At 36.7% G+C, this 115,343-nt stretch carries 86 protein-coding genes (1 of these 86 running past the window's edge); 44 read left to right on the top strand and 42 right to left on the bottom strand.

The genetic code is table 11. The annotated features are described in order from the left end of the window. The 10 genes from GVN22_RS01995 to GVN22_RS01950 all read left to right on the top strand — a co-directional run. On the top strand, window positions 1-349 hold the 3' end of the coding sequence (locus tag GVN22_RS01995; protein WP_166549404.1) for an ABC transporter permease. The gene continues 536 nt to the left of window position 1, outside the view; 349 of the gene's 885 nt are visible here — the last part of the coding sequence; its start codon lies off the left edge, out of view; its stop codon occupies window positions 347-349. A 73-nt stretch (window positions 350-422) separates the two neighbouring features. Beyond that, window positions 423-626, top strand: coding sequence for a DUF3098 domain-containing protein (locus GVN22_RS01990; RefSeq protein WP_166549403.1), 204 nt, complete (start codon window positions 423-425; stop codon window positions 624-626). A 151-nt stretch (window positions 627-777) separates the two neighbouring features. Continuing rightward, a complete protein-coding gene (locus tag GVN22_RS01985; protein WP_166549402.1) occupies window positions 778-1,581 on the top strand; it encodes an undecaprenyl-diphosphate phosphatase in 804 nt (267 codons plus the stop codon). Between the two features lie 373 nt (window positions 1,582-1,954). Further along, the gene (truB, locus tag GVN22_RS01980) at window positions 1,955-2,662 is read left to right on the top strand and encodes a tRNA pseudouridine(55) synthase TruB (RefSeq protein ID WP_166549401.1); all 708 of its coding nucleotides are present in this window, start codon (window positions 1,955-1,957) and stop codon (window positions 2,660-2,662) included. 63 nt (window positions 2,663-2,725) lie between these two features. After that, complete coding sequence (locus GVN22_RS01975) at window positions 2,726-3,652, top strand: bifunctional riboflavin kinase/FAD synthetase (protein ID WP_166549400.1); 927 nt, start codon at window positions 2,726-2,728, stop codon at window positions 3,650-3,652. Window positions 3,653-3,845: 193 nt separating this feature from the next. Next, a complete protein-coding gene (locus GVN22_RS01970) occupies window positions 3,846-4,328 on the top strand; it encodes a YdeI/OmpD-associated family protein (RefSeq protein WP_166549399.1) in 483 nt (160 codons plus the stop codon). 265 nt (window positions 4,329-4,593) lie between these two features. Continuing rightward, window positions 4,594-5,946: a Gfo/Idh/MocA family protein gene (locus GVN22_RS01965; protein WP_166549398.1), complete on the top strand. Its 1,353-nt coding sequence runs from the start codon at window positions 4,594-4,596 to the stop codon at window positions 5,944-5,946. Window positions 5,947-6,453: 507 nt separating this feature from the next. Next, window positions 6,454-9,624, top strand: coding sequence for a TonB-dependent receptor (locus GVN22_RS01960; protein WP_166549397.1), 3,171 nt, complete (start codon window positions 6,454-6,456; stop codon window positions 9,622-9,624). A gap of 94 nt (window positions 9,625-9,718) precedes the next feature. Beyond that, a complete protein-coding gene (locus GVN22_RS01955; RefSeq protein ID WP_166549396.1) occupies window positions 9,719-11,212 on the top strand; it encodes a RagB/SusD family nutrient uptake outer membrane protein in 1,494 nt (497 codons plus the stop codon). Window positions 11,213-11,582: 370 nt separating this feature from the next. Continuing rightward, the gene (locus tag GVN22_RS01950; protein WP_166549395.1) at window positions 11,583-14,672 is read left to right on the top strand and encodes a lantibiotic dehydratase; all 3,090 of its coding nucleotides are present in this window, start codon (window positions 11,583-11,585) and stop codon (window positions 14,670-14,672) included. A gap of 213 nt (window positions 14,673-14,885) precedes the next feature. Here the strand turns inward: GVN22_RS01950 and GVN22_RS01945 are convergent, their stop codons facing one another. Beyond that, entirely contained in the window at window positions 14,886-16,634 is a 1,749-nt protein-coding gene (locus GVN22_RS01945; protein WP_166549394.1) for a cytochrome-c peroxidase, read from the bottom strand. A gap of 95 nt (window positions 16,635-16,729) precedes the next feature. After that, window positions 16,730-18,217, bottom strand: coding sequence for a hypothetical protein (locus GVN22_RS01940; RefSeq protein WP_166549393.1), 1,488 nt, complete (start codon window positions 18,215-18,217; stop codon window positions 16,730-16,732). A gap of 339 nt (window positions 18,218-18,556) precedes the next feature. Between GVN22_RS01940 and GVN22_RS01935 the strand changes: the two genes are divergently transcribed. The 6 genes from GVN22_RS01935 (at window position 18,557) to GVN22_RS01910 (ending at window position 24,855) form a co-directional block, all read left to right on the top strand. After that, on the top strand, window positions 18,557-19,717 hold the full coding sequence (locus tag GVN22_RS01935) for a homogentisate 1,2-dioxygenase (protein ID WP_166549392.1): 1,161 nt from the start codon (window positions 18,557-18,559) through the stop codon (window positions 19,715-19,717). Between the two features lie 182 nt (window positions 19,718-19,899). Continuing rightward, a complete protein-coding gene (phhA, locus tag GVN22_RS01930) occupies window positions 19,900-20,712 on the top strand; it encodes a phenylalanine 4-monooxygenase (protein WP_205690754.1) in 813 nt (270 codons plus the stop codon). After that, window positions 20,699-21,829, top strand: coding sequence for a 4-hydroxyphenylpyruvate dioxygenase (gene hppD, locus GVN22_RS01925; RefSeq protein ID WP_166549391.1), 1,131 nt, complete (start codon window positions 20,699-20,701; stop codon window positions 21,827-21,829). Before phhA ends, hppD begins: the two co-directional genes overlap by 14 nt. 142 nt (window positions 21,830-21,971) lie before the next feature. Then, window positions 21,972-22,418, top strand: coding sequence for a MarR family winged helix-turn-helix transcriptional regulator (locus GVN22_RS01920; RefSeq protein ID WP_166549390.1), 447 nt, complete (start codon window positions 21,972-21,974; stop codon window positions 22,416-22,418). 223 nt (window positions 22,419-22,641) lie between these two features. Beyond that, window positions 22,642-23,910, top strand: a complete 1,269-nt coding sequence (gene fahA / locus GVN22_RS01915) for a fumarylacetoacetase (protein WP_166549389.1) — start codon at window positions 22,642-22,644, stop codon at window positions 23,908-23,910. 108 nt (window positions 23,911-24,018) lie between these two features. Further along, window positions 24,019-24,855, top strand: coding sequence for a flavin reductase family protein (locus tag GVN22_RS01910; protein WP_166549388.1), 837 nt, complete (start codon window positions 24,019-24,021; stop codon window positions 24,853-24,855). A 283-nt stretch (window positions 24,856-25,138) separates the two neighbouring features. Here GVN22_RS01910 and GVN22_RS01905 read toward each other — a convergent pair whose 3' ends face one another. Beyond that, window positions 25,139-25,855 (bottom strand): SDR family oxidoreductase, encoded by a 717-nt coding sequence (locus tag GVN22_RS01905; protein WP_166549387.1) that lies wholly within the window; start codon window positions 25,853-25,855, stop codon window positions 25,139-25,141. A gap of 238 nt (window positions 25,856-26,093) precedes the next feature. Here GVN22_RS01905 and GVN22_RS01900 point away from each other — a divergent pair, with 238 nt between their 5' ends. The 3 genes from GVN22_RS01900 to GVN22_RS01890 all read left to right on the top strand — a co-directional run bounded on the left by GVN22_RS01900 (window position 26,094) and on the right by GVN22_RS01890 (window position 32,764). Further along, window positions 26,094-27,212 carry an alpha-amylase family glycosyl hydrolase gene (locus GVN22_RS01900; RefSeq protein WP_166549386.1) on the top strand — a complete coding sequence of 373 codons (1,119 nt, stop codon included), beginning with the start codon at window positions 26,094-26,096 and terminating at the stop codon, window positions 27,210-27,212. Between the two features lie 96 nt (window positions 27,213-27,308). Beyond that, window positions 27,309-28,598 (top strand): MFS transporter, encoded by a 1,290-nt coding sequence (locus tag GVN22_RS01895; protein WP_166549385.1) that lies wholly within the window; start codon window positions 27,309-27,311, stop codon window positions 28,596-28,598. Between the two features lie 1,370 nt (window positions 28,599-29,968). Next, window positions 29,969-32,764: a TonB-dependent receptor gene (locus GVN22_RS01890; RefSeq protein ID WP_166549384.1), complete on the top strand. Its 2,796-nt coding sequence runs from the start codon at window positions 29,969-29,971 to the stop codon at window positions 32,762-32,764. Window positions 32,765-33,143: 379 nt separating this feature from the next. On the opposite strand, the gene GVN22_RS01885 is transcribed toward GVN22_RS01890, so the two are convergent. After that, window positions 33,144-33,785, bottom strand: coding sequence for a response regulator transcription factor (locus GVN22_RS01885; protein WP_166549383.1), 642 nt, complete (start codon window positions 33,783-33,785; stop codon window positions 33,144-33,146). Between the two features lie 28 nt (window positions 33,786-33,813). Here GVN22_RS01885 and GVN22_RS01880 point away from each other — a divergent pair, with 28 nt between their 5' ends. From GVN22_RS01880 to GVN22_RS01860, 5 genes are all read left to right on the top strand, one after another. After that, entirely contained in the window at window positions 33,814-35,535 is a 1,722-nt protein-coding gene (locus tag GVN22_RS01880) for an ATP-binding protein (protein ID WP_166549382.1), read from the top strand. A 260-nt stretch (window positions 35,536-35,795) separates the two neighbouring features. Further along, window positions 35,796-38,201 carry a TIM-barrel domain-containing protein gene (locus GVN22_RS01875; RefSeq protein ID WP_370520388.1) on the top strand — a complete coding sequence of 802 codons (2,406 nt, stop codon included), beginning with the start codon at window positions 35,796-35,798 and terminating at the stop codon, window positions 38,199-38,201. Between the two features lie 53 nt (window positions 38,202-38,254). Beyond that, window positions 38,255-39,988: a glycoside hydrolase family 9 protein gene (locus tag GVN22_RS01870; protein ID WP_166549381.1), complete on the top strand. Its 1,734-nt coding sequence runs from the start codon at window positions 38,255-38,257 to the stop codon at window positions 39,986-39,988. A gap of 206 nt (window positions 39,989-40,194) precedes the next feature. Continuing rightward, on the top strand, window positions 40,195-40,596 hold the full coding sequence (locus GVN22_RS01865; protein WP_166549380.1) for a hypothetical protein: 402 nt from the start codon (window positions 40,195-40,197) through the stop codon (window positions 40,594-40,596). A 341-nt stretch (window positions 40,597-40,937) separates the two neighbouring features. After that, window positions 40,938-41,375, top strand: coding sequence for a hypothetical protein (locus GVN22_RS01860; protein WP_166549379.1), 438 nt, complete (start codon window positions 40,938-40,940; stop codon window positions 41,373-41,375). Between the two features lie 201 nt (window positions 41,376-41,576). On the opposite strand, the gene GVN22_RS01855 is transcribed toward GVN22_RS01860, so the two are convergent. After that, window positions 41,577-42,626, bottom strand: coding sequence for a DUF2157 domain-containing protein (locus tag GVN22_RS01855; protein ID WP_166549378.1), 1,050 nt, complete (start codon window positions 42,624-42,626; stop codon window positions 41,577-41,579). Between the two features lie 161 nt (window positions 42,627-42,787). After that, window positions 42,788-43,723 carry an AraC family transcriptional regulator gene (locus tag GVN22_RS01850; RefSeq protein ID WP_166549377.1) on the bottom strand — a complete coding sequence of 312 codons (936 nt, stop codon included), beginning with the start codon at window positions 43,721-43,723 and terminating at the stop codon, window positions 42,788-42,790. Between the two features lie 342 nt (window positions 43,724-44,065). On the opposite strand from GVN22_RS01850, the gene GVN22_RS01845 reads away from it, so the two are divergent. The 3 genes from GVN22_RS01845 (at window position 44,066) to GVN22_RS01835 (ending at window position 46,785) form a co-directional block, all read left to right on the top strand. Then, window positions 44,066-45,586: an aldehyde dehydrogenase family protein gene (locus GVN22_RS01845; RefSeq protein WP_166549376.1), complete on the top strand. Its 1,521-nt coding sequence runs from the start codon at window positions 44,066-44,068 to the stop codon at window positions 45,584-45,586. Window positions 45,587-45,714: 128 nt separating this feature from the next. Beyond that, window positions 45,715-46,050, top strand: coding sequence for a DUF779 domain-containing protein (locus tag GVN22_RS01840; RefSeq protein ID WP_166549375.1), 336 nt, complete (start codon window positions 45,715-45,717; stop codon window positions 46,048-46,050). Between the two features lie 321 nt (window positions 46,051-46,371). Beyond that, window positions 46,372-46,785 carry a type II toxin-antitoxin system VapC family toxin gene (locus tag GVN22_RS01835; RefSeq protein WP_166549374.1) on the top strand — a complete coding sequence of 138 codons (414 nt, stop codon included), beginning with the start codon at window positions 46,372-46,374 and terminating at the stop codon, window positions 46,783-46,785. 111 nt (window positions 46,786-46,896) lie between these two features. On the opposite strand, the gene GVN22_RS01830 is transcribed toward GVN22_RS01835, so the two are convergent. From GVN22_RS01830 to GVN22_RS01795, 8 genes are all read right to left on the bottom strand, one after another. Further along, a complete protein-coding gene (locus GVN22_RS01830) occupies window positions 46,897-47,913 on the bottom strand; it encodes a zinc-binding alcohol dehydrogenase family protein (protein WP_166549373.1) in 1,017 nt (338 codons plus the stop codon). Window positions 47,914-48,090: 177 nt separating this feature from the next. Continuing rightward, window positions 48,091-51,057 carry a TonB-dependent receptor domain-containing protein gene (locus GVN22_RS01825; RefSeq protein WP_166549372.1) on the bottom strand — a complete coding sequence of 989 codons (2,967 nt, stop codon included), beginning with the start codon at window positions 51,055-51,057 and terminating at the stop codon, window positions 48,091-48,093. A 330-nt stretch (window positions 51,058-51,387) separates the two neighbouring features. Further along, on the bottom strand, window positions 51,388-53,031 hold the full coding sequence (locus GVN22_RS01820) for a M1 family metallopeptidase (protein WP_166549371.1): 1,644 nt from the start codon (window positions 53,029-53,031) through the stop codon (window positions 51,388-51,390). Window positions 53,032-53,314: 283 nt separating this feature from the next. Further along, window positions 53,315-54,682: a M56 family metallopeptidase gene (locus tag GVN22_RS01815; RefSeq protein ID WP_166549370.1), complete on the bottom strand. Its 1,368-nt coding sequence runs from the start codon at window positions 54,680-54,682 to the stop codon at window positions 53,315-53,317. 173 nt (window positions 54,683-54,855) lie between these two features. After that, the gene (locus GVN22_RS01810) at window positions 54,856-55,218 is read right to left on the bottom strand and encodes a BlaI/MecI/CopY family transcriptional regulator (RefSeq protein ID WP_166549369.1); all 363 of its coding nucleotides are present in this window, start codon (window positions 55,216-55,218) and stop codon (window positions 54,856-54,858) included. Between the two features lie 125 nt (window positions 55,219-55,343). After that, entirely contained in the window at window positions 55,344-55,838 is a 495-nt protein-coding gene (locus GVN22_RS01805; RefSeq protein ID WP_166549368.1) for a hypothetical protein, read from the bottom strand. A gap of 156 nt (window positions 55,839-55,994) precedes the next feature. Continuing rightward, a complete protein-coding gene (locus GVN22_RS01800; protein WP_166549367.1) occupies window positions 55,995-57,320 on the bottom strand; it encodes a glycoside hydrolase family 28 protein in 1,326 nt (441 codons plus the stop codon). Between the two features lie 393 nt (window positions 57,321-57,713). Beyond that, window positions 57,714-58,655 (bottom strand): hydrogen peroxide-inducible genes activator, encoded by a 942-nt coding sequence (locus GVN22_RS01795; RefSeq protein ID WP_166549366.1) that lies wholly within the window; start codon window positions 58,653-58,655, stop codon window positions 57,714-57,716. 197 nt (window positions 58,656-58,852) lie between these two features. On the opposite strand from GVN22_RS01795, the gene GVN22_RS01790 reads away from it, so the two are divergent. Together GVN22_RS01790 and GVN22_RS01785 are read left to right on the top strand one after the other, a co-directional pair. Beyond that, a complete protein-coding gene (locus GVN22_RS01790) occupies window positions 58,853-59,404 on the top strand; it encodes a peroxiredoxin (protein ID WP_095164092.1) in 552 nt (183 codons plus the stop codon). Window positions 59,405-59,672: 268 nt separating this feature from the next. Beyond that, window positions 59,673-60,257, top strand: a complete 585-nt coding sequence (locus tag GVN22_RS01785; protein ID WP_166549365.1) for a carboxymuconolactone decarboxylase family protein — start codon at window positions 59,673-59,675, stop codon at window positions 60,255-60,257. A gap of 300 nt (window positions 60,258-60,557) precedes the next feature. Here the strand turns inward: GVN22_RS01785 and GVN22_RS01780 are convergent, their stop codons facing one another. The 10 genes from GVN22_RS01780 to GVN22_RS01735 all read right to left on the bottom strand — a co-directional run bounded on the left by GVN22_RS01780 (window position 60,558) and on the right by GVN22_RS01735 (window position 75,643). Beyond that, window positions 60,558-61,592 carry a hypothetical protein gene (locus tag GVN22_RS01780; RefSeq protein WP_166549364.1) on the bottom strand — a complete coding sequence of 345 codons (1,035 nt, stop codon included), beginning with the start codon at window positions 61,590-61,592 and terminating at the stop codon, window positions 60,558-60,560. 24 nt (window positions 61,593-61,616) lie between these two features. Next, entirely contained in the window at window positions 61,617-63,023 is a 1,407-nt protein-coding gene (locus GVN22_RS01775; RefSeq protein ID WP_166549363.1) for an MBOAT family protein, read from the bottom strand. A gap of 78 nt (window positions 63,024-63,101) precedes the next feature. Next, on the bottom strand, window positions 63,102-65,750 hold the full coding sequence (locus GVN22_RS01770; RefSeq protein ID WP_166549362.1) for a hypothetical protein: 2,649 nt from the start codon (window positions 65,748-65,750) through the stop codon (window positions 63,102-63,104). Window positions 65,751-65,958: 208 nt separating this feature from the next. Further along, window positions 65,959-67,350, bottom strand: a complete 1,392-nt coding sequence (locus GVN22_RS01765; protein WP_166549361.1) for an NAD(P)/FAD-dependent oxidoreductase — start codon at window positions 67,348-67,350, stop codon at window positions 65,959-65,961. Between the two features lie 141 nt (window positions 67,351-67,491). Continuing rightward, a complete protein-coding gene (locus GVN22_RS01760) occupies window positions 67,492-68,232 on the bottom strand; it encodes a glycosyltransferase family 2 protein (RefSeq protein ID WP_166549360.1) in 741 nt (246 codons plus the stop codon). 204 nt (window positions 68,233-68,436) lie between these two features. Continuing rightward, entirely contained in the window at window positions 68,437-69,549 is a 1,113-nt protein-coding gene (locus GVN22_RS01755) for an acyltransferase (protein ID WP_166549359.1), read from the bottom strand. A gap of 406 nt (window positions 69,550-69,955) precedes the next feature. Further along, on the bottom strand, window positions 69,956-71,935 hold the full coding sequence (locus GVN22_RS01750) for an OmpA family protein (protein WP_166549358.1): 1,980 nt from the start codon (window positions 71,933-71,935) through the stop codon (window positions 69,956-69,958). A gap of 51 nt (window positions 71,936-71,986) precedes the next feature. Further along, the gene (locus GVN22_RS28365) at window positions 71,987-73,921 is read right to left on the bottom strand and encodes an OmpA family protein (RefSeq protein WP_166549357.1); all 1,935 of its coding nucleotides are present in this window, start codon (window positions 73,919-73,921) and stop codon (window positions 71,987-71,989) included. Window positions 73,922-74,380: 459 nt separating this feature from the next. After that, window positions 74,381-75,040, bottom strand: coding sequence for a ribulose-phosphate 3-epimerase (rpe, locus tag GVN22_RS01740; RefSeq protein WP_166549356.1), 660 nt, complete (start codon window positions 75,038-75,040; stop codon window positions 74,381-74,383). A gap of 48 nt (window positions 75,041-75,088) precedes the next feature. Then, entirely contained in the window at window positions 75,089-75,643 is a 555-nt protein-coding gene (locus tag GVN22_RS01735; protein WP_166549355.1) for a porin family protein, read from the bottom strand. 212 nt (window positions 75,644-75,855) lie between these two features. On the opposite strand from GVN22_RS01735, the gene ligA reads away from it, so the two are divergent. The 4 genes from ligA to GVN22_RS01715 all read left to right on the top strand — a co-directional run bounded on the left by ligA (window position 75,856) and on the right by GVN22_RS01715 (window position 79,757). Continuing rightward, a complete protein-coding gene (gene ligA, locus GVN22_RS01730) occupies window positions 75,856-77,859 on the top strand; it encodes an NAD-dependent DNA ligase LigA (protein ID WP_166549354.1) in 2,004 nt (667 codons plus the stop codon). A 69-nt stretch (window positions 77,860-77,928) separates the two neighbouring features. Next, window positions 77,929-78,810 carry a 4-hydroxy-tetrahydrodipicolinate synthase gene (gene dapA / locus GVN22_RS01725; RefSeq protein ID WP_166549353.1) on the top strand — a complete coding sequence of 294 codons (882 nt, stop codon included), beginning with the start codon at window positions 77,929-77,931 and terminating at the stop codon, window positions 78,808-78,810. Between the two features lie 169 nt (window positions 78,811-78,979). Next, entirely contained in the window at window positions 78,980-79,282 is a 303-nt protein-coding gene (locus GVN22_RS01720; RefSeq protein ID WP_166549352.1) for a Dabb family protein, read from the top strand. Then, the gene (locus GVN22_RS01715) at window positions 79,263-79,757 is read left to right on the top strand and encodes a hypothetical protein (RefSeq protein WP_166549351.1); all 495 of its coding nucleotides are present in this window, start codon (window positions 79,263-79,265) and stop codon (window positions 79,755-79,757) included. The genes GVN22_RS01720 and GVN22_RS01715 overlap by 20 nt, the downstream gene beginning before the upstream one ends. Before the next feature lie 127 nt (window positions 79,758-79,884). On the opposite strand, the gene GVN22_RS01710 is transcribed toward GVN22_RS01715, so the two are convergent. Further along, complete coding sequence (locus tag GVN22_RS01710) at window positions 79,885-80,811, bottom strand: alpha/beta hydrolase (protein WP_240915544.1); 927 nt, start codon at window positions 80,809-80,811, stop codon at window positions 79,885-79,887. Window positions 80,812-81,063: 252 nt separating this feature from the next. Next, window positions 81,064-82,128 carry a hypothetical protein gene (locus GVN22_RS01705; RefSeq protein WP_166549350.1) on the bottom strand — a complete coding sequence of 355 codons (1,065 nt, stop codon included), beginning with the start codon at window positions 82,126-82,128 and terminating at the stop codon, window positions 81,064-81,066. Window positions 82,129-82,523: 395 nt separating this feature from the next. On the opposite strand from GVN22_RS01705, the gene GVN22_RS01700 reads away from it, so the two are divergent. Then, a complete protein-coding gene (locus GVN22_RS01700) occupies window positions 82,524-83,135 on the top strand; it encodes a hypothetical protein (protein WP_166549349.1) in 612 nt (203 codons plus the stop codon). A gap of 162 nt (window positions 83,136-83,297) precedes the next feature. On the opposite strand, the gene GVN22_RS01695 is transcribed toward GVN22_RS01700, so the two are convergent. From GVN22_RS01695 to GVN22_RS01685, 3 genes are all read right to left on the bottom strand, one after another. After that, window positions 83,298-85,811, bottom strand: a complete 2,514-nt coding sequence (locus tag GVN22_RS01695; protein WP_166549348.1) for a M14 family metallopeptidase — start codon at window positions 85,809-85,811, stop codon at window positions 83,298-83,300. A 60-nt stretch (window positions 85,812-85,871) separates the two neighbouring features. Then, window positions 85,872-86,066, bottom strand: coding sequence for a hypothetical protein (locus GVN22_RS01690; protein WP_166549347.1), 195 nt, complete (start codon window positions 86,064-86,066; stop codon window positions 85,872-85,874). Window positions 86,067-86,316: 250 nt separating this feature from the next. Beyond that, on the bottom strand, window positions 86,317-86,781 hold the full coding sequence (locus GVN22_RS01685; protein WP_166549346.1) for a hypothetical protein: 465 nt from the start codon (window positions 86,779-86,781) through the stop codon (window positions 86,317-86,319). Window positions 86,782-87,200: 419 nt separating this feature from the next. On the opposite strand from GVN22_RS01685, the gene GVN22_RS01680 reads away from it, so the two are divergent. From GVN22_RS01680 to GVN22_RS01655, 6 genes are all read left to right on the top strand, one after another. Further along, a complete protein-coding gene (locus GVN22_RS01680; RefSeq protein WP_166549345.1) occupies window positions 87,201-87,872 on the top strand; it encodes a hypothetical protein in 672 nt (223 codons plus the stop codon). 696 nt (window positions 87,873-88,568) lie between these two features. After that, complete coding sequence (locus tag GVN22_RS01675; RefSeq protein ID WP_166549344.1) at window positions 88,569-89,018, top strand: hypothetical protein; 450 nt, start codon at window positions 88,569-88,571, stop codon at window positions 89,016-89,018. An 87-nt stretch (window positions 89,019-89,105) separates the two neighbouring features. Further along, window positions 89,106-89,813, top strand: a complete 708-nt coding sequence (locus GVN22_RS01670) for a hypothetical protein (RefSeq protein ID WP_166549343.1) — start codon at window positions 89,106-89,108, stop codon at window positions 89,811-89,813. Between the two features lie 118 nt (window positions 89,814-89,931). Beyond that, window positions 89,932-90,237 carry a hypothetical protein gene (locus tag GVN22_RS01665; protein ID WP_166549342.1) on the top strand — a complete coding sequence of 102 codons (306 nt, stop codon included), beginning with the start codon at window positions 89,932-89,934 and terminating at the stop codon, window positions 90,235-90,237. Between the two features lie 16 nt (window positions 90,238-90,253). Further along, window positions 90,254-90,526: a hypothetical protein gene (locus GVN22_RS01660; RefSeq protein ID WP_166549341.1), complete on the top strand. Its 273-nt coding sequence runs from the start codon at window positions 90,254-90,256 to the stop codon at window positions 90,524-90,526. Window positions 90,527-90,597: 71 nt separating this feature from the next. Beyond that, complete coding sequence (locus tag GVN22_RS01655; protein WP_166549340.1) at window positions 90,598-91,029, top strand: hypothetical protein; 432 nt, start codon at window positions 90,598-90,600, stop codon at window positions 91,027-91,029. Between the two features lie 352 nt (window positions 91,030-91,381). Here the strand turns inward: GVN22_RS01655 and GVN22_RS01650 are convergent, their stop codons facing one another. The 7 genes from GVN22_RS01650 to GVN22_RS01620 all read right to left on the bottom strand — a co-directional run bounded on the left by GVN22_RS01650 (window position 91,382) and on the right by GVN22_RS01620 (window position 105,174). Continuing rightward, window positions 91,382-93,001 (bottom strand): hypothetical protein, encoded by a 1,620-nt coding sequence (locus GVN22_RS01650; protein WP_166549339.1) that lies wholly within the window; start codon window positions 92,999-93,001, stop codon window positions 91,382-91,384. Continuing rightward, window positions 92,988-94,001, bottom strand: coding sequence for a caspase family protein (locus tag GVN22_RS01645; protein ID WP_166549338.1), 1,014 nt, complete (start codon window positions 93,999-94,001; stop codon window positions 92,988-92,990). Before GVN22_RS01645 ends, GVN22_RS01650 begins: the two co-directional genes overlap by 14 nt. Continuing rightward, window positions 94,002-95,438 (bottom strand): hypothetical protein, encoded by a 1,437-nt coding sequence (locus tag GVN22_RS01640; protein WP_166549337.1) that lies wholly within the window; start codon window positions 95,436-95,438, stop codon window positions 94,002-94,004. Between the two features lie 165 nt (window positions 95,439-95,603). Next, window positions 95,604-96,788, bottom strand: a complete 1,185-nt coding sequence (locus GVN22_RS01635; RefSeq protein ID WP_166549336.1) for a hypothetical protein — start codon at window positions 96,786-96,788, stop codon at window positions 95,604-95,606. A gap of 231 nt (window positions 96,789-97,019) precedes the next feature. Further along, complete coding sequence (locus GVN22_RS01630; protein WP_166549335.1) at window positions 97,020-97,298, bottom strand: hypothetical protein; 279 nt, start codon at window positions 97,296-97,298, stop codon at window positions 97,020-97,022. Window positions 97,299-98,221: 923 nt separating this feature from the next. Next, window positions 98,222-99,367, bottom strand: coding sequence for a type IX secretion system outer membrane channel protein PorV (gene porV / locus GVN22_RS01625; protein WP_166549334.1), 1,146 nt, complete (start codon window positions 99,365-99,367; stop codon window positions 98,222-98,224). A gap of 80 nt (window positions 99,368-99,447) precedes the next feature. Next, entirely contained in the window at window positions 99,448-105,174 is a 5,727-nt protein-coding gene (locus tag GVN22_RS01620; RefSeq protein WP_166549333.1) for a hypothetical protein, read from the bottom strand. 199 nt (window positions 105,175-105,373) lie between these two features. Here GVN22_RS01620 and GVN22_RS01615 point away from each other — a divergent pair, with 199 nt between their 5' ends. Next, a complete protein-coding gene (locus GVN22_RS01615) occupies window positions 105,374-105,892 on the top strand; it encodes a hypothetical protein (protein ID WP_166549332.1) in 519 nt (172 codons plus the stop codon). Here GVN22_RS01615 and GVN22_RS01610 read toward each other — a convergent pair. From GVN22_RS01610 to GVN22_RS01595, 4 genes are all read right to left on the bottom strand, one after another. After that, window positions 105,889-106,362, bottom strand: coding sequence for a hypothetical protein (locus GVN22_RS01610; protein WP_166549331.1), 474 nt, complete (start codon window positions 106,360-106,362; stop codon window positions 105,889-105,891). The two genes, GVN22_RS01615 and GVN22_RS01610, sit on opposite strands and share 4 nt — an antisense overlap. 9 nt (window positions 106,363-106,371) lie before the next feature. Continuing rightward, window positions 106,372-107,085 (bottom strand): hypothetical protein, encoded by a 714-nt coding sequence (locus tag GVN22_RS01605; RefSeq protein WP_166549330.1) that lies wholly within the window; start codon window positions 107,083-107,085, stop codon window positions 106,372-106,374. A gap of 89 nt (window positions 107,086-107,174) precedes the next feature. Beyond that, on the bottom strand, window positions 107,175-107,375 hold the full coding sequence (locus GVN22_RS01600) for a hypothetical protein (RefSeq protein WP_166549324.1): 201 nt from the start codon (window positions 107,373-107,375) through the stop codon (window positions 107,175-107,177). Between the two features lie 52 nt (window positions 107,376-107,427). Beyond that, window positions 107,428-107,916 (bottom strand): hypothetical protein, encoded by a 489-nt coding sequence (locus GVN22_RS01595; protein WP_166549329.1) that lies wholly within the window; start codon window positions 107,914-107,916, stop codon window positions 107,428-107,430. Window positions 107,917-108,332: 416 nt separating this feature from the next. On the opposite strand from GVN22_RS01595, the gene mobC reads away from it, so the two are divergent. From mobC to GVN22_RS01580, 3 genes are read left to right on the top strand one after another with little or no spacing between them, the layout of a single operon-like run. Further along, a complete protein-coding gene (gene mobC / locus GVN22_RS01590; protein WP_166549328.1) occupies window positions 108,333-108,680 on the top strand; it encodes a plasmid mobilization relaxosome protein MobC in 348 nt (115 codons plus the stop codon). Then, a complete protein-coding gene (locus GVN22_RS01585) occupies window positions 108,677-109,708 on the top strand; it encodes a relaxase/mobilization nuclease domain-containing protein (RefSeq protein ID WP_166549327.1) in 1,032 nt (343 codons plus the stop codon). Before mobC ends, GVN22_RS01585 begins: the two co-directional genes overlap by 4 nt. Continuing rightward, on the top strand, window positions 109,709-112,117 hold the full coding sequence (locus GVN22_RS01580) for a TraM recognition domain-containing protein (protein ID WP_166549326.1): 2,409 nt from the start codon (window positions 109,709-109,711) through the stop codon (window positions 112,115-112,117). A gap of 374 nt (window positions 112,118-112,491) precedes the next feature. Here the strand turns inward: GVN22_RS01580 and GVN22_RS01575 are convergent, their stop codons facing one another. Next, a complete protein-coding gene (locus tag GVN22_RS01575) occupies window positions 112,492-112,725 on the bottom strand; it encodes a hypothetical protein (protein WP_166549325.1) in 234 nt (77 codons plus the stop codon). Between the two features lie 566 nt (window positions 112,726-113,291). Next, window positions 113,292-115,343, bottom strand: a 2,052-nt coding sequence (locus GVN22_RS01570; RefSeq protein WP_240915543.1) for an RHS repeat-associated core domain-containing protein, incomplete at its 5' end; no start/stop codon positions are given.

Raw genomic sequence — 115,343 nt, 5'->3', positions numbered from 1 at the left:
TATCATCATTATGCTGGTAAACAATACCATCAAACTCGCACTATATTCACAGCGCTTTCTGATTCGCAGTATGCAGTTGGTAGGGGCTACAGATTCTTTTATCCGTAAGCCATTTGTGTCAAAAGGTGCTTTACAAGGTCTGATTAGTGGTTTTATTGCAAGTACTTTGTTGATTGTTACCCAACAATTAGCTGTGAATAAAGTAGATGGCCTGGTGATTTTACAAGAAATAGATAAGATGGTTTTGTTAATCCTTATCATCTTGATAGTAGGCTTATTAGTAGGTGTAACAAGCACTTTCCGCTCGGTCGATAAATATCTAAAGTTGTCTTTGGATGATCTTTATTAAAATAAGATTATAAAGACTTAAACTATAAAATTCGAAGCCACAATGGCTTTTATATCAATAAAATTCGAAAACTATGTCAAATTCATCAAAATTACCATTTGGAAAGGCCAACTATACACTGATGTTGTTGGGTATCATCGTTATTCTTGCAGGATTTTTTATTATGAGTTTGGATAAAGAGGAGTTCGGCTTTGGCTTCTTAGGCTTGACCCTCGGACCATTGGTAGTATTGGCAGGGTTTACCATTGAATTTTTTGCTATTTTGAAGAAATCTTAGAGGAAAAATAATTTCCTGATATTAATTCATACTAATATTTACCGTTAAAAAACAAAAAGAGGAAATCTGGATATGAAAACAGGTTCTTCTTTTTGTTTTTTGTATTTTTGAGCCATTAATATTTCCTACTTAAAAGATACTTAAACATTATATGTCTATCATTCAATCTATTATTCTAGCCATCATCGAAGGACTTACCGAATTTTTACCTATTTCATCTACTGGACACATGGTTTTAACCAGCTCGATTCTTGGAATTGAGAATGATAAGTTTACCAAACTTTTTGAGATATGTATTCAACTAGGTGCTATTTTGGCGGTTGTTGCCTTATACTGGAAAAAGTTTTTTGACTTTTCTAAATGGCAATTCTATGTAAAGTTGATGTTGGCGGTAGTCCCTGCTTTAATTTTTGGCAAATTATTCGATGATTTAATTGATGAACATTTAGGAAATCCAGCATTTATCGCAACGGTTTTATTGCTTGGAGGTATCATTTTATTATTTGTCGATAATTGGTTTAAGAAACCGATTTTTGACGAAGAAGCGGATATTACTAATATTACTGCCATCAAAATCGGTGCGTATCAGTGTTTGGCTATCATGTTTCCAGGACTTAGTCGTAGTGCTGCCACGATTATTGGTGGTATGCAGCAAAAATTGACTCGTAGCTTAGCGGCTGAATTTTCTTTCTTTTTGGCGGTTCCTACTATGGCTGCAGCTACTGGTTACAAACTGCTGAAATTTATTAAAGAAGAAGGAGCTATTACTTCAGAGCAGGTAAAATTGTTAGCGGTAGGAAACATTGTTGCTTTTTTTGTAGCGGTATTGGCTATTAAGTTTTTCATCAGTATTTTGAATAAATACGGCTTCAAATATTTCGGTATTTACCGTATTATCGTAGGCTTAACCATTTTAGGATTATTGGCAACAGGACACACACTTAGTGTAGTCTAGGAGCGATGATATGAAAAATCAAAATTCTGGAGTTATTTTTGTCATGAAAGTGTTTCCCTTCATAATGATGGCTATAATATGAACCATGAGTAATGAAAGAATACATTTGATGGTAAAAAATGAGAGGTAAGATTTTAGAGTATGTTTAAAAATTTTATTTGGCATTTGTTTGAAAAAACAAAATTTCCATTCGCCACTGCTTACTTTTCTTGTCTTGACACAAGAAAAGTAACAAAAGAAAGTCAAGAAATCCTAAACTCGCCTTCGGCTTAAACAGTAGGATTTCACTAAAGTAAATACAAATCTTTAATGACTTTTAAAATTTAAACATGCTTTTAGGAAAACTATATTAACTCCAAGAAATATAATTTTTATGAATGAAAATCAACAAAATCAGCCTGTGCAAGATCCTGGAGAGGTGTTGCTGATTGATAAACCTCTTACGTGGACTTCTTTTGATGTAGTCAAAAAATTGAAGTATGCAGGTAATTTTAAAAAAATAGGTCACGCAGGTACATTAGATCCATTGGCAACAGGTTTGCTAATCCTTTGTACAGGTAAAATGACCAAGCAAATAGACAGTTTTCAAGCGCAAGAAAAGGAATATTCAGGAACATTGGTTCTAGGAAAAACCACCCCTTCGATAGATTTAGAAACTGAATTTGACGGTGAATTTCCGACCGAACATATTACTGAAGAAATCATGCAAAATGCCTTGGCGCAATTGACAGGTCCAATTTTGCAAATTCCACCGATTTATTCAGCGATTTCTGTAGGAGGAAAACGTTTGTACGAATTGGCAAGAAAAGGAAAAACAGAAGATGATATCGAAATAAAATCGAGAGAAGTCGAAGTGAAGAAATTTGACATTGAGACTTCAGAGTTCCCAACGATTCATTTCCGCATTGTCTGCTCAAAAGGTACATATATTCGCAGTTTGGTACGTGATTTTGGACTAGCTTGTCAATCAGGAGCTTATATGAGTGCACTTCGTCGCGAACGTATTGGAGAGTTTGAGGTAGCTAATGCTTTGACTATTGAAGAGTTTGTTAACCAAAGAGCGGTTGCTCCTGTAAAATAGCATATTATTGGATTTGTGGTGCGACTGTGTCGTACCACATTTTTTTTAGACTAACTTTGTGATATGAAGGTATATTACGGAATTCAAGAATTTCAAAGACTAGAAAACGCAGTTGTTACCAGTGGCACATTTGATGGTGTACATCTGGGACACCAAAAAATATTAAAAAGGCTAGCAGAAGTAGCACAACAAACAGGAGGAGAAAGTGTTGTTATTACCTTTTATCCACATCCTCGCACGGTGGTGTCGGCCGATAATCAGGAAGTAAAACTCCTTTCTACTTTAGATGAAAAAATAGAATTGTTGACTCAAAATGGCGTTCAACATCTATTAGTAATTCCGTTTACCAGAGAGTTTTCGGAGCTTACTTCGGAGGAGTTTATCCAGAAAGTAATCATCAATACTATTGGTACTAAAACTCTGGTGATTGGCTACGACCATCGCTTTGGAAAAAACCGTGAGGGTGGGTTTGATTATCTGGTTCAAAATGCCAGTCGTTATGGTTTTGGCGTTGAGGAAATTTCACGTCAAGATATTGATCACGTGGCAGTGAGTTCATCAAAGATTCGCAAAGCTATCCAAGACGGAGATATGACCCAAGCGCAGCATTTTTTGGGTCGCAACTATGATTTAAATGGCTTGGTGGTAAAAGGCAAACAAATAGGTCGTACCATTGGCTTTCCAACAGCTAATATCCAAGTGCGTGAACAAACCAAACTGGTTCCTCAAGATGGTGTTTATGCGGTTTGGGTATATTACAATGCTGAGAAATTGAGAGGAATGCTAAACATTGGTAACCGACCAACTGTAGATGGTACTTACAAAACGATTGAAGTAAATATCTTAGATTTCAACAAAGAAATTTATGGTGAAAACTTAAAAGTAGAGTTTGTACAGAAAGTAAGACCTGAACAAAAATTCAACGGATTAGATGCCTTGAAGGCGCAAATCGCTCAGGATAAACTGACCGTTTCTGATATCTTGAAATAGAGAGTTATTATTCTTTCAATTAGCTGATGATTTATGTTGTCAGCTAATTGAATATAAGCTAGAAAACGTTATTAGTTAATCGTATATTCGTTATTTGAAGGCACTTAAAATCAGATACAGCAAGAAATGCTACCGATAATTAATGTAATTTTTATGCTAAAGCCTACACAGTCCTTGTCCCAAAACTTGAGCAATGCCTGATATTTTATTAATAGATGCGATATTACCTGTTCAAAAATTTGAGGGAAAAGGAGGCTGGACATACGTGGCTTTACCTACTATTGCTCAAAATTCACAAAATCCATTTGGTTGGATACAAGTAAAAGGTTCTATCGATTCATTTCAATTGTCACGCTACAAATTGATGCCTATGGGCAATGGGCATTTGTTTTTGCCCCTTAAAGCTGAGCTTCGTAAGCAGATTAAAAAACAGGCTGGAGATACAGTGTATATTCAACTCTTTTTGGACGAAAGTCCACTTTCCATTCCAACTGAATTTACGGAGTGTCTAGCGCTAGATTCTTTTGCAGAAAAAGCATTTAACAAGTTGGACGAGCGTCAGCAAGAAGCATTTGTAAAAAGGATTATCTCCGCAAAAAATGAAGATATTAAGGTCGAAAGAATGGCTCAAACACTCAAAGATTTGACCAATGGTTTAACCAACCCTTCACGATAACAATAAGATTATTCCCCTTCCTTTCTCAACGTAGTCTACACATTTTTACTTCAAATAATTTCAACCAACTAATATTTATTGTATTATTCAAAGAATATCCAGTATAAACAGGATGGGGCATGATGGTTCGTTTTGATACAATAGGTTATTTTACAATAAATAATTTGTAAAGTGCAAAGTATAAATAGTTGATTTAAAGCGTTTTTTTCTTTGCAAAACTTACTTTACAAACCTATGTTAACCGAAAATCAAAGACCTTACCGAAATGGAAAGTCAGGAAAACAATCTTAATCGAAGAGCATTTTTACAGCAAACATCCTTGGCCTCAGCGGGTTTATTGATGGCAAACTTATCAGAAACGCTTGGCAATACTACCACCAAACGCAAAGTAGCAATGGTGGGTACGGGTCATCGTGGCACGGGTATGTGGGGAACCCCAGTTGTAAAAGAATTTGGCGATGTAATTGAGTTTGTTGGTTTGTGTGACATCAATCCAGGTCGTGCCGAAACAGCAAAGCAATTCTTGGGTGTAAATTGTAATGTTTACACAGATTTCGAGAAAATGATGAAGGAAACCAAGCCCGATTTGTTGATCGTAACAACAGTCGATGCTACACACGATAAGTTTATTATTCGTGGGATGGAATTGGGCGCTGATATCATTACCGAAAAGCCAATGACTACTGACGAAGGAAAATGTCAGGCTATTTTGGATGCTGAAAAGCGTACTGGAAAAAAGGTAACGGTTACTTTTAATTATCGATATTCGCCTCATCGTCAGAAGATTTACGAACTTTTACGTGAAGGAGCTATCGGAAAAGTTACTTCTGTAGATTTCCATTGGTACTTGGATACTCGTCATGGTGCAGACTATTTCAGACGCTGGCATCGACTTCGTGAAAATTCTGGTTCGTTATGGGTTCACAAAGCAAGTCATCACTTCGATTTGCTGAACTGGTGGCTAGAATCAGAACCAGAATCCGTATATGCACAAGCGTCGCTAGAGCACTACGGTAAAAATGGCGAACAGCGTGGTACAAACTGCCGTTCGTGTGCACACAAGACGTCTTGTAATTTTTATTGGGATATAACAAAAGACACCCGCTTAACGAAGCTTTACGTAGAAAACGAAAAGCATGATGGCTACTTGAGAGACGGTTGTGTGTTTAAAGAAGATATTAATATTTTCGATAAAATGGCTGCCACCATTCATTATGCTAACGGCGTGAATGTTGCCTATTCGTTAACAACATATTCACCTTATGAAGGATATAGAATAGCATTTAACGGAACAAAAGGACGTTTAGAAGCTTGGATTAAAGAATCGGGCAAAATGACTATTGAGAATTATGATGAGTTGATGCTTTCTCGCAATTTTGGAGATATCGAATACATCAAAATTCAACAAGCTGAAGGACATGGTGGAGGAGATGCACGCTTGAGAGATAAGATTTTCCGTAATCCTAATGCCAAAGACACATACCGTCAGGCGGCAGGAAGTCGTGATGGAGCAATGGCTATCTTAGTTGGGATAGCAGCAAGAAAAAGCTCAGACACAGGACAGCCTGTAAAGATAGCCTCATTGACCGACCTAAAACCATTGGCAGTAAAATCGTAAGAAATACTATCGAGATGCCTAAAAGCACTTGATTAAAACGCTTTAGGCTGTAAGCCGTATGCATTAGGCAAAAAGCATAAATTATTTCGTGAGAAATGCTTTCCATCTTATAGCTTACAGCATAAAGACTTGAGCTTTATTCGGGTAAAATTGTATTAAAAGGCTTTAGGCTGTAAGCCGTAGGCATTAGGCAAAAGAGATTCAATTATTTCGTGAGAAATACTTTTCAACTTTTAGCCTACAGCATAAAGCCTAGAGCTTAATGCGGGTAAAGTTAATTTTGCCCGCTAATTTAAAATATTAGACTTCTAAATATTTAATTCTAAGACACTATTTGCGCTAATGAAAAGCTTTCCAGAACCTTTATGAAAATTAAAGGGGCTAGGCTTTTCATTGCCTTTTTGTACCTAGTGTCCTTCAAATTATTTATAAAAAGACAGTACATAAATAGTAAAACAGAGGTCCGAACCCTCCATTATCTTTTAATCCAAATTAAAAACAGACTATATGAGATCAATTAGACAATTTGTATGGATCGTTTTGTGCTTGCTTTCTTATGTTGGCTTGGCACAGGAGCGAGTGGTGACTGGTAAAATTACCGACGCATCGAGCAACCAAGGAGTACCTGGTGTGAGTGTATTGGTAAAAGGCAGCCAGCGTGGTGTTACTTCTGATGTAAATGGTGGTTATTCTATTTCGGTTGGAAAAGGTGCAGTGATAGTTTTTACCTCGGTAGGTTATGAAAAACTAGAAGTAGCTATTGATGGTCAAACAAAACAAGATGTAAGTTTAAAGCCAGATATTAAATCATTGGATGAGGTTGTGGTAGTTGGATATGGTACGCAGAAAAAAGCGAACGTAACAGGTGCAATGGCAAACTTCAATGCCAAAGACTTAGACCAACGCCCTATCTCTCGTGTTGACCAGGCTTTGGTAGGTCAATTGGCGGGTGTACAAGTAAAGCAAACATCAGGAACTCCTGGTAAAGGCTTTAGTGTACAAGTACGTGGTTCGGGTTCAATTTCGGCAAGTAACGAGCCTTTATATGTGATTGATGGTTTCCCTTTAGAAACATCTGGACAAAATGCTTCTGGTGGTTTTAGCACAGGTAACCCATTGGACAATATCAACCCGAATGATATTGAAAATATTCAGGTATTGAAAGATGCCTCTTCTGCGGCTATTTATGGTTCAAGAGCGGCTAATGGTGTGGTATTGATTACTACGAAAAAAGGTCAGGAAGGAAAAGCAAAAATTACTTTTAATGCTTATTCGGGTATTACAAAAGCCGTTAGAATGTTGGATATGTTAAGTGCTGACGAGTGGGTAGATCGTGCAACAGAGATGATTAATGCTCAGTGGGTAGCTTCTGGTGCGGGTCGTACTGCTTCACAAACCACTGCTGAAAGAAGAGCTATCTTAGGTTTGGCATCTACAGCAGTAAACTCAAACTTGATGTTGGATGACCGTTGGGCTCAAGCGGGTCACCCAGGATTAAATTATATCGACTGGCAAAAAGAAGCTTTCAGAACAGGTAAAGTAAATAACTATCAGTTGTCTGCAAGTGGAGGAAATAACTATGTGAAGTACTATGTATCAGGTAACATGACTCACCAAGATGGTACAGTTTTGAATACCTATTACCGTAACTACTCAGCCCGTGCAAATGTAGAGGTAAAAGCAAACGAAAGATTGAAGTTTGGTGTAAACTTAGCACCATCATACTCAGAAGCAAACGACCCAGGGGTAGAAGGTAAAGACGCTATTTTGCATATTGTAGCGGGTATGACGCCAGTACAAGAAAATGGGTTGGATGCAAATACAGGTCAATATGGTCAATATCCATGGAGTGTGAGCCGTAATAGCCCTATTCGTCAGTTAGAAAGTAACATTGGTCTTACAAAAACGTTTAGAACGATTTTCTCAACTTTTGTAGATTATCAATTAGCAAAAGGATTGACATTTAGAAGCTCTATCAACTTTGATAATACAGATTTGTCAACCAAAAGATACAGCCCAGACTGGGTAAATGGTAGTTTGTCTGCACGTACTACAACGCCAGGTTTGTCTACTTCAGGTAGTTTCTCGACCTTGAAAAAACAAACTTTGGTAAACGAAAATACCTTGTCGTATTCTACTACAATCAACCAAGACCATGATATTTCGGCAGTCGCTGGTTATGCATATAACTTGACAAAAATCGGAACATCAACGATGTCATCAAACGGTGGTTATAACAGTAGTACCATTACAAGTTTGAATGCCGCAGTAAGCGTAACAGGTAATACCAACGAAACACAAAATGTATTGTTGTCTTATTTTGGTCGTGTGCAATATGGCTACAAAGGCAAATACTTGTTGTCAGCGAGTGTTCGTCGTGATGGTTCTTCTCGTTTTGGTGATAACAACAAATGGGGTTTATTCCCATCAGCTTCAATTGGTTGGAGATTGAGTGAAGAAGATTTTATGAAGAATGTATCTTCTGTGAGTGACTTAAAATTGCGTGCAAGCTGGGGTAAAGCTGGTAACTACAACATTGGTGATTATAGCAGTATCTCTACATTGGGCTTCTATAACTATGATTTTGGAGGTACTCAAGCGGGTGGTCAAGCGCCAAACCGTATTTCTAACCCAGATTTAACTTGGGAAAAATCATCTACGATCGACGTTGGTTTAGATGTTGGTTTCTTGAAAAACCGTTTTACTGCATCATTTGACTATTACACAAAACGCAATACCGATTTGTTGTTGAACGTACCTGTTCCTCAAGCTACAGGTTTTGCTACCTCATTGACTAACATCGGTGAAGTATTGAACAAAGGTTGGGAACTAGAGGTAACTTCTCGCAACATCAACAACTCATCTTTCCAATGGACTACATCGGTTAACTTGAGTCATAACGAAAACCAAGTGGTTCACTTAGGTGCAGGTGACGCAACGATTTATATCCCATCGTCATTTGATATTCCTCACAGTGTATTGCAAGTTGGCGAGCCAATGTATGCTTATCACCTAGTAAAGCAAGTAGGTATTTTGACACAAGCCGATATTGATAACAAAGTGGCTTTGTTCGGTACACAAACCGTTGGAGATCCGAAATATTTTGATGCGAATGGTGATGGTAAAATCGATGCTAACGACCGTGTATATGCTGGCAAACCAAACCCAGATTTGGTATATGGTATGACTAACACATTCAAATACAAAGGTTTTGATTTGACTGTATTAGTTCAAGGACAATCAGGTGGATATGTATATTCATTGTTCGGTCGTGCAGTTGACAGAACTGGTCAAGGTTACACAGACAACGCTTTGGGTATTTACAGAGACCGTTGGCGTTCAGTAGATAACCCAGGTGATGGTTTGAGAGGTAAGGCTTATTCTACATTTGGACGTATCAAAAACACAGACTGGTTGTGGTCATCAGATTACTGGAGAGTTCGTAACATCACTGTAGGTTATGATTTGGGTCAAGTAATCAGCAAAAAATATGTAAAAGGTGCTCGTATTTATTTCACAGCCGAAAACTGGTTTGGTGCTGACAAGTACAAAGGTGGTTGGAACCCAGATGCAGTAAATACTAACTTAAGTGGTGATAACTCATTCCCACAAGGTGGCGATTACGGCGGTTTACCATTGTCTCGTTCTTTGATTTTAGGTCTTAACTTGACATTCTAATGAGGCATTGAGGGTTGGGTTTTTGTCGAAAAGTACCCAACCTCCATGAAGAAACCCAAAGATCATATCCTTTACAGATAATTACATTGACAACATGAAAAAAGTATTTTTATATATAGCATTGGCTGCTTTAGGTTTAACAAGTTGTACTGACGAACTTGACCAAACACCTATTTCGAGTGCCACAACTTTGACATTTTACCAAACAAACAACGACTTCTTGCAAGGTATCAATGCAGTTTATGCTTCTTTGTCTGCCTATCCAGAACGTCAGTTGAATTTATCAGAAACTCGCTCAGACAACTTGTATGCGGTATCTGATGGTGGTGTGCGTGACTGGGAAGGTATCAACTCTTTCCATCAAACGATCTCTTCAAACCCGTACGTTGCGGAGGCTTGGAGTGCCAACTACAGTGGTATTTTTAAGGCGAATAACTTCTTAGACCAGTTGACAAAAAATGGTTCTGTGATTACAGACCCTGCTTTGAAAACTCGTTTTGAGGCTGAAGCTCGTTATTTACGTGCTATGTTCTATTTTGACTTGGTGCGTTGGTTTGGTAAAGTACCAGTAATTGATAAAGTAGTTTCACAAAACGAAGCTCTTGCAATAGGTCGTTCTTCTGTGGCTGATGTGTACAAATTAATCATTTCAGATTTGCAGTTTGCAGCAACGAATTTGCCAGTAAGTTATACAACAACCAACGTTGGACGCGCTACAAACAATGCTGCAAAAAGCTTATTAGCTTTGGTTTATATGACTCGTTCAGGTGCTACTTACGGTATCGAAGGACCAGGTATCAACTCAAATGAATGGTCACAAGCGTTAACCCTTCTAAATGATGTAATTAGTTCAGGGAAATATTCGCTTCAAAGCACTTATGCTGGGGTTTTCTCTTACACGAATGAAAACAACAGTGAAGTGGTTTTCGACGTGCAATACATCAGCGGAGGCTTGGGCTTAGGAGCAAGTTTCCCTTGGATGTTGGCTCCTGATACTTATTTTACTGCCAACGGCTTGGGTGCTCAAGGTGGTTTGACTATCCGTCCAGTTTCTTCTGATTTGGTAAGTACTTATGAAGCGGCCGATGTTCGTAGAACATTCTCTATCTTGACGGGATATACTTCAAATGGTGTGCAAGAAACACGTCCATTTTTCAAGAAATATCTTGACTTGTCAAAATATGGGAAAAGCCGTACCGACTGGCCTATCAACTTTATCGTGACTCGTTATGCAGATATTTTGTTGTTAAAAGCTGAATGTCTCATGCGTGCAAACAATGGTGTTGCCACTGACGAAGCTATTGCCTTAGTGAACCAAGTTCGTAAACGTGCTGGCTTGGCAAACGTTACTACATTGACCTTAGACGGACTTTTGGCAGAACGCCGTAAAGAGTTTGCGGCTGAAGGTTCAAGATGGCACGACTTGGTACGTTTTGGTGTAGTTGATAAAGTGATGGCTGCATGGATTCCTAAAGAAGATGTGTTGAAGCAAATGAAATCATTTACAACCAACTACATCATCTATCCAATTCCACAAACAGAAATTGATGTAAAAACTGGTCTATATACACAAAATGCGGGATACTAGATAGTCAAGAAGTTGTGAATGTGGAGTTTACTTTGCGTGGCAACTTCGATACTACTATCTGGTTTGGGGCTTGAAATTAGTTTTGATAATTTTTTGAGACTAATTCTTTAAGTAGTTGTGCAGAATTAGGTTTGATAAATTTTATATGTAAAATATTGATAATTAAAATTTATATTCACAATTCATCACTCACACTTCAGCACTAATACTTAATATACCTCCGCTATTTCCAAGACGGCTTGAGTTGTAATGACTCAAGCCGTTTTTTTATGGACAAAATGTACAGTTATTGAAATAAATTCCTTATAAATCTTTATTTTTCGTCGATTAACTATAAATTGCGTCAAAAGTGAAACTGAGCATTTGACACATGAAAACTATTTACCAATTCCTACCCCAACTCATAATTCGTACACCTGCATTTGCTTTTAATGATGATTTTGATGAAGCTTTTCTTTTGCAACTACTAGAAAATCCGCATTTCTCCGAAGCCCTGTATTTAGCTTCTCCTGTACTTTTTGAAGAAGCGAAGGCTTTAAAGAACCAAGAGAAAGTAGAGGTTAAGAAGAAACAAAAAGTCTTATTTTCTTTATCAAAATACTATACTCGTATGTGTTCGAGGTGTACTCCCTTTGGTCTCTTCGCAGGTTGTGCCATTGCCGAATGGAGTGACGAAACTTCCTTACAATTTTCAGAATCCTTCCACCGACATACGCGCCTAGATATGCACTATGCTGGGGCTTTAGCGCAGCGTTTAGCAGAAATTCCAGAGATAGCACAACGAATTCTTTATTTTCCTAATTCAAGCCAGTATAGACTAGGGGAGGAGTTTCGTTATGTGGAATATCGTTATGTGAATGGAAAGCGACATCACCAGATTTCAGCCATCGATTATTCGCCTTATATTGAGTTTATCCTAGAAAAAGCACAATCAGGTTCAACTTTATTAGCATTAGCGTCATCTTTAGTAGATGACGAAATTACGCTAGAACAGGCGCTGGATTTTGTGGCAGAACTGATTACTACTCAACTCTTGGTTAGTGAGTTGGAGCCAGCTATTACGGGTGAGACTTTTACACAACAACTCATTACGATTCTTTCCCGAATCAATCAAAACGGAGATTTAGACGGTATTTTGTCTATTCTGCAAAAGGTTGAAAGAACTTTGGAAGATATTGATAAACAGCCATATAATACCGTCGAACATTATACTCAAATTATGGAATTACTCCAGCCTTTGGGTGTTCCGTTTGAGGAAGGCAAACTCTTTCAAACTGACAGAATCAATCAGCTCGAACAGACTTTCATTCAAAAAGATATACAGGAGGACATATCGGAGGCAATCGAGCTTCTCTATAAAGCACAAACTTCAAGCGAAAATGGTACGCTGCAACAATTTATCGACCAATTTTATGAAAGATACGATGTGCAGGAAGTGCCTTTACTGGTAGCTTTGGATACCGAAGCTGGCATAGGATATGGCATAACAGGTAAAAATCAATTGACGCCTATCGCCGAAGGGTTGAGTGCAAAAGGGCAGATGTCTTCCACAAAATCGTGGCAAATGGGCAAATGGGAGCAATATCTGTTTCAACAATGGCTCGAAGCTTATCGCCAAAACGCCTTTCAAATTGACCTACAGGAAAAAGAAATTGCACAACTATTTTCGGATAAACCTCCCATGGCAGCGTCTATTCCAGTCATGTTTCGTTTGACGGGAGATAGTCAATATCCGATGTATCTCGAAAATATTGGAGGTTCGAGTGCCGTCAATATCATTGGTCGTTTTGCGCATGCTTCTGAGGAAATATTGTCTGTAGCGAAGGAAATTACCAAACAAGAACAGACTCAAAATCCAGAGGTAATTTTAGCAGAAATTGTACATCTTCCTGAAAATCGTGTGGGAAATATCATTCTTCACCCTGCTTTTCGGCAATATGAAATTCCGTATTTGGCAAAATCTTCGGTGGAGTCAGCAAATCAATTGGCTTTGGATGATTTGATGGTCTCGGTAGATATTATGGCTAGAAAAGTGATTTTGCGCTCAAAAAGACTACAAAAAGAGATAGTACCAAGGTTGAGTAATGCGCACAACTATATCCATAATGCGGTTCCTGTGTATCGTTTTTTAGGCGATTTACAGCATCAAGGTCAGGCAAATTCTGTAGGCATTAACTGGCAAAAAGTTTATCCTGAAGCTTCTTTTTACCCAAGAGTTTGTTTTAAAAACATGATTTTAGAACCAGCTACTTGGCAATTGCAACGCAAGGATTTTGAAAAATTACTCAAACAACCAGAAAAGCAAGAAGCGTTAGATTCATTCCTTGAAGAATGGAAACTACCTCAACGATTTGTTTTATCAGATTCAGACAATGAATTATTGGTCAATACTCAGAATCCTTTAAGTGTTCAAACATGGTTAGATACGATCAAAAATAGGTCAGAAATTACGCTTAAAGAGTTTTTGTTCAATCCAGAATCTGCCATTGTCCAAAATAATCAACACAAAGGCTTCACCAATCAGGTAGTTGCATTTTTAGTAAAAAAAGAAAAGCACTATAATTCAAAGCCGCTTCTCGTCAAGCCTCTTGAGTCTACACAAAGGTCATTTGCCTTAGGTTCTGAATGGCTCTATTACAAGGTTTATTGTGGTGTGCAGTCAGCGGAGGTCATTCTTTCGGAGGCGATTACGCCTGTACTGACGCACTTGAAAGACTCTAATTTGATAGACAATTGGTTCTTTATTCGTTATGCAGACCCCGAAAAACATATTCGATTGCGATTCCATTTGAAAGATGTTAATGCCATAGCTCAAGTATTAACCACTATCAATCAGGCTCTTTTGATTTTTAAGGAAAATAATCGAATATCCCAAATTTTGGTCGACACATACGAACGTGAATTAGAAAGATATGGAGCAAATATTATGGAAGAAACCGAACAATGGTTTGGGGCTGATAGCGATATGGTGCTCGGTTTTATCAACGTAACCACAAAGGAAAATAGAGATGGGTTACGATGGATATTTGCTTGCAAAGCATTGGATATTTTGTTGGAAGACTTTGAATGTACCACTCAAAACAAGCTCTCTTTGTTGGAGTCGATGAGAGATAGTTTTGCCAGAGAGTTTAATCTGGACAAACCTATGAAGCTGTTGCTTGATGCAAAATATAGAGAAAACCGTACAACACTCGAACAATTTCTGACTTTGGGGTTGGCAGAAGAACATGAATATGCGCCACTTTTATCGCTTATTCAAGCTCGTTCGCTAGAAACCTCAAATACCGTTAAGACTATTTTGGAAAAACAAGATGTGATTCACCGTTCTAAATATCTCAGTGACCTGATTCACATGACCATCAATCGGGTAATTCCTGATGGACAGCGCACGCATGAGTTATTGATTTATGATTTTATGAGTCGCTATTATAAATCGTTGATTGCTCGGGGTAGGCGATAGACAGTTTCTGATTTGGGATTTCTGATTTCGGATATAAGGTAAAATAGTTTTTATTTTGTTCAAAAGCGTTCTTATCATTAGTGTTTTTGTAGTAGCGGCAACCCCTGCGGTTGCCATGTTGAGTTGGGCAACCGCAAGGGGTGCCGCTACTACAATTTGTTTTAAAAACAAAGCTTAAACCTGAGTACACTACTAACTCATCATTCACAACTCCTATCTATCTGTAAGCGTTTTTAGAAAAGCGATAAGCGCTGTTTTTTCGGCTTGGTTCAATTTGAGTTGTTCATCTGAAAGGGTTTGATTTTCCAGATTTACGCCCAATCCTAAGGCTCCACCATGATCGTAAAAGTCAATTACGGAGTTCAAATCTGGATAAGCACCGTTGTGCATGTAAGGTGCTGTTTTTTCAATATTGCGAATGGTGGGCGTTTTGAAAGCAAAATGCCAATCAGCAATCTGTGGATTGTACGTGCCACGTCCTAAATCCTTATCTATTTTTTTGCTTCGAGGTTGGTCGAAAACGCCCAAAACCTCCGATTCTGTTTTTTGAAAATCAGGAGGAACAGTTCCATTAAATAATGGGAAAAAGTGACAAGTACCGCATTTGGCTTTTCCCATAAATAAATTAAAACCTACTTTTTCAGTTTCATCCAAAATACCTTTTCCTTTCATATATTGGTCAAAACGACTCTTAAAAGGAGATAGCGAGCGAACGTAAGAAGCTATGGCATTTCTCAAATGTCTAGTTTCTAGTTTATTTACTTTTGGAAAAGCTTTTTGAATAGCTTGTGTATATTTTTCATCCTTTTCAATGAGAGATAAAGCCTTTTCTAAATTTCCCTTCATTTCTAAAGGGTTATGTACCACTTTTTCTGCTTGTTCTTCCAAACTACTCACACTCAAATCATAAAACTGTTTGCTTTGTAAGCCTGCATACATGAGGGTAGGAGTATTGCGTTGAACTTGTTTGCCTAAAATACCTTTGGCTTTTTTGAGTCCATCGGTAAAAGCTTTGTCTGGCTGATGACAAGTACCGCAACTGATGCCATTTCCATTAGAAAGAACTGGGTCGAAAAATAACATCTGACCCAATTCTGTTTTGGCTGGAGTGGTATATGAGTCTGAATTATGTGTATAAAAATCGCCACTAAAAGCATTAGCGTCAAAATAAGAACTTGCCTCCGCAGAAAGAATACGAGTATCTTTCATTGGTGCTATTTCTTGACTTTTTTGCCAATTGACCAGACTTTTAGTGAGCGGTTGAAGATACTGTTTGATACAAGTTAGTGCATCAAAACTCTCATTACTTTGTTTTTCTAAAAATTGAATAGTTTCCGAAAATGCTTTTTCTAAATCGTGATCTATCTCTCCAAAAAGGCTTAAATAATTAGGCAAATGAGCCAATGCCGCTTTGCTCTCGGCGATTTTGTTTTGTGAAAGAGGCGTATCAAACCCGCTCAATCCCAAAGAACTTATCCTAAAAATCTCTAAACGAGCAGCATCCAAACATTGGCTAGGCATGTATTCTAAGTCCTGTAACGTTTGGTATCGTTTGAGTTCTGTTTGTAGTTTGTTGATTTGATGAACCAGCTCATGATGATTCGTTGTATCGATTTTTGGAAATACATATTCTTCAATCACCTGAAAACCACCAGGCTCATTAATCATATTTTCTTCTATTTCAATCTCATTCAATGGAGCACCATTGACCAATCTGGTGGCAGAAGGCATGAAATATTCTGTAATAAATTCAATTTTTTTATAGGCTATTCTAGCTTGAAGAAAAGATTTTTGTATAGAATCTTGTGGTTGTTTGGTAACTACAGCCTGCTGTAGTTTTGATACTTGCTCATTCAAAACACTCAAATCCTTTGCCATTTGTTTCTTAAAAGCAAGGGTGGGGTCTTCTGGTTTGCAAGACCATAACAAGGAAATAAGGAAAAGTAACGTATATTTTTTCATAGTACTATTAAGAATAAAAATTGCCCCTGATTATAACAACCAAGGGCAATATGACTAACGAGAGATTTTATTTATGATTGATCTAGGATTTTCGTTTATCTTGGTACGCCAGACAAAATTACAACTTGTCCGCCTTCTGCGTATGATCCTGTGCTACTATCTGTAATACTTTTTGCAACAGTCGAATTACTGCCATCTGCATTGCTATACTTCATATCACGCCAAGTATGTGGGTGAACGTTCAACAAAAATGTGCCAGGAATACCTACAAGGTCAGAAATATCGTGCATAGCACCGTATTCCCAAGAGCTCAAAGTATTCACATTTAAAGGATTATATTTTGCATTGAAAGTAGCATCTGTGCGACGGTGATTCATTTCAATCATTGGTTTCAATGCTTTCGTAGCGATGTTGTATTGCCACACACGACCATCGTGTTTATTGTCAGCATAGAATGAGTCACCATCTTCCTGAATGTAAACGTAGTTTTCAGTCACACAAATGTTGTCAGGGTTTACAATGCTATTACCTGGGTCTACCACACCATCTACTAATGCTTCCAATGTTCCTTTTAATGGATTGCTAGCATCAAGTGCTAAGTGGTACACACGTCCCCACATAGTTTTGCCAGCTACAGGACTTTTCTTGTCACTTTGACTTACACCAGTCGCAGTAAAGTAAATGTCACGATTTTTTGAAGCAGAACCTTTTCCATAGTCAACATCCTCAACGCGAGCGAATTGAATGGCATTTTTAGTAACCGAAAGCGCTGCAATTTGTGCACCTGTCAAGGTTTTAGCATTTTCAATTTCTACAAATTCTACATCATATTTCTGTCCAACAGCAACATTCGTTTCGATAGGGTCATTATTGGTTCTTTTCAAGAAATACAGTTTACCATTCGTCAAATCACCAACGGTATTAGATACATAAGCAACCAACTGACCATTGGTGTCGTCTTCTCCAATGATAATAACAGTTTTACCAGCAAAAGCTTCTTTAGGAAGTGGTACAGCATTTTCCATACTAGCTTTACCCAAAGCAGGTAATACTCTCGAAGCATCTTTTTTACCCGAAATATCAGCGAGAGGACTAATACCATAAACCAAAGATTCGGCACCACTTTCGCCCGCAGTCAAAAACATTGGACCAAATCCATGAACTTCTGGAGTAGCCAATGTCGCTGAGCACAAACGCCACGTTCCGCCATCACCATCAAGGATGTATTCGCCTTTGGTTGGTTTCAAGGTTTTGTCAAGATATACTCTTGATACCGAACGAATAATTTCATGATTGTTAATCAAGATAAAACCTTCACCCGATGGATTTTTCATCAAGCCCGCACCGTCTGGTTGTGCACCGAATACAAAATTAGGGGAGTCTGTCAGTTTGTCGTCTGAGCTAATAAGGGTATTGATTTTAACTGCATCGAAACCCGAAAGGGTAGTTACCAAGGAAGGGTTTACAGAATAGTCTTTGATAACAACGGGTGTACTTGGTACACCATTTTCATCTTTTTGACACGAAGTTAAACCAGCCAACGCCAACGACGATGCTAGAGAGATAGATAATAGTTTTTTCATAAATTATTAAATGCTTGTATGTGGTTGAGTTTCCAACCTTCATTTTGAATTTCGCTAGCAAAGGTAGGTCTACACTTTAGCCCAAAGTTTAGAGAAATGTTAAGGGAATATAAATCTATTTGCTCCTACATGACTGTTTATAGTTATTTCAGATTTAGGATTGCTGATTGCGGAAACATCAAAAAAACTCCTTAAACAAACTTCTACTATTTTTCCATCATGCATTTTTAGCTTTCTAAATAATTTTTGATCAATTTTTTCTTGGAATTAATCAATATAAGCTTTAAAATTGCATACTAATATTTGTCATGACAAATATTAGTAAAAACAATAATAGCCATGCCAATATATCATCGTTTGGGAGATATTCCCTCAAAAAGACATATTCAGTTTGAGAAACCTACTGGAGGTTTGTTTTACGAAGAATTATTCGGAACGATTGGTTTCGATGGAATGTCTTCATTGTTGTATCATCACCATCGTCCGACGCAGGTAAAGGAGATTCTCGAGAGTATTTCAACAGCTCCTAAAATTGCGGTTGATAAAAACATTGCTTCTCGAAAGCTTATTGGATTCAATGTTGCGCCTGCACAAGATTTTTTGGATAGCAGAGTTACCTTGATGGTCAACAATGATTTGCATATTGGTGTGGCGGCTCCACAGCAATCACTTCGCACTTACTATTATAAAAATGCAGACGCAGACGAACTTTTATTTATTCATAAAGGGAAGGGGACTTTGCGCACCATGATGGGAAATATCCCTTTTGAGTATGGCGATTATCTCGTGATTCCAAGAGGGATGATTTACCAGATTGATTTTGACACGGCAGATAACCGTCTGTTTTTTGTGGAATCATTTCATCCAATTTATACTCCCAAAAGATACCGTAATCATTTTGGGCAAATGATGGAACATTCGCCTTTTTGCGAAAGGGATTACAAGTTGCCTCAACAACTCGAAACTCATAACGAAACGGGTGATTTTTTGATAAAAATCAAAAAGCAGCAAACGTTACATTCAGTGGTATATGCTGCGCATCCCTTTGATGTGACAGGCTGGGATGGTTATAACTATCCATGGGGCTTTTCGATTCATAATTTTGAACCGATTACAGGGCGTATTCACCAACCACCGCCAGTGCATCAAACCTTCCATACCGATGCTTTTGTGGTTTGTTCGTTTTGTCCGAGGTTGTATGACTATCATCCAAAGGGTATTCCAGCACCTTATAATCATTCCAATATCGACTCCGACGAAGTGTTGTATTATGTAGATGGCGATTTTATGAGTCGTAATGATATTGCTCAAGGACATATTTCGCTTCATCCTGGTGGTATCCCACATGGACCACATCCAGGAGCAATGGAACGCAGTATTGGTAAAACCGAAACCCACGAGTTGGCTGTGATGGTAGATACCTTCAGGCCTTTGATGTTGACCGAGGCTGCCATGAAAATTGATGATGGGAAATACTACCAATCATGGCTTGAAAAATAATAATGTAGAATTGTGAGTTGTGAATGATGAATGTAATAAGGTATTCACAAAACGGAAAAAATAGAAGCAAAAAGGAACTGTCTCCTCACAAAAACAAATTTCCCTAACTCACAACTCACAACTCACAACTCACAACTCACAACTCACAACTCACAACTCACAACTCACAACTCATAAAGAAAATGGAATACGATTTTAAACCTTTTTCGATGTCGCAAGACTATGAATCCTATACATCGGATGATAGAGAAGTTTGGAAAATTCTTTTTGAACGACAAATGGCACAGCTGCCCAAGTTAGCGAGTAAAGAATATCTTGCGGGCTTAGAACGTGTGCAGTTTTCGGCGGAGAAAATTCCTAACTATGCTGAAACCAATGTACTGTTGCGTGGATATACGGGTTGGCAGATTCATGTGGTGCCAGGGCTGATTGCAAACCGACCATTTTTTGAATTAATGCAAGCCAAAAACTTTTGTGCTTCGACTTGGCTTCGCAAACGTGAGCAGCTAGATTATTTGGAAGAACCAGATATGTTTCATGATATTTTTGGTCATGTACCTTTACTTTCAAATCCTTCAATTTGCCATTTTTTAGAAGAACTGGCTCGAATAGCCTTACGATTTGTAGATGATGAAGAGGCAGTCGAATACATCGCTAGGTTGTATTGGTACACCATAGAGTTTGGCTTAATTAGAGAAGATGGAGAACTAAAGATTTATGGAGCAGGAATCCTGTCATCTTCTGGCGAAAGCGTGTATTCGCTCCAAGCTGACACGGTAGATAGGATTCCCTACGATGTTGTCAAGATTTTTGATACTCCGTATATCAAAGACCATTACCAAGCTCAATACTTTGTGATTGACTCCTACGAAGATTTATTCCACTCTATTCCCTTCATTGAGCAAGAATTAGAGAAAAGAATGACTCTAAAACATAAGAAAAATACTTTTACTTTTCACGACTCAGAAATCGGACAACATTATGCTAGTATCTGAAAATACCCTTGTGCCAGCTATGGCAACTAACGACTTTTTGCCACTTAATGGCACTGATTACATCGAAATGTATGTGGGCAATGCTCGTCAATCGGCACATTATTTTCAAACGGCTTTTGGGTTTCAACCATTGGCTTATGCAGGTTTGAGCACTGGTTTGAAAGATCGTGAAAGCTACGTATTGGTGCAAGATAAGATTCGTTTGGTGCTTACTACGCCATTGGTAGCGAATACCGAAATCGGTCGTCATATCGATGTACATGGTGATGGTGTTAAAGCCGTTGCTTTGTGGGTCGATGATGCACGAAGTGCTTTTGAAGAAACTACCAAACGTGGAGCTGTACCTGTTTTTGAACCAAGAGAAGAGTCTGATAAAAATGGCTCTGTGGTTCGTTCTGCTATCAAAACTTATGGCGATACCATCCATGTATTTTTGGAAAGAAAAGCCTATCAAGGAATTTTCTTGCCGAACTTTGTTGCTTGGAACCCGAGCTATCAACCATCAGACTTAGGTTTGAAATATGTAGATCACATGGTTGGCAATGTGGGCTGGAACGAAATGAATACTTGGACTGCTTTTTACGAAAAAGTAATGGGCTTTTCTCAAATGGTGTCTTTTGACGATAAAGATATTTCGACAGAATATACGGCTTTGATGAGCAAAGTAATGTCGAATGGTAATGGTAGAATCAAATTCCCGATTAATGAACCCGCCGAAGGAAAGAAAAAATCACAAGTAGAAGAATATCTTGATTTTTACGGAGGCTCTGGTGTGCAGCATATCGCTGTGGCAACCGATAATATCCTTGAAACGGTACAAGGAATGATGGCAAGAGGCGTAGAGTTTCTACAAGTCCCTTCAAATTACTATGATTCTTTACTCGAAAGAGTTGGGCAAATAGACGAAGAAATTGAGTCGCTTCGTACCCTTAATATCTTGGTAGATAGAGATGAAGAAGGCTATTTGTTACAAATTTTCACGAAGCCCGTAGTTTCAAGACCTACGGTGTTTTTTGAAATTATCCAAAGAAAAGGTGCCAAATCCTTCGGAAAAGGAAATTTTAAAGCACTTTTTGAAGCAATTGAAAGAGAACAAGCATTGAGAGGTACCCTTTAATCAATAGATTGGTGGTTTATTAGAAAAGCGTTGGTAGGTTATTGAGATTTTCTATTATATTTGAACACTAACAGTTGTTTTAACAAATACAACTGTTGCACATAACAAACTATCTCAATACTCATATATACCTTTTTCTGATATGACTACCAATCCAAGTGACTCACGTGCGTATTTCTTCAAAATAGATACCACCATGAAAAAAATACGGCAGAGTCTACAGAAAAAACTAGACGATGCCCAGCTTGATATTACGGTTGACCAATGGGTTTTGTTGGACCATATTTATAGAAGTCAAAAGAATGGCATTAGCCAAAACGAATTAGCCGAAATGACGGTAAAAGATGCCCCTACTGTTACTAGAATTATTGACCTTCTAGTAAAAAAAGGCTTAGCAGAGCGTTCTATGGCAGAAAATGACAGGCGGCGATTCAACATTAGTTTGACAGCAGATGGCGAAAAGAAATTTCATGATGCTTTTCCAATCGTAGCCGAAGTCAGGCGCAAAGGTTGGGGCGATTTGTCTGAAAATGACTATCAAACTTTTGTTCGTATCCTTGATTCTATTTATAACAACATAACTGGTTAATTATCGAGAAACATCTCCTACAAGCCCAATCGTTATCAGTAAACCCTTTTTTCATGGTGGTTTGCGGTTTAAGTAAAATGTTCTGTTCAGAAGATTTGGAATTCTCTTCAATTCTTTTGACTTTCAGGTAGTTATGTTTGTGCGTAATCTCTGTAGAGTATTTGCGCACAAATGTTGAACTGCCTTTTCCTATTTTACTGACCTCTTAATTTCATCCAAACTAATGATGCAAACCATTCCAACTTGGCTAGATATACCTGCCGATTCAGATTTTAGTATTCATAATTTACCTTTTGGGGTCTTTTCAACACAAAACACGCCTTTTCCAAGAATTGGAGTAGCCATAGGTGAATATATCCTTGATTTACATTTTTTGGTATCCGAGGGTGCTTTAGATGGGTTGAGTTTTGAACTCGAAACACTTCAAGAGCCTGTCCTGAATTCGTTTATGGCATTGGGTAATGAGGCGGTAAGAGAGCTTCGAGGAAGACTACAGTTTTTGCTGTCACAAGCTACTACAGAAAGAGAGGCGATAGAGGAGGAGGGACTCACACTGCAAGTGGATGCGACCATGCATTTTCCTTTTCTGATAGGTGATTATACCGATTTTTACTCTAGTTTGGAGCATGCCCAAAATGCTGGGAAATTATTCAGAGACCCTGCCAAAGCGCTATTTCCCAATTGGAGACATTTGCCCGTAGGTTACCATGGTCGAGCCTCTTCAATTCAGTTATCGGGTATGGATTTTTATCGTCCTTGCGGTCAAATTATCGATAAAGAACTCAGCACGCCAGATAATCCTATTCCCAAATTTAGTCCAACTCAAGCATTAGATTTTGAGTTGGAAATGGCTACTATCATCGGGAAACCGTCAGAACTAGGAGAAAGAATTACTGCAAAAAATGCTGAAGAACATATCTTTGGTTTTGTACTTTTCAATGATTGGTCTGCCCGTGATATACAACGTTGGGAATACCAGCCACTAGGCCCATTTTTAGGGAAAAACTTTTTTTCTGCAATTTCTCCTTGGGTGGTTACCCTTGAAGCTTTGCAGTATTTTAGAGTTGAAAGCCCTGTACAAGATCCAGCAGTATTAGATTATTTGAAGACAAGTGGTGAGCGAAATTTTGATATTCATTTATCTGTTGAAATAAAACCAGAAGATGCTCAACCTACTGTTGTGACACAAACTAATTTTAAACACATGTATTGGAATGTGGCGCAACAAATAGCGCATCATACCGTCAATGGCTGTAATCTCAACACAGGAGACTTGCTGGCGTCGGGCACTATCTCTGGTCCAGAATTGGGAAGTTATGGTTGTTTATTAGAAATTACAGAAAATGGTAAAAAAGCATTAACATTAACCAATGGTGACAGTCGTATATTTTTACAAGATTACGATTCGGTAGTGATCAAAGGCTGGGCCGAAAAAAATGGGATACGAGTGGGGTTTGGAAATTTGCACAATAAAGTTTTACCTGCTAAATAAAACTTTTAACATCGCCATTGCTGTTCTTTCATTAGAAAATATTGGTTTAAAGCCTGATAAATTCGAAAATATTCATAATTCACGACTCAAAATTCAGCATTCATACTTATGCTATCTCTCAACCCTAAAGATATGGCGGCGCGAGTATTTTACTCGTATATGACTACATCCATTGCTCCTCGACCAATCGCTTTTGCCTCTACGGTCGATGCCGATGGAAATGTCAATTTAAGCCCTTTTAGTTTTTTTAATATCGTAGGTATCGACCCACCCTTATTGGTTTTTTCTCCCAATAATAGAGGTCGTGACAATTCGAAGAAGAATACAACCGAAAATATTGAGGCTTTTCCAGAAGTCGTAATCAATTTGGTGGATTATGCCATGGTGCAGCAAATGTCCTTGTCAAGCTGTGAGTTTCCCAAAGGAACCAACGAGTTTGTGAAGGCTGGTTTTACCGAACAAGCATCTGTTTTAGTAAAGCCTCCAAGAGTCAAAGAAGCGCCAGTTCAGTTTGAATGTAAGATATTAGAAATAAAATCTTATTGGACCTCAAACATTGCTATTTGTGAAATAGTGATGGCTCATATAGCAGAAAATCTATTGGATGAGCATGGAAAAATTGACCAGCTTAAGACCGACTGGGTTGCTCGTATGGGAGCAGATTGGTACGCTCGCATCACGCCTGAAGTGATGTTTGAAGTGCCAAAGCCTAATGTGCATTTAGGAGTTGGCGTGGATAGTATTCCTGAGTTTGTTAAAAATTCAGAACTTTTTGACGGTAATGATTTAGGTAAATTAGGAAACGAGAGTAATCTCCCGTCTGAAGAGGATAGCAAAACCTATCTTTTAAATCTTGAAGCAAAACCTAGTTTGACTTTAGCTAAGACGCTTCTCGACCAAAACAAAATTCGAGATGCTTGGGCAGTGATTTTAGGATTGGAATAGAAAATATTTGCCTTAGGCTTTATGACTTGAGCTAAGACATTTGTATCCAAGAATAATTTACATGAGTCATCCCTAATTTAGTGATTGAGCCATTGAATGAGTGATTAATTTAAAATTTGTATTCTGGCAGTAGAGACGCAATGATTGCGTCTTAAGCTGATTAAAATCTGTCAGAATTTCATCAAAAAAGCGGTCGGAAAATATTGTTCGACCGCTTTTTTGATGAAAACTTAGAGAATAACCCCAATCTGAATATTCGGGATGGCCCATGTTTATCCAAATACTAATATTCCTGCGAAATAGGATGAATCATTAATTCATCAATCACCACATGTTCGGGTGCTGCCAGAATAAAATAGATAGTATTTGCCATATCTTTTGACGAAAGGTATTTGGCTTGATAAGGATCTCCTTCTTCTCTTTTGTGGAAATGTGTGTCTACTACCCCAGAATACACCACAGAAACTTTGATTTTATCCTTTCTTATTTCTTTTCTCAATGCCATCGAAAAAGCATCTTGGGCATATTTGGAAGCACAATACAAGGATCCTCCATCAAACACTCGTTTGGCAACATCCGAGGCGATATTGATGATATGTCCTTTTCCTGCATTTTTCATCAAAGGCACGGTTTCACGACAGAACAAAAATGTCCCTTTTACATTCGTTTCAAAAATAGAATCCCATTCTGAAGTGCTTATTTCGGTTGCTTGTTTGAATACTCCAAATCCTGCATTGTTGACCAAAGCATCAATTTTACCAAATTTTTCAGATGTTTCAGCAACTACACTTTTGACAAAATCTTCGTCTGAAACACTCCCTGCGAAAATCGCTACTTGAGCACCTAATGATTCAGCCTCTTGTTTTACTGCTAATAATTCTTGTTGATTGCGTGCAACTAAACTCAGGTTTGCACCATCTTTGGCTAAAGTAATTGCCAAAGCTTTGCCTATGCCACGGCTGGCACCCGTGATTAGGATAGTTTGGTTTTGTAAAGACATATAATTTTGAAAATTGTTTATAAAATGATTTTTCTGTAAATGTAGAGCTTATTTTATGAAATCTCGATATTTCTAGGTTTGTGTACAGTATTCAAAACTAATGGAAATATAGGCAGAAAATCACCTAAAATAACTTTTGCCGTTGAGATACAAAATATTGCCTTACAGATAAAAACAATTACAAAATATTCTGTTTTAGCTAATTTCGCCACATAAAATTTTAAGTATTTATAAAAACATGAGCCGTATTAATTCAGAGAGAGAGTGGTGGAAAGAAGCAGTTATATATCAAATTTATCCCCAAAGTTTTAAAGATTCAGATAATGATGGCATTGGAGATTGGCAAGGAATTATCTCAAAATTAGATTATCTCCAATCCCTTGGTATTGATGCTATTTGTTTTCGTCCGTTTTCGTCCCATCTTTCTCATCAAGATAGCTCCTTCGAACAATTGGTAAAAGAGGCCAATAATCGAGGACTAAAAGTAATTTCGTCAAGGGCAGATTTGCCAATAAGTTTCCAAACGGAGCATTTGATATTGCGTGAAAGTTCTAACTTTCTTAACCCTCCGACAGAGTTAAAACTGTCGGAATTGAAACGTATTTTTAGAAAAAGAGAACAGGCTAAAGATGACTGGAATTGTGTGTATTGGGGCGATCATGATACTCCTAGAGTTTTGTCAAGATTTGGCAATACCTCCAAATTTGAAAGTGAGTCCGCCAAAATGCTAGGAATGATTTTACTGACGCTCAAAGGAACACCGCTTATTTATCAAGGCGACGAACTTGGCATGAGTAATTGTGCCTTCAACGCGATTGAAGAATTTAGAGATGAAAAAGTAAGTGAAATCTACGAATCTGTTATCAAAAAAATGGGGATAGACGAGCAGATGTTTTTGAGAGTTTGTAACCAAATCTCGGTTGACCATGCTCGCACGCCCATGCCCTGGGATAATACCGAAATGGCAGGGTTTACAGAAAGTGCAGCTTCATGGCTAAAAATTAATCCAAGTAATACTCGTATCAATGTTGCCTCACAGGAAATTCATTCGGATTCAATTTTAAGTTTTTACAAAACATTAATCCATATACGCAAAGAACATCCTGACTTGGTGTATGGAGATTATAATGATTTACGACCAAATTGTAATAAGATTTTTGCCTATAAAAGAATTGGAAAGGATTTTACGTATCTTGTACTCAATAACTGGACAAATAAAACACAAAGTTTTTCAGTAAAATGTAAGGCTTCTGTTCTAAATTTACTCCTGAGTAATTATCCAAATGAATCGCAATACGAAAGCAATACATTTGAATTACAACCTTATGAGTGTAGGATCTATGAATATGCCCATTAGCTGTGACCGATCAGCTATCGATACGGTATTTTCATAATCCAAAAGCTGACAGCCAAACGCTACTCGCAACAAATTCATTAACTTATCTCTCTTTTTATGCAAAAAAATAATCCTAAAGTATTGAATGCTTGGGCAATGTATGACTGGGCAAACTCGGTACATTCATTGACAATTACCTCTGCGATTTTTCCTATTTATTTTCCTGCAGCAGCCGTAATGATGCCTAGTAAAAGTACCAAGTTAGACTTTTTGGGTATGCAACTCGAAAATACCGTTGTGTATTCGTATGCGGTGTCGATTGGCTTTTTATTATTGGCATTTTCTGTGCCTTTTACTTCAGCCATTTCAGATTATACAGGAAAGAAAAAGGCCTTTTTGAAGCTTTATTGCTATTTAGGCTCGCTGAGTTGTATGTTGTTATATTTTTTTGAAGAAGGACGCTACTATTTGGGAACCTTTGCCTTTTTGTTTTCAATCGTAGGCTGGGGGGGAAGTATCGTATTTTATAATTCCTATTTGCCCGAAATTGCTACCGAAGATAGGTTCGATAACTTAAGTGCCAAAGGATTTAGTTTGGGGTATATCGGGAGTGTGATTTTACTACTGCAAAACCTAACCATGGTGTTAAAACCAGAATGGTATGGCGGTATCACAAGCGGACAGGCTTCTCGTATTTCGTTTCTATCTGTAGGTATTTGGTGGATTGTATTTGCGCAAATACCTCTTGCTATTTTGCCAGAAACCAAAAAGGAAAAGAAGAAAGAAGGAGGTTGGATTTTTAATGGTTTTAGAGAGCTCAAAAAAGTATTCCATGAATTGCAAGGGTTGGAGTTCACTAAAAAATTCTTGCTGGCTTTCTTTTTCTATAATATGGCTGCGCAAACGGTGATGTATTTAGGAGCCTTGTTTGGAAGTGAAGAGTTACATTTGCCCGACGATGCCTTAATTATCACGATTTTGTTGATTCAATTGGTCGCAATTCCTGGAGCCTATTTGTTTGCCAAAATTTCTAAAAAAATTGGGAATACAGCTTCTATTTCTTGGATTGTGGTTATTTGGATTGTGATTTGTATTGCAGCATATTTTGTTTATACCAAAAACCAATTCTTTTTGTTAGCTACAGGCATCGGGTTTGTGATGGGAGGGATTCAGTCCTTGTCGCGTTCAACGTATGCCAAGTTGATTCCTGAAAATACCCATGACACTGCATCCTATTTCAGTTTTTATGATGTGTGCGATCGCCTTTCGACTGTTATTGGAACTTTTATGTTCGGTTTAGTCAATCAACTTACAGGAAGTATGCGCATAAGCGTATTGGTGCTGTCGGTGTTGTTTTTGATAGGGTATATATTGATTAAGAGGATTCCATCAAAGACCATATATTAGGAAAATGCCTATAAAAAATGCCGTTAGCAATTATGCTAGCGGCATTTTTTATGAGAAAATACTTTACTGTAGATGTTACTTTTAACACCAATTTGTAGTGTTAAAGTAAAATCCCATTGAAAATTTTATTTAGTTAAGAAAACTAGTCCGCCTGTTTCTTCAAACAGCTACATTCAATAGCCAACTTATACTTTGTCAGTCAATATCTCTTTTTTCTCAATTGATGTAGAGAAATATTTAGTTCCGCAGTTCAAACAAGTATAATACTTGAGATCAGGTATAAAAAACAAAAATGTTTTCAAAAACACGCCTCTTTTGGTACGGGTACCATAAGGATTTCCACAACTTGGACATTTTCTACTACTTGATTTTCGAAAAAAGAAGTAGATTAAGATCGAAAATTGTACGACAGCGTACAAGATAACGATTAGGATTAAAGGGTTAATAGATTCTTCAAACATACCACTAAAATATAATATTGTGTGTTAAATATAGAACCAAGCCGACAAGGATTTCTTGGTCTTATAAATTCAAGGATATAGCAAGAAATGTGTTATAATTTAACAAAGCCCATTGGTATTTGTTAATGTGGTTTTAGGGCGGTTTTTAAGTAGATAATGAGGGTGGAACGACTATAAAGAATTTTCTGTTGACCAAATTCCGAAAAAAAACGTTAAAATCCAATGCATGACCTTGGAATATTAGCGGAAATGAGGGAGTGGTAAATTTACTTGAAGAAATGTGTTGGAGGATATTGGGAGATAATATTATTCTAACGTAGAAATATGCTATTTTCAGCATTAAACCAATGATAATGAGTAAATGCTGAGGACTAAATATATTATTTGTAAAAAAATACATAAATTGATAAAGTACAAAAAAATAACAAATATCATCTATCGCAATAGTAAATATCTGATACAATGAACTTTAATTCATCTTGATAATGAGTTATTGTATATTTCAGTATTTTTATCAATTATTATTTTGTCTGCATCAAATTATTGTCTTAACTTTCAAAATATCTAAACGTTTTTTATTTTAACCTTGTCATAATTACATCATAGATATCGTGCAATACCATACTTGATTTCAAGACTTGAAAAAGTATACGATTCTGCTTCTGTCAAACAACCCGATTTTAGTAGTCAAAATCATTTTTTACTAACAATAGACCAAATTGCACTAATTGAACCTTTATTTATATCTACACAAAAAAAAGATTGGTCTATATATAAAATTCATTGGTCTACAAGGCGCCTTTTTGAGGCTTTCTTCCTCTTTCTTGCACTAAACAAAAGCACTTCTTGCATAGTCTAAGCAACAAAAATCCGAAAAGATATAATTTCATCTTTATCTAAAATAAATTTATGAAAACCTATTTCCGAACCGCTCTACTAATTCTCGTTAGTTTTGGAGCTTGGGCACAAACGAGTCGACTTACTGGAAAATTTGTAGATGCCAAAGGCGAAGCCCTGATTGGTGTAAACGTAGTGTTGACTAATCCTAATGATGCAAAAGATAAGCATTTTGGTCCTTCCGATGTGAACGGCCGATTTATTATTAACCGCATTCCTCTAAATACCACATACCAACTTAAAGCAACTATTGTCGGTTACAAAGAACTAACCAAAAGTGTTACTATTTCGAAGGAATTTAATAACCTTGGAGATATTGTGCTCCAAGAAAGTACCAACGAACTCAATGAAGTTGTCGTAAAAGGAAAAGCTGCGACAATGGTACAAAAAGGCGATACCTTACAGTACAATGCCAATGCATTTAAAACAGCACCAGACGCCAATGCGGATGAACTGATTAAAAAAATGCCCGGAATTACTGTTGAGAATGGTCAGATTAAAGCACAAGGTGAAAATGTCGCTCAGGTGCTCGTAGATGGGAAACCATTTTTTGGTGACGATCCCAATATTGCCTTGAAAAACTTGCCAGCCGAATTAATTGACAAAATTGAAATCATGGATCGCCTAAGTGATCAATCTCAGTTAACAGGATTCAATGATGGAAATACAACCAAAACTATCAATATTGTAACCAATCCCAATAGACGTAATGGTCAGTTTGGGAAAATTTATGCTGGATTAGGGACAAATGATAATTATTCTGCAGGGGGAAATATCAACTTATTTAATGGTGAAAAAAGATGGTCTATTGTTGGAATGAGCAACAATATCAATCAGCAAAACTTTTCGAGTCAAGACCTTTTGGGAATAAGTAGCAGCGGCGGTGGTGGAGGTGGAAACCGTGGTGGCGGTGGCGGAAACCGTGGTGGTGGCAACTTTGGAAGTTCATCGGATAATTTTCTGGTTGGACAACAAACGGGTATCAATACGACCAATTCATTTGGCGTAAACTATACCGATAACTGGGGTAAAAAATTAGCGATAAAAGGAAGTTATTTCTTCAATAATAGTAATAATAATAACGCTCAATCAACGTATCGTACTTATTTCTTGAGTCAGGCTGCCAATCAGTATTATGACGAACAATCAAATAGCTCCAGTAATAATTATAACCACCGTTTGAATCTTCGTTTGGAATATACTATTGACCCAAAAAATACTATCATTTTTACGCCAAGATTAAACCTGCAAAATAATAATTCTACGAGTGTAGTGGACGGTTTGACGACGGATGCCAATAATCAGAAACTCAATCAGACAGCCAATAATACTACCACTAAGCGTACAGGTTATACCTTCAATAATGATATCTTGTATCGTCATAGCTTTGCCAAACGTGGTCGTTCTGTATCCTTGAATTTGAGTACAGCCTTGAACGATAGGGATGCTAATAGCAATTTAGTCTCAAACAACCAGTATTTTACAAGTAATACAAGCTCAGCTACTAGACAGATTTCTGTAACTGATACTAAAGGTTATACCTTGTCCGCTAACTTAGTTTATACAGAACCTATCGGAAAAGGGTTATTACAAGGAACCTACAACGTGTCGTTCAATAATAATAAGAGTGATAAGGTAACTAATAAGTTTAACCCAACCTCTAATGAATATTCGGTGTTAGACTCCTTGTTGTCAAACAAGTTTGACAATGACTATCTTACGCATCGTGCAGGCTTGGGCTACAACTTGCGCATGAAAAATGGTAACTTAAACTTGGGTGCAAACTATCAATCAGCTGAACTTTCGGGTCAGCAGTTGTTTCCTAGAACTACACAAGTAGAAACTAGTTTCCAAAATGTTTTGCCGTATTTGCAATGGGATTATAGATTTACGCAAGATAGCCGTATCCGTTTTAACTATCGTACTTCGACTAATGCACCAAGTATCACGCAGTTACAAAATGTATTAGACAATACTAACCCTTTGTTTTTGACCAGTGGTAATCCCAATTTGGCACAAGAGTATAGTCATAACCTAAATGCTAGATATACTTATAATATACCAGCTAAAGCGTTGACATTTATGTTGTTGGGTAATTTTGGTTATACCAAAAATCCAATTGGAAATGAGGTAACTATTGCTCAACAGGATATGATTATTGATAGAGGTGTGACTTTGAGAAAAGGTGCTCAGTTGACTCGTCCTATCAATTTTGACAATTCATTGAATATGCGTTCGTTTATGGTTATTGGTTTCCCATTATCCTTTATCAAAACCAATGTCAACCTTACGTCGAGTTATAACTATTCGAAATTGCCAGGTAAAATCAACAACCAGTTGAACAACAGTAACCAGTATAATTTTAACCAAGGAATTACTTTTGCGAGTAATATTAGTACCAATATCGACTTTAACTTGACTTATAATTTGGGTTACAATCAAGTAGATAATACTTTACAGCCACAGTTGAATACTAAGTATTATGTACATACTGGAACGGGTAGATTAAATTTGATTTTTGGAAAAGGATTTGTATTCCAATCTGATTTGAGCTACTACCGATACAATGGTTTGTCTGATTCTTTCAACCAACAGTTTATTTTGTGGAATATGTCCGCAGGGAAGAAATTCTTGAAAAATCAGCGTGCAGAAGCCAAAATCACAGTATTTGATGTCTTGAAGAAAAATAATAGCATTACTCGTACGGTAACAGATACTTATATCGCTGACGTTCGCTCAAACGTTTTGACGCAGTATTTTATGCTAACTTTCACTTATAATATTCGTAATTTCAAAGGAAATAGCTAGAGCATAAGTGGCAAAGTGAACAGAGGTAAAAGCACAAAGTGTGATTAGAGATTGAGCTCATGAGTGATTATTTCTAAAATGAATTTCATTTGTAGAGACGTAATGTTTTGAGTCTAAAGAGGTGTCATGTTGAAATATAGTATCAAACATGAGTCATCCCGAATTTTTAGGATTGGGATTATTTTCCAAGTTTTTATCAAAAAAGGGTCGAAAAATATTTTTCGACCCCTTTTTTGATGCTACTACGCTAAATATGACTTGGCTTAAGACGCAATCATTGCGTCTCTACTGATGGAATATAAATTTTTACATAATCACTCACTTGCTAAATTCGTGATGATTCATGTTGGAAGAATTAGGCTTTTCTTAAGCCCAAAACCTACTTTACATATCCATATTCCAGTGCAAGTTTTAGTAAACTCACCATATTTTTAACATCGAATTTAGCTAGTAAATTACTGCGATGTGTTTCTACTGTTTTTTCGCTAATACAAAGCGTATTGGCAATTGATTTGGTCGTTTGTCCTTTGGCAATCAGTTCCAAAATCTCTTTTTCTCTTCTGGTAAACTTCAATTCGTGTAGATTCCGCTCTTGATTTTTTTGACGACTCAAGCCATTCATGATAATTTCTGTTACGGCAGCGCTTTGATAATTTTTCCCTTCACTAACTGCTCTAATAGCCTCTAAAAACTCTTCTCGTCCAGTATTTTTTAATAGATACCCTGATGCACCATTTTTCAACATTTTGGTAATAAAACTTTCCTCTTGGTACATCGAAACGGCTATTACTTTGGCCAGAGGATAGTGTTCGGAGATATTTTTACATATATCCAATCCACTTTCATTACCCAAATTGATGTCAAGTAATACCACTACATTTTCAGTGGGATTCATTATTTCAAAAAGTTCTTTGGCGGATTGGCACTGCCCAATGACGCTTATATCCGACTCTAATCCGAGTATATGCGCGAGGCCTTCTGTAAAAATTTTGTGGTCATCGACCAATATTACACGAATCATCTGTTTTTTTGTCAAAAATCTGGTTACTATGAAAAGCTATTTGCGATATATACTTTTTAGTGTGGGAATATTTGTCCTGAATCAACTAAGGGCTCAGCAATTACCTCACCCTGATTCACTTTATGAAAAATCCACCTTGGAGCGATACCTCAAGGAATTTCATGAAAAAAATAATATTAAGGGATTAGCCATGACGTATTTGACTAAAGCCAAAAGTCAAGAGCGATGGAATTTGCCCGACGAATCTCCCATTGAGAGTTATCGCAAAAGTATGGATTATTTCCGAGTCTTGGGTGATTCTTTACATTACTATGAAGTAAAAGGCTCGTTGGGAACCTACTTTATGGATCGTCCAATTTTTGCCAGTTATGCCAACGAATATCTGTCGAGTGCGGTACAATATTTTCGTAAGATTCATCGACCAGATATGGAAATTGGACATTTGATAAATCTTGCCAATCTGGCTATTCGTCAGAAAGAAATGCAGAAAGCAAAACAGTTTCTAGTCCGTGCCGATGAGTTACCCCAATCCGCTATATCAAAAGGAAGAAATGCTGCTGCTTGGGCAGATTGGTACAGGCGAAATGGGTATTATCATGAAGCTATTCAGAAGGCTCGTTTGAGTTTATCTATTGCTCAAAATATCAAGGTGGCATGGTTAGAGGCTGTATCTTATTTCTATTTGGGGGCGGCTTATCGAAAGTTAGGACAGAATGAGGAGGCAATTCAATCGTTAAATATAGCACAAACAATCACCGAAAAATACTTTAGTATGCTTTTGCTTCGCAAGGCAATATATGAAGAATTAGGGTTGGTTTATGAAAATGAAAAGCTGTTTAATAAGGCTTTTCAATACACTTCTTTAGCATATCAGACTTTTCAATTACTAGAAAGTTCGAAGCTAGAAGTGGAGGTTCGACAATATCGAGAGTATCAATTATTGGAAGAACAACAAGAGAAAATCTCAAAAATTGCCCTCGAAAAGCGCTTGGCTGAAGCTGAACTAGTTTCCCTGAAAGCTTCACAACGGATTTATCTCTTGACTATTCTGGTGGCTTTTTTGTTACTGGTCATACTTTTATATGTCTATTTTTCGAAACAAAAGGTTGCCAAACTCCAAGCAGACAAGGTGTTCAAAACTGCACAAATAGATACCTTGCAAGCGTTGATTAATGGACAAGAACAAGAGCGACTTCGGATTTCTCAGGATTTGCACGATGGGGTAGGGACTTTGCTATCAAGAATCAAAATGATGATGGATGCGCCTTTTTGGAACAATGTCCAGCTACAACATTTGCTCGATGATGCCTGTAAAGAGGTGCGGAATATCTCAGGTAATTTGCAGCCCTCAAATCTTCAAAACTTTGGGTTGATAGCTGCCATTGAAGATTTGGTGAGTAAAAACCATTCCGAGGAAACGGAAATCATATTTCAAGTTTATGGACAAAGTTTTGATTTTGGAAAAGAAAAAACCTTGATGCTTTATCGAATTGTTCAGGAATTATTGGCAAATGCCTTGAAATATGCCGAAGCTTCGGAGGTGCTTATCCAATTAAGTTTTCAAGAAAACCATATTCATTTGACTGTCGAAGATAATGGAAAGGGTTTTGATACCAACATAGCGCAAAAGTCTGTGCGAGGGTGGCAAAATATTCGTTCCAGATTAGATTACTTACAAGGAACTCTATCTATTGAAAGTGATGAACAGTTTGGTACTTCCATCAATATAGAAGTAGATGAGAATAATTGATATGATTAAGAGAAGCTGGAATGCTAAAAACAAAACTCAGGGTTTTCCCTGAGTTTTGTTTTTAGGGATTAACCCTGAGTTTTATAAGATAAAAAAAATAGAAATTTGTATTAAAGAAAGACATCTCAAGTCTACACAACAAGTTGTATCCAAAAAACACATAAATATATATTGAAAATTGAATTGGGAGCTGCATTTTACTTTTGGGCATAGGATATGTATCTATGCCTAAAGTAAAATCTCTTATTTGTTATTAATCAATGGATTACGGAATAAATATGCAGGAATTTACAAAAAAAGTTTTGGTGCTATTATCATTACTTTCCTCTGTCACCATGACACTGGCTCAAAGTGGACCAGCCTTACAAAACGAACCATTTGATCTAAGTCGTGATTTTAGAGATTTTACCAATACTTATTTTTTAGCGGATAGTTTGGCAGGTTTTAACCCAACTACTGGACAAGGACAGTTGAAATGGAGACGAAACCAGTACTATCCTCAGCACGCATTTAACAATACAATGGCGGGTATTCATAAGGTCTCAGGCAATGAGTTCCCAGGTATTGAATACCCTGCCGACCCAGTACTTCCATTTAGTATTGAGTTTGTTTCGCCCAAAACAATTCGCATCAAAGCCCAAACAGGTTATGTAGCACCGTCAACTGAGCCATCATTGATGTTGGTCAAAGAACCAAACAAAGATGCTTCATGGGTTTATTCAAAAATCAAGAATGGACATCAATATAAAAGTGCATTTGGTACTGTTGTGATTACCGAAAATCCTTGGGCAATAGAAATCCATGACGCCAATGGCAAACTACTTACCAAGACACGCCATCAGGTAGATGGAAAAACTTCTTTTACGCCCTCATTACCTTTTTCTTTTGTTCGCCGAGCTGCCGACTATTCAAGAAGTGTTGCAGCAGTATTTACACTGTCACCTGACGAAAAAATCTTTGGTTGTGGCGAGTCATTCACCCGATTAAATAAATACGGGCAAAAAGTAAACCTTTATACCACCGACCCTAACGGCGTAGAAACCAACGGGATGTATAAGCCTATTCCTTTTTTTATGAGTAGTCGTGGATACGGAATGTTTATGCATACTTCATCGCCAATTACTTGTGATTTTGGGGCGACATTTGGAGCTTCAAACGCTTTATTAATTGGAGATGAAAGCTTGGATTTGTTTGTCTTTTTGGGTGAACCTAAAGATGTTTTGGACGAATATACCAACATTACAGGTAAGGCTTCCATGCCACCGTTATGGTCGTTTGGCTTGTGGATGAGCCGTATTTCGTATTTTTCGGAGCAAGATGGTCGTACAGTTGCAAAGCAGTTAAGAGATTATAGAATTCCTTCGGATGTGATACATTTTGACACAGGCTGGTTCGAAACCGACTGGCGTTGTGATTATGAGTTTTCGAAAAATCGTTTTCAGGATCCTGTAAAAATGATTGCTGATTTGAAAGAGCAAGGATTTAGAACTTGCTTGTGGCAGTTACCGTATTTTGTTCCCAAAAATGAATTATTCTCAGAAATAGTTTCAAAAGGATTGAGTGTCAAAAATGCCAAAGGGAATCTGCCTTATGAGGATGCCGTATTAGATTTTACGAATAAAAATACCATTGAGTGGTATCAGAATAAAATCGGTAATCTGCTAAAAATGGGTGTCTCAGTCATCAAAGTTGACTTTGGCGAGGCAGCGCCACTGAATGGTATTTATTCGAATGGTCGTACAGGTTTTTATGAACATAATTTGTATCCATTAAGATATAACAAAACCGTAGCCGATATTACCAAACAGATTACAGGTGACAATATCATTTGGGCTCGTAGTACATGGGCTGGTAGCCAGCGTTATCCTTTGCATTGGGGTGGCGATGCCGAAGCTTCGGATATGGGTATGGAAGCGCAATTGAGAGGAGGCTTGTCGATTGGTCTGTCGGGATTTAGCTTTTGGAGTCATGATGCTGGTGGATTTGCCGCCCAAACACCAGAAGATTTATATCGTCGTTGGGCACCTTTTGGCTTATTTACTTCACATTCACGTTGCCATGGTCAACCTCCCAAAGAGCCTTGGGCTTATAGTGAGAAATTCTTGAATACTTTTAGAAAAGTAGCAGAAACAAAATATAAATTGATGCCATATATCTACGCTCAAGCAAAGGTAGCTTCTGAAAAGGGATTACCTATGATGCGTGCCTTATTCGTAGAGTTTCCAGAAGACCCTGGAGCGTGGCAAATAGAAAATGAATACCTGCTAGGGCAAGATTTATTAGTTGCCCCAATTTTTGAAACGGGCTCAAATGAGAGAAATGTATATTTGCCTAAAGGTAAATGGATTGATTTTCAGACAAATAAAATTTATGAAAGCGGTTGGCATAAAATTGAAGGTGGTGAGTTTTCGATTGTCATATTGGTAAAAGAAGGCGCTGTAATTCCACAGGTAAAATTAGCGCAATCTACCGCACAAATTGATTGGTCAACGATTAAACTGGTCAGTTATGCCACCAATGGTGTTGCTACTGGAAAAGTTTATCTGCCAAATGATAGCCAGTGGCAAGAAGTCAGTGTGTTGACAAAAGGGAAGAAAACGCAATTACTTAAAGACCCATATAACCAAAAAGTCAAGTGGAATTGTGTGAGTTTTCTTGAAAAATAATACTATTTAATTCTTCGGTCGTTACCGACTATTTATCCAATTTATTTAATACTATGAATCAAGTTAGTTTTCGCTACTTGGCTGGATTTTTACTGGCAGGGTTTGGGTTATTAGCTCAAAATCCTGCCGACCAAATTCGGCTCAACCAAGTTGGTTTTTACCCCAATGCGCCAAAACAAGCGCTTGTGGTTGGTAAAAACTATGAAAACTTTACGCTTATTGAAAAAGAATCTCATAAGGTTGTTTATAAAGGGAAAGTAAAAGCTGCAGTAAAAAGCCCTTTTTCTGAGAAATACACACAGGAAATTGATTTTTCTAACTTTAAAAAAAATGGGAGTTATATACTTTCAGTAGAAAAGCTCGGAGAATCGTATCCTTTTGAAATCCGAAATAATGCATTGAGTGGCGTAGCAAAAGCTTCCATCAAAGGCTATTATTTTCAACGCGTTTCTGAAGATTTGCCTGAGAAATATGCAGGAAAGTGGGCAAGAAAAGCAGGGCATCCTGATACCTCGGTATTGGTTCATGCCAACGCCGTCTCAACGAATCGTCCTGAAGGTACTCGTATCAATTCTCCAAGAGGGTGGTATGATGCTGGGGATTACAATAAATACATTGTCAATTCGGGGATAACCATGTACACTTTGCTTTCGGCATTGGAGGATTTTCCTAAAGTTGCTAACGACCTAGAATTGAATATTCCTGAGAGTGGTAATAATCTTCCTGATTTATTAGATGAAATTCTAGTGAATTTGGAATGGATGTTAACGATGCAAGATCCAACTGATGGGGGTGTATATCATAAGTTAACGAATGCCAATTTTGATGGAATGGTGATGCCTGACAAGGCTACTCAGCCAAGATATGTAGTACAAAAGAATACTATTGCGAGTCTAGATTTTGCAGCCGTAATGGCACAAGCCTCAAGGATTTTAAAGCCCTATTACCCTGAACTATCAAGTAGATGTTTAACATCAGCGGAAAGTGCATGGAATTGGGCAAAAGCTAATCCTAAAGTATTCTATCGTCAGAATCAGAATAACGAAAAGTTTAAACCTGCTATTACGACTGGTGGATATGAGGATAATAATGATACAGACGAATGGTTTTGGGCATCAGCAGAGTTGTTTGTAGCCACGCAAAAATCCCAATATTGGGAAGGTATCGCAAGTACTGATGTGTATTGGCTTCCTATTCAATCGTGGAATTCGGTGATGCCATTAGGAGCATTTTCTCTGTTAAAAGCACGAAAAACTTTACCCTCATTTACGGCTAATAAAATAGCACAAATTCAAAATACCGTCTTGCAGCAGGCCGATGAAATGGTGAAGGATTTGGATAAGCCATTGTTTAGAACAGTGATGGGAAAATCAGCCAAAGATTTTATGTGGGGAAGCTCTTCTCATGCGGCTAATCAAGCCATGTTTTTACTACAAGCATTTCAGCTTAATCCTAAAAAAAACTACTTGGAGGCATCTTTGGGAAATATGGACTACTTGTTAGGAAGAAATGGTGTTGGATATTCATTGTTAACGGGTTATGGGAGTAAATATCCTATGCACCCGCATCACCGACCGTCTATTGCCGATGGTATAGACGAGCCAGTACCAGGACTACTTTCGGGCGGTCCAAATCCTGGTCAGCAAGACCAGTGTAAATATGATTCGAAGGTTCCAGATGAGTCTTTTTCTGATTCGGATTGTTCGTATGCCTCTAACGAAATTGCCATCAATTGGAATGCTCCATTGGTTTATTTGGCAATGGCTTTGGAGTCTTATTATCATTAAAATGCACTTTCATACATTTGTTAATACGAATAGTTTTATGCCTATTTTTTGAAAACCGTAAAATAACTTCCAGTGGGGTTAAGTTATTGATTAATAGCTTGTTGTTTTGATTTTTTGTTGCAAAAGACCGAAATGGTTGCTCAAAAAGTTCTTTGAGTTGTACCTTTGTCACAACAAACATTATTAAAACGAACCCTTAAATTATTATGAAAAAGCTTTATAGTTTTTTAACCCTATTTTTCTCAATTGCACTTCTTTTTGGTTGTAGTTCTGACGATGACAATACCAACACCGTTCCAACGGTAGACTTCGATGTTGCCATAGGCTCGTACACGCTTCGTTCAATTTCGAATACTGCTGGTCAAGCGGTAATGGGCTCAGGTACTTTGACGGTAAAAAGAGAGAATGGTAATACCGCTGGATTTACGTATGCTGTGACCTTGAAGAGCGGAACTTCTACCTCAAATGTAAACATTACGAACACTTACACGGTATCTGTTGCTGGAACGAAAATTAGTTTTGGTACCGATCACTACTATCAGTCAGGAACGCTATATGCGTCAATTCCAACAGGTTCAGGAATTTATACGGCTGTGTTTACAAAATAATAGCATTATAAGTTAGTGGGCAAAATTAAAATAATTTTACCCGCCTTAAGCTCTAGGCTTTATGCTGTAGACTAAAAGTTAAATAGTATTTCGCTTTTTGCCTAATGCCTACGGCTTACTGCCTAAAGCGTATTAATGCAATTTTATTTTGCATTAGTACTTAAAACCTTCTCATATTTTGGGGAGGTTTTTTCATGTAAACCCCCTTTAAAATTAAGAAATTAAATCGTTTGAGATAACAAAGGCCAGCACGCATACACAGATAAGATTTTTAGTTGTTGTACTAACTATTAAGGATTTATGGGTAGCTTTGTAGACTTTTCAATCATCAAATTATACTCATGAATATTTACCTAAAAAAATCACTTCTATTGCTATTACCCTTCATGGTAATTTCCTGTAAACAACAGTCATCTGAAGAACAGATTCAACCTATTGTCACTACTAAAAATAATTTTGACTCAGCGCTGGGAGATTATCAACTTATTTCATTAGTTGATACCAAAGGAAATCTCGTGACTGGTAGTTCAGGTACTTTGCATTTAGAGAAAGAGTCAAATGGCTCGGCAACGATTAAGATTAGTATAGAGATTAAAACAGCAAATTCTGGAGGAGGAATGGGCTCAAGTTTTAATTATGCTGCCCAAAGTGATGGAAAGAAAATACGTTTTGGTGCAGATATTTATGTTGAAGCTAACGAGTTTCATGCTCCTGTAAGTGTGTACAATTACTTGACCAACTCTAATGAAGTATATACAGCAACGTTTTTGAAAAAGTAGGCTTCGCGTAAAGCTTGAAAACTTTCATGATTCATCCCGAATTTTAAGATTGAGATTATTCTATAAGTTTTCATCAAAAAAGCGGTCGGAAAATATTTTCCGACCGCTTTTTTGAGGCTACTATACTAGATATAACTTGGCTGAAGACGCAATCATTGCTAGAATACAAATTTTTACATAATCACTCACTCGCTCAATTGTTTATTCTTTTTTATCTCCTTTTAAAAACTCTAAATTCCAGATTTTTTCTGCTTTTTGACCTAAAAACCAGAACGATACAGCAAGAATCAAAAAGAAGACTGCTTTGTGAATAGAGTCCCAGAAGTATTCAAAGAATTTGGTGTATAGGTTGATAAACAAAAAAGTAATTCCAAAACTTCGGGAGGTATAATCGTCTTGTTTGAGTCCGTACCAAATGGCTACAATTGCCGCGCCAGCAAATAAGACTCCCCAGTGAAATAATTCGATTTGTTTGACATGATACCAAGAATCCATATCGCCATAGTTGCCAAAAATAGAAAGTATCCAAAGCGATATAAAAAGGTATAAAAGCCCAAGGACATAAGTAGGATGCTTAAATTCTTCAAACTTTGATTTTTTCGTTATAGAAAAACTAGCGATGGTCAATATTAGACCAAACAATACAAATCGCATTGGATAGTTCATCCCAATAAAATAAGCGCCCCAGCCTGAAGCATAGCCTGTTTCTGTGCCAAACCATGTTCCGAAAGATAAAACGGCAAAAATCCAGACTAGTGTCGATGGAAACCAGAACCCCAAACCTGCATAAATGAAGGTAGAAAGTAAAAATAGCATAGAAAAGTGCCCACTGCCATTATCGATGACTTTTCCAAAATAGCCAACAGCTACTGCCGTTGCCAATACACCTCCCAAAAAGATGGTTTCGTTGCTAAATAGATTTTGTGGATGATTTTTGCGACGATTAAGTCCCCAAGCATACAGCCCCGCTGCGATACCGATAAAACCAATACAAATAGCTGTATTAGAGGAAGTAAAAAGTTCGGTGATGAGTTCGATAAGACGATTGTCTTTGAGTGCAGTAGCTACCGAAATAATGATACAAATCATGGCAATCCAAAACGCATAGATGGCTAGTTTCATCCAATCAAAAGGTCGAATTTGTATTTCGGATTTAAGTTTTTCGGCGGTATCGTTGTTGATGGTTCCTCGCTTTTGCCACTCTTCAATTGTTTCTAAGAGAAACTCACCTTGTTTTCTGTTATAATTCATGCAAGAAAGGATTTTATGAACGAATAGTTGAATCAGTCAATTTCATTCTGGTGCAAATCAAAGCATGAATTTTTCACTCCTTTTGCGTAAATGCAAATTATTTGACAAATAATCTGTGCTGATGAATAGGGTAGCGATGAAACATTGTCATGAAATCAATCTCATGAAGCTTTTAGAATAGGAAGATTTTTCTTAAAATAAGTAGGTGTTGTACCTTCATATTTTTTGAAAATCGTACAAAAATAATTGACATTTTGAAAGCCCACCCTGTAACTCGCATCTGTTACGCTAGTACTTGGGTCAGCCAGTAGCTTTTTGGCCAACTTTACTCTTTCTTGAATAATAAATTCGACAGGACTTAATCCAAACTCACGTTTGAAGCTACGGAAAAAATGCGCTTTTGACATACAAGCCATATCGCTGAGTTTTTCAATGGTGAGATTCTCAGCCAAGTTCTCGCGAATGTATTTTACCACATGTGCAAAACGATTGGTATTGATGTATTGCATATAATTGTCAAAAATCAACACACGGGCTTGCGTTTGCATTAGGCGAAGCAATAGTTCTTGTAGGGCAAAATTGGCAAACAGGTCTTTGGATACATTATTTTCTTTGGAAACATATACCAAGCGGTCAATAGTGCTGGCTAACTCTTGGGTATTCTTGATATGAAAACGATTGAGGTCAATATCCCAAAGTTCGTTTTGCTCAACTTTAGCATATTTTTCATTTAGTAAATCTACGGTCTCTTTGATTTTTTCTTCATCAATTGCCAGAGCGATACATTGAGTAGGGGTATGTAAACTAGCTTCTGGAAAATCGATAATCATTTCTTCGTTGGAAGGTACTATAACGGATTCGCCTGGCAGGTAGTCAAAACGCTTGTCTCCAAAAAGATTCATCACCTTTTTGCCACGAAGCATAGCGGTAAATACCAAGTCATTAAATTTTAGACTGACCCTTTCGCTTTGCTGATGCGTTTCGAAGATATTCAACTCACAATGATTTAAGTTGAATGTCGAACGATGCTCTACTAGCGTCTGGAGTTGTCTCAAACTGGTTAATGCTTGGGTTTGTGGCGCAAATTTTTTTTCCATGACCAGAATATCTCTTTAATTATCGGGATTGACAATCTTCAAAATGAGGAGTTGCTCTCTTTTGGGAAGACTAACACACTGTTTATAAAACTTACAAAAACAAGATAAGATTGTATTTGATGGTACAATTTACTACCAAAATACCTTTTTTGTCTGTGAATAGGTCTTTTTTATTTCCTATTTCAGCTTTATTCTATACAATTTAACAAATAGTAAGTTGTCAAGATTAAATATGATATTTTATTGTAGAAACATGATACAATAGTGAAGATTGAAGTGAGATTAAATTGAGAATTTTGAAACATCAAACAGCACGAAATCCTTTTAACTCAATTTAACAACATGGAAACAACAGTAGAAGTGAGCAATTTGGTGGCACGTCCACAATTCAAAGAGAGATATGAAAACTTTATTGGTGGAGAATGGGTAGCGCCTGTGAAGGGTGAATATTTTCAGAACTCTTCACCAGTAGATGGTAGCACTTTTACGGAAGTGCCACGTTCGAGCAAAGAAGATGTGGAGTTGGCTTTGGATGCAGCACACAAAGCTTTTGCTACTTGGTCTCGTTCTTCAGCAGCCTACCGTAGTAATATTTTATTGAAAATTGCTGATGTAATGGAGGCTAATCTTCAGTACTTGGCAGCAGTAGAAACAATCGATAACGGAAAGCCCGTTCGTGAAACAATGGCGGCTGATATTCCTTTGGCGATAGACCACTTCCGTTATTTTGCAGGTATTCTTCGTGCCGATGAGGGCTCAATGTCTGAATTGGATGCTGATACGATTTCAATGCATATTCATGAGCCAATTGGGGTAGTTGCTCAGATTATTCCTTGGAACTTCCCACTTTTGATGGCTGCATGGAAACTTTGCCCAGCTTTAGCCGCTGGTTGTACGGTAGTTATGAAACCTGCCGAACAAACACCTGTTGGTTTATTGGTCCTCATGGAATTGTTACAAGACGTTCTTCCTGCTGGCGTAGTAAACGTAATCAATGGTTTTGGAGTAGAAGCAGGAAAGCCTTTAGCGCAATCGCCTAGAATAGCAAAAGTAGCCTTTACAGGAGAAACATCAACAGGTCGTTTGATTTTGCAATATGCTTCTGAAAACATTATTCCTGTAACGATGGAATTGGGAGGGAAGTCTGCCAATATTTTCTTCCCAAGTATTATGGATGCAGACGATGAGTTCTTTGACAAGTGTTTGGAAGGTGCAACTATGTTTGCCTTGAATCAAGGTGAGGTTTGTACTTGTCCGTCACGTATGTTGGTTCATGAGAGCATTTATGAGAAGTTCATCGAAAGAGTTGTAGAAAGAGTTGAAAAAATCAAAATGGGACATCCGCTTGATCCAAATACCATGATGGGTGCTCAAGCGTCTAAAGAGCAATATGATAAAATCTTAGGTTATATCGAAATTGGTCAAGAGGAAGGTGCTGAGTTGTTGACTGGTGGTGCTTCGCAGTACATTGATGGTCTACCAGAGGGATATTACATCAAACCTACGCTTTTCAAAGGACATAACAAGATGCGTATTTTCCAAGAAGAAATCTTCGGACCAGTATCTTCTATCGCTACTTTCAAAACAGTCGAAGAGGCTATTGCGATTGCCAATGACAGTTTATACGGTTTGGGCGCTGGTGTTTGGACACGTGATGCACACGAGTTATTGACCGTGCCAAGAGAGCTTCAAGCAGGTCGTGTTTGGGTAAACTGCTATCATGCATATCCTGCTCATGCTTCTTTTGGAGGTTATAAAAAGTCGGGGTTTGGTCGCGAAACCCACAAAATGGCAATCAACCAATACCGTCAAACTAAAAACATTTTGTTGTCAAACAACAAAAATAAATTAGGATTCTTTTAAACAATGAGTTAGTTGTGAATGGTGAATTGTGAATAGTTGTAACAAATACTGCATAGAGGTACTATATACCTTCTTTAGGAGTAATTTGTAATTCACAATTCACTCATTCAAAATTCAAAATTGAAAACATGAATCAAATTAAGATAACAGCTTTGGCAAAAGATGTGGTTCGGCAATTGCAGAATCGGCATGGGCGACTGATGTTTCATATCAGTGGTGGTTGTTGTGATGGTACTCAGCCTCAGTGCTACGAATTAGGAGAATTCCGATTAGGAGAGGTGGATATTAAATTAGGAGATGTTTGTGAATGTGCTATTTATACCACCAATGACCAGTTGGCTTTTTGGAAGGATACCGAACTAACGCTGGATGTATCGCCAGGTAAGGGAGGAGGCTTTTCGCTAGAAGCACCTCTAGGAGTAAGGTTTATTATGAAATCTAGTAAATGTGCATTGAATAGTTGATGGACTTGTGTTTTTTGAGCCAATTCTGATTTGCTATTGCTAAAGTTATTCGGTGTGAGGAATGATCAAATTTAAGATATAGTTATCAGATATGTGCTAGGTCATAAAAGTCATGACAAATTTAAAAATATCGCTATATTTGTAGTACAAAAATACGAAATAGTTATGACGGTTAATCCTCAAAATAAATCCTCAAAGAAAAGTCCTTACAAGGGACTTTTGGAAGAGCATGAACTTCATACACCAGAGGAGAGAAAAAAGAATACCGAAAGGCTCAAAAAAATACATCAACAGAATTTACAGAAGCTTCAAAAACAGTAAATGGCTTACCTATTAGATACAAACATTATTATTTTTATTCTGAATAATGATAGTTCTAGACTTTCAAAATCTCAAAAGGATATATTATCCTCAAAATCCATTCTTTGGGCAAGTATTGCAAGCTTTCATGAAATGGCAGTTAAAATTAGAAAAGGTAACTCGCCAATCGAATATTCTATAGAAGATGCCTTAAATAAAATTAAAGACTTGGGAATAAATATCTTAACTGTAAAAGAAGAGCATATAGCCAAGATTATAGATATACCCAAAATTTATCCTAAGCAAGGCAGTCTAAAACCTCATGGAGATCCATTCGATTTACTGATCATTTCGCAATCTTTGGTAGAAAAGATGCCTGTACTTAGTACTGATGAGTATTTTCCGATTTATGATGGTCTTCAGGTAATTGATTAGACGGAACTGTTGTTTGGGGCTTTGCGCAAGAGCCATATCTTGACTTACGCAAAACCCATTAATAGTATTTCTGAAAGGTGTTGTTTTAGCTCAAATACAAGTATCGTTTTTTTACTCCCACGAAATTACCGCTTTCACTAATGAAGGTTCAGTGTACAATTTAGGTAATTGTTCTGCCACTTCTTCGAAAGTAATACGGTGTGAAATCCAGCTATCTACTGATAATTCGCCTGTTTCCATGGCAGCAATAATTTCTTTGAAATTGTTCGGTTTGCTATTGCGACTACCCATAATCGTCAATTCTCTTTTATGAAAACTTGGATCATTGAACTGATAGTCACCTTGATATAATCCAACAAAAACTAATCTTCCGCCTGCTGCCAAATAATTGAAGGACTGGTGCATCGAAGCAGGACTTCCTGTAGCATCCAAAACTACTGTTGGCATTTTTCCACCAAATACTTCCAAAATTTGTACTATCGTTTGGTCATTAGCAACAATACTGGCATCAGCTTTTTTGTGGTCTAAGCAAAAATCTAATCGCTGCGTATTTCTATCCACAACAGCCACTTTTGCGCCACGTAGCTTTACAAATTCGAGTACAGATAGCCCAATAGGACCTGCGCCAACTACCAACACCAAGTCATTTGATTGCACATTGGCTCTTTCTACCGCATGAGCACCAATACCAAGTGTTTCTACCAATGCCAACTGCTCATAGTTCAATTTTTCAGAAACATGAAGTTTGTGAGCAGGTACTTTGATATATTCACGCATACCACCATCGGTATGTACGCCCATTACTTGCAAATTTTCACAACAGTTGCCCAAATCACGCTCACAAGCCCAGCATTCGCCACAATTCAAATATGGTTCTACGGCACATTTTTGTCCAACGGTCACTTCTGTAACTTCCGACCCAATGGCTATAACCTCGACGCCCAATTCATGTCCCAAAATACGAGGATATTGAAAAAAGGGTTGTCTACCCCAAAAAGCATGATAGTCAGTCCCACAAATTCCGATTTTATGGACTTTTACTAAAACTTCATTAGGGAGGAGAGAAGAAGGTTTTTCTGTATCAGAATACGCAAAAGATTCAGGTTGTAATAAGGTAAGTGTTTTCATTAAAAATTTAACATTGAGAACAGCTTTTTATGCTGAATGATTGAATTATCGATTAGTAAGTGTTTTATCTATAGGGTTCAAGAAAGGATTATATACTCAAAATCGAAGGTAATGAATAAAAAAACGGGCAAAAGATTTCTCCTTTACCCGAATAGATGTGTTAGCTGTAAAAAGTGTTTATTTTGTCAACTCATCGAATGTCAAAGACAAGAAGTAAGTCGATCCAACATTTGGATTACCATAAGCTGTGAAATATGATTTTCCTAAAATATTCGTAGCTCCTAGTTTTAGGATTGACTTCAAGCTAGAAATCTTCTTCGAAATCTGCGCATCAAAAGTAGAAATAGCTGGTACAATAGTAGCGTTTGAATCATATCCTGCAACGATACCCGACTGCCACAAAAAGGCATCTTGGTAACGCCAAATTACGTTGAACCCAATGCCTGATTTGCCAAGTTCACGGTTAGCAATTGAAGCAGAATACTTGAATTTCGGCGTATTGAATGCCGCTGTTCCTCCTTGGTCAATGATATTTTGGTCAAACTCTTTCAACGAGTTATAAGAGACATTACCACCAATTAAGAAACCTTTTGGCAAACGATAATCTACTCCAGCTGCAAAACCTTCGGTTACTGCTTTTCCTTGTGAAGAGGCTGGCATCGAGTAAATTTGACGAGTAGCTTCGCTGAGTAAACCAAGTGGTGTACCTGTAGTAGATTGCATCAAGGTTTCTTGATAAGCGAAATTCTTAAATTGGTTGTAATAGTAGCTGGCATCGATGTATAGTGCATTCGCAATCAAACCACGATATCCAATTTCATAAGATTGTACAATTTCTGGCTTGTACGGTTTAAACTCATAAGGTTTTAATACACCTGAGGCTAATGCTGCTTGGGTACCTTGTTGCGTAGCTAATTTAGTAGTCAAATCAGCAATGGATGCTACTGATGCTGCTACACCATATTTGTTAGCAAATGCTTGTGGATTAGCTTGAGCTTCTGCTTGCAAGCCTGTAGCAATACTAGGAGCTAAGGCTGTAGCCCTTTCCTGAATTTGAGTACCAAATGCTTTTACTGTTGCTATCGTATAGGCTGGGTTAGTCGTAGAATTCAAACCGTATTTGGTAGCATAGTTACCCAACCCACCAATAACAATCGCTTGTGGCGCTTTGATGTCGACATACTGCGACTGAATTGTTGGTATTCTAAAGCCTGTTTGATAAGACACTCTGAAAGAATGCTCTTTCCAAGGAGATACTACTGCTGCCACACGCGGAGAAAACTGTCCTTCGAAGTTTTGGTTTTTGTCATAACGACTTGAGGCTACAATTTTCAACTTCTCGTTAAATAAAGATTTTGTAGCTTGTAAATATGCACCCCATTCGTTTACCTGAATTCCTTTACCGTCTTTATCAGGATAAAATGTACCTCCAGAATTTAGGTCATACATACGATAGTTACTTCCTACAATTACCTCAGCAAACTTAATCTCATTTTTGAAGTTGTACATACCCTCCAACTGATACATATTGGTTTTATCATAAAGGTGTGCACCTCCATAAGGATATGAAGCATTGTCTGTAGCAGCTATATTTACATTTTTAATGTCTGTTGTTAAGGCATTAAATACAGCAGAACCAGGTACTGGACGACCAGCATCAGCAATACCACGAGCAACGTTGTGTGCATTGATTCCTACACTTCCTGATTGCAAGGCTTTTAGGTAAGCACCCACGTAGGTAGGATACCAAGTAGTGCTTCCGCCACCCCAACTTTCGTTGAGTAACTGTGCCAATACACCCGTTGCAAAAGTATTTCCTGAACGTTCTTGAGTGGTATATCCACGCAAGTAGAAGTTTGAACCTTTTAGTTCTAATTTTGCTTGTAAACCATCAAAGTTATTAAGTGAGTAACGGTCAGAACCCATATATACCGAAGTACCACTACCATACATGAATTGTCCAATGGCTTCAATATTTTCACTCAAACGATAATGTAATGCCACACTGGTACGAATATTTTTAGCTTCGGGTTTTACCAAATCCAATTCATTATAACCTGTACGGCTCACCATCGTGCCATACGGAATCAAAGATGCTGAAGATGCGGGAAGCAAATTTGCCGCCACCATTTTGTCAGCAATTGCACGCAAATCCTGTGAAACTTCGTCACCATATACATTGACTCCATTGTAGTTAGGGTCTGTCATACGATTAGTTTTGCCAGTCAAGCCATCGTTCATATTCAAGGTATTGCTTACCGCCCAGTCTCTTGGTACACCGATGTACCAGAAGTTGACTTTCATCGCAAACTTATCATTGAACGACTGCGCCCAGCGCATACTAAAATCATAGAATGAGCTGTTAGGCTGACTACGATTGCTTTCGTGCATAAGCCCTGTTTTTAAATTGGCACTTAGACCCTTATACAAAAAAGGACTTTTCGTATTCATCAACAAAATACCATTGAGAGCATTAGGACCATAGAGAGCAGAGGCTGCACCAGGCAAAAATTCGGCACTTGCTAAGTCAATATCGGAGGTAACTACAATTGTACCCACTGAAAAGTTGGTACCAGGCGCTTGGTTGTCCATACCATCCACCAGCTGTACGAGGCGGTTGTTGCCATTGGCATTAAATCCACGAGCGTTGATAGAGGTAAAAGACATAGATTGCGTCGTATAATCAATTCCTTTGAGGTATTTCAAACTCTCTAAAAAGTTGAATGAAGGGTTAGATTGAATCGAACGAATGTCAATTTTTTCAATAGTTACGGGCGATTTCATCACACTTTCTTCTACACGGGCAGCAGATACTACTACTTCTTCTCCTTGAGTAACTTGTTCTATCATGGCAATATTTAATTTGGCATGAGGTTCGGTTACAACAATTTCTTGGGTTTTGTAACCCACAAAAGATATCGCAAGTTTGAAAGGTAGAGGGACTTGGGTGTAAAGTGTAAATGTTCCGTCAAGGTTGGTAGTGGTACCCGTCACTTTTCCTCTAATCATAATGTTAACGCCTGCCATTACTTCATTAGTGGATGCATCGGTTACTTTACCTGTGATTTTGGTTTGAGCAAAAGACGCAAAAGCGCATAGCATCAACCCCAAAGCAAGGATGCTTTTAGTAAAGATGTTTTTCATTGTTTATTTAATAAAAGGATGAATAGAGCAGTACTCCCTCGAACCGAAAGGTAAGGATGTAAATTAGTTCAAGAATGTACAAAATGAAGATTCGAGAATTCCGTAACGGTTAGTGGAACTGTCCAAATCTAGGCGTCGTCAGATAAATTATTAAGAATAAGTAATGATAGGAAATATCGGATTTACAAAAATATGTATCTACATGAATTAACTCAAGACTTATTACACTCATGTAGGAATATCCACTTTGGTGAAGATTATCAGAGGTGAGTTTTTTATAGGGTAAAATAAAAAAACTGCGTTTGAATATGCTCAAACGCAGTTTTTTGACTATTTATTAAGATTTTTAGAGTTTATATAAAAATTCTCATCAACACTTATATTGCTCAAGTTGCTATCTTCTACAGATTGCCATTGCATACTTGGCTTTACTTTTAGATAAGTATTATCCGCTTTTTTAAATCTGACAGGCATATCAAAACCATCGATACAAGTGGTCCAACGATACTCTAATTTGTTTCCTGACACTTTATATTCTAAGGTTGGAATTTGTACTGTTCTAAGATATTGGTCAAAAACTTTACTCAAATTTACCTCACTTTGTTGAGAGATATAGTTTTCTATTTCTTCCGTAGTAACTGTTTTATGATAGAATACTTGATTCATTCCACGAAGGATATTTCTCCATTTTTCATCATTATCGATAATGTAACGAATCGTGTGGAGCATATTACCACCTTTGTAATACATATCTCCAGAACCTTCATGATTGACATTATAAACCCCAATAATCGGACGGTCATTACTGATAAGTTTGCGAGTTCCTAGTACGTATGCGTGTCCAGCTTCTTTTCCATAATGATACTCTGTAAACAAATTTTCAGAATAATTGGTAAAGCTTTCATGAATCCACATATCTGCTATATCCTTATAGGTAATATTGTTGGCAAACCACTCATGTCCTGATTCATGAACAATGATAAAATCCCATTTTGTCCCCCAACCAGTACCTGACAAGTCGCGACCACGATAGCCATTCTGATAACCGTTTCCATACGTTACTGAACTCTGGTGTTCCATTCCCAAATAAGGAACTTCCACTAATTTGTAGCTATCTTCATAAAACGGATATGGTCCAAACCAGTATTCAAAAGCCTTCAACATATCTTTCGCTTGATTGAAATGCGTCATGGCTTTCTGATAATTTTCAGGAAGAACAAAATAATTGAGATCTAGCTGTCCTTTTTCTCCAAAATACTTATCCGTAATTCTATAGTAGTTTGCAATGTTAAGATTAACACCATAGTTGTTGATTGGATTTACAACCGCCCAAACAAAGGTTGTGGTATTATCACTATTTTCCTTTACACTTCTCAAACGACCGTTTGAAACGTCCATTAGCCCTTTCGGAACTGTCACTGCAATACTCATACTGTCGGGCTCGTCGTACATGTGGTCTTTACATGGCCACCATACTGAAGCTCCGAGTCCCTGACACGAAGTAGCAATGAACCATTTGCCGTCTTTGTCTTTGCTCCACGATATACCACCATCCCAAGGGGCACGTTTAGCTACTCGTGGTTTTCCTTGATAATAAACCGTTAGGCTTTCTGTTTTACCTACCTTCTGTGGTTTTTGAAGCGTCACAAAAAAGGCGTTTCCATCTCTCTTAAACTTCAGATTTACCCCATCTTGAACAATTTTACTGATGATTAAAGGTTGTTGTAAATCTACTTGCAAAACTTGTGATGGCTGTAATACTTGATAAGTAATAGTATTAAAACCGCTAAAAGTACTGTCTTTGGGCTGTACACTCACGTGCAAAGCATAATGTTTTAAGTCCCACCAAATACGCTCTTTGGTAATCGAGCCACGAAGAGTGTCATCGTGAGTAAAAGTGGGTTTGTTGACGAGTAGCTGTGCATTTACACCAAAACTGGCCATAAATAGCAAGCAAAAAAGGAGTTTTTTCATGTAAAAATAATGAGCGAAATCAAAAATCTTGACCGCAGGCGAGGGGTAAGATTTTTAAAACAAAAAGGTTTAATGAAAACAAAAGTACAAGCTTGATTTGGCTTAACGAAACAAATTACCGAATTGGTGTCGATTTTACGTTATACAGCGCTATGTTTTTGAGAAGTATTTCAATTCAGGCTAAAATAAGAATATTGGCGGTTAATTTTGAGATAGCAAAGCCCTAAAAACAAAAATCCCTCGACTATTTAGTCGAAGGATTCTTGTGTAGATTTAGAGAAAGTTATTTTTTGAGCGTGACAATAATCACCCCGTTGCGTCCTTTTTCGCCATAAGCTTCTGTGGCATGTTTATCCTTCAAAACGCTGATTGACTCGATAGTACTAGGGTCGATTCCACTTAAGCCTCCTGTCCCATAAGAAACTTCTTTTCCATTGACAATGCAGAGTGGGGCATTCATAGGCGAAGTGGCTCTCATATTGATTCTCGAAGTAGAATCATTCATAACTGTGAAAACGTTGTCTTCATTTTTTACCAAAAGCATATCTTTTACTGCAATGAATTTGGTGGAAGAATCAATCTTCGCATTTCCCATTCCTGTAAGCTTAATCGTAACTAGGGTGCCTTTTTCTTTAGTTTTTACAGAATCACCTTTGTAGGGCATGCCTACAACGACTACTTCACTTAATTGGACTAAAGGCAGTTTCTCGGCTTTGAGGTTTTCGACTTTCACTGCCTGAGCATGTTCTTGTAAATAGTCATCGATAGCACTTGTCGTTTTTTCGATGATCTGTTCAGAACCTTTTGTTGTTTGAGTTACAGTAAAGGCCGTTAGACTGGTGAGTAGGATAGGCGCTAATAAAAAGTACCTTCTCAAATCTTTGCTGCTAGAGGATTTTTTGTTCATCATTGAAATACGGTGTTTTAGTTCTTGTACATTAAATGAATTTGAAAGAGGTATAGAATTTTGTCCCATGGCTACATAGAGCAATTGCATTTGGTATTGCTTTTTATCTTGCCCAGAGCCTACGACCAGACTGTCTGTTTGATACTCAATGTTTTCTTTGACGCCACGTTTGAGAAGCCATACAGCAGGATTAAACCAAAAAATCACTGATAGGATTTCAAATAATAATACGTCTAGTGTATGTTTTTTCTCCACATGAATTGCTTCATGCGTTAAAATGGCAGGAAGGTCTTTGATCTCGTGTTTTTGGAGATTACAAAAAATGTCATTCCAAAACGAAAATGCACCTTCTATTTGATCGCTGTGCCAAAAACGAATGTTTTCCCAATCATATACCGATGCTGTTTTCTTGATTTTTTGTATCTGTAAAACCGACCAGACAACCTTTAATAAAAGCCCTGCGACAATGAGTCCATAAAAAATCTGTAACCAAGAATAATCAAATTGTTTTTCTTGAATGACAGGTAAATACAACACCAAATTATTGGCTGGCACCGTGATTTGTGGCACAATCGAACGATTATGTAACAGAATCGGGGCTATCAATGAGTACAGGGTTGTTAACAAAAAATACCATCGATTGTAGGTATAAAAAGTTAAAGGACGGAGTAAAAAACGATAACCCAAATAGAATAAGGCTAATGATAGTTGCATTTGTACTACCATGATAAGCGTTTGATTCATAAGCTTTTCCTGTTTTGAATAGCTGTTAAATTTTCATAATTATCAGGTGTATGTTTGCCTTACAATACAAACATACGAAGAAATCGAATATCTACGAAAATTTCGTAGATATTTTTTGTAAATAATTTCAAAGGGTGAAAAGAGGAAAAAAAGCATGTTGAGAAATTGAAAACTTATGATTTACCGTTTTGAATCATATTTAAAATTTCTTGTAAATCATCGGGGGTTATTTTTTCTTCTTGAGCAAAAAAACTTACTAATTCTTTATACGAATTTTTGAAATAGCCAGATACTACATTGCCTACGTGCTCACGCTTGTAGCTTTCTTGTGGAATGGTAGGTTCGTAGCGGAAAGCGTTGGCGTATTTTACAGCCTTGACAAATCCTTTTTTCTCCAAGTTTTTTACCGTGGAAGCCAGTGTCGTGTAGGGAGGTTTTTCGCCAGTGAGGCCTTCTAATATATCTTTGACAAATCCGCCTTTTTTACTCCAAATCACTAGCATAGCTTCCTCTTCGGAAGGTGTTAATTTTTCCATTATGTTAAAGTTTGATTATTACAAAGGTATAAAAAAACAAATACCTACGAATATTTCGTAGGTATTTGTTTTTGAAATTTTAAAATGTGTAAAAATGAAGTTATTTCTTCTAATCGATTTGGGATTTATTTGACTTGAAATGTACCATTTATCGTTTCCTGCGTTGTAAAAATTGGAATTGAAAGAATCGTCCAGTCTACTTTTGCTGAGATAGCGTAATTAACTTTTTGGCTTTTAGTATCCTGATAAGCAGTGATACTAGTGGGTTGCCAATGAACGCCAGTATTCCACCCTGATTCCATGCCTTGCATAGCTAAGACTTCGATTTTTTGATGCTTTTCATAGTAAAGAATCACTTCTTTTTTGAAAAGTTTGTAGTCTTCCACCGAGAAAACTGTTGTAAATATTCGGCTGGAATCATGACCTTTTGCCATCTCAAAATACTGAGGAGGAGCCTTTTTTGTACCTGCTTGGCTCATTGTACCTGGGAAAAGGATAAAGACTACAATGGCTGTCAACATGCCATTTTTCCTCGAGATGTTACGGAGGGAGAAGAAAAGTAATCTTAGATAGAGGACAATAAGAGCTAGATTCAAAAGTCCCCAAAATAGGTAAAGCATAAAAATTGGGATTTATCGTAGAAAATTTATTTCACGCAAATTAACATCAACATTTTTGAGAATCCATTATAAATATGATAATCGGTAAATATAAAAAATCCCTTTGTTTGGCATTTAAACCATCACAAAGGGATTTTTATATGATACTAGAAGGAATTACTTAATCGACCTTCCATTCACTACTACATTTTTCAGTGTAAAACCTTTTACTACTGACTTGTCGATAGCAGGGTTTTTACTTTCTACTTTAAAGTTTTCAAAAGTAAAATTGGAAAGCTTGTCGTATTCCGACACGGCTACATCGTAGAATATATCACATTTCACTTCGATGTTTCTCAAAGTAACATGATCTGAATAGGAGAGAGGCACATCTTTACGTCCCTGTAAGTCAAAAAACTGTTTCCATGGTTTTACAAACAGTAAACTATGAGAATTACCTTTGACATTTTCGACTAAAATATACTCATATAATTGTGGCGTATCAGGACGCATTTTGAGCCATAAAACTCTGGTTGCTTCATTCACATAACAGTTGCGCATGATGATATTGCGGTTATGAATCGCCTCGCTACCACAAGTAAGAGCAGAATGACAAAAGCCAAACTCACAATCTTCGATAATGATATTTTTGTTGGCACCATTGTTAGGCACTTTATCTGCCCAAGGACCTTTGCCACCTTTTAGTGCAATAGCATCGTCATTGACAGACAAATAACAACCTTTTACCAAAACATTGGTACAAGCATCTATATCAATCGCATCGGTACTTGGTGCTTTTACAGGTTTTTCAGGCGAGAAAATGTGCGCATCTAAGACCTTTACGTTGTTACATTGATACAAATGAGTCGTCCAGAAACCTGAGTTATGCAATTTTACATCTTGAATCTGTACATTATTGGATTTCCAAATAAAAACCAAACGAGGGCGTGAAACCTCTAAATTGGTACAATTGGGGTTTTCCTTTCTTCTTTGCCAAAACGCTTGCCAATATTTCAAGCCATTTCCATCAATAGTGCCTTTTCCCGAAATTGTAAAACCATCTACTTGATAAGCATTTACCAAAGCCGTGAAATAATCTAGGCTTTGTCCCTCCATACGTGAAGGTAATTTGGGATAATCTTCAATGTTATCAGAGCCTTTCAATTTACCGCCTTCTACTACGTGTAAATGGGTTTTAGGTTTGAAAAAAAGCGCTCCACTCAAAAACGTACCTTGAGGAATGACAATGACACCACCTTTTTCAGTTGCTGTGTCAATAATTTTCTGGATGGCTTCAGTTTGTACCAAAGTGCTATCGTTTTTGACGCCATAATCGGTAATAACGTAAGCTTTTCCGAGTTGGGGTAAAGAGACTTTTTTATTAACCGTAAACCAGCTCGAAATAAGAGTGCCATCAGGAAACAATTGCTTCGTATTTTTTTGAGCATTGATTGAACTCAATCCCACCAGTGAACATGCCAAGGCAAGCAGTATTTTTTTCATTTTGTCTTAAAGCTATTATAAGTTTCAACTGGCAATATGTCGCCAAAAATTGATTTAGCCATCCTGCTTCCTCGGTTGAGGCTATAAAAATTTGTGATTGAACGAATGAGTGATTTAGTGATTACTTTAAATTTTGTATTCTTGCTGTAGAGGCGCAATGCTTTGCGTCTCAAGCCGAGTTCCAGTACTGTAGTATCAAAAAAAGCGGTCGAAAAAATAATTTTCGACCGCTTTTTTTGATGAAATAGAGAGAAACATCTTTGCTTCAAAATTTCAGATTAAAATGGCTTTAGATACAAGACATTGTTTTTCAACCAATAAAATATAAATTTAATTAATCACTCAATTACAATTCGCTCACAACTCACTCAATAACAGAAAGAAAAAATCCCCTTATTGCTTAATCTGAATGACCGAACGAGGTTTGGTATTCTTGATAGATTCGGGCAACGATGCTAAAATGCTTTTTTTGAGGGCGTTCAAAACGGCAGTTTTGGCAAAGTTTTTATGTGCTACCAAACTCACCTCTCGCACAGGGGCTGGACTAGCAAACTGTCGGATGAGACCTTTATGTTTTTCCTCAAAATCTAGCGTTGCAAGTTCTGGTAATATCGTAATTCCTTGATTTCTTTCTACCATTTTGCGTAGTGTTTCTAAACTTCCCGCTTGATATTCAAACTGCCCAAAACCAATCGTTTTACGTTTTAACTCACAAAGATTTTCAATTTGCGAGCGGAGGCAGTGCCCTTCTTCTAAAAGCCACAATTCTTTCGGGTCAATATCTTCAGAAAGGGCGTATTCTTTTTGGTACAAAGCATTTTGCTTTGATACATATAAGACTAATTCTTCATAAAAAATATGATGCTCGATAATATTGGGCTGTTGAAGTGGCGTTGCCAATAAACCAATATCCAAATCATCGTTTTTGAGCGCCTGAATAATTCTTTCGGTCGTAAGTTCTTTGATTTTTAGTTCCAATTTGGGATATTCCTCCAAGAAACTAGACAGGAATAATGGCAACAAGTAAGGCGCAATTGTAGGAATAACACCCAAACGAATTTCTCCAGAAACTTCATTTTTACCTGAATTCACCACCTCCTTGATTTTGCTAAATTCGGCTACTGTGATACGGGCTTGTTGGATAATTTCGGCCCCAATCTGAGTGGTCACTACGGGTTGTCTACTACGATCAAAAATTTTCACTCCTAGTTCATCCTCCAGTTTTTGTATTTGCATACTCAGCGTGGGTTGGGTTACAAAACAGCTTTCGGCAGCTTGAACAAAATTTCGAAGATTTTCGACCGCAATAATGTATTCTAACTGAGTGATAGTCATAGTTTTAAATGTTTGTATTGATAATCTTTATAGGGCTATCAATAATATCAATTTGTATCGAGAAAGTTTTGTGATGACCTTTGTATTGTCAAAACGAAAATAATACTTTTCAAATACGATATTCATTTTAATTAGTGAAATAATATATTTGAATTGTACAATTTTAATATTTATTCAATCATAAATTTACAAAAAAAATGTCTAAAATGTTAGGTTTAGGTGCTCAATTCCCAGCTTTCAAAAAATCTGCTGTTGTATCTTTAGAAAAAGGTAAAGAATTCTACGATATTACTTCTGAAGACCATATCAACGCAGGTAAATGGATGGTAATGTTCTGGTGGCCAAAAGATTTTACTTTTGTTTGTCCAACTGAAATCGCTGCATTCAACGCTAAATCTGAAGACTTTGCTGACCGTGATGCAATCTTGATCGGTGCTTCAACTGACTCTGAATTTGTTCACTTGGCATGGAGAAACAATCATGATGATCTTCGTGGTTTGAAATTCCCTATGTTGGCTGATACATCTAAATCTTTGGCTGAAGAATTAGGTATTTTGGAAGCTAACGAGAAAATCGCTTACCGTGTAACTTACATCGTTGACCCACAAGGTGTTATCCGTTGGGTATGTGCTAACGACTTGTCAGTAGGACGTAATGTTGACGAAGTAATCCGTGTATTGGATGCTCTTCAAACAGACGAACTTTGCCCATGTAACTGGAAAGCTGGCGAAGAAACTTTGTCAGTTTAGTTGATATAAAATTAAGTAGCATTGTTTGAGTAATTAAACAATGCTACTTTTCCTAAATACCTTACCAAAGGTACTTGAGCGAAGCAATTTATGGTATGTTAAATGATAAATATCACTAAGTTTCGCTTTACCACCACTAAAATTTTATACAGTGTATTTATGGGCTATTTGTAAAAATAAGCACATAGATATGACACTTTGGGCTAACATGATTGTGTTAGCTTTTCTTCAAATAAGACTTTCATGATTCTATAAATAACATCATAACATGTTTGGAACTACAAGTGAAACGAAAAAGAACTTGTTGGCAGAATTAAACTTGCCAACGGATTTAGCTTCTGTGTTTTTGGATAGATTAAACTCAGCTGATCACCGTTATATCAAAGACCTTAAAATCAACGTAAGCAATTCATTGAAAGCTTCCACTTTGTCTGAAAAAGATGCGGTTCTTTTGGCTTTGGGTGTAGCTATCAATGAAAAGGCAACTTTATTGGTATCTTCATTGGAGGAGTTGGCGAAAGCAAAAGGCGTAGAAGAAAAAGAATTGTTGGAAGTAGCAAGTTGTGTTTCATTGATGAACGCCAACAACGTATTCTACCGTTTCCGTCACTTCATGGACAAAGAATCATACAATAATATCCCAGCAGGTATTCGTATGTCGATCATGATGAATCCTGTTTTGGGTAAAGAATTTTTTGAATTATTGAGCTTAGTAATCTCAGCAATTAACGGTTGTGAAATGTGTGTTACTTCTCACGAGGCATCTGTAAAAAGTCATGGTGCTAGCGAGCAACGTATATTTGAAGCAGTTCGTTTAGGAGCTGTTTTGAAAAGCTTTATTGTGTTATTGTAATCAGCTGAGGGCATTTTCCTAATGAAATTCTAATACAATAACCACAAGGTTTTGAGAGTTATATTATCAAAATCTCCAAGATAGATTTTACTATCTCGACCATTTGGAAAGGTTTTAGGTTTGTATCTGTAAAGTAATCGTGGAATAGATTGATACAAAAAGGTTGATAGAAGTACGCTTCTATCAACCTAAACCTAAGACTTCATATATCTACCGTCACAAAATACGTTTTGGGACGGTTTTTTTATGCCCTTTATTGATGTTCTGCTGTAAAGAATTTAGAAAACTTGGATAACAACTCTATTGAATAATGGCATTAACCTTACTCAGCCACAACTCTTTACCTTCACAATTCCAGTGTGAATCTCCTTTGAGATAATACATTTTTCCTAAATTGTTAAAATCTCTAAAAATTTCGATAAAAGGCACTTTCAAGTTAGCACTGTACTGTATTTTTTCAATCAAATGATTATAATTCCCTAGTTCTGGATTAGTTACGCTCACTTTGTTAGGAATCAACGCCAAAACTACTTGGTCGAACCCAGCAGATTGGTAATGTGCCGCTGAACCATTGATGACCTCAATCATTTTGTTTATTTCAAGATTATCTAAAGGATAAAAAGAAGAGGTTTTTTCGGAAGCTTTTGCCTCATCTCTATAAAACAAAGCTTGTCTGTCAGGAGATAAAACTACCCCTGATTCTACTCTTCCAAATACTTTTTCGTTGAAGGCGGCCTTGGCTTCTCTGAATTCTAAAAAGAAATCGTAATTAAATAACGTATGTTGTAAGCGTTCCTCAACCTGAGACGGGAAGAGCCATGTCAAAAACTCCTCTGATTTTTGGAACAAACGTCTTTTCCAAGAAAGTTGCGGGGCTTGTGCTGCTGCAATAGTATCGTATCCTATAATTTGGTAATTGTCAATCTTTTCACCAAAATGTTCACGTGCAGTACGTTCGACAGACTCAAGGATAAGAATGTTGTGATAGTTGGTGTCCAACTTAATTTGGCTACTATTTGCCCAATGCAAATACGTATATTTATCTGCCTTAAGCATCGAAGAATCAACACGGGCAGGTTCTGTAAAACTATCCCCAAGGATATACAAATGCACAGGCTTTTTTGTTGAATCTTTGGTGATTGCAGTGCCAGCACATGATTTTACAGGGTCTTTGAACTCAGGTAAATAGGAGAGACGATACAAATCTCCATTGCGATAATCATCTGGAAAAAAGCCCAAAGGTCCTGCGGTGCGATATACCACAGGCGAATAAGCCTGAATCCATAAAAATATGGCGATGAATAAACAGCTATATTTTAATACTTTAAAAATCATAAATTTCTCAATTATTACCCAAAACTAGAATTGAAAATAGATAAACTGATTTGTTTCAAATACACCCAAGAAATATGTCAGAAACGCCAAACCACCAGTCAGTAACCAAAATTTCTTATTCGAGCTTGTATCTACATAAAAGAACTTCCAGTCTTTTATCATCAATAATGCTATTAGCATAAAACAGAAAATCAATTCAGCCTGATTAAGTGGACTTTGCAAGGTATCTGTCAATGTTGTAAAGCTAATTTTACGCAAAATTACTGTAGCATCATGTACATTTTTAGCCCTAAAAAATACCCAAGCTAGCATGACTAAGAAAAATGTACTAACCACATTGAGGGTTTTTCCCAAGAGGTTTTGTGGTAGTTTGAGGTTTGGGAAGTATTTATTTCTGAAAATAGCCACTATCAGATAAAAGCCATGCAAAGAGCCCCAAATCACAAAAGTCCAGTTGGCACCATGCCACAATCCACTGACCATAAAGACAATAAACTGGTTTAAATATTTTCTGAACTCTGACACGCGATTTCCGCCTAAAGGAATATATAAGTAATCTCTAAACCAAGATGATAAAGAGATATGCCAGCGCCGCCAAAACTCAGAAATTGAACTCGAAAAGTAAGGACTATGAAAGTTTTCCATCAGTTCAAATCCCATAACACGAGCTGTTCCAAGAGCAATTTCGGAGTATCCTGAAAAATCGCAGTAGATTTGGAAGGTGTAAAAGAAGGTAGCCAGTAGGAGCGAAAGCCCATTTTTATTTTCGGGTTGGTTATAGCAATGATCAACCAACATGGCAAGTCTATCTGCGATAACTACTTTTTTGAAAAGACCAAATCCAATCAAAAACAAGCCACTTTTTACTTTCTCCCAATTGAATTGATGAAATTGATGAAACTGATAAAGGACATTTTGTGGGCGCTCGATAGGTCCTGCGACCAACTGCGGATAAAACATCACATACAAGGCATAGATACCAAAATGACGTTCTGCCTTGTGGTTTCCTCGATACACTTCTATCGTGTAACTCATTGCCTGAAAGGTATGAAAAGACAATCCAACAGGTAGCAAAATATCCAATGCTTTGATGGGATTGGTCATAGATGCCCAACTCAAAACTTCAGTTAGACTATTATTCAGGAAGTTGAAATATTTGAAATAAACTAGAATACCAATATTGGAAATTAAACTGACGACCAGTAAAAGCTTCCGTTTTACGGCATTTTGTTCATTTTCAAGAAGTATCCCAGCGATGTAATCGATAATGATGGTACTCAGCAATATCAGAAAATAGATAGGCTTGAATATCATGTAGAAATAACAACTTGCCAACAAAAGCAATCGCCATCTGCCTGACCAACCAAGGCTGAAGTACGCAAGCGTAACAATAACAAAAAAGATTAAAAAATGTACAGTATTAAATAACATAGTTTATGATTTGTATCTATCCAACAGTCGGGTCTGCACGTTGAGATGATACTACAGCTAAAGTTTTGAGATACGAAACTATTTCAATTTGATTGACCACGTTTCGATATTCTGATTATTATGCGTTGTTATAATAAGTTTGTTATAGGAGTCTGAATATTGAATAATAGGGGCGGAGCTTGAGATAATCGGCTTGTCTGATACTTGCTCGCCTTTTTCATTATACAAATAATATGAAGTCCAGCCGTTAAAGATAGCATAAAATCTACGACCACTACCTAAGTTGTAGTATTTGAGATATTTACGTCCAAAAGCTAGGTCTTTTATCGTAAAAAGTTCTTTATCATTTTTATCTAAAACAGTTACTACTTTATTATTACCTCTCATTACGACCCAATCGTTGGGCTTATCGGAGGCACAAAGTTGGAATTTATATTCTGTATCTGGTCTAAAAAACTGATTTTTTTGTACGACCTTTCCTGACATATTGATTTTGAAAAACTCTCCTTTTTGTCCCAAAACTAAAATGGCGATTTGACCATCGGTTTGGTCTAACACTGGAGCCGATAGAGTTGGAACGTTTGTTTTTACAGGAAATCCAGTTGTAAATTCACCCTTTTCATTGACGATACCCAACAAACCATTTTCAGTAAGACAGACGGTATAAACTAACCCTTTATAACCAATCGTAGGAAGTGGTCCGAGCGAGTTTTCTAAGGGTTTTTGTTTAAAGCTATTCGTTTCGTCTAAACTTTCAGCGTTCAAACTTAGGCACAAACCATTCGAAGTGATAATATTGATTTGATTGTTGGATTCAGCAACAGCCCAACTAGTTGAATTTAAACCCGAAATAGGAGCACTGCTGTTTACCTCAAAGCCATCTGCTTCACGTTTCAAAACATAGGCTTTCTGAGTTGTAAGTACCAACAAACGTTGTTTTTTATCTGTACTGGTTTTTAAAAATTGTGGTTCTCCTAATATTTTTCCTTGTAGCGAGGTAGACCAGATTTTTTTACCATCATTCAATAAAACAAGTTGATTGCCAGCCGTTTGAAATAGTAATTCTGATGCTTTGTTAATAGGGTTGACCAACATGAGCGGTTTACCCGCAACATTGTAACTGTATTGTTTAAGTTTTAATAGTCTATAGTCATATTTTCCTGAAGAACTTCCTTTATATGAATCGCCTTTGAGAAACGAAAACTTTGATTTCTCTTCGTTAGATTGATATAATAAAAAAGTAATTCCTGAAGACTCAAAGGTTTCTTTTGACATTTCGAACCAAGGAGAAGGTAGCAAGGCTTGAAGCCCAGTTAGGGCTTTATTAGGTTCCGAAATCCAGACAATGTTATTTTCGCCGAGCTTCTTTAGGAGCGATTGATGGCGGCTACTGCTCGACCAAACCTCATTTCTACTAATACTAAGTAGATATTCCTGTAAAGTACTTAAATCACTTGCTAGAATAATAAAGTCCTTATATTCTGTAAAAATACAATTACTAAAACCTGAAAAAATAGGCCCTAAAACCATTGCTGGGAATTCACGTACCCCCAAGGCTGTAACAGTAAACGAACCATAAGGGATAGCAAAAGGTTTTTGTCCTTTGGCATTAGCTACTTTGATAGTAACCTCTTTTAGTAAGTTTTTGATTTCCTTATTTTGGATGAGAACAATCTTATTGGCTTTGCTGGGATCACTGCCTTCAAGATTTAGCAAACTGACACTATTTTGGACATTATCCTGAATAGCGTCAAAATCTATGTCAAAATCGCTTTTAGCAGAAGTCTGAAGTTTGGATAAATAGTCATCCGACTCAATTTGCTTTTGGCAATTATCTTTCAACTCGCTTGACTGGTCAACACTAATATTAAGCACCATTGAGCAAGAGTTAGGAATCATATTGGCAACATCAAACTTTTTAGCCGATTGTGTTCCGAAGATTTCTGGATTAGGACTCACTGAGAATGCCTCTACGCCATAATTAAGGAAACTATCTTTGAGATACCACGTCCACGACTGAGGCAAAATACTGGCTAAATAGGGAGCTGAGGTACGTTTTTGTTCTACTACTTTTATACCAAATTCTCTAATGGCACGAGCATTTACATGAGTAGTCATTAGAGTAGATTCTGTAAAAGTAGACAAATCCTTGAGTGATAAATTTTGTACCCAATCATGTTTTTTGCTTAAAAGAATTTCCTCTAAAACTAGCGTGGAAGGACTAATTATTAGAAAATTATCTTTGATGAAAAAAGCGATTTCAGTTTTGGTGGAATTAAAAAATATCTCGTGAATCTTTTGTTTCGCAGTAGTATGAGTAATCAGCCTTAAGCCTTCACGGGTTTTATCCAAATGAATCAGTTGGTCGAGTAGTGGCTCATCTTCAGAAATAAGAGGGATAAAGTATGCCCAAGTAATGCGCTCTTTGGCTTGCGGAATGTAAGCAAAATATAATAAGCGATTAGTAAAAAGTGCATCGAGTCCTTCACCTTTTAGTCCATAATGTTCTAATTCAGTAGCAATAGGAAATAAAGAATCTGTGAAGGGTAATTCCTGTAGTTTACTTTTATTGCCCACTTCGTTAGGCTGATAGGCTTCTAATAAAAGTAGTGTATTGTCTGGAATAAGGTCAGAAATGAGTTTATTGGTGGCTGTAGCATTCTTATAAAAGAAAAAACCGCCTATTCCTAAAAGGATTGCAAGTAGGATGAACCAATTTTTTTTCATTCTGATAAAGCAAATTTGAACGTATGTATTTATAAAGCCAAAGATAAGGCTTTTGTAGGGGCTATCAAAAAGCAAACGAGAACAGCTTCAGATGAAATTTCTAAAACTGTTCTCGTCTATATGTGTTTTGCCTCAGGTTAGTGGGTTATTTGATTCGAGAAAATGGTATTCCTTCAAGAGTCATTCACCATTACCCAATGGCTTTATTTTACTTTCCCCACATAGCATTTGCCGTATCTGGGAAGAACAATGTCAATTCAGGAACGCCATGTGCCATTCTGTTAGCCCACTCAACACCTTGCATCAATGAGTGGTCTTGATTGGAAACTTCGTATTTCCAAGCACCAAAACGTCCACGTGAGTAAATGTCATATTTTTCCAAAGCAGGAAGTACTTCTTTCAAAATGCCATCACGTTCAACAGATGGTGTTGGATATCCATAGTTAGTTGAGAATATAAATTCAGAAACGATATCATCTTCAGATTCGATGAGTTTATCTTCCAACATCGCACGAACAGTATCTTTAATCAAAGTTTCTCTGTCAACAGGTTTACATTCAGATTCGCTTACCTCTGCCATCAATGACCATTGATTTTCTATATCTGGAACGTTGTAAGGGCTATAGTTAGAGAATACCGTAATGCGGTAATATGGACTATTCTTTTCAGGGAAATACATCCAACATTTAGTTGCCAAATCAGCTTTTGGTTTACCTTTCAAACCAATACCAATTACGTTGGTAGAAGAATGTTTTAAACCTTGTGCTTTTGCAGTGATATTTTCATCCAAACCTTCCACTTTTGTAGTGAAAATATCTAACGGCATGGTGTTCATCAAATACGTGTATTCGATTTCACGACCATCTTCCAAAATCAACTTTTTAGCGATTGGGTCAACTTTTGCCACTTTGGCGTTAGTCAAAATATTTTCTTCACCAACTAATTTACCAACACCTTCCCAGATAGCACCTGTACCACCATGTTTAGGGAATTGGAAAGTATTGTTAGGACCCCATGAAAGGTCATCTCTATCGAATAGAATATTTTGGGTAACACGTTGTAAGTCTGTAACTGCAACACGCTCACCAACCCAGCTTGCATTCATTTGTGCAGGAGGGAAAGCCCAAACTTTGAAGTTGTATGGCAACATAAATACTTCTGCGAGACCTTCACCAAAAGTATTCATAATCCACTCATGAAAGTTGGCAGGTTTTTTACTAGAAGGGTTTTTGTACAACTTGATCAAACCCTCTAAGCATTTCCACATAGTTTCTTTGCTAAGGTATTTGATATTGTTTTGGAACGGATATGGTACAAAACGGTCTTCAATCCAAACCCATGATTCACGTTGGTGAGTCAACCAACCATCTTCGCCCAATGCTTTCATCATTAGGTCATCGAAATACTTGTAGTGCGAAAATTGTACGTGACCCCCTACATCCCAAGTAAAGCCTTTTTCATCTACGAAACTGGTGGCCAAACCTCCGATATAATTTTCTTTTTCAAGTACGATAAAGTCCTTGATACCAAGTTCTTTCAAGCGATACGCTGCGCCAAGACCTGTTGGTCCTGAACCAATGATGACATATTGATATTTCATACAATAATTGCGGCCGAAGTCTTTAGCCTGTTTGTTGTAATTCAGTCCTGTTGTTTGAGGTAAAAACAACAGCAAAAATTTGACAAAAGAAGTGAATAAAAATAGAGAATTGGCTTAAGAATAATTCCTAAGCCAACGTTACTATTTCAATTTTTTGATTTTCGTATTTAGTTCCAAGCGGAAATTCAATAGCTCTTTGAAGCTTTGCCAACATACTTTAAGAAGCTTCATTTTTCGGATAGAAACTTCACCAGTAAGGCGCTCTTTGTGAACAATTGGAATATTGAATAGCTCTTGACCTGATTTTTTCGCCATAATAGCGATAAAAATATTCGGTGCAAAAGGAGTTGGATTGGGTAATTGTTCCAATAATTTTTTCAAGAAGCTTCCTTTAATCAAACGGAAAGGAATATTTGAGTCGAGGATAAATGTTCCATATACCAAGAACATACTCCAACGTAATATACGAGTAATAAACAAACGGAAAACCGCATCGTGACGTACTTGGCGGTACCCAAGAATAAAATCAGATTGGGTTCTTTTGTCCCAAAGTTTTTTTACATCTTCAGGGATAAATTGGTCGTCTGAGTCTGTTTGGAACACATATTCAGCACCAATTTCTACAGCTTTTCTATAAGCGTGAACTACCGCATTACCGTGTCCGCCATTTGGTTGGTGAACAACAATTAATTTAGGATATTGTGGCTGAATTTCGTCAAGAATTTTACCAGTATTGTCTCTTGAACCATCATTCACTACGATCAAGCGGGTGTTTTCTCCTGCAAACTCAGTGTCTAAAAGGTCACTCCAGATTTTTACTACGTCTGCCATGCACTCTTCTTCGTTGTAAGCTGGCATGACGATGGCTAATTTAATACTCATTAAAGATTTTGTTTGTCCAAACAGTTTTGTGCAATCATTTGCATTGCAAAAATACCTAATTCAGATTGATTTTTGTAATGTAAATTTTAAAAATGAAGAAAACTTAATGCTGTTTTTATCAAACAGGTGTTTGACTTCATAATACACAATTCTATTCTCAGTGATCGATTTGTGTTGGTTAGTAAGTAAAAACTGCGTTAGCTTTTAGTAATTAAAGTATTTTTTCAAATTGTTGACAGGCTTTTCTACAAGAAACCAAGACAACGTGGCTACCAAAACCGTAAGCGTGGCATATACCAAAAGCTCAAAGGCAAATCGATGGGTGATGGTAGGGGCAAATTGTTGTAATTTATGTAAAATTCGAACCGTCGGATGCGTCGGGAAATTGGTATGATAGAAGTTGTACACAAAGTTGTGATACAAATACAAACCATAGCTAATACGACCGATATAAGTTGTTACAGGATTTTCGAGGCAAAATTTCATGACACCTCCAAAACCTGATACAGCACGTAAAATCAAGAAAAAACTAAAAATGGAGCCAAATAGTCTGTCCAAAACCACATACGTAAATCCGTGGTGAACATCCATTTTCATTGCGACGATATACCCAATATATAACGCAAGGCTTAAGATTAAGTAACTATTTTTGTCCAATTGCTTAAATATTGTATCGCGCTTGTAGGTAAACAAATACGCTAATACACCGCCTAAACCAAATGAGTCTAAGCATGTTGGCATCAATACATATTGTGCTGTCCAATCTGCATGAAGGAAGAATAATAATAACCTCAATCCCAAAGATAAGGCTATCATACCAACAAAAAGCTTAGTAAAGTATTTTTTAGGAAGAAATAAAATTAAGTATGGAAAAAACAAGTAAAACTGTTCTTCGACTGCCAACGACCACAAGTGGTCAATTACGCCAATCCATTTATGATAGATAGCTATGTAAAAATTGGTTGAATATAAAAGTGACCAGCCTATCGTAGCTCTGATATTGGGTACATCAAAAATAAATAACACAAACAATGCTAAGTAATAGATAGGAAATATTCGTATGGTTCGGCGTACAATAAACTGTTTAACGGTAAACCAATGACTTCTACCGATGGCATCGTCTTTTTCTTTTCCTAACATCAAAATTCTAATAATCAGAAAACCACTCAAAACAAAGAACATGGCTACGCCCAAGGAACCTAGTGGAAGGGTATTTCTTTCAGCTAACCAGTGGTCAATTAGTACAAGGCCTACAGCAATTGCTCGAATGCCATCTAATTGCCCAAAATAGTCATGTTGATTTTTTGTTTGCGTCATCCTTTTCAGAAAATTGAAGTTAACTCGTTCGGGGGAGTTAAATACAGGTATTGAATAGACAAAAATAGCTTGTTTTTTGTCCTCTGACAAATCTAAAATTCGACTAGGCAATCATAAAATAAAATTGTATTCGGAGTAAAGTCTTACTAACTCATTGATAAAAAGCATACTAACGATAATAGTGCTTCTTTGTGAAGGTAGACCGTTCACTAAATTTGAGTAAAACTAACAATAACTTGACCAGAACCAGACTTAGGTTGAACAGTGAGCTTTAGTCAAAGTACTGTAAAAAGTATAAAGAAGTAGATTGGAGCTAAGTAATTATAAACGAAGTCATTGCTGAATAACTTCATCCGCAGGAGTAATAGTTGGTCAAGAATACGACATATTGCTCCCTTTTAACATATCATTTTTTGATAATCGTAAACTCTACTCTTCGATTCAATTTTCTTCTTTCTTCTGTGGCATTACTTGCAATAGGTCTAGTTTGTCCCCAACCTTTCGTCTGAACTCTATCTGCTTGAATACCTTGACTTACGAGATATTTCTTGGCATTTTTTACTCGATCTTCCGAAAGCTGAAGGTTTAGTTGAAAGTCTCCAAGGTTATCAGTATGCCCTTCAAAGAGAATCTCTAAAGTTGGAATTTCTTTCATCGCCTGTGCGATTCTATCTAAATCACGCAAGGCAGCTTCTGGCAAATCGGCTTTTCCTTGGGTGAATGTCAAGCTGTTAAGAACCCCTTTGTTGCCTACCTCAAGAGGAAGTAAATAAAAGTTTTTCTTGATTTCTTTAAATTCATTCTCGTTTGTTAAATCAAAATAATCCGTGATGCTCAAATACCCCTTTTTGACTGGAACGATTTCATATTGTTGGTGTAAAGGCAAAATTATTTTGAATAAGCCAAGACTAGGGTTAAAATGAGTAACATTCTTTTTCTTGTAGTTTTTGTTTGTGTACCACTCTACCTCACATTCTATCGCTTTTTGGTCGGTAGTAGAAAGTATTTCGCCCATCAGCACCCAAACTGGATCGGGTTGTTTGTCTTCTGGTAAAAGTAATCTGAAAATATCTTCTTTTTGCGAATTACCCTCATACGTACACATATAGGCGTATTCGCCTGAAGCAGGGATGGTGAAAAATCCGTCCCAATTTGGTGTATTAATGCCTTCTCCTAAATTTTGAGGCTCAGACCAGTTTAGCCAAGTCTCGTCCAATCGAGTAGATTTAAAAATGTCATTATCTCCAAATCCAGAAAAACCTCGAGTCGAAAAGTATAAGGTTTTCCCATCTGCTGCGATAAATGGCGTTACATCATGTTCGGACGAATTGAGTGTATTTCCCATGTGGCGAGGCTCAGTCCATTCTTCATTATTTTTTTTGAAAGAAACGTACAAATCTCTTTTCCCCTTGGTTGTCATGCGTTGAACAGACATTACCATTACTCGTCCATCAGGTGAAATTGCAAACTCTGCATTAGGACTATAATTATAAAAGTTGTCAATTTTAACTTCTTCAGGAAATGACCAACCGTTTGGAGTTCGTTTGGAACGGGAAATGCCAGGTGCTAATTTTCCATCTTTTTGGTATTTGTTCATCAACAATACCTCTCTACCATCCGAAGAAACGGCAAATACTGCATTGTTGTCATCTGTATTTAATGGAATACCAAGGTTCTGTGCTTTCGACCAAGTACCATCGCTGTTTTTGGTGCTGTACCATATATCTTGGTCTTTTTCTTTCCCAAACAAACTTATATAGTTGCGGGTGTAGTAAAGCGTTTTTCCGTCACTTGAAATAACAGGAGCAAATTCAGGGTTTTTGGAGTTGATGGTTTTCCCTAAATTTTCACGAATTACTTTTTTAGGGGCATCAGACGCCACTTTTACATACTGATTAACCACCTGAGCGCTGTTTGAAATACCAATAGCTTCAATTTGCTTAGAGGTTTTTAAAGCACTTTTCCGTAGCACAAGTCGAATGGCTTGAACCTTATATTCTGTCATTTTTGGTAAAACGACATTAAATAATTTATCTTTTCCAGGAATTAGCGAAGCATCTTCTGATATTTCGAAAAGTAGATGTTCTTTCGCAAGTGCATCAATAGCCCATACTTGTGCAATCGAACCTTGAGGCATCAATTCTGATACCATCACTTGTTTGATACTGAAAGCTGTATCAAATTTCATGGCCAATGATTCAAATTCGGATGTGATGGGAGAAAGCTTTAAGTTTGTAGTAGCTGTTTTGGCACGTAGAGGTAAAACAAATTCAGACGAATACTCGATGACAGTATTAGCCCATTTGATAGTTTGTGATGATGCTTCTTGGGTGAATATGAACAGTGTAACTACTAGAGCAAAACGAAAAAAGAGAGTATTAACCATAATATTAAATTAGTTAAACTCTCTTTTACAAAAATAATACCAGAAAGGAGTTTAAATTTTGACAATAGTCACCTCAACCCTTCTATTGAGCTTGCGTTTTTCTTCGGAATTGTTGCTTGCTACAGGTCTTGTAGAGCCATAGCCTTGGACTTGGATGCGTTTTTCTTCAATACCATTTTTTACAAGGTAACCTTTCACTTCGGTAACACGTTGTTTCGAAAGCTTTAGGTTTTCGTTCCAATCGCCTTGATTATCAGTATGCCCTTCGAGCATAATTTCCATTTTAGGATTTTCTCTCATTGTTGCCACAATGTGATTTAATTCTTGGAAAGAAGCTGGCAATAATTCGTATTTACTCTGTTCAAAAAACACACTGTTAAGCGTAATTTTTTGTCCTGCGGCAATTGGATAAAGGAATAAATTCTTTTTGACTTCATGAAAATCTTTTTCATTCTCAAAGTCAAGTACTTCTGATGATGATAAATACCCTTTTTGCGAGGCAGAAATCGTATATTTTTTCTTGGTTGGTAACATAAACTTATAGTCCCCCGTAGCTGGATCAAAGGTGACGCATACCGTATCTCCGTCCATAGTTGACTGTACTTTTACCTTGGCACCAACTGGCTTTTTGTCTGCCGAATTGTACACGCCGCCCGACACTTGTACGACTACCTCAGGTTTGATTGCTTCTGGGATTTTCAACTTAAAGATATCTTCTTCACCGAATGATTTTTCTTGAGAAGAAAAATACCCATAATCGCCCACGGCCGAGATCGTGAAATAACCATCCCATTCGGAGGTATTGATCATCGGACCAAGATTTTGTGGTTCAGACCATTGGGTCCACGATTCATCTAGTCTTCTTGTAACAAAGAGGTCATTGTTACCGTATCCAGGAAAACCTTTTGTGGAGAAATACAAGGTTTTAGAATCTGCAGCGATAAAGGGCATTCCTTCATCCTCAGCTGTGTTGACACTTTTGCCTAAGTTGACGGGTTTAGACCACGATTTGTTGTCTTGTAAAAAGCTTACATACAAGTCTTTTCCTCCTTCGGTATCGTCCAATTGCGCCGAAATAAGAAGGATTCTTCCATTAGGAGCAATAGAATATTCGGCATATTCAGACTTGTTTTTGAAGTCAGCAATAGCTACTTGCTCAGGGAAACCCCAGCCCGAAGCTGTTTTTTGAGAGATAGAAATACCTTTACTCATTTCACCATTAGGCATGTACACATTGTTGAGTAACAAAGTTTTACCGTCGGGATAGATAGCACAAATGGCATTATGCTCTGAATTATTGATTGGTTCAGGAAACGGTTTGGCAGGTCCCCAAGTTTTGTCGGCTTGAAGCTCAGAAAACCAAATATCTTGCTTTTTAGCAAAACCCACATTGGCTGGGTGTTTCCAACGAGTGTAATAAAGCGTCTTGCCATCAGGGGCAATAACAGGTGCTAGTTCACGAAATTCGGAGTTGATATTTTTCCCTAAATTTTCTTTCACTATCTGACTTGGCATATTGCTAGCCAAATTGATAGACGCTTTAATGGGCTGGTCAGATTGCGATATACCAATAGCATCTATCTGATTCCATCCTTTTACTTTAGAAGTATTAAGACTAACTCTGACCGATCTAACTTTGAATGTCGTTAGTTGATTGAGTATCAAATTTAACATTTTGCCTAGCTCATTTGTAGGAGGCGTGTTATTTATCCAAATAGGATGAAGGTTGTTATTTTCATCAAAAACATCTACATGAGAGATAGCTCCTTGCCCAAAATTTTCAGCAATAACGATTTGGCGAACTGGCATTATGGTATCAAAACTAACAATGATGAATTCTTCATTGATAGAGTTGTTTTGGGTCATAGGCTGCCAAGCACAAACCGAGTAGCCCACCTGAGGAAGTTTGTTGGGTTTTCCTAAAGCTTGTATTGCACGGTTTTCTTTGGTAGTTTCTTTGTCAACATACTCACTTGAGAATGCCACTACTTTACTGGCCCAAAATGTTTTTTGTGCAAAAAGAGGAAGATTTATAAATGCAAATAGTATGAGCAAACGGACTCTATTCATAGACAATCATGAAGACGAAGAGGCTTCGATATTTAATGACTTTGGCGTAACCTTAAAAACTGTGCCAATGTTGTACATCTAAGAGGTAAAGTTAATGTAAAAAAACTTTTATTATGCTAAAATGATATAATTCTGCGAGGGATTTAACTATTTTTAATGGAATATGAAAAGATAAAACGAAAATAGATTTTCTGAAAATAGAAGCGTTAGAGAAGATACAAAGGGGAAGAAAGTTTTTATTGAGCAATGATGCTACAAAGGCGAGATTATTTTTAGAGGAATGCTTTGACGAGAATTTATCTTGAAGATTAGTACTTAACCGTAGGCGATAGGCTTAAGCTTACGGCATAAAGCCTATCGCCTAGGGCTAAATGACTAAATCTGAATATTTTTCAAATTAGCAATTGTTGCCTGTGGGTCTGGGGCATTGAATACAAAACTTCCAGCTACCAATGCGTCCGCACCTGCTTCAATTAATTTAGTCCCAGTTTCTTGATTTACACCACCATCAATTTCAATAATTGTATTCAAACCTCTTGAATCAATCATTTGACGCAAACGACGAACTTTATCATACGTAGATTCAATAAATTTCTGACCACCAAAGCCAGGGTTTACCGACATCAACAATACCATATCACAGTCAGGTAAAATTTCATCAAGCACCGAAAGCGAAGTGCCAGGGTTTAATACCACACCTGCAACACATCCCAACGATTTGATTTGTTGCAAAGTACGATGGATATGAGTACATGCTTCGTAATGTACTGTAATATTGGTTGCACCAATTCTTTTGAATTCCTCCAAATATCTATCTGGTTTTTCAATCATCAAGTGCACGTCTAACGGTTTCTTGGCATGACGATTAATTGCCTCGATTACAGGCATACCAAAAGAAATATTCGGTACAAAAGCACCATCCATAACATCGATATGAAACCAGTCTGCTTGCGAGTTGTTGACCATTTCTATATCTCGCTGAAGATTCGCAAAATCCGCCGCTAGTACTGACGGAGCAATAATGATATTTTTCATGCCGCAAAATTAAAGGAATCTTTAGCAGGAAAAAAGAAAAAAGAGGTATTATCGGATAAGATAAAGTGCAGATAGTGTGACTTGCGTTAGTCGATAACCTTCTCCCATAGGTCGAGGGGCTGTCCAGACATTGGCGGAGGTTTGAAAGATTGCTTCCATTCTCAAATGTTTCTGGATTTTAAGACCAATCCCTAAGTTTCCTCCGAAATCATACGTTTTTTGAGAGGTTGTATAGGTAAATTCTCGCTCTAGCTGATAGCTGGCATAAGGACCAACAACACAATAAGCTTTGGAATCGCCAAGGTTAATTTTTGCCAACAACGAAAAGTCAACATAGGGAGATTGAAAAGTAATCCCTCTTCTTTTGAATCCTTTATTCGTATATAAAATTTCTGGACTTAAAAGTACATCACTTGTTAATGGCAGTTGACCAAAAACGCCAAAATGGAAAGTATAGATATTATTGTTAGGATCATTAATTAAGCCTGTTCCTGCGTGAGAAGCTGCATTACCACCCGCTTTTATCCCAAAATTGACACCATCTTGAGCGAAAGCTGTCAAACTGACCACGAGGAGGTAACAAATGAGTATAAACTTTTTCATAAGGATTTTTATTTTCTACTTGGCACTAAACACTAAAGGTTCGAACAAAAGTATAACATCAAAGGTCTTGTAATCAGCACTTCTTTGTAGGAGAAGCCTTTTTGCTTAAAGTATTTGAAGCAAAAATCTGATTTTTGAATTATCTTGGTCAAAAATTAGACCGAAAACATGAATCTATCTCAAAAAATAGATTTTACTAGAAATATACGAAAATGAGTCCGCAAGAACAGATTAATTCCCTTACTGATAAAATAAATTATCACAATCATTTGTATTACATGAAGTCCGAAACAGAAATTTCTGACTTCGAGTTTGACCAATTGCTTGTTCAGTTGAGAGCTTTGGAGGAGCAATACCCAGACCTAGTTCGTGAGGATTCGCCTACACATAGAGTAGGAGGGACTATTTCGAAGGAATTCGAATCTGTAACGCACCGTTTTCCGATGCTTTCTTTAGGAAATACTTACAACGAACAGGAGTTATTGGATTTTGACGAAAGAGTACAAAAAGGATTGGACGGACAATCTTATGAGTATATCTGTGAGCTGAAGTTTGATGGCGTGGCACTATCAGTTTGGTACGAAAACGGAGTTATTACCCGTGGTGTAACTCGTGGAGATGGGGTTCGTGGCGATGATATTACTGCCAATGTAAAAACGATAAGAACATTGCCTTTGAAAGTAATGGCAAACGGTCTTCCGACGCAGTTTGAAGTTCGTGGAGAAGGATTTTTGCCATTAGCATCTTTTGAGGCTATTAATAAAGAAAGAGAAGATATTGGCGAAGCACTTTTGGCCAATCCAAGAAATGCAGCCTCTGGAACTTTCAAAATGCAGGATTCTTCTGTGGTGGCGAAAAGAAAACTTGATTTTTATGTATATCAATTTTTGTCAGAAGAGACTGTTTTTGATACACACGAGGAAAGTTTACACTGGTTAAAGTCGGTAGGTTTTAATGTTTCTGATACTTGGGAAAAGCATGATACGATTCAAGGAGTTTTAAGTTTTATTGAAAAATGGGAAGAAAAACGTCATGAGTTACCCTTAAATACAGATGGAATCGTTATTAAAATCAATTCTTTTGCCCAGCGCGAAGAATTGGGTTTTACGGCAAAGTCGCCAAGATGGGCAATTGCCTACAAGTACAAGGCAGAATCTGCCACTACAACGCTAGAGTCAGTAAGCTATCAAGTGGGTCGCACAGGAAATATTACCCCAGTTGCCAACTTAAAACCCGTTTTGTTGGCAGGTACAGTGGTAAAACGTGCCAGTGTTCATAATGCCAATGAGATAGAGCGTTTGGATTTGCATATCGGTGATACTGTTTTTGTAGAAAAAGGAGGGGAGATTATTCCGAAAATTACGGCAGTGGACATGAGCAAGAGAACTGAAGCACTTGAAGCTGTGCAGTTTCCTCACCTCTGTCCAGAATGTAACACCGAATTGATTCGTAAAGAAGGAGAAGCCAACCATTATTGTCCAAATGAAAAAGGCTGTCCTCCGCAAATCAAGGGTAAAATTGAGCACTATATTCAGCGTAAAGCCATGAATATCGAAAATATTGGTGCTGAAACAATAGATACTTTTTATACAAAAGGTTTACTAAAAAGCCCTGCCGATTTATATGATTTGAAATATGAAGATATTCAAGGAATGGAAGGGTTTAAAGATAAATCTATCAAGAACATTCTTTCAGGAATTGAAAAATCAAAAGAGATACCTTTCAAACAAGTGTTGTTTGCCATAGGAATTCGATTTGTTGGGGCAACAGTAGCTGAAAAACTTACTGCCCATTTCTTGACAATTGAGGCGCTTTCTGAAGCTACCTATGAGCAGTTGATTGAAGTGCCAGAAATTGGCGATAGAATTGCACAAAGTATTATCGCTTACTTCGCCGATGCTGACAATCGACAGTTTATTGCCCGTTTACAACAAGCAGGATTACAGTTTGAGCATATTCCTGCTGAAATTGTTGTCGAAGGAAACGCTTTGGAAGGAAAATCTTTTGTAATTTCGGGTGTTTTTCAAAATTTTGGAAGAGACGAGCTCAAAGTGAAGATAGAAGCCAATGGAGGAAAAGTCCTCAGTGGTGTATCTAAAAAGCTTGATTTCTTGCTAGCAGGCGCAGAAGCTGGTCCTTCAAAAATCGAAAAAGCGCAAAAACTGGGCGTCGCTGTTATTTCTGAGGAGGATTTCTTAGGAATGCTCGAAGTCTAAAAAACGAGAATTTTATTAAAATTTCTGGGGTATTGAAAACAATACTCTGCCAAACTCAAATCAATTATAATGAGACCAAAATTTCATGGTGTAGCTCCCGCATTAGTAACGCCAATGCATGAGGATGGGAGTATTAACTACGATGGGTTAAAATCTTTAATCCAACACGTAAGCGACGGAGGTGTAGATTATTTGGTTGTTCAGGGAACAACAGGTGAGTCAGCAACAACTTCTAAAGACGAAAAGAAACGTGTTTTGGAATTTGTCAAGGAGCACAACTACAAGAACCTTCCAATCGTGTACGGTGTAGGTGGAAACAACACGCCAGAAGTGGTCAAATATTTGAAGGAAGTAGACTTGACAGGTGTAGACGCAATCTTGTCAGTATGTCCATATTATAACAAACCTGGCGCTCGTGGTGTGATTGCGCACTATACTGCCATTGCTGATGCTTCACCAGTTCCTGTGATTATGTATAATATTCCAGGTCGTACAGGTATTAATATGTCTGCATCAACAACTTTGACGCTAGCTCAGCATCCCAACATTATCGGTATCAAAGAAGCATCTTGTATTATCGAGCAGTGTATGGAAATCTACAAAGGAAAGCCAGAAGACTTCTTATTGATTTCAGGTGATGATGTGCAAGCAGTTCCAATCATCGCTTGTGGTGGTGTAGGGGTTATGTCTGTGATTGCAAATGCTATTCCTACCAAATTTACTAACATGATTCACGCAGCCTTGGATGGTGATTTCAAAGGTGCGCGCGACGTTTTGGGTGATTTCTTAGCAATTGACCCATTATTGTATGAAGAAGGAAATCCAGTAGGAGTGAAGAAGATTCTTGAAATTAAAGGTCTTGCTGAATCTCACGTTCGTTTGCCATTAGTGAAAGCTTCGGAAGAACTAGGCGAAAGAATGAAAGTGGTTTTGGCCAACGATAACTTATAGTAATTTTTGTCGCCTCAGGCTTTTGCTTGGGGCGATTTGCATTTTGTGAATGCAGAGTTAGTGAATTGTGCCTGATTTTACCAAATGCTTTTTTACTTAACGCCTACGGCTTACAGCCTAAAGCTTTATGATGTAATAACATTTTGTTCCCTGTAAATAAAATTTAACTATGTTCGTTCATATTGTAAACTTCTGGTTGAAACCAGATTTGTCGGCGGAGGATCGTCAAAAATTTGTAGAAGGTGTAAGTTCACTTGGAACTATCGAAGGTTTGGTAACATTCAACGTAGGTACTCCTGCCGATACTGACCGTCCTGTGATTGATAAAAGTTATGATTATAACCTTTTAACAGTTTTTAACAACATAGAAGGACACGATAAATACCAAGTTGACCCAATCCACCTTAAATTTGTGGAAGAATGTAAACATCTCTGGGATAGAGTACTAATTTATGATGCAGAAAGTATTTAATAATCCAATAGGAAAAGGGCTGGCTTCGATATTATTTATCGGCTTAGTGTTGTCTTGTAACAAACCACCTTCAACGAGTTCTTACTATCGTCCGAATTACGAAAGAGGAGGTTATGACTCTGGTGTTGGCTTAAATTTTGGTATTGATGAAAAATATCCTATCGAAATTTTGCAAGGAACAGACAAACCTGCAAATGCTTTTGAGGAGATAGAAAACCTAAAAATTGAGGGTGAATATCCGCTTACAACTGACCAAGAATATAAAGGTCGTATGTTGAAAAGAGGAAATGATGAGCAACAAAAAAGAGACTTGTTGAAGCAAATGGTTGAAAAGGCACAGGATTTAGGCGCAAGTGGCTTAATGAATGTGAATTATAAAGTATTCTCTACTGCTACAACATCAGGCTATATTTTGACTGGAAAAGCTTTTAGATATGTTATAAAGCCACAAGTAAAACCTGCTAAGAATTACTAACAGTGTTTATTGAGTGAATGAGTGATTTTTTTAAATTCATATTAAAAATAATTACTCATTCACTCAACCACTAAATCACTCAATTAGAGATAACTCATCATACTCAGCTCAACATAATTACCCTATCTTATTTACAAAAATTATAGGCTGCTGATAAATGATTCTTTTTACCAGTTTCAAAAACTGTATGTTTCTGATAAACCTTTCCTTTTAACACATCATTCATAAAAGTTAAGATATAAGCTTGATTTTTATTGAAAAGCTCAGCGCTATATTCATGACCTCCACCGCAATAGCTATATAAATGTGTCATCCCTTTCATACTTTTCAAATGATTGAAAATGGAATAAGACCCAAATAGCATCAACCATCCAGATGAGTTTACAGGACAATAATGGTGAGCAGCCGTACCATAAGGAACAGTTACGTCACCGTTACCATGAAAGAAAAACATAGGAATTTTATTTTCCTTAGTGATAAGATTTAAGTCCATAATGGCACCTGCACCAGAAATCAAACCTGCATATTTGAAATTTTCTGGAAGCGTTTTTCCGTACATCGCCATCAATTTTTGATTCCAAAAAGCAGCGTGCAAAACCGTTTCTCCACCTGCACTAGAACCAGCAATAAATATTTTTTCAGGGTTGATATGATATTTTGTAGCGTTATTTAAAAAGAAAAGCGTCGAAAGCCATAAATCGTTAGCTCCATAATTGAATGCTTTGATTTTTTCTGGTAAAACTCCATCGCAACTAAACTTCTTGTTTTTCATGTATAGGGTATAGGTAATGGTAGCAGCCGCATAGCCGTTTTGTGCCATGTATTTGCAAAAGGCGTATCCACCATCGAGTGTTCCTCCTGAGAACCCTCCTCCATGAACAAATATTACCAATGGAAGATCGGTATCGGATGCAATATTTTCAGGAAGAAATAAATCTAAGTCAAGGCTTAATGTATCGTTTTTGAAATAGTTAATAGTTTGTTGTTTTTGAGAAAAGCTTTTAACTCCTATTAAAAAGAAGAAAGCAAACATACATAGTTTTTGGATTTTCATATAATTCTCAGATTTTGTTTGTTCAGCTACACATAGCATAGTGCCCAAATATACCATCTTTTGAAGAAAACATTTTCCTGCTTTACCCCAACTTTACCCAAACATCTATAAAGAAAGACTAATTACTTATCAAGTAGAATTGTGATTGATAAATGGTGAAGGTAAAATTTGGCGTATAAATAACCTATATCATAAACTCCCCTTATTACAGGATTAACACCATTAAACTTTTTGCTGATCGCATAAAGCCAATTATTTACTTTCATGACCATTCTCATCATAATCTTTACTTTGAGTTGGATTACCATCGATGTCAAACGTTTGGGCTCTTCCTATGATGCAGTCATTTTGGTAGTAGGCAATATGTCTAATTTTACCATTAGGGTGATAGGTTATTTGGGTAAAGAATTTTCTTCTTGGGTCATAGAGCTTTTCGAAATCTATTCTTCCTGATTGGTCGTATAATCTGTGCAAGATTAAATCTCCTTGTTTGTTATATACCTGAAATAAACTTACCTGAATTCTATGAAAAATAACCTCCATAGAGTCCAGTGACTTTGTATTCAATTCTATATCATAAAACCCTCGGTTAAATGTGGTGTCAAAATAGCACCTTCGAGAATCAATATTTTTTCCTTTATCATAAAAAGCATCTTCCTTTATCAACCCTGTTTTATAATACCATTGTGAATGTCCATCTCGACTACCATTTTGATAAAATTCACTACACATTAACTGTCCGTTTGGATACCAAATTTTTCTCTCACCTTCCAACATTCCATTTTTATATTGTTCAATAACTTCTAGTTGACCATTTGAATAATATTCCTTCCGTATCTGATTCGTAAAGGTTGGAACTTCGTGATTGTACAACTTCTGAAGATTTTTGATTAAGAGGGAAGTGTTTGGGTATTCCCATTCTCTGTAACCATCTTTGTCTTTATATTTAAAATCATGATTACACGCACCAATATATATTTCTCCTTTGTAGTCATATCCAAATAGAACCCATTCTTGTCCAACAAATATGCCCATTTCACAAGAAGTTTCTTTGCCAGTTTCATAAATTTCTGTTCTTGCGCTACCCTTGAATAATTCCAGAATTTCGATTTTTAATTGACCAAGAGCTCCATTGCCTTTTTCGGCCTTTCTCACAATTTTACTGTCAAGTATTTTTACATGAGCTATAAAAGCATATTTCTCCATTTCAGCACAGTTATCATATTTATATCTGTAAACTGAACCAAAACAAACACAAGCAGTTAATCTTGTGGGAAGTAAGAGAGTTAAGAGAACTATCAAGAGGATGTGTTTCATTGATTAAATAGGGTTTTACTGAATTACAAGATCATATTTTCGTAATTTGATGAATTTATTAGAAGTTAAATTATGCTTTGTTGGCACTTCAGATAAGCAAATACTTGACTGACAGGAATTTTAAACTCTTTAACGTTAAATGGTATACGTTTATTATTCAATTGTCATAAATATGCTACAGTAAATTATGAGGTATAAATAAGATATCTTATCGCTAAATTTCGAACGTTTCTTACCGATAGAATGAGTAAGGATAATATGTTTGAGGGTAATAGACAAAGAAGGTTATCAATTTTTATTTTTTGGTATGTTGTTTAACAAAAAAGGTATTTTCGTAAAATATCATTAATTTTCAATGTTAAACTAAGCAATAATAGATAATCTTTTTTGTATATATGACATTATCAGGTATAAAGAATCGACTAAACCCTTACAAGCAAATATTACCTCTGATTTTGCTATCAGGCTTTGTGCTAGATGCAATTTTAACAATGGTTATCGGAACTATAGACGTTTCAGGAGAAGTATTCGAATATACTCCATCATATAAAAATTATCTTGGAATGAGTGCTCTTGTACTCAATGTAATTGTTTACAGGTATTTCCGATCATTTTATAAGTATTCTTTGGTATCGACACTCTTTGTAGGGTTATTTGGAATCATTATATTTTCAGCTGTTTCAACCAAAATAGGAATTAATTTTGGTCGAGTAGGCATCAAGCTTGAGGTTACTAGTCTACTAGCTATACTTTTGACCTATATGCTAAATTTTGATAGAGCCAATTTTTATGTAATTAACTTTTTTAGTAGTTCTCAGACACCAGAGCAACTTGAAAAATATCAGAAAGCAAAGTTTGATGAAGAAGTTGAAGTGTTTAGAGAAAAATTCAGGCTTTATCCTGATGAATCTCTAATTGCTATCCTAGAAGCTTCGAAGTTTGTTCCAGAGGCGAAAGAAGCAGCAAGACAACTTTTAGCAAGTAAAATAAATAAGGAAAAATCATGAGAAATTGAATCCGTTGAATTGAGGAGAATTACATAAATGCACTCGGAATAATTCTTTACTTTGACTTATCAATCACTTTAAAATTTAATGCGGAGTTGTGGTTAAAATTCAATTTTAACCACAACTCCGCATTAAGCTATCTATTTCGCTTCGATTGTCGGACTAGTTACCTAATACAAACACAGCATTTCCAAATAGCAATTTACCATTTTGCCAGAAACCTCTAAATAGTGGGTTATTGGCTAGATACACGACATTACCACGTCCCATATCTTGTACGCCCCAAATCAAAGAATTTTTCAATTTCTCTTGCGCTTTCACACCCGCAAAACCAGCGATTAAATCTTTTGACTTAGTCACACCAACATTCCAGCCATCGTTCAGATATTGGTAAGCTGCTCCTTCTAACACTAAACTGAAGTAGTTATTGCTGTAACCAAATGACAATGGGTGAGTGGTATCCATGGTTACACGGTAAATGCTACCAGGGGTTTCTTCCGAAATTGATTCACGCTCAGCATTGCCGTAAATTTTTAGTTTGCTATCATCAGATTCTTTCTTTTTCTCTTCTTCTTTAGCTTTCAATTCAAACCCTTCTTTTCCTGCCAAAGCCTTCAATGCATTTTCAATAGCGATAAGTCTACCGCCATTGCGAACCCATTCTTTAATTTTTCCTAAAGTAGACTCAGTCAAAATTCTGTTGTAGTTACCTCCAGGCAAAATCAATACATCAAATTGTGAAAGATTAGTGCTTCCCAAGGTATTTTCTGGTAAAACCGTAATTGGATATTGAATTTGTTGGTCGAAGAAATGCCAAACTTCACCAAAGCCTGTTGTACTAATACCTTCGCCCGCTACAGTTGCCACTTTTGGCATTTTTAAGAAAACTACATTTTCTGAACCAAAGTCAGAACCTTTCGTTGCCATACCTGTCGTAACGGCAGTCAGTCCAACGCCTAATTTGGTCGCTTCATCAGTCAAGATTTTTTCAAACTGAGCCCCCAAACGCTCATTACCTGTACGTGTAATCACTAGCGTTCCTGCAGGATAGGTTTGCCCTTCAATTTCGAAAGATTTAGCAGCACTACGCACTTTGATACCTTTTTGCATGATTGCAGACAAGAATTTTAGATCAGTAAATGACTGCCATCTTGCCAAATAGGCATACGCATTGTCGGCTTTTGTAATTTTGTTTTCGAAGTTTACCTTACCACTTGGGTTCAGACGGTCTTTCAAGGCATACGCCTTCAAACCATACGCATAAGGCAACGACCATGAAGTAATATCATAAGTCATCGAATCTTCCACCATAGTTTTTGGTTCCATCAAAATTTTCAAGAACATAGAACGAGGTTGATAAAGATTGAATACCACATCTTCTGCCTCAACCTTTACAAAACCTGATTTATCATCGTGGTAGCTGTACCCGTTAGCCATATAGTCTTTTCCTGCAACACCATATTGGAAACCTTCTTTATCCAAATAATTCAAAAACTCTTTCACACGAGCTTCTTCGCCCTTAGTTTTGATTACATACGATTTGTATGGACCAATAGGATTTTTTGAAGTATTGTCATGAAACTTAATAAATTCAGTCACTGCTTTATCAGCATTAGCCGAAATTGCATCTAGGCAAGCAAAAGAGGTGCTAAAGTGATGGTCAATTCTTTGTTTTAAGGTTAAAGTATCACCATCACGCTTTACAATACCCAAGCCAGCACGTCCCGAACCACCTTGTTCGTATGTCATACCGAAGGCACCATTATAAGTAGGGTAGGTATCGCCATAAGAAGGGTAAAGTAGGTCAAAACGCTCTTTTGAAAAATACAACCAACCATTTTTATCAAAATCCTTTTTATTGTAGTCACCAATAATTTTCTGGAACTCACGTTGCCAAGCCGTAATATCTTCATGATAAGGCTTTGCCGCAGGAGAAAAATAATAAGGCGATTCTACACCTTGCTCATGGAAGTCAGCGTGCAATTGTGGCATCCATTGGCGGTACAATGCCATTCTTTCTTGCGATTCTTTTTGTACTTGCCATGCCCAGTCACGGTTCAAGTCAAAAATATAATGATTAAAGCGACCCCCTGGCCAAGGCTCTTGGTGTTCCCAAGCGGCGGCGTTAGCATTGTATTTTGCCCCCACTTTTTGGTTGTACCAGTTGGCATAACGATCATAGCCATCAGGGTTGATTGATGGATCGAGAATTACAACAGTATTTGCCAAAATCGCTTTACTACGAGCCGAATTAGGATTTAATAATTCATGAATTACAAATGGAGCTGTGTTTGTACCACAAGACTCATTACCATGTACATTATAGCTCATCCAAGCAATAGCAGGTTGTTTGCGAGCGCTAGGTTTACCATCCAACAAGCCAATTGCTTTGAGATTATTAGTACGAATTTCCTCTAAAGCTGCAAAATTTTCAGGAGAAGCAACAACAGCTGCAATGAGTGGACGACCTTCATTTGTAGAACCATACTGAATTAATTTTACCTGAGAAGGATTTTGAGCAGCTACATATTCATAATAGCTCACCACTTGGTGATGTCTCAAAAAGCGGTCTCCTTTTTTAAATTTCAAATATTCCTCAGGTGACTGCAATTGGGCTTGCGAAGTAAAACACAGCAGCAGGAACATCATAAGGTTGATGAAAGTAGTTTTTTGCATGATGTATAAGTTTATATGATAAGAAAGCTCAAATATAAGCAATAAGACGTTTTAAGCAATCTATAATTGGATAGAGTAGGCAGTCTTCTGATGTTTGTCCGATTCTTTACCATTGAAGCACTGCTCTTTAGAATTCCAATGTTTTCGGTGAAGTTTAATTTTAGTAGCGAAGGGAACGGACTTTTCACCATCAACTCTTATTTCACAATAGATAACGCCATGGTCTTTAATAGAACTTTCACGAAACGACATCATGTTGATAGGGGTGTAACTTATATTTCTAGGTGGGTAGTTGTTTGAATTTTTAACATTTGTAAGTAAAATTGTTAGTAAATCGTAAAATATGCCTTGGTTGCACGTATGGAAGCTTTTTTTGAGGGTTTCAGCATGAAGAGGGAATATGCTAAAAACAAGAAAAGCGAGCTAAAAAGCTCGCTTGCAAGTCGTTAATAATCACTGTGTAGTCCGTACGGGAACATGGGTTTCGCCGGTAACTATCTTATTTTTAAGCTATTACAGTCGTACTGTAATTTCTGTCAGCAATACTGTCAGCAATGAAAAGAATAATAATTCCAATTCGTTGACTAACAGGCTTTTTATTGCTGACAATCTTAAAATTTGCGGCTTTGGCTTGTTGGCGTGCCATTACCTGTTGAACAGAAAACTTATAAATGTTGGCTTGCTCGGTAGTTTCTTTTAATCGATGCTCAAGCTCATCAACGTATTCTCTGGAAAGCTTTTCTGAAGTAAACATCTCTCCACTCCCAGTTAGAAGCCACTGAAGATCCACTTGTGGAAACTTTATAGCAATCTTTTGTAAAAAAGGGAAAGAAGGATTACTCAATCTAGCACCCACAATATTAGCAGTATAACCAGGTGCAATCTCCATAGCCTTATCGAACTTTCTGACACTATCAAAGCCAAGAGCTTTGATAAGAGCATCTATCCGTTGATTTACAGTTGTCTCCATATTTATCAAATTTATTTTGAAAAAAATCAATATTTGATTTGATATTAACGACAATTGTCGTTAATATTGCACCGTAATGTGTTAATTGACTACAAATTTAACACAAAAATCAACAAAAACAATATTTTAGAAGATGTTTTAGCTATAAATTCGATCAGGGTAAATCTAATATGGTATTAGCATCGAAATCTGAAATGTCATTTATAAATCTCAAATGAAGTATCCTAATTTTTTACTAACATCCATTTTAACTAATATAAAAATTGTCACTACAGTGAACATATTTAGAGGATTAATCCTCTAAATATTCAGTAACGTATAGATTAAGAGTTACTTCATAATCTCTTATACGGTGCTTCTAGCTCAAAACTCCTTCCTTACAGATAGTCTGTATGGATTAAAAAAAACGTCCTTTTAAGATGGAAAGAATTATTACGTCGGTCTCAAATTTACTAAACACAATAAAAAGACCTGAACTTGATTATCCCAAAATGAAAGAGAAGCTTGGTGAAATTCTCACCCAAAATGCTCAACTCATAGAGACGCAAAACCTCCCTATTAAGAAACTAGCGGTATCTATGGAACAAACAGCTAAGCAGATTTTGATTCTTTTTCTTCGAAAGTTTGAAGCTGGGGAAGTTCGAAACTATACAGTAAAGTTTACTTATGGCTATCTCTGCAAAAGCTTAGGCAAGGGATTTAGGGTGCCAAATGTCAAAACTATTATTCGACATATTATGCGATTTCTTGAGTTACCTCTAAAGTTTGTTACTCAAAAAGTACGGTCATATATTGAGGAGATTGGGGTAAATGGTATAGCTCTTACATTACATCCTTCTGTTATTTTCTTTAAGAACGACTCGCATCAAAAAGCTCATGAAAAGGGACAAACTATTATGACAAGTATTAAAGGTAAACCTTTACCATTACCTAAATCTCAAATACTTAGCTACAATCAAGGTGTAATTCCTTTTGAAGTTGCTAGAAACCCATATAGAAGAATTAAGGAAGATAATACCTCGATAAAGCATACTGCTTCAAGTGTAGGTAATATTATGAGTGAAATGCTTAATCAACTCAGGATGCCGTAATTTTTTTTCGATCGAAGTGGACATTTTGCCATATAAGTACTTTAAAAGAACTTATAAAAACTTTTAAAAAGTACTTATTAGAACGTGATTCTGAACTTTTTAGCGGTTTAGGGTACAGTTACCTCAAACTTCTAACATAAAAGGCTCTTCTCACTTTACTTTGGATTTGTATAATTTTTTAAATAGTTCAACGAAGTTTTAAAAAGTACTTATTAGGTTCTTTTTTATACACCAGGGGCCGTCGCCCTCAGAATACCTCTTTCTATGCTTACACCTTCTGTACTTGCGTCAATTTCTATTTGTTTAATGGCAAAAGGCATTGATTTTCAATTTATTGACAATAGTGTTTCATGTGAATTCAGATATGACTTACCAATCGATTTAAACTTAATAATACAATCAACTTTCACCGATATGACTAAAAGTTGCATAACTAATCGCTTACTTAATGACATTGTTATTAAGCTAGTTAAGCTGAATGTCCCTTTCGTCTTTAAGAACAAAATTATCGAATTCGATTTTAGAGAAAATACGGACATAGCCACTATTTCTCCTCTAGGAGATAAGGTTTTGATTACAACTCTTTATAGAGATTTCTTTGTAATAGATTCTCTTGATGATTTGTGCAATTCTCATCCTTTCTCCCAAAACTAGATTATTTAACAATTTAGTACCACATTTTTCCTATCAAATCTTATGGAAGCATCATTCAAAAAAACACCCATTGTGAACCACTACTTGCAAGAGCCAATTCATGACATTGAGGAATCTCGTCTTGTGGTCGCTGTTTATCATCAACGCAAATGGATGAGTCCCAAAGGTCCTGTCAATGCGACCTATCATAGCATGAAATTTCTACATGAATCAAAGCAATATCAGTTAAATCCTGTAGAAATAGAACTTGGAAGAATTCCTAGAATTATTCACTCTAAGAGAGAAAAGTTTGCGGATAATCCGATCGTCACCATCATTTGCTATGAAAATATGAACAAGGGACGAACTCTAAAAGGTGTCGAAAATGAAGAAGTATTTAAGGCTGTTGTCAGGAATCGACAAATTGGAGACAATTACCAAATCTTTGTTGAAGATCAATATTGGAAGGATTTTATTTTTCAGATTCTACAACAAATCAATAATCAACTCTAGTGTAATCGACAAGAGCTTTTTCCACTGTAGTACTATCCATTCTTCGCCCAGTTGATGAAAGCTGTCATCCATTAAATATTTATAACCATGCAAATCGCACTTAAGAAAAGTATATTCCAACAAATCATAGATTTCATCTTTGATATCAATTTTATCACTCTTGGAATGCTTGTTGTTTGCTCGGCTAGAGCAATTGAAACTCAGACCTTATATTTTCATGCTTACCCTCAACATCTTGAAGGATGGCCAAGGTACGCTGCTAGCTGGTTTATGGCGTTGGCATTTGAGCTTACTGCTACTGTCGTAACAGTTAATGAAAAACATAATTCAAGTAAAAGGAAAACCATTGCCTTTGCTTGGGCATCTGTTATCATGACGGCGCTTTTTTTACTAGATGTTCAACAGGAGGTTCTACTTCAAAAAATAAAAATGGCAACCACTCAAGTATTTCTTAGTTGTGTATCTGGCTATATGGTATATGTCTATGCTGAGCTCTTTACTCAGAAAGCTAGAGAAAAAATGCTCAATATTGATTTTCAAGTCGAGGTTACATCTCTACAAAATAAGGTTTCACAACTTAATGTTGAGCTCAACACTGAAAAGAATAAGGTCACTCAAACTCACGTCCTACTCAACGAAGCTCAGCAAAAGATAACTCTTTTGGAAGAGAATGTTGACACATTACTCACTCAAAAACAAGGACTTGAAGTCGACCTTGAGGCTCAGAGGCTCAAAGCTTCTCGTAAGAAAGATAGAGAACAGCTTAGCTTCTCTATTGTCAAGAAAGCGAACTAATCTCCTCAGATACAACACACTAACATGTCACCATAGGTGAGTAATATACAATTCGATGTCAGTTTAGGTGACATCAAAAGAAGTGAAGTTCATCATTATGTCAACTCTTGTTATAAATATGTCACCTAGTTCAATAATTATCTACAAATTAATCTCAGTCCTGAAAATGGTACAATTTAAAGACAATGCTATTATTATCACTATAGAAGGAGTAAATCCACTTGAAGATTGGCAAGATCTATTACTCACTATTGCAGATGTGTACAGGTTACTTACCACTAACCAAGACTTACACGTGAGTGAGTATAGGCTCAATATGTTTAATGAACTACACAAGGCAACCTGTTCACTTGATGTGGATGACAGTGTAACACAGAACGTTCTAGCATTACTCATTGAAAATCGAAAACAAAATATTCATTAACTAACTTTTCTCAATCATGCAAACATTAGCAATAGAATTAACAAAGAGTGCTTTTTTTCAACTAGCATCTAGTACTCAAGATAGAATCTGCCAGATCCAAAGCCTACAAATACAGAAAAGCCTTGTACAAGTTCGTGGGCAAAAGGCAATGATCAAAGAGACTATCCAAACACAAAAGCTAGCAAATAATCCATGTTTAAAATTGGAAGACAAACTCCACGAGCTTCAAAGACACGAACAAATACTTTGGGTAGAACTCCAAACTAGAGCAATGATGAAAGCTTGGTAATATCACAAGTGACTATTAGAAAAACATACGTCTATTCCTTAATAATGAAACCAATTAGCAACATCTATTTTATGAGAAAGTACCTTCTTTTTTCAGTCATTACAAGTTCTATCTTCACTTTAATTGCTTGTAAAGATTCTACAATTCCATCTCTTAAAGAAGCAAAAACTACAAGAGAAGCGATACAAGCCATCAATGGAGTTGAGTACAAATCAACAAATGGTGATTCAGGATATATCAAGTTCACTGATATTGGCACCAAAAGTGAAACATTGTTAGGGAGTAAATTAGCGAACGCAGGAGTAATGTCTAATATATGGGTTATTGATAATCAAGACCCTAATAAGCCTTATGAATATGAAGAACGCTATTTTAATGAGGTATCTCAAAACAAAATAACATTTTGGAATTTTAACATCCACCTATATTCAGATACTCTTGAATTATTATACACTAAGAGAACGCCACATTTAAGGTATATATTTAAACGGAATGGATTATAGAAAATTTCAATTATCATAGTATAAACTTATACAGGGAAAAATCATGATCTGAATAGATTAGTGCTTGTAGCTTAAAATTGAAAATATTCAAGATTTAGAATTTGTTACCGATATATATAGTAAAGCTAAAGGATGTAGATTTCGAAGATTTGTTAGTCTAAGGGCAAGTGAGATGAGAGTTATGGGGTATTCTAGTCATACTTTTTCAAAACAATGAATTTATTATTGAAATGACTGAAATTTAGCTAACCTCATATTCACAACCTCCTTCAACAAGATTTGAAGGAAGTTGTGAATATGAGGTTTTGAAAATTATTTTTTACGAACAACGCTTAATTATGATAAATTTTAGTTATTTACTTCCACCAACTTCCCTTTTCCAATCTTCAAAAATTCTTGAGATTGTACTTCCTGATAAGTTTAATTGATTGGATATCTCGTTAATACTAAGATTATCATTCTGATTAATCATATCAGATATTGAAGTTCGAATCCAATTCTCTTTAGAATCAGAATTTATATCTGAATTCTTGATTAAATGAATAACTCTCGGCGTTAAAACATTTCGAATACTCAAATCTAATTGACTACTCACTTGTCCAACGATATTTTCACTTGATGACGTATTTTGTAGGATTTCATTTGGTGAAAAATAAGGTTTTGAATATCTACGAAATTTATTTTTATACAAAATATTTTCAAGATCTAACCCACTAATTGAATTTCTAGAATATTTGATCGGTTGAAATGTATTAAATGGACTATCATAGTAAAGAGTCTCTGAGATAAAATCATTAATACTATTCATAGGAATCAACGTGTTGTTTTTCACCGATGCATTTTTAATTGCTTCAAATCCTATTCTTAACATTGGCGTTCCCTTTACATCTCTCTTGCTATAATTAGTATTTCCCAAATGCTCAACCAAAAGTATATCCAATGCTTGCAAGTCGGGCGATTCATCATTGTCCTTCAAGATTACCTGTCTTAGATTGTTAGAGATTCTATAAAATAAATTATCGTTTTTTTTCTGAGCACCTTTCAAATAAATATATGAGCATATCAAACCAAGCATTGGAGATTCATACTTGCCAGAGGCCACAATTTCAATAAGATTTTCATCAATAGAATAATCTTTATTTTGTAGTTTATCTAATAAGATATCAATATATTTATTTGTTTCATCCTTTGGATTGAACTCTCTCATCTTAGAAATAAAAATCCGTATTGTTCCAAAAAGTGGAACTTCTCCTAAGGTTATAAAAAATTGAGTATGCCAATTTTTAAAAACGTAAATCGGGATTTGTCGTGGCTCTTTACCATGATAAATCAAATAGTAAATCCCGTGAGGAAGTACTGCATTAAACGCTATCCAGCCATCATATTCATTAACTACGATACCGACTTGTGAATCAAATATAATTATTGGTTCTCCAAAGTCATTTACTATCTCAAAATCCCGATAAAACGATTTATCCCACTTCTCTCGCAAATCTTTATATTTTTCAAGTGAAGGGAAACGCATGAAAATAAATAATGAGGAATTGGCTGTAATTAAATTTCCCCCACTGTAATCAAAAGTGCTATTCCTACTAAATTCTATTGCTGGAGAGGTGTAATATTCATATGAAGAGCCGTAAGTATTAACATTATCTCCGCCTAATAAAGCAGAAGAAAATTGTTGTGGGGGCTCAATAATATTTGAATGAGGTAGTTTAAAATTGTTACTTGCGACTAAGTAATCCCTATCTTTATTTACTGTTATAATTTTGTCACTAACTTCAGAGTTCATTTCAATCCTTATGGTATACAGACCTTTATTAATATAATACTTATAAGTAGAGAGAGATTCTTCAACGGGAAAAACGATCCTGTTTGAAGAATCAAATAGGATAACCTTGACAAGATATTTATACTCGTCAGCTATGTTTACCATCAAGGTAAATTTTAGAAGAGAATTAGAAAGTGACATCTTTTTTGTTTTGAGAGAGTGGAACTTGAAAGAATGAAGTTTCGTCTGTCAAAGTATCTCTAAGCTGATACAAACCTTTTCCTAGTTGACGTGAAACTCTTTTAGATTGACTTGAATCAATGGTTTCAATTAGATTTAGATCTCCATCAAATAGCTCAACAGGATTATTCCTTGTCGCTCCAAAAATGATATTCAAATTATTTCCAACTAATTGAACTTCAACTAAAGTTGCGTTATTGCTGTATGTGTGTGAGATTTCAGGAATTTGTTTGTAACCTTGCTTTTGTGCGAGCTCTGGAGTTGCTTTAATTAAAAAATCACGAAGGTCATCTACACCTACTAAGCCATTATTAGCGGCAGCACCATTCAAGCCTTCTATCAAAACAGTTGTGAATGCTCCCCTCATTTCTGAATCAATAGATTCAACTTCGTATGATTGGTCTTGATATTGGGTTGCATAGGCAACAAACATTTTGGTTTGTCCTGCCGCTTGTCCCGGAACTGGAATGGAAAAAGTTGGTGCCTTGGGTTTAATATTTATTTTTGTATTGCGACAACAATCTGCTATAAAAAAAATTTCCTCAAAGTAGCCATACTGTTTTATGCCATCTTTATATTCTTCCGATGATAGAGCCGATTGTCTTCTGCTCTCTGACCAGTTAGCCAAACAAAGGGCTGTATTTGTTGTACTATCCAATGTCCCTAAACCATGACCTGCAAAATAAAAATACAATCGTCGTGCGGTACCACCTTGAGCTTGAATTGTAGCTTCAATTTCAAGGAATGCGTCATCAATTTCATCTTGCAATGGCTTTAATGGCATAGAAGAAGAAATTATTTTTTTGATGTTGGGAGCTGGCACATTTCCACCAGTCGCACTAGCTACCCATTTCTCTAACTTGTTAGCATCGTTAACTGCACCCCCTAATGTTCTTAATCCTTTTTGTGTGGGTGAAGTATAATCATTAATACCTATAAGAATTGCGAAGTCCTCTTTCATTTAAATAAGCATGAATTTAATACTGTCTATTGTTTCATCATCATCATCAAAATCACCATGGGTTAATGACTGGCTTCTAAAGCCTCTAGGGGTATCTTCATTAGTTTGAGAAAATACAACCCTTTTTTTCCCTTCTTCATAAAGAAAGTTGTGCGCATCAGAAATTTCATCTGCGGAATCGTAAGGCGAAGTAGCTCTAATATTTCTTTCAAGTCCAAGGATATAAGCATCATCTTCATTGCCTTCATTCTCTAAAATACCTGAGATTAAATATAGTAACGAATGAGTGTAAAAAAAAGGAACCAGAATGTCGCGTTTCTCATTACTATCAGTCATTGTAAATATCCTAAAGTTTTTAAAACGATTCTGGTGCAAAACAACCTCGTCCCTGAATAAATCAATTCTACATGCTGGAGCCAAAAAAATTATATTTTCAAAACAAAGTTGAGGGTAGGTCGCTGAACTCATCTCAAGTAAATTACAAATTGCTATAGAACCAGCACTATGTCCAACCAAATTGACTTGAATCTCTGGATACTTCATATGATATGCTACCAACTTATCAAACAAATATCTTCCTGCAAATTGGTTTATGTCTGAAATACCGGTATTATCTTTCCACATTTCTTTGGACTTAACTTTCATATTATTCCAAATCCATGCTCCTAATTCAGCAACATAGAGTTCTCTCAAAAGTTCTTCAATAATTGTTGGATAGAAATCATGGTCTCGTTTTGACGCAAATCTTTTGATGACTCTGAATGCAATTTTTGCAACACTCTTTATAAGAAACATCGTATCGATAACCCCTCTTGATTGTACGCCTTTTTGCCCAGAGATTGGAAATTTTGATTCTTCAAGAATGGATACAAGTTCAAGGTCAGCTTCAATTTCAAATTTAAACTCTCCTTCCAAATCCTCTACACTGAGAGGCATTACTGTAGTAGAAGTAGCTCCCCTTCCTTTTGATTCGTCGAGTTTGCTTTGCGTGTAATTTTCAAAAGGAATTATCTTATTAAGTTCTATTTGTATTTGTTCTTTTGTGAGTGTAATGCCTGAGCCTCTCCCTAATCCACTATCGAATCCTAACATAGGTGCTAGTTTCTTTATTAGAATTTTAATCAACTTATTAAATAGCTTTGTTTCTGAAATTTTTCCAATATTTGATGCAACTGTTTCTATTAAACCAGTTTCCCATACAAAACAAATTGGGCTTTGTTTTATGGTGCTTAAGTGTCCACCCATTTTTATGGCTGTTTCCATTCCACTCTCCTCATTCACTAGCCCTCCATGAAAATATAATGTAATCTTTTTTACATTATCAGCCTCAAATCCTTGGAACATAGCATCAATGTCTGATGGAACAGAATGGTATGAACCTGAAGGCTTAAAAGTGCCTTGAGGGCCTACATTTACAATGAACTCTTTTATATTCATAACATTTTATTTTTTCGTTTACATTTATTTTTGAAGCCAAAAGGTATGATACTCTTTTAAAAGTTGGACTATTAAAAGAGTATCAAAGATAATTTTTTAATAAGGTTGATGAGATAGTTATACCCATTGGTAATTACTCTGATATTTGTTTTGATCTTTTCGTCCTTAATTCTCCGTAAGGTCTTTACCCATAAGGTCTTCATCAAGTTGTCCAATAGAGTTTGAGATTGCCTTAACTTTCTGAGCTAATAATAAAGGTGTTCCTTCATTAGCCATTAATGTAATAATTGCTGCATGTAGCCATTTAATTCTGATAAAGGAAAACATAAATAATATAAGGAATAGTTTTCCAAGGAAACATACGAAAAACACAGTACCTTTAAAATACGTATAATATTCAGAGTATTGGGGATTATTTGCTAGAAAATCAAACGCTCCAAAAAAAATTTGAAAGCAAGCATATAGTGGAAGTAAAATAGTTGCAGTGAAAAAATAAAACTTATCAAGCAGGTTTTTCTTGAGTTCCGTCTGAAAGAAATAAAGAATTTGAACAAGTCTGTTGAAAAATAATATCATTGCTACGCAGTTGAAAATACTACAGAACATATCAAGTGTTAAGATTGTCATTTTGATGGTTAAAATCTCTAACCCCGATCCTATCAAAACTACGTAAGCTAACATGTAAAAAATGAGTAAAAAGTAGTGAACTCCTAAATGTAGAGTACTTTTATTGTCAGCATCAACAGTTTTTTGATATAAAATGCTAAATGATACCCATAAACCAATTCCAGAGAGAAAATTAAAAAAGTTCGCTAGTGCACTTAAAATTATATACCAAAAGGCTCCATTATGCTTATCTATCGGGCTTCTTGTTGTGAACTCATAAAATGAATATGACTTCTCAAAGTATATGGAAGACGAGAGATTTAGTTTGTCTTTAACTATATTTAATGCATAAAAAATAATGAGAGGCCATAAGAATAATGAAAAGTTCCTAACAAGTTGTCCAACTACAGCGCTTGTTCTCTCTACATAATACTTGGTTTGATTACTTGAAATTTTTAAAGTTTCTTCGATAGCTTTCAAGTCGTCAAGTGCGAAATTTGAATTATCATATTCCCCATGTTTTCTTCTTAAAAAATAAAAATCATCAAAAAGTGTTGAGAAAATCATTATGCTAATTACTAAAACTAGTATATTGAGTGATGCAGAGTAAATAGGAAGATTCTTTGAATCAAAATTTTCAAGGCCAATTATTAACCCCGATTTTTTAAAATCAAAGAAGAAGATTGTAGAAGCTATAGAAATAGATAAAACGATTAGCTCTTTAAATTTGAATATTTTTTTCATACTGATTACTGTTTTCTTATGTTACATAGTTAAGGTAATTGGTCATTCAGTTAATCAATTCTACTCATTGAATAATGCACATGAAAAGAACGAAATGATAATGATTATAAAATCAACTATCTTTTCGAAAACATTATCTAATAGACTTTATCACGGTTTGTAACAAGTAGGTTTAATTAATGATAATGCTTACAGACAACTCAGTCTATTTTGATAAGTAAAAACCGTAAATTAGCGAAATTTAAGGCTTTTATTTTCTCTTTGAGCTGCATTCAAGTGTGAAAAATTGATAAGAATCCGAATTGTTATTACTGTGCCTCTAAGCTTATCTGTATAGCCTAACATGGCATTTTCTATATTACCACTTCTGGGCTTAGACTCACCTTCTATACCTAAACTCTGTAGGTTCTTCATAACTGAAAATACTGAGTAGGCTACACCTACAGTGCTTACAGTAACATTTAAAATAATTTGAGAGTTACCAGCACCTACTTGATAAGGTTGATTCATACTGTTAGAGATTTATGTTTTAGAAATTATAGCTATCAGATAGATTTTTTTATCTCGACTAGCAACCAAGTTTAAAAGGATATGTCTGCAATAATATTCACACTTAATTTAGAAAAACTATTTTTTATTTTGTCGAAATACCGTTTTAAAAGAAGTAAATTTTATTATTCGGTAATTAATGGATTACATTATAAATATTGTATAGTATAAGTTTTTGTTTGTCAGGATTTAATAGGATACGTTAGGTGTAGTTGAGTTTCTATAATCGTTTAATTTGAAGTTCAAGATCGCGTAAGAATCAACATTGAGATTACTGTTCTTCAATTCTACACGCCCAACTCTAGTAAATAAATAGAGTTTAAGCCTTCATATTTCTTTGATATTGTTACCCACTGTATCTAATCTATTCATCAAGAATTGGTTTATAATCTTTGTTTCTTAACCATAAAGTCAAGATAGCCTAATTTAATATTTCTCAATCACCCAAAAACTATTCTCGAATTTTGAAATCAAAAAGGATAAAGCATTTTTAGAATCGTTTATCTCCAGTGAATATTTTAAATTGAATCTCTGGGATTCGGTAATTATTACATCTTATCAATCAGATTTGAATAAAGAAGCGATAGAAGCTTTGTCGGGGGATGATCTCCAGATTGTGTCCTTTAGTATTAGAGCTTATTAAAGTCCAAAACAGTCTTTTAAATTAACTCTGATATTCATTAAGTCGACTTACCATTTACTAAAACAGCACTCCTGTCTAACAAGAGTGCTGTTTTGTTTACCGCTGGTAAAACCAATAACCTAACAATACCAGACTAATGACTACTATATTCGCAACGGTCTCGGCTATGTACTCTATTGGGATTCTATGGGTAAGTTTTATATATTTTAGGATTGTCTTCATTTGACATTGTAGCATCTATTTACAACTTCATCCCTAAGCTAAATCGAAGGGTATGCGCTAGTGGATTTCCAGATTCTTGAGGGATAAGATATGATAAATCAAGGTTCATGCCCTTTACTTTAGCACCTAAACCTAAGGTGAAAAACTTCATATTCCCTTTAGTTCGGTCTTGATATTGATAGCCCCCTCGCAAGGATAATAATTCTTGAAGGGTTAACTCAATTCCTAGATTATAGTTGATTTCCTTGAGCGTTTCTGATATGCCATTTGGTGCTGAACTCCAGTTTTCAATCAAGGTTCCTAATGCCGTAACCTTTGCTGGATCCTTTCCTTTGACTATATTTCCTTTCCCATCTCTTACGGGTGGAGTTGGTATCAACAGTCGGTTGGCATCAAGGCTTAATCCAAGTCGGTTCTTTCTTCCTACCTGTATGTATTGTGCTAGGCCTAATCTTAAGGTAGTAGGTTGAAAATTCAAATTTGAGACATCTCCATAACTTACTTTACCACCTAGGTTTGTAATTGATGCACCATAGTTAAGCCAATGCGCCTGATTCTCATACAGTTTACCTGTATGGAAATAATACACATCCGCTGCAAAGCTAGTGGATGGGCTTAAGCTTTGACCTAATAATGACTGCTTACCAGTTAGGTTTGAATAAATGTATTTCAGACCAATCGCAAGAGATGATTTAGTCGAAAGCTTCCTTGAATAGATACCCGCCAAGGATAGCTCACTTGAGGTTACTACACCTATGGATGTGCCAACCTCATCGGTTAGATTTACACTTCCTGCCATAAAATACTTCACTGATAAACCAAATGCTTCTCTTTCATTCTTGACTTTGTAGATATTTGCCCCCAAAAGGTTCATATCATCTATCAAGTTCCTTGCATAAGGACTGTAGTTCACCGCTATACCCAATGATTTATTGGTACTATCGGCTCTATTCCATAAAAAAGATAACCTGGCAGAGTTAAGATATGCAGAGTTCTCATCTGGACTTAAGGCTATTCCACCTTCACCCAAACCTGCACTTCTGGCATCATAAATAAAGTTTTGAAACTGATAGCTCGGTACTTGAATACGAGTTGGATTTACTTGGCTTTGGCTGTAGGATTTCATTCCTATTGTCATCAATATGATTGAAAGATATTTCTTCATCGTTAGAGTGTTTTAATTCCCAAGTGAATGAATTTTTATCCACTTGGGAATTTTATGTTTTACGGTTTTCCTTTTTTATACTACTTAGAATACTTCACCACTCGTAAACGCTTGGTTACTTGGCTGCCTGCTTCCATTCCTGTGATATGTAATACATACTCATCTGATGGCAAATAGCTCATATCAATACTAATACTTTCTGCATCTCGATATTCCCCATTACCTTGATAAAGCATTTGACCTGAAAGGGTGTATAGCACTAGGTGAAGGTTATCCAAACATCCTTTTGATTTGATGTGCAATAAGCCTGAAGTTGGTACTGGATAAACAATGGCATCGTTCACCTCAAAGCCTTTTACTAGTACATCAAAAGTCGATTCTTCGGATTGCTCACCATCTTTACTCTGACAGTAGTACTTATAGGTCTCTATCCCAACACTCTTGGCCTGAAACTTCGTTTCACTGATGAGTTGTCCATTGCTATATGGCATTGCTTTACCTTCACAGCTCACCCCAATAGTAAATTCTGTATTCAAACATACGGTATCGAGAATAGCTGTACCTCGCAATCCATTACGGTTATTGATTAAGAGTGGTGGTAGGGGCTTCACTCTGATTAGAATGGAATCATTAGAACAACTGTAAGCTAAATCCTTCCCAAATCGACATGATACATAATACATCCTATTCTGCTCTGGTCGAACTCTTTTAGCTGCTCCTGTGCCTAATTCTTTCCAAACAACCGTATTAGGACATCCCAAATACTCAAGCGTCGTTGATTCTCCAAGTGTAATCATCTGTTTACTGACTACAATTTGACTTGAGCACTGTTGTACTTCATATTGAATAATAGTATCACAACTGAGCATATCTCCAATTTGGCAACTGATCCTAACTGAACCTGTAGTGATTGGCATTAACTCAAAGCTACTTTTCCCATTTTGAGTACTGTCACTAGAATAAACTAGTGTACCAAGGCAGCCTGTAGTAATAATGCTTAACGTTTCACCTACTGTTAGTATGCTTTTGGAAGCTTTTGAAGCTAGTTGACAAGGGGCCACCATTAGCTCAAGACTCGTATCACAACTTGCTAGACTATCCTTACCATAGAAGCATTTAACGATATAGGTAGTCGTAGAAAGAGGTCTTACAGATATTGTCGTTGAATTACTATCAATTCCTTGCCATTCTACTCGACCATTACGACATCCTTCTACTTTCAATTGGGAAGTTTCTCCTAATATGATACTTGACTTTTCTGCTATAATATGAAGTTGACAAGGATTAACCATGATAGTTTTGCTAGATGAACAACCTTCTATATCCCCATAATAGCAACTTACTTTGTAGGTTGTTGGAATCGTTGGGGCAACTGTTATCTGATATTCATTTCCCTCGACTTTGTCCCAGACAATTCTACCATTAGTACAGCCCGATGCAGTCAATACGGTTGTATCTCCTTGGCTTATGGTATCAGCACTTGCGGTGATGATTAATTGGCATGGATTCACTACAATGGTTTTACGAACCTGACAACTTGATGCTCCTGACTCATACCAACATGAAGCCGTATAAGTAGTTGTTGTCAATGGGCGTACAGTCAATACTCCCGATTCGGAACCCTTTACATCCCATGCGATAAATCCGTTCAAACATCCTTCGGCACGTAGGGTAACACTTTCCCCTGGGTTTATTACGCCTTGTGAAGCAGTTGCACTCAGCTCACAGGGACTCACTTCTATCGTTTTACTTACTCGACAACTAGAAGCACCTGTAGCATTAGGATACCAACATGAAGCAGTATAGGTCGTTGTAGTTAATGGATTTACCGTTAATACTCCCGATTCTGAACCTGCGACATCCCATGCAATAAATCCATTTAAACAACCTTCAGCTCGTAAGGTTACGCTTTCTCCTTGACGTATATGCTCTTTGCTAGCGGTAGCTGTCAATTCACAAGGATTCACAATAATGGTTTTACTAACCTGACAACTTGATGCTCCTGACTCATACCAACAGGAAGCAATATAGGTCGTCGTAGTTAATGGGCTTACGGTTAGTACTCCAGATTCTGAACCCGCTACATTCCAAGCAATAAATCCATTTAAACAGCCTTCTGCTTGTAAGGTCACACTTTCTCCTTGGCGAATCACCTCTTGTGAGGCGATAGCAGTTAATGCACATGGAATAACTTCTATCGTAATACTCGAACTACATTGTGGTACAGCATCATCTATCCAACAAGCACCTTGATAGGTCATTGTTACCAAAGGCTTTACTTGGATTGTAGAACCTTTTGTTCCGGTATTCACCCAAGCAAAAGTACCTGGGCAGCCACTTGCTGTTAAGCTTATACTTTCTCCTTGTTGGATACTGAATTTACTGGCACTTAAAACAAGAGAACAAGGTTTACAGGTAGGTGCTACTACTGATTCTGTCGTTTGACATCCACTTGCTGAGGTTGCTGTCAACATTACATTTTGTCCTGTTGGAATGCCACTCACTACATTGCCTGATACCACCCCAAAATCACTCGTAACACTGCCATCGCTGATAAAGCTCACACTATAGGTTTTGATATTTAAGGCACAAGTCACATCGCTGTAACTCAAATTAGGTTGGTCATTTTGAATGACTGCTAACGCTGTTCTATTGCTACTGATACAACCATTGATGGTATTTCTTGCCTCAGCATAATAAGTACCTGCAGTCTTCGGCTGATACGTCAAACTACTGGATTCAAGTAATAGACCTCCAGTTGAGGCACTATACCAATCAATTGTTTCATTAGCACCGACTGATGCAGAAATCGCTGGCAAATTGGTTCCTTTACAAGTACTTACTTGATTGCCTATCGTAGACACTGGAGCATTCACCATTGGACAAGTACAGCTTGGAGCAGACACCAATAAAGTCGTTTGACAACCACTTACTGACGTTGTAGTTAAAGTCACTGATTGACCTGAAGGAATGCCACTAATTATATTCCCCGATACTGCACCATAATCACTTGTAACAGTGCCATTACTCGTAAAGCTCAGACTATAGGTCTTCAAGTCTGCTGAACAAGTTTTATTACTTGCTGCCAAACTTGGTACTGAATTGATAAACAACTTTACTGCTGTTTTACTTGAACTCTTACAACCATTAGTAGTATTTTGAGCCTCTGCATAGTATGTCCCTGAAGCACTTGGAGTATAGCTTGTTGAACCACTCAATAACAAAGCTCCTGAACCATCATACCAGTTAGCAGTCTCATTGGTCCCTACAGTTACATTCAAACTTGGAATAGTTACTGTTGAACAAATGACTTTATCACCTGCAGACACTGGAACATTCACTGTTGGACAAGTACAGCTTGGTGCTGACACCAATAAAGTTGTTTGGCAATTGCTAGCTGATGTTGCGGTTAAAGTCACCGATTGACCTGAAGGAATGCCATTTACCATATTACCAGATACTACGCCATAATCACTTGTCACTGTCCCATTACTTGTAAAGCTGAGATTGTAGGTTGCTAAATCTGCTGAACAACTTTTGTTGCTTACTGTCAAATTGGGAACTGCATTGATCGTCAACTTTACAGCCGTTTTGCTTGAACTCTTACAACCATTATTGATATTTTGAGCCTCTGCATAGTACATCCCTGAAGTACTTGGAGTATAGCTAGTTGAACCACTTGATAACAAAACTCCTGAACCATCATACCAGTTAGCTGTCTCATTTGTCCCTACTGCTACATTCAAACTTGGAATAGTTGCTGTTGAGCAAATAACTTTATCACCTGCAGACACTGGAGCATTAACCGTTGGACAATTACAGCTAGGTGCTGACACCAATAAAGTTGTTTGACAACCACTAACAGAGCTCGCAGTTAAAGTCACAGATTGACCTGAAGGAATACCACTTACCACATTACCAGATACCACCCCATAATCACTCGTAACTGTGCCATCACTTGCAAAGCTCACATTATAGGTCTTTAAGTCTGCTGAACAAGCCTTGTTACTTGCCGTTAAACTTGGTACTGAATTGATTGTCAACTTTACAGCCGTTTTGCTTGAGCTTCTACAACCATTGGTGGTATTTTGAGCTTCGGCATAATATGTCCCTGCAGCACTTGGAGTATAGCTTGTTGAGCCACTTGATAACAAAACTCCTGAACCATCATACCAGTTGGCTGTCTCATTGGTTCCCACTGTCACACTTAACGTAGGAATTGAATTGTTTGAGCAAATCACTCTATCTCCTGTGGACACTGGAGCATTGACTGTTGGGCAATTACAGCTCGGTGCAGATACCAGTAATGTCGTTTGGCAACCGCTAGTTGATGTCGCTGTCAGGGTTACACTTTGCCCTGAAGTAATACCACTTACCACATTACCAGATACTACGCCATAATCACTTGTCACTGTTCCATCACTTGTAAAGCTGAGATTGTAGGTTGTTAAATCAGCTGAACAACTTTTATTACTTACTGTCAAATTGGGTAAAACACTGTTAAATCCAACCGTTTCATCACTTGTAAATGTACATCCAGAACCATCCTTGATCTCAATCTTGTAGTTCCCTTGTGTCAAATTGGAAAATACATTTGAGTTACCCCAACTTCCACTATTAATTCGATAACTCAAAGGAGCATAACCTTTTTGATTGATATTCGCTGTAATCTTTCCTGTGCCATTACTACAAGTAGCATTCTCCACTAAATTTACACCGTCTGGATCACTTGAGATATGTATCAGTTGCTCAACTCTACGAACATTATTGATTATTGCAGTTATCACATAATCACCAGATGTGGTAGGCGTAAAATCTACGCTACTACCATAGGGTAACACAGAGGTATTACTTATGTTGCCACCGCCTGATACGGAATAAACCACCTCTCTTACCAACTCATCAACTTTAACGCCATCAACCCAAGCTTCTATCTTGGACGCTCCATACCGAATCTCAAAGGTTGAGTTCTCAAAGTTTCCTGTATAATCTACTCGCTCAAACTGCGTTGCTGTGTATTTCTCTATCGAATAAGCGCCATTTTTGATATACCGTATTGCTAGACCGCCAAACTGTAAAGTTAAATCATCTGTAATAGTCGCACCATTGTGTGTATATGAGATGACTTCGGGGGTATTTCCTGAATACGATACCAAAGAAGTCAATGTGGTTGGGTTATCTGTATAGGCTGAACCATCTGAATTAATGTCCCAAACAACACCCGTTTGGCCATAATGGTCTTCTATATAATCAGATTTCTTGATAGGTACTCCATTATGCTTAAACACCCCATAATGAGCATTTGCATTCATACTAAATAGATAACTATCGAGAATATGTGCTAGGACATTCTTGACCACTTCGCACTTGCCTAGCTGCACTGGTGTATGAAGCCTAGAGTAGGGTGGGTCAGTATCACTTGGAGATATACCATTACCTATATACGTACTCCCGTTGGGTATGCCTATATAGGAATAATCATCTTCGACTATTCTTGAAATACTGGTTCCATCACAGGTATTAGTAACGGTAAAAGTATCGCCTGCTTTTAGAATTCCGTACTGAAATCTATTGGCAATAAAACCTCCTGAGGCAAAAAGAACTGTTGTGCTTAATGGAGTTCCATTGACAGTGTACACTACATCAGGATGGTCACAATGGGCAAAATACACATTGAAATTCACATCGGTGTACTTGATAGGTTTGATATAGGTGGGTTGCTGTGCTAGACTTTTAAAAAAAGGCAAGTACAGTAACAACAATATCAAGCCTACATCTCGAAGAAATGTAATTGATTTTGATTGCATAGTTGTTTTGTTAAATTTTAAAAATGAAACTAAAATATATTTATAGAAACTTATAAATACCCATTTGCTTACTATTTGAGCGCAACCTGATTATACTTGATGATGATTTGCCTAATCAGAAATATACAGACATTTATAAATACTCGTATATTTACTAAACAAACTCAATTATCATCTTTGAATCAATGCCCTTTAGCGTATGAACACACTCCAAAAAATTGATATAATTATTAAGTACAAAGAACTCATGAAGAATTTACAGAATGAGCTCATGAATTATTTCGAACTTAATTCTATTAAAAGAATTGTACTGCTGAATTTCTTAAAAGAAAAACTAGGTGAGTCTTATGACATTACAAACATGACGTTTTATGAAAAACTTAAAAATGCCAATCGTTGGAAATCTAATGAAATACCTATTGTTTTTGAATTTATGCACCAACATAAGAAAAAAGAGGTTGCTATCGCCTTCTGGGATTTGATTGAGAACAAGGTTAACGATGATATTGAAAAATCTCCTTTTCAATACAAGTTTCTAACCACCTTTTTCAAAGAGTACTTCAACTTTACTTTTGCCAGTGTATGGTACCAACCTTGGAGATGGGAACTCAATCTTGATGCACTCATTGAACTGTATCGTCTCATTGAACACATGGAAAAATTCAACTATCCAACTCCTACAACACCTCCTAAAAATATTCCAAAGAAGGATCGCTAGCGTATAGAGAAAACCCCTTTCTTCTCTTTCACTAAATGGGTTTCTTCTATATAAAACTTCTGTGTCTGAGAATCATAATAAACTACTTTTGAGAGTTCTTTAAACTGATTTAAGGAACTCTCATGAACTTCCTTCACAGTTTGGCAGACCATAAATATTCCTACTACTATAGAGATACAAATACCATAAACACTTGCCTTGCCTGCTGAAGCAAAATATGCTGTTGATGGCTTATCGCAGTAAATCGGTTGAAGATTTTTCTTGAAAAGTGGCTCATACTTGGCAATTTCGTGAATCACACCTTCCATTCGTTCGAATTGTTGTTGCGTTTGTGACTCCAATCGATTTTCTATCTGAGTTTGAAACTTATCCATACTTACCAGTAAAACAACTAAGCTATCATCTATATCATCAGTAGGTATATCAAGTCTTTTCGATAAGCGAAACTTTTCTTCTTTGAGCTCTAACATAATACTTTTCTAATTTAGAAGTGCTTCTATTTGGTTCATCGCCTTGCGAAAGGTCAGTTTCATGGCTAAAGAGAGATTCTCTGGTTTTTTGCCTATGGAGATGAGTTCTATTATATCTCTACCAGATTGACTTTCACCCAAATTTCCAAATGGATAGATTGGAGAAACTCCCATTTTAGATAATCTCTCAATGACAAGATTTAGGTCTTCTCTTCCTCCAAAAGTTCCTTCATTTAGCAATACCTTCACTTCAAGGTGAGCCGCTATAATAGAGCGCATAGAAAACAAAAATCTCGAACAGGATTCAAAGGCATCTCTTCCTGCTATCACAATGTACAATGCTAATGATATTCCCATTGCTGATAATTCAATCGAGAGATCTTCTGCTGAGATTTCATACTCCAATAATTTGCGAAACTCTTCACTTTCGGGAGCTCCAAAATCCAAAAAGATAACTTCTGTTTCTAAATTCGAAATGCGTTCAAAAAGACTCAAAAAATACTCTCGCTCTAATTTCTTTTGCTCGTTGAGTATTGGGTAAAATAAACTTCGATCAGATGAAGAAAGAATCGATGCCAAACGTGAACTTGAAGTACGAGTCGACTCATCTACATCCATGAACAATACATTACTATTATCACTATAATGGTTTGCTAAAAACCACGTCAAAAGGCTCTTACCAACGCCGCCTTTCGATTGAAGAATTAAATTGACCTGCTTCATTCGATTTTGATTAAATTATTGTATTTACAACTTATTTGAAGGGATATTGAACACTCATTAATACGATGGAAACATTATCAAATGTTGGTTTACTTACTTCCAATACTTTGATGAAAGCTCCAAAGAGTTGAATGAGAAACTTCTACATTAGTGTCTTGTTTAATTTGAGAAATCAAATTTGAAAGAGCTAGAATAATACCTTGGAATACACCTGTAGCGATGCTTAAGGGTAGAATTAATGGCAAAAAAACTAGCCACTGTAGAAACATAAATTCATCAAATCTTTTCATCTTTTGATAGGTTAACTATGAATATTGATTGATAATAGATACGAAAACCACACTACTCATTTCTAACTTCACCTTGTTTTTTCTGTAATTTTTCCATCTTCTGTTTAGCTATTAAATCATCTAATGGATCTTTCCTTTCAAAAAACCTACTGCTGTTATATTCGTTGAATAGTTCCTCCATAGCTTTATTTGATGGTAAACTAAAAGAATCTGATTCCTCCTTTCCCACTTCCTTCTCCACATCTATCTTTTGCTCTACAGAAACATCAGATTTTACGGGGTTGATAGATAATGGGGAGGGGGATGGTTTAATGCTTTTTCCCATACGTCTATATTTTAACAGAAGTCTATTAAGAGTAGAAATTGATACATCAAACTGATACTTTACTATTAATTTATCTTTGATATGTACAATTGAATAACCAGCATTGAAATACCCTTCACAATAAGGAAGTAAATATTTAGACCATCCAATAAAGCCTTTTTGCTTCATTTGCTTAATCTCATCAATATCTACTATAATGTTTTTATCTATCTCCATTTTCTTCTAAATAAACATAGCCTAGATATCAACTAAAGGTGAATTATACTTTACCTATATCTGAATAATATCTGAACAAAACCCGACTAACACCTGAATGAAACCTAACTAACAATAGAATAAGACCTAACTAATAGCCGAATAAAGCTTAAATGATACTTGATCAAAACCTAAATAAGACACGAATAAAACCTGCCATAACTAAATCTTCTAGACAAATGTATGTACAAAAATAAATATTTCATACTTTTTAAAACATTAAATATTTACTTATTAACTTCATGTTTTAATAAATAAAATTTCTATTTCTGGAGCAAGATGGGGTTTCTGGCAGTCAAAAACTACCCTAAACCAGTGTGCAAGCACAACCATCTTGTTAGGGGATTCCCCTAAAACCCCTAATTATTAAAGCTAAAATGATGAACGATAAAAGAAAAGGTGGAAGACCTACAAAGAGCAAACCTCTCAATCAAAGACTTAGAATTAGAATGTCTGAAAGTGATATTAATCGCTGTACCGAAAATGCGAACAGGGCAAACCTGTCATTGACAGAGTATGTGAGAAGAATATTAGTTGATGGCAGAGTGACAAACCTATTTTCGGAGCAAGAGCAGAAGGATAAAATTCAACTGATAGGTATGGCCAATAACTTAAACCAATTAACTCAACTCGCACATACTTATAGTTTGCCTAACCTTGCGAAAGAAGCTTGTGAAGTTCTCAATGCCATAAGAAACTTGCTAGACAGATACCATACCAAATGATTGCTAAAGCGACTCCTAAAGGCAAATCCTTTAAGGCTATTCTAAATTACATCTACAACGGTAAACTCGATAATCGTGGGAAGATTCAGAAAAAACCTGAAGTAGTGTCTTATTCTAATAACATAGAAATACCCCTAAATGAAGATGACCTAGAAAGCCTTAATCGGCTCACTAAAGACTTTCATAATCAAGCTAAAGCTCATAAGGACTTTGATTATAACAAACCCTATGTTGGACATCATGTCTTATCTTTTGGAAAGGAAGATATGGTGCTTCTAAATAAGTCTCAAATCGCAGATGTTGTGAACCAATACATCCAAGATATGGGACTAAGAAATACTCAATATATTGCTGTAAGCCATCACGATACAGATGTTTTTCATGTGCATTTAGTATTTAATAGATGTATGAATAATGGGAAAATATATGATGATTGGAGGGAAAAAATGAAAGCCACCGAAAAGGCTGTTGCACTTAATCTTAAATATGACCTTCCATTAGTGGGCAGACAAGTCGATTTAGCTAAAACCAGTGCAGTTTGGGAAATCAGAGTACAACATGAAGATATTCAAGTACTTCTTAAAGACCCACTACTGAAGGATATGAGAAATCTACACCACTTCAAAAAAGTGGCAGAAAAAGAATATAGAACAATCTCAGAGGATGAGAAAACTATAGAAGTCGATGGGAAAAAGTATCGAAAAAATGACTTGGAAGCAGTCTTCTTTCATAATAGAAGAGAGAAAGCCAATAAAGACAAACTCAAACCCAAGAAGGTTAGATATGACCCTAAAACTAAAAGAGCTTCACAAGGTGAGAAGAAGATCCCTGATTTCGAATTAAAAAAGAGAAAGATGAAAGAGAAGCCTACGACTGAAAAAGCAGAGCATTTCTTTAAAGAACCCATTCTCGCAAAATCTGAAACTGAATCAACCAATCCCTATCTCCAAGAAAACTATCAGAATTTCAACTACAAACGTGCGTATTCTGATGAAGACGAATTTGCACCTAAAATACGAAAAAGATAAATGGAACAACAATCGCAAAACACTGAAGGTATCAAGGTCATTGGGTATGCTATCATTCCTATTCACCTTTTCTTTGCCTATTTCCTGCTGTTTAGGCATTCTACGAATATTGCTTTTTTAGACAATATCTATTTATCCCTTAATCCTAAAATAGCACTCATTAAGAACCCTTTCTTTGCCCATTTTATTGCTATCATTCTCTTTGCTATTCATGCCCTAACAACTCCTATCGGTAAGGATAGAGAATTAGTAGAAAATACGGTCATTAGAAATACGGTCTTCGGACTCATTACCCTCTTTGTGGCATCATTGCTCTTTTTTGTGCTACCATATAATGCCCTAGGGTTCATTCTCTACTTTCTCATTCTTGCTGTAGGGTATTACTTTTTCATTAATCACATTAGTCTTATCATGAAACTCATTACCATGAAAAAGAATGATGTTTTCAATTTCGAAAATGAGACTTTCCCTCAAATGGAGGAGAAAATTGAAACGGAACACTCGATTAACATCCCTTACTATTTCTATTTTCAAGGAAAATGGAGAAAAGGATGGCTCAATTTTGTCAATCCTTTTCGTGCAATTCTTGTAGCAGGCTCTCCAGGCTCAGGTAAAAGTTTTGGGACCATTAACCTTGCTATTCACCAGCTTATCCATAAAGAATATTGCTTATATGTTTATGACTTCAAACTGCCTACACTAGCTATTGAAGTAATTAATGCCCTTTGGCATTATAAAGAATTACTCAAACAAAGACACGGCTCAATTGAGAATTGGGAGAAAAAGCACCACAAAAAATTCCCTAAGTACTATCAGATTGATTTACAAAATCCTATTACCTCACACCGTATTAACCCTATCTCTTCTCGACTCGTCAAAGAAATGATTGATGCTACTGAATCTGCTAAATTCATCATGCAAGGACTCTCAGGCGCTGCTGCCAATGGTGAAGGTGATTTCTTTCAAAAGTCTGCAGAGCTATTGCTTACGGCTACCATTTATTATCTCAAACGAAAAAGTGAGCAGTATGGAAAAGAGTTTTGTAGTCTGCCTCATGTCATCGAGTTTCTCAAACAAGATTATGAGATCTTCTTTCCTTTACTCATGTCTGATATGTATGTCAAAGGTTTGGCAACCACTTTTAATAGAGCCTTCAAAGGTGGTGCTCTTGAGCAATTACAAGGGCAAGTGGATTCACTTGTGATTATGCTAGGTCAAATTGTTGACCCAACTGTTTATTGGGTTTTTACAGGAGAAGATTTTGATTTGAACATCTCTAATCCTGAAAATCCTTCTGTACTTGTTATTGGGAATAATCCAGACAGATTCCAGTCGTATGGGGTTCTCCTTAGTTTACTTAATGGAAAACTAACCAAAACCATTAACAAAAAAGGACAATTGCCCTTGGGGATTATTGTTGATGAATGTCCTACTTTACCTTTTGAGTCGGTTAGTACGCTTATCGCTACAGCTCGTTCAAATAAGGTAGCTTGTATTTTGGGGATTCAGGATTTGGCTCAGTTTGTCTTGCTGTATGGACAAGAAAAAGCCAACATGATTGTCAATATGGTAGGTTCTATTTTAACAGGACAGATCAGAGGAGAGTTGGCTAAAATTGTATCCGAATGTATTGGTAAAATCAATCAAACGAATATCCAAGAAAGTTTATCTGCACAAGGTACTACTTCATACAGTATCTCTGACCAACAGATTGAAGCAGTTCCTGTTTCTACAATTTCAAATCTAGACCAAGGAGAAATGGCAGGGACTATCTCAGGGGATTTTAAATCACCATTGAAATATCGCCGTTTTCATGGTAGAATTGATGCGATGGATTATCAAGCATCGCCTACCACTCAAATGCCTATCAAAACTATCCCAGAGCTCAATGAGAAGTTTAAGAAAATGAAAAATGAGTCTGAAGAAGACCGCAATCTTAGAGTAGAAATTGCTGTAAGAGAAAACTATGAAAGAATAAGAAGGGACATCAATCTGATTCTGTATCTGGAGCTCTGTCGTTTTGATATTCAAAAAATGGATAAAGTCGCAGATATTCGATTGAACCTGATTGGAGATGCCATGCTCAAATACATTTGTAAGATTAATCAGTACCAAGGTGAAAATGGGCTAACTTCTGAAGGTGAAAAGTTTAAAGTCAAAATAGACAGTATGCTAACGCTATTTGCTAACCAGATTCGCCCTTTTATCTATATGGAAGAAAGCGAGGTACAAAATAAGTATGCCAACAATTCTATCGTTTACGCACCTAAAACACAGTTAACGGACTTTAACAGCCCTACTTGTAAAGCCCTGCAAGTGCAATACAACCAGTTTGAACTTTTACTCTATAATGAAGTGGAAGACCCAAGATTTAGCATTAATGCTCCTGAAGAGGAGTTTTTCGCTTAATTGAGTAAATTGGTACCTGCCGTACAGACGATTAATGAAGAGTATGGACTAGCAGTCAAATTGTTAATTTTCAAGTGTAATACTTTCGCTATTTGCAAGTTGGCGTCCATACTTTTAATTAATTATTTTTTATCTTATTAAATATGTACAGCAAAGAAAGTGTACAAAGAACTACAGCTTTTTTGCTACATTTTTACAAAAATAACACTGTTCCCATACCTATCCCGACCATATTTTATCAAGTTACCACCATAAGTAATTGTAGTCTCAATACATGTAGTTATCATTGCCTTTTTTACGTTCTTAGAGTTTAGATTTACCTTTTGAAACCATATTTCTTAAATATCAGATATACATATATTAAAGGTGCCATCCTATAGCTCTTTGCCGTTGTAGAGCCTGTCGTTGGAAAATATCGTTTGGGTAGGCGTCATATTATCACCTAGAGATAATATCGATACACCAAAGGCACTGTAATAATTTCCCTGATATATCTTGGCTTGCTCGCTGTCATCGTGTACTAGGCGAACATTGCCCAAGTGGTCTTTGATGTCATACAAGTAAATGTATTTACTTAGTGGACTGTTTGGTGTCCAACCTTCTCGCAACTGTATCTATACTTATTGCTAGAATTTTCCATGGACAAGATGTAGAATATATTAAAGATTGGCATCCTGAGAAGTTGCTAGTACTGGCTGGGAAGCCAGCACTAGCACGGCACAATAAAATACACCTAACTTATTAATAATCAATAATGACAACACATTTGAAACATTACTCTAGTGAGGATACTTATACTCTAAAATGCTTTCATCATTCAAATTTTTGCTGCTTTTTCAAGGTATTAATTGAAAAAAATATACTGTCTACTGCAATTTCCTTTCCGTAGTATATTCTTCGTGAATATTTGATGGCTATTATTGAATCTCCTGTAGCTATACATCTATATAGCTCTTTTTCATCACATTGACCTAACAATATTCGAAAACTTACTGAATCTGTTAAATAATATGAGTATGTGTCGCTCATTAAAACTCCACCACTAAAAGGCTGGAATTTCTCTTCAAATATACCTTCACCTAAACTGAAAGTATTGATATGGTTTGTCTTATTAAAAAAAACATATCTGTGACATTTGTACATTCCTAGAAACATTAGTACAAATAATAAAATTTTAATTACCTTTTTTTTCATTGTCAGCATGTATCATACCTGTTGTAGTCCAAATAAAATCATCCTTTTCATCCCCAAACGGTGGTCTTACAAATGGCCCCATAGTACTGAACTCTCCGAAAACTTTACCAATTTGACCTTGAATTAAATCTTTGCCTACTTGTAAAACTCCTCCTGCTCCCCACAATGTTGTTGGGTCATAACCGTTCCCTCCAACATATCTACCAGTATAGCCGTAATTATAATTACCTATATCAGCTCCACCTTCAACAAAATTAAGTTTTCCCGCAGTAAAGGCTGTTGTAGATTTATTTTCTTTATCGTATTTGGCAGCAGCTCCAAAAATATTTCCTTTTTGAGAATTTTCATTTTTATAATCCCATTTTCCACCCGGTCGAACAGCATTTGCAAATCCTAGCGCACTCATTTTTTTGGCAGACTCTCTATTTTCTCTCATTATATTTGGTAGAATCTTATTTAAGTTTATAGATTTTCCAAACTCACCTATTTGAGATAATTTACCTTTTCTTCCTTGCTGGTAAACTATATTATTTCCCCCATATTGTTTTAAAATAGTACCTCGGTTATTGACTACAGTAGTATCTCCAAGAGGATCAGTGTAACGAACAGGATTATTATTCATAGCCACATAAAGGTTTACAGAATAATCGGGCTTAGGGTCTAATTGCCACCAACGACCTATTTTAGGGTCTAGATTTCTATAATAAGCATCATAAGTTCCAAGTGCCTCGTTGTACTCTATACCGTTGTAGAGCCTGTCATTGGATAGCACCGTTTGGGTAGGGGTCATATTATCGCCTAAGGATAATATCGATACCCCAAAGGCACTGTAATAATTTCCCTGATATATCTTGGCTTGCTCGCTGTCGTCGTGTACTAGGCGAACGTTGCCCAAATGGTCTTTGATGTCGTACAAGTAAATGTACTTGCTCAGTGGACTGTTTGGTGTCCAACCTTCTCGCAATTGTACATGTCCTTCACTTGTGAATATTCTGTTCAGAGTAATAGTACCCTGATTGACATATTCCGAACCTCCTATGTATATCTTGTTGATTCCTCCTGAACCACTGTTGGCATAACTCCACTTGGTTCCAGAACCATCATAATAATAACTTACTTGTTTGTCAGCAAAGCTTACCTTGTTGACCAAATTTAGTAAATTATAATTAATATTGGTTATCCCTTTGTCATTATCTACTACCAAATTACCATTAGCATCATAGCTAAAATCTGTCGTGGTTTTGTTGACATCGTTGTAGCCTTTACTATCATTGGTGTTGTCTAGTACCGAAGAGAGTTGTACCGATAAGTTTGAGGCATAGTTATACGCCAAATCGTCTCGACTTGTGCCTCCCAATGGTCCATTCCAACGTTTGAGTGTTTTGATAGAGCCATCTAATCGATAGCTTAAACTCTCACTTAAATCTGTATCTGTATTGGTTCCAATCGACTGTAACAATCGATTCATCCCATCGTAAGCCAATACATATCCTCGTTTGGCGCCATTGTTACTCCAATCGTATTTGGTGATGTTGCCATTACCTTCATAGCCCAAATCCAAACTAAAATATGCAGGCATTGTGGCTACGTTGTTGTAGTCCGCTTTTTTCACTAATCTGTGCATTGTCTGGCTTGTAAGCCAGTTACGAGTGTTGTAGGCGTAGTTTACCACTGAAGCAAACTCCAATGTTGAGTCTTTTTGGATAGCTTTCTCTGGCAAACGTCCTAGTTTCTTGGTCTTCAGACGTCCCAAATCGTCATAACTCAATACCTGTAATAGGTGTGGTAATTCTTCTCGTTTGCTTTCGCCTACTTTCGATTCTTCAATGCGGTGACAGGTACTTACCAATCTATCTCGATGATCATACTGAAAACTTTGTGTCACCTTCGTGGTTACGATACTGTTGGATTGTATCACTACCTCTTCGTCTACTCGACCATGATAGGCTAACTTTTTGCAAATATTTTCTTCAATCCCTCCAGTCAATGACGGACACCGTCTATACGTCTCTACCACTCGACCTTTGACATC

The sequence above is a fragment of the Cellulophaga sp. BC115SP genome, from assembly GCF_009905545.1.
GTDB lineage: Bacteria > Bacteroidota > Bacteroidia > Cytophagales > Spirosomataceae > Flectobacillus > Flectobacillus rivi.
Note: the sequence above shows the minus strand (reverse complement) of the source record. Positions and strands in the feature narration are given on the sequence as shown.

Excerpts from the sequence above, each read along its gene's own strand:
- GVN22_RS01990 (WP_166549403.1), top strand. The coding sequence starts at position 423 with ATGTCAAATTCATCAAAATTACCATTTGGAAAGGCCAACTATACACTG.
- GVN22_RS01985 (WP_166549402.1), top strand. The coding sequence starts at position 778 with ATGTCTATCATTCAATCTATTATTCTAGCCATCATCGAAGGACTTACC.
- truB (WP_166549401.1), top strand. The coding sequence starts at position 1,955 with ATGAATGAAAATCAACAAAATCAGCCTGTGCAAGATCCTGGAGAGGTG.
- GVN22_RS01975 (WP_166549400.1), top strand. The coding sequence starts at position 2,726 with ATGAAGGTATATTACGGAATTCAAGAATTTCAAAGACTAGAAAACGCA.
- GVN22_RS01970 (WP_166549399.1), top strand. The coding sequence starts at position 3,846 with ATGCCTGATATTTTATTAATAGATGCGATATTACCTGTTCAAAAATTT.
- GVN22_RS01965 (WP_166549398.1), top strand. The coding sequence starts at position 4,594 with ATGGAAAGTCAGGAAAACAATCTTAATCGAAGAGCATTTTTACAGCAA.
- GVN22_RS01960 (WP_166549397.1), top strand. The coding sequence starts at position 6,454 with ATGAGATCAATTAGACAATTTGTATGGATCGTTTTGTGCTTGCTTTCT.
- GVN22_RS01955 (WP_166549396.1), top strand. The coding sequence starts at position 9,719 with ATGAAAAAAGTATTTTTATATATAGCATTGGCTGCTTTAGGTTTAACA.
- GVN22_RS01950 (WP_166549395.1), top strand. The coding sequence starts at position 11,583 with ATGAAAACTATTTACCAATTCCTACCCCAACTCATAATTCGTACACCT.
- GVN22_RS01945 (WP_166549394.1), bottom strand. The coding sequence starts at position 16,634 with ATGAAAAAATATACGTTACTTTTCCTTATTTCCTTGTTATGGTCTTGC.
- GVN22_RS01940 (WP_166549393.1), bottom strand. The coding sequence starts at position 18,217 with ATGAAAAAACTATTATCTATCTCTCTAGCATCGTCGTTGGCGTTGGCT.
- GVN22_RS01935 (WP_166549392.1), top strand. The coding sequence starts at position 18,557 with ATGCCAATATATCATCGTTTGGGAGATATTCCCTCAAAAAGACATATT.
- phhA (WP_205690754.1), top strand. The coding sequence starts at position 19,900 with ATGGAATACGATTTTAAACCTTTTTCGATGTCGCAAGACTATGAATCC.
- hppD (WP_166549391.1), top strand. The coding sequence starts at position 20,699 with ATGCTAGTATCTGAAAATACCCTTGTGCCAGCTATGGCAACTAACGAC.
- GVN22_RS01920 (WP_166549390.1), top strand. The coding sequence starts at position 21,972 with ATGACTACCAATCCAAGTGACTCACGTGCGTATTTCTTCAAAATAGAT.
- fahA (WP_166549389.1), top strand. The coding sequence starts at position 22,642 with ATGATGCAAACCATTCCAACTTGGCTAGATATACCTGCCGATTCAGAT.
- GVN22_RS01910 (WP_166549388.1), top strand. The coding sequence starts at position 24,019 with ATGCTATCTCTCAACCCTAAAGATATGGCGGCGCGAGTATTTTACTCG.
- GVN22_RS01905 (WP_166549387.1), bottom strand. The coding sequence starts at position 25,855 with ATGTCTTTACAAAACCAAACTATCCTAATCACGGGTGCCAGCCGTGGC.
- GVN22_RS01900 (WP_166549386.1), top strand. The coding sequence starts at position 26,094 with ATGAGCCGTATTAATTCAGAGAGAGAGTGGTGGAAAGAAGCAGTTATA.
- GVN22_RS01895 (WP_166549385.1), top strand. The coding sequence starts at position 27,309 with ATGCAAAAAAATAATCCTAAAGTATTGAATGCTTGGGCAATGTATGAC.
- GVN22_RS01890 (WP_166549384.1), top strand. The coding sequence starts at position 29,969 with ATGAAAACCTATTTCCGAACCGCTCTACTAATTCTCGTTAGTTTTGGA.
- GVN22_RS01885 (WP_166549383.1), bottom strand. The coding sequence starts at position 33,785 with ATGATTCGTGTAATATTGGTCGATGACCACAAAATTTTTACAGAAGGC.
- GVN22_RS01880 (WP_166549382.1), top strand. The coding sequence starts at position 33,814 with ATGAAAAGCTATTTGCGATATATACTTTTTAGTGTGGGAATATTTGTC.
- GVN22_RS01875 (WP_370520388.1), top strand. The coding sequence starts at position 35,796 with ATGGATTACGGAATAAATATGCAGGAATTTACAAAAAAAGTTTTGGTG.
- GVN22_RS01870 (WP_166549381.1), top strand. The coding sequence starts at position 38,255 with ATGAATCAAGTTAGTTTTCGCTACTTGGCTGGATTTTTACTGGCAGGG.
- GVN22_RS01865 (WP_166549380.1), top strand. The coding sequence starts at position 40,195 with ATGAAAAAGCTTTATAGTTTTTTAACCCTATTTTTCTCAATTGCACTT.
- GVN22_RS01860 (WP_166549379.1), top strand. The coding sequence starts at position 40,938 with ATGAATATTTACCTAAAAAAATCACTTCTATTGCTATTACCCTTCATG.
- GVN22_RS01855 (WP_166549378.1), bottom strand. The coding sequence starts at position 42,626 with ATGAATTATAACAGAAAACAAGGTGAGTTTCTCTTAGAAACAATTGAA.
- GVN22_RS01850 (WP_166549377.1), bottom strand. The coding sequence starts at position 43,723 with ATGGAAAAAAAATTTGCGCCACAAACCCAAGCATTAACCAGTTTGAGA.
- GVN22_RS01845 (WP_166549376.1), top strand. The coding sequence starts at position 44,066 with ATGGAAACAACAGTAGAAGTGAGCAATTTGGTGGCACGTCCACAATTC.
- GVN22_RS01840 (WP_166549375.1), top strand. The coding sequence starts at position 45,715 with ATGAATCAAATTAAGATAACAGCTTTGGCAAAAGATGTGGTTCGGCAA.
- GVN22_RS01835 (WP_166549374.1), top strand. The coding sequence starts at position 46,372 with ATGGCTTACCTATTAGATACAAACATTATTATTTTTATTCTGAATAAT.
- GVN22_RS01830 (WP_166549373.1), bottom strand. The coding sequence starts at position 47,913 with ATGAAAACACTTACCTTATTACAACCTGAATCTTTTGCGTATTCTGAT.
- GVN22_RS01825 (WP_166549372.1), bottom strand. The coding sequence starts at position 51,057 with ATGAAAAACATCTTTACTAAAAGCATCCTTGCTTTGGGGTTGATGCTA.
- GVN22_RS01820 (WP_166549371.1), bottom strand. The coding sequence starts at position 53,031 with ATGAAAAAACTCCTTTTTTGCTTGCTATTTATGGCCAGTTTTGGTGTA.
- GVN22_RS01815 (WP_166549370.1), bottom strand. The coding sequence starts at position 54,682 with ATGAATCAAACGCTTATCATGGTAGTACAAATGCAACTATCATTAGCC.
- GVN22_RS01810 (WP_166549369.1), bottom strand. The coding sequence starts at position 55,218 with ATGGAAAAATTAACACCTTCCGAAGAGGAAGCTATGCTAGTGATTTGG.
- GVN22_RS01805 (WP_166549368.1), bottom strand. The coding sequence starts at position 55,838 with ATGCTTTACCTATTTTGGGGACTTTTGAATCTAGCTCTTATTGTCCTC.
- GVN22_RS01800 (WP_166549367.1), bottom strand. The coding sequence starts at position 57,320 with ATGAAAAAAATACTGCTTGCCTTGGCATGTTCACTGGTGGGATTGAGT.
- GVN22_RS01795 (WP_166549366.1), bottom strand. The coding sequence starts at position 58,655 with ATGACTATCACTCAGTTAGAATACATTATTGCGGTCGAAAATCTTCGA.
- GVN22_RS01790 (WP_095164092.1), top strand. The coding sequence starts at position 58,853 with ATGTCTAAAATGTTAGGTTTAGGTGCTCAATTCCCAGCTTTCAAAAAA.
- GVN22_RS01785 (WP_166549365.1), top strand. The coding sequence starts at position 59,673 with ATGTTTGGAACTACAAGTGAAACGAAAAAGAACTTGTTGGCAGAATTA.
- GVN22_RS01780 (WP_166549364.1), bottom strand. The coding sequence starts at position 61,592 with ATGATTTTTAAAGTATTAAAATATAGCTGTTTATTCATCGCCATATTT.
- GVN22_RS01775 (WP_166549363.1), bottom strand. The coding sequence starts at position 63,023 with ATGTTATTTAATACTGTACATTTTTTAATCTTTTTTGTTATTGTTACG.
- GVN22_RS01770 (WP_166549362.1), bottom strand. The coding sequence starts at position 65,750 with ATGAAAAAAAATTGGTTCATCCTACTTGCAATCCTTTTAGGAATAGGC.
- GVN22_RS01765 (WP_166549361.1), bottom strand. The coding sequence starts at position 67,350 with ATGAAATATCAATATGTCATCATTGGTTCAGGACCAACAGGTCTTGGC.
- GVN22_RS01760 (WP_166549360.1), bottom strand. The coding sequence starts at position 68,232 with ATGAGTATTAAATTAGCCATCGTCATGCCAGCTTACAACGAAGAAGAG.
- GVN22_RS01755 (WP_166549359.1), bottom strand. The coding sequence starts at position 69,549 with ATGACGCAAACAAAAAATCAACATGACTATTTTGGGCAATTAGATGGC.
- GVN22_RS01750 (WP_166549358.1), bottom strand. The coding sequence starts at position 71,935 with ATGGTTAATACTCTCTTTTTTCGTTTTGCTCTAGTAGTTACACTGTTC.
- rpe (WP_166549356.1), bottom strand. The coding sequence starts at position 75,040 with ATGAAAAATATCATTATTGCTCCGTCAGTACTAGCGGCGGATTTTGCG.
- GVN22_RS01735 (WP_166549355.1), bottom strand. The coding sequence starts at position 75,643 with ATGAAAAAGTTTATACTCATTTGTTACCTCCTCGTGGTCAGTTTGACA.
- ligA (WP_166549354.1), top strand. The coding sequence starts at position 75,856 with ATGAGTCCGCAAGAACAGATTAATTCCCTTACTGATAAAATAAATTAT.
- dapA (WP_166549353.1), top strand. The coding sequence starts at position 77,929 with ATGAGACCAAAATTTCATGGTGTAGCTCCCGCATTAGTAACGCCAATG.
- GVN22_RS01720 (WP_166549352.1), top strand. The coding sequence starts at position 78,980 with ATGTTCGTTCATATTGTAAACTTCTGGTTGAAACCAGATTTGTCGGCG.
- GVN22_RS01715 (WP_166549351.1), top strand. The coding sequence starts at position 79,263 with ATGATGCAGAAAGTATTTAATAATCCAATAGGAAAAGGGCTGGCTTCG.
- GVN22_RS01710 (WP_240915544.1), bottom strand. The coding sequence starts at position 80,811 with ATGAAAATCCAAAAACTATGTATGTTTGCTTTCTTCTTTTTAATAGGA.
- GVN22_RS01705 (WP_166549350.1), bottom strand. The coding sequence starts at position 82,128 with ATGAAACACATCCTCTTGATAGTTCTCTTAACTCTCTTACTTCCCACA.
- GVN22_RS01700 (WP_166549349.1), top strand. The coding sequence starts at position 82,524 with ATGACATTATCAGGTATAAAGAATCGACTAAACCCTTACAAGCAAATA.
- GVN22_RS01695 (WP_166549348.1), bottom strand. The coding sequence starts at position 85,811 with ATGCAAAAAACTACTTTCATCAACCTTATGATGTTCCTGCTGCTGTGT.
- GVN22_RS01690 (WP_166549347.1), bottom strand. The coding sequence starts at position 86,066 with ATGATGTCGTTTCGTGAAAGTTCTATTAAAGACCATGGCGTTATCTAT.
- GVN22_RS01685 (WP_166549346.1), bottom strand. The coding sequence starts at position 86,781 with ATGGAGACAACTGTAAATCAACGGATAGATGCTCTTATCAAAGCTCTT.
- GVN22_RS01680 (WP_166549345.1), top strand. The coding sequence starts at position 87,201 with ATGGAAAGAATTATTACGTCGGTCTCAAATTTACTAAACACAATAAAA.
- GVN22_RS01675 (WP_166549344.1), top strand. The coding sequence starts at position 88,569 with ATGGAAGCATCATTCAAAAAAACACCCATTGTGAACCACTACTTGCAA.
- GVN22_RS01670 (WP_166549343.1), top strand. The coding sequence starts at position 89,106 with ATGCAAATCGCACTTAAGAAAAGTATATTCCAACAAATCATAGATTTC.
- GVN22_RS01665 (WP_166549342.1), top strand. The coding sequence starts at position 89,932 with ATGTCACCTAGTTCAATAATTATCTACAAATTAATCTCAGTCCTGAAA.
- GVN22_RS01660 (WP_166549341.1), top strand. The coding sequence starts at position 90,254 with ATGCAAACATTAGCAATAGAATTAACAAAGAGTGCTTTTTTTCAACTA.
- GVN22_RS01655 (WP_166549340.1), top strand. The coding sequence starts at position 90,598 with ATGAGAAAGTACCTTCTTTTTTCAGTCATTACAAGTTCTATCTTCACT.
- GVN22_RS01650 (WP_166549339.1), bottom strand. The coding sequence starts at position 93,001 with ATGTCACTTTCTAATTCTCTTCTAAAATTTACCTTGATGGTAAACATA.
- GVN22_RS01645 (WP_166549338.1), bottom strand. The coding sequence starts at position 94,001 with ATGAAAGAGGACTTCGCAATTCTTATAGGTATTAATGATTATACTTCA.
- GVN22_RS01640 (WP_166549337.1), bottom strand. The coding sequence starts at position 95,438 with ATGAATATAAAAGAGTTCATTGTAAATGTAGGCCCTCAAGGCACTTTT.
- GVN22_RS01635 (WP_166549336.1), bottom strand. The coding sequence starts at position 96,788 with ATGAAAAAAATATTCAAATTTAAAGAGCTAATCGTTTTATCTATTTCT.
- GVN22_RS01630 (WP_166549335.1), bottom strand. The coding sequence starts at position 97,298 with ATGAATCAACCTTATCAAGTAGGTGCTGGTAACTCTCAAATTATTTTA.
- porV (WP_166549334.1), bottom strand. The coding sequence starts at position 99,367 with ATGAAGAAATATCTTTCAATCATATTGATGACAATAGGAATGAAATCC.
- GVN22_RS01620 (WP_166549333.1), bottom strand. The coding sequence starts at position 105,174 with ATGCAATCAAAATCAATTACATTTCTTCGAGATGTAGGCTTGATATTG.
- GVN22_RS01615 (WP_166549332.1), top strand. The coding sequence starts at position 105,374 with ATGAACACACTCCAAAAAATTGATATAATTATTAAGTACAAAGAACTC.
- GVN22_RS01610 (WP_166549331.1), bottom strand. The coding sequence starts at position 106,362 with ATGTTAGAGCTCAAAGAAGAAAAGTTTCGCTTATCGAAAAGACTTGAT.
- GVN22_RS01605 (WP_166549330.1), bottom strand. The coding sequence starts at position 107,085 with ATGAAGCAGGTCAATTTAATTCTTCAATCGAAAGGCGGCGTTGGTAAG.
- GVN22_RS01600 (WP_166549324.1), bottom strand. The coding sequence starts at position 107,375 with ATGAAAAGATTTGATGAATTTATGTTTCTACAGTGGCTAGTTTTTTTG.
- GVN22_RS01595 (WP_166549329.1), bottom strand. The coding sequence starts at position 107,916 with ATGGAGATAGATAAAAACATTATAGTAGATATTGATGAGATTAAGCAA.
- mobC (WP_166549328.1), top strand. The coding sequence starts at position 108,333 with ATGATGAACGATAAAAGAAAAGGTGGAAGACCTACAAAGAGCAAACCT.
- GVN22_RS01585 (WP_166549327.1), top strand. The coding sequence starts at position 108,677 with ATGATTGCTAAAGCGACTCCTAAAGGCAAATCCTTTAAGGCTATTCTA.
- GVN22_RS01580 (WP_166549326.1), top strand. The coding sequence starts at position 109,709 with ATGGAACAACAATCGCAAAACACTGAAGGTATCAAGGTCATTGGGTAT.